The sequence below is a fragment of the Salaquimonas pukyongi genome, assembly GCF_001953055.1.
Taxonomy (GTDB): domain Bacteria; phylum Pseudomonadota; class Alphaproteobacteria; order Rhizobiales; family Rhizobiaceae; genus Salaquimonas; species Salaquimonas pukyongi.
In genome coordinates this window covers 1,819,233-1,934,575 of the sequence record NZ_CP019044.1, presented here as the reverse complement: position 1 = coordinate 1,934,575, position 115,343 = coordinate 1,819,233, and the positions used below count along the sequence as shown (strand labels likewise).

Genomic DNA, 115,343 nt, shown 5'->3' with positions numbered 1-115,343 from the left:
TCCTGGTCAACCGGATGCGAAAAATGGCGCCCTGGCCGGTCGACTGGATCGACACATCGGAAGCGATTGCCCGCCGTGCCGCTTCCTTGACCGAACCGCTGCCGACATCGCGGCAGAAGGGTGAGGTGCAACAGGAGGATGCTGCCGTTTTCACCAGCGGCAAACCCGATGCGCTGACGGCAAAACTGTTGCGCGGTTTCGGTTTGGGCGTGCGTTCAGCGCCGTCATAGATGCCCTGTTTTGGATTGGTGGCTTGCGCAACACACACAAGCCGTTAAGGTAACGCCATGACAGCGTTGCCTGAGTTTTTCAACGAAATGTCAAATACGGACGGTACCCCCCGCGATCCCTATCGGGGTTATGTCCAATGGTTCGAAGGCGAAGACATCCAGCGGCTGAAAAAGAAATCGGCCGAAGCTGAAGCATTCTTCCGCCGTACCGGCATCACATTCAATGTTTATGGACAGCAGGAGGCGACCGAACGCCTGATCCCCTTTGACATCGTGCCGCGCATCATTTCCGCCAGCGAATGGTCGAAACTGGAACGTGGCATCGAGCAGCGGGTGCAGGCAATCAATGCCTTTCTGCATGACATATACCATCGCCAGGAAATCCTGCGGGCAGGGCGGATACCTGTCGAACTGATCGCCAACAATGAAGCATTCTTGCCGGAGATGATCGGCGTTACGCCGCCAGGGGGCATCTACACCCATATCGTCGGCATTGATCTGGTTCGCACCGGGCCTGACAGCTTCTTCGTTCTTGAAGACAATGCGCGCACGCCGTCGGGCGTCTCCTACATGCTGGAAAACCGGGAGACGATGCTGCACATGTTTCCCGAACTGTTTGCCCGCAACCGGGTGCGCGATGTTTCGAAATACCCCCGCGACCTTGCAAGCTCGCTGGCGGCGGCCGCGCCTGACAAATGCACGGACAGGCCGGTTGTCTGTGTTCTTACCCCCGGGATCTACAATTCGGCCTATTTCGAACATTCCTTTCTGGCGGACCAGATGGGCGTTGAACTGGTCGAGGGGCATGACCTTCGGGTTGTCGACGGGCGCATCGCCATGCGCACGACACGCGGCTACAAGCCCGTCGACGTGATGTACCGCCGGGTGGATGACGACTTCCTCGATCCGCTGGTGTTCAATCCGAGTTCCATGCTCGGCGTGCCGGGCATCATGGATGTCTACCGCTCCGGCGGCATTACCATAGCCAATGCTCCCGGTACCGGCATTGCCGACGACAAGGCGATCTATTCCTACATGCCCGACATCGTCGAGTTCTACACCGGCGAAAAACCCTTGCTGGCAAATGTCGAGACCTGGCGCTGTTCCGAGCCCGAGGCGCTTTCCTATGTGCTGGAGCATCTGGAAGAACTGGTGGTCAAGGAAGTGCACGGTTCCGGCGGCTACGGCATGCTGGTGGGGCCTGCAGCGAGCAAGCGCGAGATTTCAGAATTCCGCAGGAAACTAGAAGCAAAGCCCGCAAACTACATTGCCCAGCCGACGCTGGCGCTGTCGACGGCGCCGATTCTGACCTCGAAGGGGCTTGCCCCGCGCCACCTGGACCTGCGGCCTTTTGTGCTGGTTTCCAGCGAGAAGATCACCATCACGCCAGGCGGGCTGACCAGGGTTGCGCTGAAAAGGGGTTCGCTGGTGGTCAACTCCTCGCAGGGAGGCGGCACCAAGGACACCTGGGTGCTGGGGGAATAGAGTGATGCTGGGCAAGACCGCAGGCGGGCTGTTCTGGATGTTCCGGTACCTGGAGCGCAGCGAATATGTTGCGCGCCTTGTCGAAGCGGGTCTTCGGCTGTCGCTGACGAGGCCCCACGCATCGAGCGATGAATGGGCTTCTGTGGTCGATACAGCCGGTGTGCGGGATGCCTATCTTGAAAAGAGCGAGGCGTTCGACCAGGCCGGCGTGGTCGATTTCCTGTTGCGTGAGACGGACAGTTCCACAAGCGTACTTTCCTGCATTACTGCTGCGCGTACCAATGCGCGTCTTGTGCGCACCGCGCTCACCCGTGAGGTTTGGGAGGCAACCAATGAATGCTGGATGGCGGTGTGCACCGTGCTGCAACGCAAGGTGGGCGAACGCGAACTGCCGGACGTTCTCAACACGATCCGCCAGCAAAGCGCGCTGGTGCGTGGCGCATTGCACGGAACCATGATGCGTGACGATGCCTATGATTTTGCCCGCCTCGGCACGTTTGTCGAACGCGCCGACAACACCGCCCGTATCCTGGATGTCAAATACTACGTGCTGCTGCCCTCGGCCATGCCGGTGGGATCTGCCTTTGACAATGTGCAATGGGAGAACATTCTGCGTTCGGTATCGGCGCACCGCTCCTTCCGCCATGTGCACAATGGCGAGACCAATGCGGCGGCGATTGCCGAATTTCTGATCCTCGACCGGCGCATGCCGAGAGCACTTGCCTTTTGTTATGGCAAGATCCGATCCAATCTGGCCTATCTGGAATCTGATTATGGCGCGCGCCATGACTGTCACGACATGGCCCAGGAGATCTATGATGAATTGCGGTCGCTGACGATCGCCTCGGTCTTCGAACGGGGTCTGCATGAATACATTGCCGAGTTCATCACCCGGAACAATGCCCTTGGCCTGCAGATTGAGGCCGACTACCGGTTCACAGAGTAGAGCGATGCTGCTGAAAATCCGCCATGAAACCAAATATCTGCACGCTTCGTCCGTGTCTTACGGCTTGATGGAGTTGCGGATGATGCCGCGCCAGCACGCCATCCAGAACGTTGTGGGCTGGACGGTCACGCTCAATGGCGCGGAAGAACAGTTGCGGTTTACCGACCAGCACCGCAATGAGGTAATCCTTGCGGCCCATCACGGGGAATCCCGAGAGATCACGGTTGCCTGCGAAGGGGAGGTGGAAACCCGCGATACGGCAGGGGTTGTCGGCGAGCATGCGGGCTTTGCGCCGCTTTGGTACTACAAGCGTCAGACACCGCTCACCCAGCCCGCCAGCAGGGGCAGGGCGCTGCTGCGTGAAGCGGGATCAGATCATGAAACGGATGTGACCCAGTTGCATGCGCTTTCGGCGCTGATTTTGAACGCTGTGTCTTATGAAACGGGTGTGACGAGCAGCGAGACGACCGCAGAAGAAGCGCTGGAAGTGGGCAAGGGGGTTTGCCAGGACCATACCCATATCCTGATCGGGCTTGCCCGTGAGCTGGGGTTTCCGGCGCGGTATGTCTCCGGCTATCTGATGATGAACGACCGGGTTGACCAGGAAGCAGGCCATGCATGGGCGGAAGTGTATTTCAACGGGCTTGGCTGGGTCGGGTTCGACGTGTCGAACGGCATTTCCTCCGATGCACGTTACGTGCGGGTTGCCGTTGGCCTCGATTACCGGGAGGCGGCGCCGGTCACCGGCCTGCACCACGGCAAGGGCGATAGGGGTAACGACAAGATGCTTGTGAACATCCAGGTCCAGCAGTAAAAGCCGGTATCGGCGGGATTCTCCGCCGGCCATTCAATCCGGACCGCACCTCATGACCTACTGCGTTGGCTTGCAGCTCGACAAGGGTATCGTCTTCATGTCCGACACACGGACCAATGCCGGTGTCGACAACATTTCCGTGTTCAAGAAGATGTTCACCTGGGAAGTTCCGGGGGAACGGCTGATCACCCTGATGACGGCCGGCAATCTGGCGACAACCCAGTCCGTGGTCAGCCTGCTGGACGAACGCAGCAAGGCACCGTCTGAACGCAATCCCTCGATCATCGAGGTGCCGAGCATGTTTCAGGTTGCTACCCTGGTCGGCAAGACGCTTCGTGAGGTTATTGCCACGTCAGCAGAAACCGGACAGGCGGCCGAGAGCCAGTTTTCGGGCACCATTGTCGTCGGCGGCCAGATCAAGGGCGGCGAGCCGCGGCTGTTTCTGGTTTATCCGGAAGGCAATTTCGTCGAGGCGTCCGGCGACACGCCGTTTTTCCAGGCCGGCGAAACGAAATACGGCCGCCCCATTCTGGTGCGCGCCTATGATGCCGGGATGAGCTTTGCCGAAGCGGTCAAGCTGCTGCTGGTTTCCTTCGACAGCACCATCAAGGCCAATCTTTCGGTGGGGTTGCCGATCGATGTCCAGATTTACGAGGCCGACAGTTTCAAACGCGGGCTGGAAAAGCGGATTACCGCGGATGAGCCCTATTTCCAGCTGGTATCGAGCGGATGGGGCGAGGCGCTGAAAACAGCCTTTGCCTCGCTGCCGGACCCGGAGCTGTAAAATGCGGCAATGAACCGCGTGTGATGGCCTGAAAACGTTGACAATCGTGCCGCATTGGCCTATCTCCGCGCCGGTCCCGGGCAATTTGCCCGGTTCTTTTTTAACGTATCCCGTGAATTTGTTCGCAAAACGTGCGCGATAAATTCTGTCAGCCGGTGAAAACGACCGGCAGAGGAGGGTGCGTTTCCTTATGTGCTGCGGTTTGCGGCGCTGTTACCGGTTGAAGGGAAATGCAATGAGCAAGCGTATATCATCGAAATACAAAATCGACCGCCGCATGGGCGAAAACATCTGGGGGCGTCCGAAATCCCCGGTCAACCGCCGTGAATACGGCCCCGGCCTGCATGGCCAGCGCCGCAAGGGCAAACTGTCCGATTTCGGCATTCAGCTTCGTGCCAAGCAGAAGCTGAAAGGCTATTACGGCAACATTACCGAAAAACAGTTCCGCCGCATCTATGCCGAGGCCGTGCGCCTGCGCGGCGATACCGGCGAAAAGCTGATCGGTCTGCTGGAAAGCCGGCTGGATGCCATTGTCTATCGCGCCAAGTTCGTGCCGACCGTGTTTTCCGCCCGCCAGTTCATCAACCACGGCCACGTCAAGGTCAACGGCAAGCGCGTCAACATCGCGTCCTACCGCTGCAAGCCGGGCGATGTGGTTGAAGTGCGCGAGAAGTCACGCCAGATTGGCATGGTGCTGGAAGCAAGCCAGCTCGCCGAACGCGATGTGCCGGAATACATCGATGCCGATCACGCCAAAATGGTTGCCAAATATGTTCGTGTGCCGGAACTTTCAGATGTTCCATATCCGGTCCACATGGAACCGAACCTGGTGGTCGAATTTTATTCGCGCTGATCACCAGCGCCGAATACAGATTTGCTCAACGCCCGGTCACCAGACCGGGCGTTTTTTGTGAGCGATGAAAAACGCCGGTGAAAAATCGCCGCCGATGGGATAAAAGCTGGATCATGAACGACCAGACACCGCAGAAAACCGATGATGTCCCGCAGGCAGCCCATCCGCTGTTTGCCGATGCGCCGTCTTCGGTGGCTTTCAAAAAGCTGCGCAAGCGGCTGGTGCGCCATGCAAGAGAGGCAATCGAGCGCTTCAACATGGTGGAGCGCGCGCCAAGCGGCCGAGGGGGCGGCAAGGGAGCGCGGCCGCGCTGGCTGGTCGGCCTTTCCGGCGGCAAGGACAGCTATGGCCTTCTGGCGGTCCTGATCGATCTTCAATGGCGCGGCCTTCTGGATGTTGATCTCATCGCCTGCAATCTTGATCAGGGCCAGCCGGATTTTCCCAAACATGTTCTGCCCGATTATCTCTCGCGGATCGGCGTTGCCCACCGGATCGAATATCAGGACACCTATTCCATCGTCACCGACAAGGTGCCGGAGGGGGCAACCTATTGCGCGCTTTGTTCGCGGCTGAGGCGGGGCAATCTTTACCGCATCGCCCGGGAGGAGGGCTGTGATGCGCTGGTGCTCGGCCATCACAGGGAGGATGTTCTCGAAACCTTCTTCATGAACCTGTTTCATGGCGGCCGGCTGGGCGCGATGCCGCCAAAACTTGTCAATGACGAGGGCGAAACGCTGGTGTTGCGACCGCTTGCCTTTGCCGCCGAATCAGATCTGGCGGCATTCGCCCGGCACATGGCCTTTCCGATCATCCCCTGCGATCTGTGCGGCAGTCAGGACGGATTGCAGCGGAGTGCCATGAAAGCAATGCTGGATGACATCGAATCGCGCATGCCGGGCCGCAAGGACACCATGATCAGGGCGCTTTCCAATGTCCGGCCGTCGCACCTTATGGATGGGCGGATTTTTGATTTTGCCAATCTGGTGCGGTTGCAGGAGGAATAGGGCAGGCACAGCAGGCAACTGCGCAATTTCTGACATCGGTCGCCAAAGTGGCGCCGCCGGGACAGTTTAATGTCTGTCAGCGACCATGAAATGCCTTATTAAGGACAGTGAGGCACAGGACGATGTAGTTTTTTGTGGCTGGCAGGCGGTGCTGGGAGGCGCTGTGCTAACCATTGCAGAAAAGCAGTTTCCTGCACGGTTGAATCTGCTGCACAACCGTATATGGTTGCGAGGAAAATTTGCATTGAGACTGCCGCGGGAGGACAAAGCGGCAGCTTGATGAAAGGGAGGGAAGGTCTTTATGAGTTCCAGCAAGGGCGCAGCTGTACGCTTTGAAAAAGTACAGAAAAGTTACGATGGCGAAAATCTCGTCGTTAAGGACCTCAATCTGGATATTGCGCCTGGTGAATTTCTGACCATGCTGGGGCCATCGGGCTCCGGGAAAACGACCTGCCTGATGATGCTTGCGGGCTTTGAGCCTGCGACTCATGGCGAGATTTTTCTGAATGACCATCCGATCAACAATGTGCCGCCTTACAAGCGGGGCATCGGCATGGTGTTTCAGAACTATGCGCTGTTTCCCCACATGAGTGTCGCCGAGAACCTGGCGTTCCCGTTGCAGATACGCAAGTTGAGCCGGGCCGATCAGGAAGCAAAGGTAAAACACGCCCTGGAAATGGTGGAACTGGGTGCATTCGGCAACCGCCGCCCGGCGCAGCTTTCCGGCGGCCAGCAGCAGCGCGTGGCCGTGGCCCGCGCCCTGGTGTTCGATCCCGAACTGGTGCTGATGGACGAGCCACTGGGCGCGCTCGACAAGCAGCTGCGCGAGCAGATGCAATACGAGATCAAGCATATTCACGAAAATCTCGGCGTCTCTGTGGTTTATGTGACCCACGACCAGACCGAGGCGCTGACCATGTCGGACCGTGTGGCTGTGTTCGAGGACGGTGTGATCCAGCAATTGTCGCCGCCGGATGCCTTGTATGAAAGCCCGCAGAATTCGTTCGTCGCCCAGTTCATCGGCGAGAACAACAAGCTGCACGGCAAGGTCACCAAGCTGAGCAAGGGCATTTGCGAAGTGGTTCTGGATGACGGGACCAAGCTGAAGGCCGAAGCGGTGAATGTGTCGGCTGTGGGAGACAAGACGACAATTTCCCTGCGCCCCGAACGCGTGGAATTCGACGACGCCCATGACCACGACAATGTCGTGAAGGGCAAGATTCTGGAAGTCCTGTATCTTGGCGACCACCTTCGGGTGGTGATGTCGGTGGCGGGCAATCCCGAATTCATTGTCAAGGTTCGCAACCGCGGTATCAAGCGGTCGCTGAAAGAGGGCAAGACCTACAACATCGGCTGGTCTGCATCCGATTGCAAAGCCCTCGATTTTGCCGGTTGAACATGACAACCGAAGCCGATTGCGCCGGACAGGCGTATTGTAATGGCTGGCCGACAAGGCCGGTCTGTAACCCAAGGGAGAGATATATATGAAACTCAAGACAATCCTGATGTCGACCGCAGCTGCCGGCGTGATGCTTGGCGGTGCTACTGTCGCGGTCAATTCGGCGAGCCACGGCATGGCACCCTGTGAGGGGTGTGCCGACGAAATGACCATCGTGTCATGGGGCGGCGCCTACTCGAAGTCGCAGCTGAAGGCTTATCACGAGCCCTATTCGGAAGCGACGGGCGTCAAGATCATCAACGATGAGTCCTCGGCCGAGGCAGTTGCAAAGCTGCGCGCCATGAAGGAAGCCAACAATGTGACCTGGGACGTGGTTGACGTGGTTGCGGCAGATGCCATCCGTCTTTGCGACGAAGGCCTTGCCGAGCCAATCAACCCCGATACCGATCTTGCCGATGCGCCGGACGGCACAAAGGCGTCGGAAGACTTCGGTGACATGCTGGTTTCCGAGTGCTTCATTCCACAGATCGTTTATTCGACCACATTCGGTTACCGCACCGATGTTGCCGAATGGAACGGCAAGGTGCCGGACGATATCTGTGACATCTTTGACCTGGAAGGCTTCCCGGGCAAGCGTTCGCTTGAAAAGCGTCCGATCAACAACCTGGAGTGGGCGCTGCTCTGTGACGGAGTTGCCAAGGATGAAGTCTACGACGTTCTGGGTACTCCGGAAGGCGTTCAGAAGGCACTCGACAAGCTTGCCACCATCAAGGACAACGTCGTGTGGTGGTCTGCCGGTGCCGAAACCCCGCAGCTTCTGGCTGACGGTGAAGTGGTGATCGGTTCGACCTATAACGGCCGTCTGTTCTCGGTGATCGAGGAGCAGAAGCAGCCGGTTGCCATGCTGTGGGACGCGCAGGTGTTCGACCTTGACGGCTGGATCATTCCGGCTGGCCTATCGGAAGAGCGCAAGAAGCGTGCCATGCACTACATCAAGTTCGCTACCGATACCCAGCGCCTTGCCGATCAGGCCAAGTACATTTCGTACGGCCCGGCTCGTGCGTCCTCCGCACCGCTGGTTGGCCAGCATGCGGATCTGGGCATCGACATGGCACCGCATATGCCGACTGACCCGGAAAACGCCAAGAACACGTTCCTGTACAACTACGAGTTCTGGGCGGACAATCGTGACGATATCAACGAGAAGTTCCAGGCCTGGCTGGCTCAGTAAGCTGAGCTGACACGATCGCTGAACCGGGGCAGCCTGCCCCGGTTCAGTCCGCATCAAGGGCCACAAGAAGCCCGGAGGGACAATTCATGATTCATGAGGGGGAGACACATGGCTGAGGCAGCGGCACAGGGAACGAATTCGGTTCTCACCACCCATGATGGCCAACCGCTCAAGGTTAGCCTGGCAAGAGCTCTGCGCCGTGAGAAAATACGGGCGCTGCTGCTGATTGCACCGCTTCTCATTTTCATCCTGATTTCCTTTATCCTGCCGATTGCCGACATGCTGTTCCGCTCGGTGGAAAACAAGATCGTCGCCGATACGCTGCCCAGGACAGTGGTGGAATTGCGCGATTGGGATCCCGATTCCGGCGCGGCGCCGGGCGAGGAAGTTTTTGCGGCGCTGTATGAAGACCTCAAGGTTGCCGTTGCTGCCCGTGAGCACACCAAGCTCGGCAGCCGTCTCAACTATAGCCAACCCGGCGTTTCGAGCCTGTTTCGGAAATCGGGCCGCCGCATCAAGCAGATGGAGGAAGGCAATTACAAGGAGCAGTTCCTTGAAATAGACGAGGACTGGGGCAAGGTGGAAATCTGGACGACGATCAAGCGATTGTCTCCGGCCATCACCGACAGCTATTTCCTGGCTTCCGTCGATGCCGAACGGGGTGTGGATGGTATCCAGCGCAAGCCGGAAAACGAGCGCATCTATGTTCTGCTGTTTGCGCGCACGATCTTTCTCAGTCTTGTGATCACCGTGTCCTGCATCCTGCTTGGCTATCCGATTGCCTATCTGCTGGCCAACCTGCCGGTCAGAACCTCCAACATGCTGATGATCCTCGTGCTGTTGCCGTTCTGGACCTCGCTGCTGGTGCGCACCTCCGCCTGGAAAGTGCTGCTGCAGCAACAGGGCGTCATCAATGATGTGCTGGTGTGGATCGGATTGATCGACAATGCGGGGCGGCTGGTGATGATCAACAACATGACCGGTACGATCATCGCCATGACCCACATTCTGCTTCCGTTCATGATTCTGCCGCTGTATTCGGTGATGAAAACGATCTCGCCGACCTATGTGCGAGCAGCAAAGTCCATGGGTGCAACCGACTGGACGACTTTCTGGAAAATCTATTTTCCGAACACCATTCCCGGCATCGGTGCCGGATCGATCCTGGTGTTCATTCTGGCCATTGGCTACTACATCACGCCGGAACTGGTTGGCGGCACATCGGGTGTCTTCATCTCCAACCGGATCGCCTATCACATCTCTTCATCGCTCAACTGGGGTCTTGCCGCAGCACTGGGGACCATTCTGCTGGTGCTCGTGCTGGCACTCTACTGGGTATATGACCGCATCGTCGGCATCGACAACGTCAAACTGGGGTAAGCGCCATGCCTGCAGCCGTTCTGAATTTCCGCCCCAGCCTGACCGGGTTTACCGTACCGATGATCGCCGCTCTTGGCGCGGTCTTCGGCTTCCTGTGGGGGCTTTCCCTGAACAACGGCACGCTCGGTCTTGTTGCCGGCGCTGTTATTGCGGCGGTAATGGCCTATGTGCTGGCGAACTCCGTTCCAAACCGTACTACAGGCATTCTTGCCGCCGCAGCTCTGATCGCCGCTGTTGGCCTGTTTCTGGGTGGTCTTGGCGGGCTTGTGGCCGGTGCGCTGATCGGCGCCGTCGTCGGCTATGCAACCTATTGGCTTTCGACAGGCCAGTACCGTGCGGGACTGCCGCTCTATGCCAGCAGCAAGCAGGTGTTGTGGCACCATTTCTTCCGCATCGGGATTTGCGGTTTCATCTTCTTTTTCCTGATTGCGCCGATCCTGACCATCATTCCGCTTTCCTTCAACGCGGAGGATTTCTTTACCTTCACCAAGCAAATGCTGGCGCTGCAGCCTGAAGGCTATTCGACGAAGCACTACGAGGACTTCTTCACCAATTCCGACTGGCAGAACGCCCTGCGCAATTCCTTCATGATCGCACCGGCTGCAACCATTCTGGCAACCGCCTTCGGCACGCTTGCAGCCATCGGCCTGTCGCAGTCCCATGTGCCGTTCAGGCGGGCGATCATGGCGGTGCTGATCTCCCCGATGATCGTGCCGCTGATCATTTCGGCTGCCGGCATGTACTTCTTTTACTCGCGCATCGGACTGCAGGGAACCTATTGGGGTGTGGTGCTGGCCCATGCGGCCCTTGGAACGCCCTTCGTCATCATTACGGTGACCGCGACACTGGTCGGCTTCGACCGTTCCCTGACGCGGGCTGCGGCCAATCTTGGCGCCAATCCGGTGACGACCTTCTTCAAGGTTCAGATGCCGCTGATCGTGCCCGGCGTTGTCTCGGGCGCGCTGTTTGCCTTCATCACATCCTTCGATGAGGTGGTGGTGGTGCTGTTCCTGGGGTCTGCGGCGCAAAAAACGCTGCCCTGGCAGATGTTTACCGGCCTGCGCGAACAGATATCACCGACCATTCTGGCAGTGGCGACCATCATGGTGGCGATTTCCATCGTGCTGCTGACGGTACTGGAAATGCTGCGGCGGCGCTCTGAACGGCTGCGCGGTCTGGCGCCAAGCTGACGATTTGTGCCGGGCAGAACTGGGTGAAAGCCTGTTCTGTTTGCGGCGCGAAATGTCACAACCGGTCGCAGCAAACGGCCAAAATACCGCTAGCTTTTGTGCCATCTCGGCCAACGTGGCCGGCAATTGTGCCGGCCGCCATCAGGCCATGGATGAGATGATCCCATGAACCATATTGTTTCAGAAGCGCCGGCAGACCGTGTCGGCGACATGCTGCACGTCGTCAAATGGCACAATGGCGAAAAGGAATGGTCACCGTTCAGCGCGGGCGAAATGGACCGCCGCCAATCGGACATCCGCCAGTGGATGGCAAAGCACGATGTCGATGCAGCGCTTTTCACCTCCTATCACGGCATCTGCTATTATTCCGGTTTCCTGTATTGCTATTTCGGCCGCAAATACGGTTTCCTGATCGATCAGGACAATGCGACGACGATTACCGCCGGCATTGATGGCGGCCAGCCCTGGCGGCGCAGCCATGGCGACAACATCACCTATTCCGACTGGCGGCGCGACAATTTCTACACCGCGATTGCCTCCCTGTTGAAGCCGGGCGTCAAACGCATCGGCATCGAGTTCGATCATGTATCGCTCGATTTCCGCAAACTGCTGGGAGAAGCCTTTCCGCAGGTGGAATTCATCGACGTGGCACAGCCCTCCATGTGGATGCGCACGCTCAAGTCCGAGGAAGAGCAGAAGCTCATCCGCGAGGGGGCGCGGGTGGCCAATGTGGGTGCACGGGCCTGCATGGAAGCGGTGCACGAGGGCGTTCGCGAATATGAAGTGGCGATTGCGGCCACCAATGCGATGATCCGTGAAATCGGCGCGAGCTTTCCCTTTGTCGAGTTGATGGACACCTGGACCTGGTTTCAGTCGGGGATCATGACCGACGGGGCGCACAATCCGGTGACCAACAAAAAGGTCGCGCGCGGGGACATTCTTTCGCTCAACTGCTTTCCGATGATTTTCGGATACTACACCGCGATTGAGCGCACGATGTTCTGCGAGGAGGTGTCCGATGCCCATCTTGGCTTGTGGGAGAAGAACTGCGAGGTGATGCGGGTTGGCAGTGATCTGATCAAGCCGGGGCCAGGTGTTCAGACATCGCCCATGAACTCAACGATCTTTACCGCTCGTGGGACCTGCTGAAATACCGCTCCTTCGGCTATGGCCACTCCTTTGGTGTGCTGTCACACTATTATGGCCGGGAGGCGGGCGTTGAACTGCGCGAGGACGTGGACACCGTGCTTGAGCCGGGCATGGTCGTCTCCATGGAGCCGATGATCATGATACCGGAAGGGGTGCCGGGGGCGGGCGGATATCGCGAACACGACATTTTCATCGTGACCGGGGACGGTGCGGAAAACATCACCAGTTTCCCGTATGGGCCCGGGCAAATGATCCTGAAGGCATGAGAAATACGGGGGAGGGAGCCATGGACATCGTTGCCAATCCATTCAGGGCGCAGGCTGCTCCTTTTGACATTGCTGACGAGGTTCCCTTTCCCAGCACCGATGCGCAGGCGCCGATGGCCCTGCTTTCAAAATGCCCGGCGCATGGCGAGACACCGCTACGCGCCAGTGCTGCCCTTGCCCGCGATTGTGGCGTCGCAGACGTTGCGATCAAGGATGAAAGCGGCCGCATGGGCCTTGGCAGTTTCAAGGCGCTGGGCGCGGCCTATGTCATTGCCTGCGAAGCGGAGAAGGCGCGCCAGGGAGACAACTGGCAGGAAGCACTTTCAGACCGGGCATTCGTTACCGCCAGCGCGGGCAATCACGGCATGTCGGTTGCCGCCGGAGCACACATCTTCGGGGCTAGGGCGGTGATCTATCTTGCTCAAACCGTGCCGGAGAGCTTTGCCGGGCGGCTGCGTGCAAAAGGGGCGGAAGTGCGCCGCGAGGGCGCAGATTACGAGGCAAGCATGGCGGCAGCCGGCGCAGCAGCATCGGCAGAAGGCCTGACGCTGCTGTCCGACAGTTCCTGGCCCGGTTACTTCGACCTGCCGCACAGGTTGATGGAAGGCTATCTGGTGATGGCTGAGGAAATCGCCCGGCAGATGGATAACCCGCCAACGCATGTCTTCCTGCAGGCCGGTGTCGGCGGACTTGCCGGAGCGGTGGCTGCCCATGCCCGCAAGGTGTGGGGCGAGGCGCCCGTCATCACGGTCGTAGAGCCGGAGGCAGCACCGGCATTGCTGGCCAGTATCAAGGCCGGCCGGTTCACCGCTGCCAGTGGCCCCGTTTCCAACATGGGCAGGCTTGACTGCAAGGAAGCTTCGCTGATCGCGCTCAAGGGTCTGGCGCGGGATGCCGATTTTTTCGTGACGGTGGGCGATGAAGCTGCCCGAAAGGCCACCGCACGGCTGATGGCGGAAGGCATTGCCACCACCCCATCGGGGGCCGCCGGCCTGGCGGCGCTGCTCGATCCGGCGATCCGCCAGGCGGTGGGAACGGGTGTGGACAGCAAAGTGCTGCTGATCGCCAGCGAGGGCGCCGATGACTGAGGCGCGGGGGTTTTCCCAGGCTGAGTTTGAGGCCCGTCTTGCCCATGCGCAGGCAGCAATGGCCCGCGAGGGGCTCGATGGCCTGCTGGTGACCACCCATCCTGATGTCTATTACTTCACCGGTTTTCTGACCGGTTTCTGGGAAAGTCCGACGCGGCCCTGGTTCGTATTGTTGCCGCAGGCAGGCGCTCCGGTTGCCGTCATTCCCGGAATCGGCGCGGCGCTGATGAAAAAGACCTGGATCACTGATATCCGCACCTGGGCATCGCCCGACCTGGCGGACGATGGCGTCAGCCTGCTTGCCGACACGCTGAAAGAGGCGATCGGCAGCGGGCGGATCGGCATTCCCGATGGACACGAGAGCCATCTTCGCATGCCGGTTGCCGATTTTGAGCGGCTCAAACGGGAGTGTGGTGCGGTTACAATCACAGGCGACAGGGGCATTGTGCGGGCGTTGCGCCTGGTGAAGTCTGAAGCCGAAATCGCCAAAATCGCCAATGCCTGTGCAATTGCCGGGCGCGCCTTCGACCGTGTTGGAGAGGTTGCCGGTGCAGGAGACCCGCTGGCTTCCGTTTTCCGGCGTTTTCAGATGCTCTGTCTTGAGGAGGGCGCGGACCAGGTGCGCTATCTTGCCGGCGGGGCAGGGCCGTATGGCTACAGCGATGTAATTTCTCCGGCAAGCGAGGAACCGCTTGCATCCGGCGATTGCCTGATGCTCGATACCGGGCTTACCTGGGACGGCTATTTCTGCGATTATGACCGCAACTTCGCCATCGGCAAACCGGACCCGCTGGTGCGCAGCGCCCATGAACGGCTCATCGAGGCAACCTATTGCGGGTTTGCAGCGGTGCGGCCGGGCGCCACGGCAGCCGATCTTTTCCACGCCATGGACAAGGTGCTGACGGGCGGTGAAGCGCGCACGGACAATGGCCGGCTGGGACACGGGCTTGGCATTCAACTGACGGAATGGCCATCGCTCATTCCTGCCGATGAAACGGCACTGGTGCCCGGCATGGTGCTGACGCTTGAGCCGGGCATTGCAACGCGGGATGGCAACATGCTGGTGCATGAGGAAAACATCGTCGTAACCGAAAATGGCGCGCGCTGGTTGTCGCCCCTGCAGGAGCCGGCAATCCGGGTATTGGCCATATGACGGCGTTCTCCCATTCACCCATTCCGCCGAGTGCCGAAAAGCCGGTTATCGGCATGATCGTGCTGCAGTCGGATGAGACCCTCGAAACCGATCTGCGCCGCAGTTTCACAGTTGATGAATGCGACATTCTGGTCGCACGCATTGCCAGCGACACTGAGGTGACGACGCAAACCCTTTCGGCGATGGAAGGCCGTCTGGCGCAAACCGCGTCGCTGTTTCCCGTTGGCTTGAAGCTCGCCGCTGTGGGCTATGGATGCACCTCGGCAACGTCGGTGATCGGGCCGCAAAAGGTGCATGAACTGATCAGCGCTGGGTGCGGCTGCAAAGTGGTGACAGAGCCGCTAACGGCGCTGCTTCATGCGTGCCAAAGCCGCAATATTGGCCGCATCGCATTTTTGTCCCCTATGTGGAAAGCGTCAGCGCGAGACTGCGCGGTGTGCTGGCCGATGGCGGCGTTGCGACGCCTGTCTTCGGCTCCTTCAACGAGGCGGAGGAGGCGAAGGTTGCCCGCATTGACGAAAAATCGCTGTTTGATGCTGCGGTGGAGCTGGCGTCTGCGAGGGAAGCGGAGGCGGTCTTCTTGTCCTGCACAAACCTCAAGACCCTGGATGTCTTGCCGCGGATCGAAAAGGCAACCGGCAAGCCAGCCTTTTCCAGCAATTCGGTGCTGATCGAGCATTTGCGGGTGCTTGCCCTGTAACCGTGAGCGGGGGACGGCAGCCGATAACCGAAACCACATTCATTCGATTGCAACGTGCTATCGTGCAAACAGGTATGCGAATGAACGGGGACAATCTGTTGAGGATCCACATCCAGTGACAGCGGTTCGGTCAAAGTCGAGAAAGCTGCTTTCAGCGTTTGTAGCCGCAATGAGCATCATCTATGGCGCCAATGTTGCAGCCGCCGATGAGGTCGATCTGGAACTGGTTCTGGCAGCCGATACTTCGATCAGCATCAATGAGCCGGAATACCGCTTGCAGATGCGGGGCATCGCCAATGCCTTTCGCCAGCCGGTTATCCTTGAAATGATCGGCGCCATGCCAAAGGGGATGGCTGTAACCATGGTGCACTGGAGCGTGGGCCATCTCAACCGGCAGGCAATTGCCTGGCGCCGCCTGCAAAGCCGGCAAAGCGTGCTGGCTTTTGCCAATGCCATCGAACGGGTACCCAGAAGCAGCACCGGCCGGTCAACGGCAATCGGCGATGCGATCGATTACTGCCGTGAGCTGATCGACGAGAACGGCTTTGAGGCCAATAACCGCAAAATCGATGTTTCAGGGGATGCGCGCAGCAATTCGGGGCCTGATCCGGTGCATGCGCGGAACCGGGCGGTCGCCCGGGGCGTTACCGTCAACGGGCTTGCCATCAGCGGCGGGGACCGCGGTTTGTTTTCCTACTATCGAGACAGGGTTATCGGCGGCCCGGATGCCTTTGTGCTGGCGGTCGACGGTTTTGAAGACTTTGAATCCGCCATTTACCAGAAGCTATTGAAAGAACTCTCCATTTCCGCTTTGCGTCAAGCGCGTCCGGTAACCGTTCACTGACACCCGATGAGATCCCTCAGCCGACGAATGCCCGTTCGATGACATATTGGCCGGGCGCTGAATTGGAGCCTTCGGCAAGGCCGGCTTCTTCGCACAAGTTGGCGCAGTCCTTCAGCATCGCCATGGAACCGCAGATCATGACCCTGCAGGTCTCCGGATTGAGCGGCTCGATGCCCAGTTCATCATACAACGCGCCGGAGCGCATCAGATCGGTCATGCGGCCGGCATGGACGCCTTTGTCCGCCTGTGCCTCCTCACGGGTGCAGCTTGCCCAGTGGACGAGCTTGTCACCGACGATCTCTGCGAGGATTTCGTGACTGGCAATCTCGTCCACAAGGTCGAAGCCGTATTGCAGTTCGGCATTATCGCGGCAGGTATGGATCAGATAAACCTTCTGGAATTTCTCATAGGTTTCAGGGTCGCGGATGATGGAGGCGAAGGGGGCAATGCCTGTTCCGGTGCACAGCAGAAACAGCCGCTTTCCGGCGACCAGCGCATCGTGCACCAGGGTGCCCGTCGGTTTCTTGCGCATCCACACCGTATCGCCGGTCTTGATGTCCATCAGCCTTGAGGTGAGCGGACCGTCCGGCACCTTGATCGAGTAAAAATCGATGTGCTCTTCCCAGGCTGGTGAGGCGATCGAATAGGCGCGCCAGATGGTCTTGCCGCCCATCACCTCCGGCGGCAGGCCGATCATCACGAATTCACCGGAGCGGAAACGGAAACCGGCAGGCCGTTCGGTACGGAAGAAGAAAAGCCGGTCCGTATAATGGCGGATGTCCGTCACCTTGAGGTCGTAAACGCCTTCCGGGACGGCGCTTTGTGCGGGTTTTTCCTGTACGGTCATCGTGTTCCTGCGGTTGGTCTAATGGGCTCCTAGCCAAAGGAATGGCTGCTGTCTACCAGCACGGGGACAGGCTTCCCTTGAGATAGGTCAATTGAACTGACACTTCCCTCAGCCAATCGTGCCGAGTACCGGAAACGTCTCCAGCAGCCAGAAGGAGGCTGTCTGCATGCCACCGGTCAAGAACAGGATACCCGTCACGATGAGCAGGCCGCCGGTAACCTGTTCCATGGTATGCAGGTGTTTTTTGAACCGGGCAAGAAAGCCCATGAACGGCCCGACGAACAATGCGGCCAGCAGAAAGGGTATGCCAAGGCCGGCAGAATAGACCGCCAGCATGCCCGCTCCCTCGGCAACGGAATTGCTGCTTGAGGCCATTGCGAGAATGACGCCGAGTACCGGCCCGATGCAGGGTGTCCAGCCGAAGGCGAAAGCCAGCCCCATCAAGAACGAGCCTGCAAGGCCTGCCTGCCGGGGATTGAACCGTGCTTCGCGGTACAGCAGGGAAATGCGGAACAGCCCCAGAAAGTGCAGCCCCATAACGATGATCGCCAGGCCGGCGATGATGGCCAGCGTGTCCTGCCAGGCCCTGATCCACTGGCCGATGGACGAGGCACCGGCACCGAGTGCTGTAAACACCAGGGAAAACCCGAGCACGAAAATGGCTGCATGCATGACCACCCGGCGCTGGGCTGTCTTGCTGATCGCTGTATCGGCAAGGGCGGTTGCGCCGCCTGCCGGTGCCGGACCGGTTTTCCCGCCCGCCAGCGTGTCGAGGGAAACGCCTGCCATATAGCCCAGATAGGGTGGCACCAGCGGCAGAACACAGGGTGACAAAAAGGAGATGGCGCCGGCCAGGAGTGCGGTCAACAGGGGGAGTTCAGGCGACATGGAATAACCTGCAGGATGGATTTGGGACTGTCCGGGCAACGGATTATCCTGATGCTGCCGGATGTAGCCGACCTGCAGCGCATGTACCAGTCACATCTTGGCGAATGTATGAGCCTATTGCCCGGTGTTGCGCGCCATCTGCATGAGGAACAAGGCGGCAGGCACCAACAGGATATACTGGAGTACGCCATAAAGTGCGGAGGGAAGGCTTATGGGCGTCAGGCCACCATCGGACAGCAGCACCAGCCCGCTGACGGTGACGCCCATGGTGCCGTTCTGTATGGCGGTTTCAATCGCGATGGTTCGCGTTTTTTTGTTTGACACATTCATTGCTGATGCAATCAGCCCGCCCAGCAGCAACATCACAACAATGAGCAGAATAATGGCCGGCCCGAGCACCTGAAAATTGTTCTGCAATATTTGCCAGTTGTCGATGACGGCAATGGAGACGAGGGTGAAGAAAATCACCGTTGACAGCGCAATGAACACACCTTCCAACCGGCTAATGAAGCGATGAAACATTTTTCGGGCAATCATGCCCAGCGCGACCGGCAACACGGTGATCACGAAGACCGAGAAGGAAAGCCGCGTCACGCTGACCGATTGTGCCTCGCTGGCCATGAAATACAACATGGCAAGCTTCACAAGAAACGGGATGGTGGCAACCGCGATCAGGCTGTTTATGGCCGTAAGGGAGATCGACAGCGCCACATCTCCTCCGGCAAACCGGGTCAGCATGTTGGAAGGAATTCCGCCAGGGCAGAAGGCAATGATCATCATGCCAACGGCAAGCATGCCTTCAAGGCGGAACATGATGACGATGATAAGGGCGACAACCGGCAGCAGCACGATCTGGGAAAGAAAACAGGCAGCAAAGGCACGCGGGGTTTTGGCAACATTGCGGAAGTCTGCGACTGTCAGCCCCAACCCCAATGAAAACATGATGACTGCCAGCCCAATCGGCAATATGACCTGTAGCAGCATGCCTTTTCCTTCCCGTAGAGTCCCAAGTAGAAAGACCGGCCCGATTGCTGCTGGCCGGCATTCTCATCCTTGAGTGTCTTTTCGCCGTGAAAATGTCCCCATGCAGGGGTAGGACAGCGCCAAGTACAATTCAAGACAAGTTTTCACAGTGGAAGGCCCGGATCGCCAGCGGCCCCTGTTTTTTTACCCCTTGGTAAACAAGTCTATTTACATTTACTCATGCAGATAAATGCATGGAAGCGCACATGCCGTGAGCAAGCCCTGATCACGCGTTGCTATTTACCAAACAACTTGAAACAGCGTTGCTGACACCCTTGAGTGTCAGATATCTTACGCTTCTTTTCTTTTCTTGTCGGTTGGGGGACGGGACGTCTTGCCAATTCGGTGAATCCTGCTTTGGTGTAACTTACGAAAGGGAAGATTCTGGGGCCATGTTTAGTATACCTGTCAGCGCTCGGCTTGATGCCGTGCGCTCAAAAGTGCTGAAGCTATGTGAGCTTCGAACCTTCAAGCGTGGTGACGCCGTTTGCAAGGAGGGTGACCCTGCTGCGCCCATTCTGATTTTGTCGTCCGGTACGCTGGGGGGAATGGTCTCGGATGGAAAAGACGGGACCGTCATGATTGCGCCGATTTTTCGCGGCCGCGTCTTCAATGTGATGGGAATGTATCCCGGGGGGCCGGTCTTCACTACAACGGCCCTTTCCACTGCGAATGTCTTCATGCTGCCGCACGAAAAGGCTTTGGAGATGAAAGGCGATTTGCTGTTCGAGGAATGGTGCACGGCCTGTGTGACCAACAATCTTTGCCACGTCATCAATTTTTCAGGTGCGCTTCGGATCGCCGATATCGATCTGCGGATCATGAGAATGTTGGAAGCCTGCTATCTGCAGATGCACGAACAGCGGCCGGAAGGGGACTATGAGATGGAGTGGCAGTTGAAGCAGCAGGAATTTTCAAGCCTGCTCAACATCACGCGGCCCTATCTCAATGAAAGGCTGAAGCTTCTGAAGCAGAAGGGCGCGCTGATCATCGAGAACGAACGGGCCGTTGTGCGCCCGTCATTGCTTGCAAAATAGCGGGCGTTCAAAATAACTGGTTTCCGGAATGGCCGGCTGGCTGTTTCCATCATGCTTTGAGGAAAAGCCGGAGCGCTCCATCCGGGTGCTTGCCTTGCGCCGGAAAACGCAATTTTTGACAGCGGTTATCCTGCTCTTTTTCTCAGGTGTGCTTCGTCAATTTTTCCCGCAAAAAGTGTTTTCCTGCCGCCGTTTTTCGGCGTCAGAACAGTCACCGGGGAATAAAAACGCTGCTTTCGCGCCCTGAAATCCAGCAGCTTCGATTCGGGCGCATTGACCCAGAAAGCTGACATTTACCGCGTTTTTTAACATTCAGGGCGTTTTGCTTGACCCAAAATCGGAAAACCAAAGTGTTGCTTAAATGCACTAACGGCGAAAACAGCCAAAAGGTGTCATATTTCCTACAATGCAAAACCGAACCCGCTTGCCCGGTTGTTTACCGCTAGGGTGCCGCTGCGTAAAAACCAATTAACCGGTTCTTAATCTTTGGTTTTGGGGGGCCGGGCCGACAATAGTCGTCCAGTCTTTTGGGGGTACAGGATGTTCTTCAATCGCAAATTGCGCGATACTCTGTTTGCTTCGGTTTCTGCGGGAACGCTCGCTGCCGCTTCTTCGGCGCTCGGCAACCCGCTTGATCCGACGGTGGTCACAGGCGATGTGACGATCTCGGGCACCGGCACCGATCATGTGATCATCCAGAACGACTCCATGCGGTCGGTGGTTGACTGGGACTCGTTCTCGATCGGGGCGGGGGAGACAACCTCGATCAACCAGATCGCCAATGAGGCCGCCATCCTGAACCGGGTGACGGGCGGCGACATCTCCGAAATTTACGGCACGCTGGAATCCAACGGCCAGGTTTACCTGATCAACGAAAACGGCATTCTGATCGGTGAAAGCGGGCTGGTGGACACGGGCGGCTTTGTCGCCTCGACGCTCAACGTCTCCAATGCGGACTTCCTCGGTGCCGGCGACATGCTGTTTACCCAGGGCATTGAAACCGGCGGCGGGATTACCGTTCACGGTACGATCCGCTCTGTTACCGGCGGCGACATCTTCCTGCTGTCGCGGGAAATCGAGGTCGGCGAGACCGGCAAGATCAGTTCCAATGGCGGCTATGTGGGCCTTGGTGCCGGCGAGGAAATCCTGCTGCGCCCGGTTGATTCGGGCGACGGGCGCATTTCCATCCGCGCCGGCAAGGGCAAGATCGTCAATCGCGGGCATGTTGAAGCGGCGGCAGCCGAACTGCGCGCTGCCGGCGGCAATGAATATGCGCTTGCGATCAACAATACCGGCGTTGTTCGTGCCACCGGTGTGTCCAAAAAAGGCGGGCGGATCATGCTCACCGGCGGCGGCAAGGTACGCAATACCGGCCGCGTGGTGGCACGCAAGAAGGTCGTGGTGCGTTCGACCAGGAAGATCGTCAATCGCGGCGTGGTCAAGGCCGGCACCCCGCAGAAGGGTGGCGAGATCATCTTCGAAGCGCCGGAAATTTCGGTTGAAGCCGGCTCTGTTCTTGATGTTTCCGGAGCCCTGGGCGGTGGACGCATGTTCATTGGGGGCGGTTTCCAGGGTTCCGGTACCGATCGCGGCGGCAATGCAGTCGACATTTCGCAAAATGCGGAAATCGTGACCGTCGAAGCCGGCGCGCTGCTCGATGCCAGCGCGACGCAGTCGGGGGATGCGGGCCAGGTGATCGTCTGGTCGGATGATACCACAAGTTTTGCCGGTGATATCGTGGCAACCTCGGTCGACGGCACTGGCGGCTTTGCCGAGGTTTCGGGGAAGGACACGCTTTCCTTCCTGGGTACCGCCGATCTGCGGTCAGAAAATGGTCAGTTCGGTACGCTCCTGCTCGATCCGGGCGGGTTGACGGTTTCGACGGCCGCTTCCGGCGGCAATAACCTCAACGACACCGATGTGGAGACGGCGCTCGGTTTTGCGAATGTGGTCATTACCACCGTAGGGGCTTCGACCGGCCTTGATACCGATAATGCCGATACTGATAACGACAACACCACCGGTCAGGATGTAACCGCTTCCGATGCAGGCACGGGAGATGTCGATTTTCTTGCCGGTGTCGATATCCAGTGGACCGCCGATACGTTGCTTGAGGTCAATGCCGAGCGTGACATTAATGCTCTGGATGACGTCATTATCCAGCATTCAACCGATGGTACTGTAACCGGCGCTGACGGCGTGCGGTTCCTGGCAGCTGGCGACATCAACATCGGGTCTGCCGCCGGGCGTACGGACGACGTCGCCATTGGTTCGGCGTTCGGCCAGACGACGATGGTCGCCGGTGATTCAGACTTTGACGGTGTTGTCGATCTTGCGACCGGCAGCGTCAATGTTTTGGGCGGGGATGCGAGTCCTTCGATTGCCCAGATCGGCTTCAACCAGGGATCGGCCCGTGGTGATTCCGGTGCGGCAGACAACAATGGCGATATCCGGGTTGAAGCCGGTGATGCTGTCAATCTGACCGGCGGTACCGGCCCCACGGCATCGACGGCACTGATCGGTCATGGCGGGCGGCAATCGGCAACCGATGTTGCCGCGATTGTCGGCTCCGACATCACGGTTGTCGCGGGTGCGGGTGGCGTGAATCTGGCCTCTAACGGCTACTCCGGTATTCGCGGGTTTGATACCGGCAGCGCCCAGATCGGCCATGGTTCTGTCGCGTCGCGCGGCAGTGCGAGCTCCATGGGGGATATTTCCGGCAATATTTCGGTTTCCACCCGTGCGGGAACCGATGGTGATGTTGCCATCAATGATGCTGATCCGATTACCGTGAACCTGGGCGTTGATCACGCGGCAGCAGCCCGGATCGGCCACGGCGCGCTTGCCACTCAGTCCTCAGGCGCGAATTCCGCCGGTTATACCCAGGGCCGGATTGCCGGTGACATTAGCGTCACCGCCGACGGTGATCTGGTGATGGGTTTTGATCTTGCGCGTGATGCGGCCGATGGCGTGGTGACTGTCATCTCGCAGATCGGTCACGGGGCGCTTGTGCATGGCAATATTTTAAGCGTCGCCACGACAACGGCGCCGCTTGAATTCACCTTTGGCGATATCCGCGATTTCAATGACTTGGCTGAAACCGATGGCGACGAAAACACGGATTCGACCAACATCACCGTCATGGCTGACTCGGTATTGGTTCAGGCAAATTCCGCCTCGACCGACAACAGCGACGCCGCGCCGGACGACGATATCGTCAACAACTTCCAGCGTACGCAAATCGGGCACGGCTCCTTCGTGCAATCGAGTGAATCCGACCAGGGTGCCAACGATGATGCGCCGATCGACATCGTCATCACCGAAAACCGCATCGCCGGCGATATCGCGGTCTATGACACCGACCGGGACGATGACAATGGTGTGACCGTTTCGGCAAGCGTGACCGAAGGCGATGCGCCGTTGACCAGCTTTGACGTGAACATCGCCCGCATCGGTCATGGCACGGGTTCGATCATCGGCACGCAGGATGGCGGGGTTGATACGTCCGGCGCTGTGGAAACCGCTTTCAGGGGCGGAAATGTAACGATATATCAGGCACATATCCTGGGCGCCGACATTCTGGTCGACACCCAGACGCAAGGTACAGTCGACACGGCTGACGATGCCCATGAGGTCCACAACCAGGACATTACGGTGGAGAGTCTCATCGCGGCCGGCAATGCCGCAGTCACCGACAATTCCGTCAATGCGCAGATCGGCCATGGCGGCGAGATCTATGCGCGCACCGGCGATGGGGCCGATGCCGTTCAGGATGTGGACGGGGATGCCGCCGATGGCGGCGACATCACCATCTACAAGGGTACCGTGTGGGATGGCGGGTTGGAGCGCGACGACGATGCCGACAGCGATGACGACATCTCCATCACCAACACAACCAACATCGCCCTGCTGTCCTCCAACGAGGTTATCCTTGAATCCACCTCGACTTCCGGTCTTGCGGTCAACGAACGCAATTCGGGCGAAAGCCAGGTTGGCCACGGTCACCGCATCCGGGTCGTCACCGGCGATGGCGGCGTGGGCGGCGATACGGGCCGCGATGGCGGCGCGGGCGGCGACATCCTGATTATCCAATCGCTCGATGCGCGCGAATACGGCCTCGACCAGGGCAACGGCACCGGGGAATTCGACGACTATGCCTATGGGTTGCGCGGCGACATTTCCGTCACGGCGCGGGAGAGCGATGAGACAGACGGTGCCAACGCGCTGACGATCGAAACGAATGACAGTTCGGCAAATACTGCCGCCAATAATTCTTCCGATTATGCGATGCTCGGTCATTCAGATGTGATCGAACTCGTCTCCGGCGATGGCGGGGCTGGCGGCGGGCTCGGAGCCGGCGGTGTTGATAATACGGACGATCCCGGTGACAACGATGCAGACGATCCCAACGGTCAGGTCACTGCCTTTGGCGGGCGCGGCGGGCACATTGACGTGCAGCTTGGCCGGCTGGTGCATGACCAAGGTCTGGTCCTGACCAGCCGGACCCTGGCCAATGGCATGAATGCCGATGTGGTCAATTCCGCCGATCTGGGCGACAACCGCAACGGCGCCGTGCTGCTGTCGGGTGATGCCCAGGCTGAAGATCAGTTGCAGGGCGTACAGCTTGTCGAAGGTGACATCACGGTCAATGCCATTGGCCGCGTTGTGCTGGATTCCTCCGCAACCAACGGGCTTTCGGCCAACAACCGCTCGATCACCGAAAGCGTGATTGGCCACGGCCAGCGCATCTTCGCTGATTCCGGCGATGGCGGTGCGGGTGGCGACGCCAACTTCTATGCCAACGACCTGCCCGTCTATCAGAGCGAAACCGAAGGCGAGCAATTCCTCAACTACCGTTCGGGCGTTGGCGCGGTGCGCGGTGGCAATGGCGGCGATATCCGCCTGACCTCCGGCGATATCACCGACCGGCAAATCGCCGACCGCATTTCCGGCGGTCAGGCGGAAATCTATCACGATACCGATGCCGATCGGCGCGAGGACGCGCGCATTGCGCTCAATATTTCCGACACGTTTGCCGTGGACATCAATGGCGATCCCAATCCGGGAACGGTCGTGGCTGCGATTTCCGACAGTCTCGTCATCACTACCCGGGTTGACACGGGTACAGCGGAAGGCACCGGCAATGACGTGTTCGCCGGTGTGGGTCACCGGGTGCGCATGCAGGGCGAGGGCGGCAGTGGCGGCGATGGCGGCTCGACGAACACCGAGTTCGACGATGATGGCAATTCGCTGTTTGTCAACGGCGGCGGCCAGTCCGATTCGCAGGGCGCGCCCACCAGCGAGGATGGTGTGGATGAAACTGCCCTTCAGGCCGGCGCGGTCGATATCCAGCCCAATTCCTCGGGCGGGCGCGGTGGCGATGTCCTGATCGCCTCCAACAACATCAATGGCGACATCGTGGTGGTTGCCGACCGGCGGGTTACCGTCGAGACGACGGCTTCCCATGGCGAGCACACCTATGTGATCTCGACCATTGGCCACGCCACCTCGCTGGTGGCGCTGACGCAGAATGGCGGAGCGGCGGGTGTACTGTATGAGCCAGCGACGGCAGGTACGACCTTCGATGGCGGCATCATCAATGTGAACGGCACGCAAACCGGCGCCAATGCCGGGGCTTCGTCTTTCGATCATGTGCTGATCGATGGCGACCAGGACGATTCCTTCGAGCAGAGCGGGCTGGGCGACTCCGATTCAATCGAAGGCGAAGACGGTATTGCCGTGACGCCCGATGACATCGCCAACCGCCAGGGATCGACCATTCAATCGATCAACAGCGATCTGGGTTCCTATTCACCGACCAATACCGGTGCGGCCGATGGCAATGGCAACAACAGCGACGGCATCCGCACCTATCTGCCGGACGGGCCTGATTCGGTGATTTTCCACGACGAGGAAGCCGATCCGGAGTTCATTCTGGACAATGACGGCACCTTTGTTCTGAACGATGAATCCAACAATGACCTTTATTCCGATAACGCGGGCAACCTGGCCCGCTTCGGCCGGGTCGTGGCGACCTATGACCAGCACGATCCAGACACCGACAACGAGTTGAACGGTACCACCGGTTCCCAAAACCTGTTTGATGCGCGGTTTGCGACAACCCATGCGGACCGCAGGGCGCTTCAGGTCTTCGTCGACATGGACCGCGACGGCGATGTGGATCTGGTCGACTTTGACCGGGACGGCCGTCTTGACATTGTCGATGTGGACAATGACGGCTTCATGGATGTCATCGACGGGCGCGCCAATTATGTCGACTCCGGCAGTTATGTTCAGGCGGGCGACGGTACGGTCAACGGCATTACCGGACTGGGTGTGCTCGACTACGTTGCGGTAACCGGGCGCGGTTTCGAGGCCGATGGTGTATCCAGCTGGTCCATTCAGCGTGAGCTCAACACGACCGATCTCATCTCCCAGTACAATGGCGGTTCCGACACGCACTTCACCGCGCTTGTCGGCGATTTCTCGACGGCCAATGGCGGGCGCGGGGGCGATGCCTATACCCAGGCCGGCTATTCCATCGGCGACATCTCCGTTTCGACCGGAAACAACGACAATGGCGAAGCCGAGAGCTTGGTCGTCCACGCCAATCTGGATGACTATACGCCGGGTGGCGGCGATGATTACCACCGCGCCAATATCGGTCATTCGGCCGTACAATGGTCGGATGCCGGTGGCCTCTTCATACCCAAGCGTGCAGGCCGCGAAGGCTTGTCAGGCGCCTTTGACGCGCATGTTGCTGCCGATGGCGGCACTGCAGAAAATTTCGCCGTCAACGCGTCGGGTGGACGCGGCGGTGTCGGGTTCGTACGCCAGGGCCAGTTGCGGGATGTGGATCCGGATGTGGATGGCGGCGACACCGTTGAGCTGGAAGCCGATCATCTGGTCGGGCACATTTACATCAATACGCCCAATGCGCTGGACAATTCCGTTTCCAATGACGCCAAGCGGGTGGACATTCTTTCGACGGTTGACCTCGATTATGGCGACAACATCGCACTGGCCTCGCTGGGGCATCAGGCCAGCGCTTCAGCCACCGGCGGCGGGGGCGGCAACGGCGCTTCCTCACCGGGCGGAGAAGACGGCTCCAGCCAGACCGAAATTGCCAATGGCGGCAATGGCGGCGATACACGGGTTCTGCAGAACCAGATCAAGGGCGGAATCTGGCTGATGACGGGCGCCGACGACGAAGAGCCCGGTACGCCGGACTTCTCCGTTGTGATGCTGGCTGAAAACGGCTCGGCAACCAATGCCGGCAGTTCCGACAATACCATCGTGTCGCAGATCGGCCATGGCCGGATTGCCGCCTCGATTTCCGGCAGCGCCGGGGATGGCGATGACGGCCAGTACAAGGGCAATGGCGGCGATGGCGGCGATGCGCTGATCCAGCAGGATGCGATCCTCGACACCTATATCAGTGTCGACTTGGTCGATTTCGACTCAACGACCGGTACGACTGACCCTGATGGCTATTTCGGCAACGGCATGCAGATCACGGCCAATCTGTTCGAAAACTCGAACTCGATCGTGCGGGCGCAGGTCGGTCATGGCGATCTTGCCTATGCCGAAAGCGGCGATGGCGGCGATGGTTCGCCGGACTGGAACGTCAACGAGCAGCGCAACCAGACCGCCAATGGCGGCGATGGCGGTGATGCTCGCATCGTTCAGACCGGCTATGCCTATGACATCTTCATTGATGCCGGCCACAACAAGGATACCGACGGCAATGCCTTCGAACTGATATCCTCCTCGGCGAATATCAATGTCGGCAGCGATAATTTTGTGCTGGCGAGCGTCGGCCATGGCGGCATGGCGGAAGCGGTGACGGGAGCAGGCGGGGATGGCGGATTATCAGGTTCGACCAACGGCCTTCAGACGCTGGATGATCCCAACCTTGTCGATGCCGATTACAATTATAACGGCCCGACCGATGATGGCGACACGCCCTATGACATCGACGAAGATGAAAACCGTCTGACGCTGGGCACAGACCGGCGCGGCGGACATGGGGGCAATGCTCATGTGGTCATCAATCATCAGGGCACGGGACGTGATATTGAAGGCCGTGACACCGACAATGATTATGGCCGCGATGATACCAATGGCGCCGATATCACGGTCCAGACGCGCGATGTCTTCGATGCTGGCCAAATGGCCAGTGCGGGTTATGACGGCATTCTGGTGCGTTCGGTGGCCGGCCCGGGCTCCAATCAGGACCATGCGCTCTATGCCAATACGGCCCTGATCGGCCATCACGGCTTTGCCCACGCTGATGCGAGCGACGCCACTGGCGGCGATGGCATCCAGTCCGGTTTGAGCGCCACGATTTCGGAAGGCGATGGCGGCGATGGCGGTTCGGCGATTACCCAGATCGGCCAGGTCTGGGGCGATGTTTCGATTACGAATGTCGGCAATCCGGCACCGGCCGGCGATCTTGACAGTGCGGCTGCCGATACTGCGACCGACATTGTTTTCGAGGCAATTGGCGGCACGCCCAGCGATAGCGGCGATCATCGTGCCGAGGCACGGGCCGGGCATTTGACCCACGCCTCTGCCTTTGCCGGCGATGGCGGCAATTCCAGCCGCGAGGCAGGCAGTCCGCCTTCCTTCCCGGCAACGATCTCCGCCCAGGGCGGCGATGGCGGCGATGCGCTGACCTGGCAGGGCCAGCTTGCCGGTGACATTTCGCTGACAGCGGAAAACTCGATCACCGTACAGGCGCTGGATGGCGTTACCGCGGGCAACATGACGGTGGCTGCCCTTGGTCATCGCATGGAAGGCCGTGCACTGGCCGGTGATGGTGCCTTTGGCGGCACCTATGCGGGTGATTCCAACGCGCAATCGGTCTATTTCACCTATGAAGCGCTGCGCGAATTCCATGCAAGGGGTTCCGACAGCGCGGCCTACACCCAGATGTCCGGCCTGGAAAAGAAGCTGATCGATCCGGTGCTTGATTATTTTGAGAACAAGCCGGGCGAGCTGGAAGTCTTCCTCGACCGGCTGGTTGGCGACGATGCCGACGAGATTGCGGCCAACCGGCGCAGCCCGGACGAAACCTTCTTTGGCACTTCGACCGACAATGACGGCCACAATACGCTTGAGCCGGGTGAGGAAATCACCGATTACTCCGTTGCACCGCTGGTGGATGGTTCCGGCCACATGGGCGGCGACAGCAATGCTGACGATGGTGAGATTGAAACGCTTTCAGCAATCCTGGCGGCTTCCGGGCATGGCGGCAATGCTGCCGTGGTGCAGGGCTCAGTTGGGCTTGATGGTGTCTTTACCGATGAACTGGCGGCCAGCGGCAATGTTTCGCTGACAGCCTATGCATATGACACGAGCGATGCTGATCGCGGCATTACCATACTGGGTCATTCCAATGCGCTCGCCGACACGGTGCAGATTGCCCATGTGGGCCATCAGGCCGAAGCCTACAAGGTTCGCGGCGGAACCGGCTGGAACGTCGATGGGCGCAATGCCGGCGCCAACGGCATTGGCGGCGACGGCGGCGATGCGATGGTCGACCAGTATGCGCTCAATGGCGGCATCGACTTCGACTCCCGGCACAAGCTTGTGATCGCCGCACGCGATACCTCGCTGGCGGCGGACGAAACGCGGGCCTGGGTCGGGCATCGCCTTACCATCGGACCGGACAATGACGGCTATCGCGAGGACCCGGTCGTCGAGGCGGGCGAAGGCGGCTCGGAGCAATCGGTACCCTATGCCGATGGCCACAACGGCAATGGCGGCGATGTCTTCATCTGGCAGCGCGGCGTCATTTCCGGCACGCAGCGGCCCGACAGCGACCCAACCGAAGACTATTTCTACGACACGGAAATTCAGCTTTCCGCTTTGCAGGATGCCGACGATCATCAGTCGATCCTGATTGAGGCGGTCGCTTCGGCGCTTTCGGCTCCGGATGTCGAGACCCATATCGGCCATGACTTCCTGATCCATTCGGTCAAGGCGGGCGATGCCGGGCGCCAGGCGAGCCTTTCCGGCCCCAATGGCGCAGCGGAAGGCCTGCTGGAAGGCAATGGCGGCGATATCTTCATCTACCAGTCCGATCTGGGCGCCGATATCGACATCGTCGGCCGCGATGATGTGGATGTACTCGCCACTTCGTCCAACAGCAATTGGGCACATCTGAACATCGGCCATGAGCGGACTGTTGGCCTTGGCGTTGATCATGACAATCCGCGCGCCGATGCCACTGCCTCCATCGTTGCAGGCCTTGGCGGGGACGCGGTTCCCGAGGACATCAACGATACCGATCTCGCCTCGATCGACGCGGCGGCAGCCGGCATCATCGAGGACGGGGATTCCGGCCGCATCGAGATCGTGCTCGGCGTTATCGGCGACTCCTGGGAAGACGCTGACGACAACAATGCCGACGATGATGAACGGTTGATCACGATCACCTCGATCCAGGAAGACCTGTCGGTCATTGCAATGACGGCGAATGGTACAACCTCGATCATCGAGATCGGCAACCAGCAGCAGGTGCATGCGGAAACCGGCTCTGCGTCTGAATATAATTCCACGCCCTATACCCAGCCTGCCGGTGATGCCGGCGGCGTCTATATCGCGCGCGACGACATCTATGGCGACATTCTGCTGCAGGCGATCGATGCCGACCGGGCCAATTCGGAGAATCCCACGGATGGCAAGGTCGTCGAAATTCATACCCAAACCGGTCTTGGCGCGCTGGCGGAAGTCAAGATCGGCCACGAAACCTGGTTCGATGTTCTGACCTCCAACCCCGACACGGTACGCAGTGCCTGGGGCAGGGACCGTGAGTTCCTGTTCGCGGTCAATCTTGCCGACTTCGGTGCGCTGATCGATCCGACGACCGTAGACAATGACGCGGCAGGACAAGCAACCTATGCCGATGCACAAAACGCGGTCGAGGACATGGAGGACGTCGTCCGCATGCTGGAGTACGTCATTACTCAGTATGGTGACCGCTTCCCCGCTGATGACGGCGTTGCCGACGGCGATGACCTGGGTGATTTGAACACCCTGCTTGCCGATGCCCAGACGGCACTCAACAACGCCCTTGCCGCGTTGAACTCCGTCGATGCAAGCGATCTTGAGGATGTGAACAACGGTTCGCCGACCAACGCAGACAGCGTTGAAGCGGTTGTGCGCGACGTTCAGCAAGCGGCAAATTCCATTGTTGGTGCCGCAACGGCCTTCGAGACCATTCTCGACAACGTGAACACGCAGGTCACGGGTGTTCCGAATGCTGACGAGCTGCTGGCCGATCCGGCCAAGGCAGGGGACATCGTCTATGGCGGCATGACCGCGCGGGTTCACAACATCGCGTCCCTGCGGACCTTCGAGCCGGTGGCCGACCGCAATGTGATGTTCCTTGACGATCATGATGCAACGGTTCTCCAGCCGCTCAACGACATGGGCGCGGCGCCGTTCGATCCGGGGCTTCTTGCCCAGGGCGGCGATGTTTCCGATACCGGCGTGGTACGCGGTGACATCTGGGCCTTGTCCGGCCGGGATACCGACCTGACGGGCATCACGCTGACCGACCGCGGCGATGTGATCGGCAATGATACGATCGTTGCGACCAATTTCGGTGGCACCGGCTTTACGGCGGCTGACGACATCGACGATGGCGTTGTCAAGATCACGACGCTTACTTCCAACGGGGAAACCCTGACCGAACTTGGTCACCGCAGGTTCATGTCGAACGTCACGTCCTTTGGCGGCGGCGACACCAATGGCGGTACCGACGATGGCGGCATCATGGGCGATGGTGGCTCGATCACCACCAGGAATACCACCGGCGGTGATATCACTGTCCGGGCCGAGGAAGTGGTTATTCATGCCAATGGCGGGCCTGGCGGCACCGGCGAAGTGCATCTGCTGCACTCGGCGCTGACCATGAACTATGCGACCGGCTGGTCCGATATCCAGACGCGCATGGGCAGTGGCGGCGATATTTCCAATAACACGCTGGTCTATGGCGGGCTGGATCTCGATGCCGAGCGCATCGCGACCGATATCGACGCTCAGGACCGTACGCTGCAAGCCAACGGTCTTGCCAATGAGTTCATCCACTTTGGGCATCAGGTGGCGGACGACAATCTGTCGAACTCCGACCCGGTCGAGCCGGTGCCCCAGGGCGACAGCCAGGACAATCTGGGCTCGAACCGCGGCGGTTCGATCAGTTCGGTCCAGCGCGTCTTTGGCCAGCGGATCGTCAACGGCACGACGACCTATGGCGATGTGGTCAATATCGGCCTGGATGTGAACGGCGATGGCATGGTCAGCGATCTGATCATCGAAACTCTTGGCGCCGGCCAGTCCGATATTCGCCTTGGTCATGGCGAGGATGAGGATACGCTCGCTGCCTCCGTCTTCCACCGCGGGGTTTCCGGCGGTCAGCCGGCTGCACCGCGCAGCGGTGGTTTTGCCGATCCCGACGCACCGCTGGTGGCGAGTGGCGGGGTTTCCATCACCGATGACGGCGACTGGGTGACGCTTACCCAGGAAGTAGACGGCGATATTCGCATCTCGCAGGTCGAGGACCTGGAGATCAAGGCGCTCGGTGCGGCAGACAACGACATCTGGATCGGTCATGACGCCGAACAGTTCGGCCAGTCAGGCCAGGTCAATAATCCGCCAAGCGTTCTGCAATATGGCGAGCGGGTCACCGTCACCCAGACGGTGATGGGCACACTCGACATTCAGGCAACCTCCAGCTTCTTCGGACAGTTGGGCGGTGCGGCAGGCAATGACTGGCATTTAGGCCACGAGGCGACGCAAACCGCCTTTTCGGCCGATGACAGCGCCGATCCTTCGGACTTCGAGGATGACGATGCCAATGGCGTTGCCGATGGCAATGGTGCCAGCGCCGGAGCGGTCAATGACGACTTTGACCAGCCGGACATCCTTGCCAGCCAGTTGATCCAGTCGGAGATTTCGATCGTTACCGGTGAAATCACCCTGCAGAACGACAAGGGCGCAGATTCCCAGCTTCAGGTAGGCCACGAGGCCTTCCACATTGCCTCGGTGGACGGGGACAAGACCCATGCAGCAACCGATGTCAACTCGCCGGACCGCAGTACGGGCCATGTGGTGGCCACGTCGCGGATCAACCCGGGTGATGCTACCAATGATGAGGACGACATCATCCTGACGGCGACCGGTGCGACCGGCCAGACCGATACGGTTGTGGTCGCAGTCAATGGTACGGAAGGCGATATCCAGATCATCAACACGGCAGTTGGCGAAACGCGGGTCGGGCACCGCTCGACCTCTACCATGACGGACGGTCTGCTCAATGCCGAAGGCCAGTACAGCACGCTGCAGGCGATCGGCAATTCGGCGGACACCGATAGCAATGAGGAGGTTGATGACACCAGTCAGGCCGTTATCGCCCTTAATGCCGTACAGGACATCGTTGTCGACAACCAGGCGGCTGGCAGGGCGCAGGTTGGCCACTTCATCACTGAAGAAGGCACGCTGCAGACCAATCCGGTTGATGCGGATGACGACATCTCTACCGGTCCGGCTGCCGACCACGGCGACAGCCAGTTGCGCCAGATCATTGGTTCCGACGTGCTGATCGGCAGCAATGCCAGTCAGGGTTCGGGCGGTACCGGTACCGGTGGCGCGGGCAACAACTTCGTCCTGTCGGCAGGCAGCGGCGATGCGCTGATCGGCCATAACAGCCCTGACAGCAATCAGTGGCAGGTTGAAGGCATGGCGCCGGATGCGCGGCGGGTGACGGTCCAGTTGCTGGATGGTGACATCACCGTGGAAGCGGGCACAGATGCCGATGCCGATGCGCCGGATGGCACGGTGCTGGCAAGTGCAGCGGCTGCCATTGCCGACGAAACCGGTACGGGCGATGATTTCCTGATCATCACCGGCACGGGCGAAGCGCGCATCGGCCACGACCAGGCAAACACGCCTGGCGGCGCCGGCAACCGCACGCAGGCTTCGGCCGGCGACATCTGGGCGCGGGCTGGCGGAGACATGCATGTGCTTGGCGGCGCCGGAACCTCGGCCATCGGCCATGAGGATTACAATTTCGACGACTCCTCGGCCAATGCAGCAGCGCCCCATTCGGCCTTGCCGGAAAGCCTCGGCACCGTTCGCGACCGCATTCGCGGGAACACAACGGTCGGTGCAGGCCAGAATTCGGCACCGGAAGACTCAACGCTGATTGCCGATATCATGGTGTTTGACGCCCAGGGCGGCGCCGTCGATATCAACTCCGGCTATGGCGGGCAGGGCGATGCTGATGTGGATGGCGAGTTGCGCTTCTTCCTGCCGGCGCAGGAAGGGCTGACCATCGTCAGTCCGGTTCGCTTCAACGATAGCGTGTCGAATACCGACATGACCTTCGATCGCACGGGCGACCCGTCCAATGTCTTCGAAGGCCAGGGCGGCAACGATCATGAGCACGATTTCACCTTCATGAGTGAAACGGCGCCTTACACCGATCAGTATATCGGGCTGGGCAACTTCACCTTCTATTTCGAGAGCACGCCGCAGGAGGGCTTCACCTACTTCCCCGAATACACGCCGTATATCAACCTGATCGATCTCGATCCGGGCTTTGCGGTAGTACTCGACCGCGAGGGCGGTTCGAAAGGGCAGGGCACGGTGAACATCGGAAACCTGGAAGGCAAGAACTATCTGGGTACCTCCAGCTTCGACATTGCTTGCGAGGAAGACAGCTTTGGCAGCACTGCCGATGTCGATGAGGAGAGACTGCAAGAAGAATGCGAACGTGTTGTCATCTCCCATCAGGGTTCGCCGACAGGCTTCGGTTCCAATTGGGGCTTTTCGGCAACGGCCGGGGGTAATCAGACCTTCGGGCACGGGCTTCCGGACGATCTGGAAGAAGTGTCTGCCAATGGCAGCTTTGGTTACACCGTTCCGGTTTCCGGGGAATTGCGCCAGCCGTCATTGATTACACCGCAGCGGCTTACGGCCAACCAGAATGGCTATGGCGTAACCACCGCGCAGCACAGGCTTCCGGCCTGGCAGAGCGGTGCGTTGTATGAAACCGCTCAGGCCGAGCCATTGATGACCAGCGCCTATGCGCCGGTGATCGGCGGTTCAATGAGTGAGGCTGAAATCTCGTATGCGCCTGGCGACAGCTATGGCGAATATATCACCGGCGAGAGTATTTATCGGGAAATGCAACAAGCAAACTATCCTGATGCGATCTCTTATGCTTCAAGTTACACAGTGTTTGTCCAAAGACCTCTTTAATGAGGCGGACCGGTAAAGCGTAGAAAACAGGGTTAGGAAATACAAATGTCAGGCAAGATGTTGGGAATGGGCGTTGCGGTTGCCGCGATGACCATGGGGGTAATCTCCACGGATGCCATATTCCACCCCGGAGTGGCTAATGCGCAGGCATTAGATCCCATTACGCAGGGGATAAAGCGCGATCCGAACAATGAGGTTCGCCTTGATGCGCGGGATACGATCGAGGTATCTGAGGATGAAACGCAGATCCTGCCGGTGCTGAAGGGCGTTGTCATCGTCAACAGCCCGGGGCAGGTGGCCGAAGGCGGTACGAGTGCTTCCGGTGTCGAGGCGCGCGGCGATGTGGCGCCGGCCGAGGTGGTCAATGCGGCCAGTGCCTATATAGGCTCGCCGGTTTCGCTTGCCTCGCTTGACCGGATGAGCCGCGACATGGTTCTGGCCTTCCGTGACGCCGGCCTGCCCGTGGTCAATGTGGTCATTCCGCCGCAGGATGTTTCCAATGGCGTGGTTCAGATCATTGCCGTTGTCGGCCGGGTCGGTAATGTGGAAGTTTCCGGCAATACGTCCAATCCCGAATACTATGGCGAGGGCTTTCCGCTCGGCCAGGGGGATGTGGTTGAGGAAGCTGCGGTACTTGATCATCTGCGCTGGAAAAGCCGGCGTTTCCACCGCCGCGTCGATGCAGTTTATTCGCCCGGCGACAGCTTCAGCGCCACCGATCTGACCTTCCAGGTAACAGAGGACAAGCCCTGGGTGGTGTTCTTCGGTGCCGATAACACCGGCTCGGGCGGTGTTGGCGAATACAGGTTGTTCGGCGGTTTTTCGATCGGCGATCTGTGGGGGCTCGATCACGAACTTTCCTATCAGTACACCACGTCGGAAGAAGGCACTGACGCCCTTTCTGCCCATGCGGTGACCTATACCCTTCCGATCTGGCACCGGGCCGACCTGCAGCTTGCAGGCGCCTGGGTCGACAGCGGGGCGGAAACCGGTCCCGGATTTACGACGGGTGAAAGCGTGCAGCTTTCCGCCACCATCATCCAGCAGATGAACCGTCTGCGCGACTGGTCGCGGGATGCGCGTTACGGCTTTGAATACAAGAAGTCGAACAACGATTTCGAGTTCGGCGGAATTAACGCCTTCGGCAACCAGACCCAGATCGGCCAGTTCTTTGCACAGATGACCGGCCAGCGGGGCGATTCGAAGAGCTCCACCCTTGCCCATGCCGGGTTGTGGTGGTCACCGGGCGGATTGTTTGACGACAATACCGATGAGGCCTTCGACGGTTCGCGTTCGGGCGCAGGCGTACACTATGTCTATCTGAGAGCCGGTATCGATCACACGATCTTCCTGCCCGGCGACATGCGCTTTAACGCCGATGTCGATCTGCAGGCAGCATCCGACCGGCTGTTGCCGAGCGAAATGATGTATCTTGGCGGGCTGAATTCGGTGCGCGGTTTCGACGAAAATTCGGTGCGCGGCGACAATGGTTTCATCGCCCGTCTCGAACTGCAGGGACCGGCCATGCGCCTTGCCTCAAACGGCGTGCAGGATGCGTTGCGGGCCTATGCCTTCTTCGACTTCGGCGCGGTTTCGATCAATGGCACCAAGTCGGTTGGCGAGAAAAATGCACATCTTGCGGGTGCGGGTGTCGGCCTGGTCTACCAATACGACAAAAACCTGTCCGCGGAGCTGGCCTATGGCTGGAAACTGCATACACCGGATCTGGTGGATGACGATCATGATGGTCAGTTCCACTTCCGTGTAATCACCAGCTTCTGATCACAGGCAATGGCAAAACCGGTATCTGCCGCCGACGGCGAGGGTGGGCGGCCCATTGCCTATAAGGTGATTACGGTCAGCGAGCTCGACCGGATGGTTTTCGACGAGCTTGTGCGCGAAAATGCTGCCAGAGCCGAGCCTGGCGAAAGCGGCAAATACGTCATAACCAACAAGGAACTCGCCCATTCGGGCGTGGTCATGCCGAAAGTGCTCAACCGGCTCGGAAAAAAGGGCTGGGTGCTGGAGGCAGTCAACAAAATGGAGTGTTATATCTTCAGCTGTGCCCAGCCGGCTGTTGGTGTGGAATACAAGGTTCTTACCCCGGCGGATCTTGACCGCTCCGCCATCGTGCGGCTGGAAAAGTCCGGCGCCCTTGCCCTGCATCATTTCGAAGGGCAAACTCCGGCGATGGAAGTGGTCGATGCTTCCGCCGCCAAAATCCAGAATGTGCTGCCAGAGCTTCTCGGCAGTCTGGCCAGCGAGGGATGGCGGCTAAGAGCCGTCAGCGGTCCCCAGCTCTATTTCTTTACACGCCCCTTGAAGGGGAACAAACAATCAGGAACGGCAACATGAAATCGATCATCACACGAAGCGGCGTATTCGCAGCAGCAGTCTTCAGCATGGCAACCCTGGGCGTTGTCTTTGCCCAGGAAAATCCCACGCCCGGGCGGTCCACGGAAGCATTCCAGGACTGGAGCGTGGAATGCACCAAGGTGCCGGCAGCCGCCAAGGCGGAAGAAGGCGAACAGGAAACCGGCGATGCGGCTGCCAAAAAGCCCGAGGAAACGCGGGTTTGTGAGGCGGTGCAGGTATACCGCAACAACAAGACCCGAAACGAGATTGCCCGTCTTGCCTTTGCCTATGCGAAGGGCAAGGATGACAAAGAAGCCAAGTTGAAGGCCGGATTGCGGGTTATCGTCGATGTTTCCTTCAAGTCTCAGCCGAAGCTGGCCGATGGCGATACTGCTTTGATGGAAGGAAAGTTCAGCCGTTGTGCAGGCAAATACTGTTATGCCGAATTCACCATTGGCAAGGACGGCACCAAGGCACTTGAAGAGGCCAAGAAGGCTGCACTGCAGTTTCCGATCAGTTCCGGTCGGGTCATCAGCATCAACGTTTCGCCGAAGGGCTTGGCGGATGCGCTGAAAGTGCTCGAAGGCAGAAACAAGTCGTAACAGCGTCAGGTCGGAGTAATCAAAGCCATGAGCAAGGCAACGAAGGCTGCTTCCGGCAGCGCAAAAGCCAAACCCGCCTCCGGCGGCAAGGCTGCATCAACAAAGCCGGCTGCCGCGAAGGCAAAACCTGCTGGCGAACGTAAGACTGCGCCTGCTGCAAATTCTGCGGGCAGTCAAAGCAAGGCGGCCAAGAACGGTGCGGGAAAAGCCGCCGGTGCGCCGGCTGAAGCACGCAAGACAATGTATGGCCCGGTAAGTGTGCTGAACGCCAAGGAGCATGGCGGGCTGCAGCTTTCTCCCGCGCCAGATCACCGGTTTGCGGAGAGCATGAATTCGGTGGTTCTTGCGGCTGCCGAGTTTCCGCAAGCTGCGCTGCATTACCCGATCGTCTTCGCAGAAGCCGATGGCAATTGGAGCGCCTACGCGGTGACAGGCCATACCAATGGCAAAAACAGCTTTATCGGCAAAGACGGCAAGTGGCTGGAAGGGACCTATATCCCGGCGCTTATCAGGCGCTATCCCTTTGTGCTGGTGGCCGATAGCAGCCAGCGCAACCTTTCGCTGGCCGCCGATCTGTCGAGCGACATGCTGAAGGGCAAGAAGGGCGCAAAACTGTATGACGACGGCAAGCCGTCGCAGACCGCAGCCAACATACTGCGGTTCTGCGTTTCCTTCGATAATCAGTTGAAAGCATCGGGCGATCTTTTCAAGCGCATCGCGGATAGCGGAATTCTGGTCTCCAGAAGGGCCGATGTGACCCTGCCGGACAACACCAAAAGCGCCATTGTCGGATTTCATGTCGTCGACGAGCAGAAACTGGCCGATCTTGATGACGACGCGTTCTTGAAGTTGCGCAAGGACGGTGTTCTGAACCTGATCTATTGCCATTTGTGGTCGATGCGCAGCTGGAAGAACATTCTCGCCTAGTTCGTTCATGCTTCGTCAGAATCACGAGAACTGCTTAATGCGTTGATTTTGTTTGCGCATTCAGGTTTTCGATTCCCTGAATGCCTGAATTGCTCCAGTTCGGGTTTGGCGTTTTTTTGCGGGGCAGCCGGATTCTACACCAGATTATGCATTCGGATGTCTCCCGCCATGTATGCAGTGCATGACGCAGAATGGTTTGTACCGGGCGTAAAAGGCTTTAAGTTCATCGGGTATTGTTGCTGATTCCTGCAACGGCTTCCTCCGGTTTTCCGCCTGCTCATTCCCTATGCGCCAGCCCAAGATACTTACAGCGCTCAAGACCTATTCCTGGCGGCTTTTCGTTTCGGATCTGGCCGCCGGAGCGACGGTTGCGACGGTGGCGCTGCCCCTCAGCCTTGCAATTGCCATTGCCTCGGGTGCCGATCCGGCGGCAGGGCTGGTTACCGCGATCGTCGCGGGTTTCCTGGTCTCGCTTCTGGGCGGCAGCCGGGTACAGATTGGCGGGCCGACGGGTGCCTTTATCGTCGTGGTGTTTGGCGTCATCGCCGAGCACGGTTATGACGGGCTGGTGCTGGCGACCTTCATGGCAGGCTTCATCCTGCTTGTTGCCGGCTATTTCCGGGCGGGAAACCTAATTGCCCATGTTCCCGAAGCAGTCGTCAACGGATTTACAATCGGTATTGCCATCATCATCGCGACCAGCCAGTTGAAGGATTTTCTCGGGCTTGGCCTTGCCGAGGTGCCTGCCGATTTTCTGGAGATCGTTCCCGCCCTCTGGGATGCCCGGCTCAGTTTCAATCTTGCGGCCTTCATCATTGCGGTTGCTTCGGTTCTGCTGATCGTTTTCCTGCGCCGTCTGGCACCAAGCCTGCCCGGGCTTGTTGTTGCCGTCGGCATTGCTTCTGCTGCAGTGGCGTTTTTCATGCTTCCTGTTGATACGCTCTACTCGCGGTTTGGCGAATTGCCACGGCAACTGCCCTGGCCACAGGTGCCCGTCATCACCACAACGCGGCTGATCGAGCTGTTTCCCTCTGCCATGGTGATCGCCTTTCTTGCCGGCGTTGAATCACTCCTTTCGGCCATGGTTGCCGACCGCATGATCGAGGGGCATCATCGCCCGAATGCCGAGCTTACCGCACAGGGGGTAGCCAACATAGCTTCGGCCCTTTTTGCCGGCCTGCCTGCCACCGGAGCAATTGCCAGAACCGCAACCAACATCAGGGCAGGGGGCAGGACGCCGGTTGCCGGCATCGTCCATGCCGTCGTCATCCTGCTGGTCATGCTGGTGGCAGCCCCACTTGCCGGTTACCTTGCCATGCCGGCACTGGCTGCGCTTTTGTGTGTCACCGCGTGGAACATGAGTGAGCCGCACAAATGGCGTGAATATGCCCGCGGGCCATTGAGCGATCGATTACTTCTGCTGCTCACCCTGGTGCTGACGGTGCTGGTTGACCTGACGGTGGCGATCGGCGTAGGCGTTTCCATCGGCTTGGCGCTGCGTCTGTCACGGCGCAAGACTGCCGAAAGCGACTGGACCCCGCCCGACCGGTGAGGTGTTCGCAAACGCCGGTGAGTAGCGGATACGCAAGTTCAAGCCATGTCTTCGGCCGATCGAATTCTTTGGTGAGGGCTTAATGCTCTTGTGATGGCGATGGCAGAACAGCCGGTCGGAAGACCCGGCACTCAGCCGCGTTCCGCGCTTTCCAGCAATCTGGAGATATGATTGTCCCAGTGAAGGTTGTGGCTTTGGTTCCCGAACTTTCCCAGTTCGCTGGAAGCGGCAAGCCCCTTGGCAGCGCCCGCAAGGCCGCAAGCCCTGGGAAATTCCCTGATAATGGCCTGTGCATTGAACCTGGTATCCAGTTCGACAATGCTGCCGCCTTTGGGGCTTGTGAAGCCAACCTTGTTGCCGTCCTGTGAAACCGCAACCGAACCGACATATCCCGACAGTGCGGCGCGGGCCGGCTTGAACAGTGCCAGATTGATCAATTCCCCGCCGGGCGAGAGTCTGAATATGGGGCTTGGCGCTTTCAGCAAGTCACCCTGAAACTGGCCACCGATCCATAGCGTTTCGTCCCGGCCCATAGTCATGTGCCGCAGGGACATTCGCTGGAACGCCGGCGGCAGGACAAATGTTGCAACCAGATGTCCGCTGCTGGTGTCGATCAGGGCAAAATTCGACTGCATTTCAGGAAGGTTCAATTTCTGCCTGCCGCTGGCGGGGTGGGTTCGGATGCCGCCATTGGCAACAGCAAGCAACCGGCCGCCGCTCATCAGGACCATCTCGTGCGGTCCAACGCCGTAGCTTTCGAATTCTCCAACGCGCTGGAATTCATCGCTTGCATCATAAATTCCGATCTTGCCATCACCTGTTTCAAAATCATTTTCGGTTGCATAGAGCAGTTTCCCATCGGCGGAGAATGCGCCATGCCCGTAGAAGTGCCTTCCTTCGGGCGCGTGAAACAAGCGCGGTTTGTGCCGGTGCAATGGATCGATCGCAACCGCGAACATGCCGGGGCGGCGCGCAAATCCGACAATGTGTGTGTTCGAAGGCGAGGCGGCAAAGCCGTGTGCACGGCCAGGCAGCGGTTCGAAATGGACAAGACCGCCGTTCTCATCAAGCAGAGCAAATCCGAAGTTCTTTGTGCTGTCCATGTAGCCGGAAATGAACACCGCTTTTGCATTTATCAGCCGCTCTGCCCTTGCCGGAGCCAAGCTTGCCAGAAATGAGGCACCAGCAGATGCCAAAAAAGCGCGCCGGCCGATTTCCCGCTGTCTCAATCGCCATCTCCAAATGAAAACCCGGCCGCAAGGCCAGTGGCGGGGGCGACCTCATTGTTAAGCCGCGTGATGATGAAACCGATGGAAAGCTGCAGATAACCCAGTTTGTTTCGCTGGGCCGGATCAGCGATGATTGTTTCAGCCGAAGGGTTCATGTTGCGGGCGGTTTTCAGGCTTTGCTCGAATTCAAACCGGACCTGGTCGGCCAGATGGGCTTGCTCTTCGGGAAGAGCCCGTACCAGGCCGCTTTGTTCGAACAGCGAGTGCAAACCGGCCAGATTTTGCGTTATGGATGCGGTGGTCAGCTTCGACCTGCGAAAGACGGCGGCTCTCGGCCGGTCTCGGCCAGGTTCCCGCAGGAAATACCCGATGCGGATATCGCGTATTGCTTCAAGCCCATGGATCAGCGTTCCCAGAACGAAGTTGAGGGCTTCGCGGCCGTTGCGAAAAAGCGGGTTCTGCCTGCCGGGGGAGACAAAGACGGCAGCAAGCTTGCCGTCTGCCTGCCATCCATGGCGAAGTTCGTTGGCAATATGTGAAAGGTTGTCTGCAATCGCCCCTGCATAATTGCAGCGAAACGGACTGCCGCTGGCTGCAAGGGTGTCGGCACCCTTCCCATGCAGAAGGTATTCCAAAGCGCCCAATCCTTGCATGGCAACGCTCAAACGCGAAAGTGTAGCCGGGTTCGCAGCCTTGCTGTCCTGCCGGGACAGCGCTCTTTGGACCTGTTTTAGACCGGTGCTCTTGCGGTCGGGATAAAACAGGAAGCGCTCCAGCCTGTTTTGCTGCATGACTGGACCCACACGCAGCCATTCGATCCTGGCCCAGGACAGTGCCAGATTGGCGAATTGCGCGCGTGCCTGCTCCAGCCGCGCCGGCGATGGCTCGAAACAGAGCATATCAACCCTGTTGGAGAGCGAGGCGGCTTCTTTGGACAGATTTTCGTAGGAGGGGATAATGTAACTGGAAAGCATGTCGCGCAGAATTTCGTCCGCACTTTGCTGCTGTGCAGTTGCCCCGCTGCAAAGGGGGAGGGAAAATGCAAAAACAAGAATCCACCGCAATGCTCTCATCACAGGCTTTCCAGAAATGCGATGAGAGCATCCCGGTCCTTCTTGTCGAGTTGTGAAAATCCGTCACGAGCAGGTTGAGCCTCACCTCCGTGCCAGAGAATGGCTTCAGTGAGATTTCTTGCGCGCCCGTCATGCAAAAGGAACGTGTGTCCCGAAACCGTCCCGGTAAGGCCGATGCCCCACAAAGGCGGGGTTCTCCATTCCCTGCCATCGGCAACGCCAACCGGCTGCCCATCGGCCAGGCCATCGCCCATGTCATGCAGAAGGAAATCGGAATAGGGCCATATCAACTGGAACCGATGCGCAGGGTTTTCGGCCTTTCGCGAAGTTACATATTTCGGGGCGTGGCAGGAAGCACAGCCAATACCGTAGAAGAGTTCTTTGCCCCTCAGCACCTCTTTGCCGGCAGCATCCCGGCGGGCCGGTACTGCAAGGTTTTCCGAATAGAAGGTAACAAGCTCCAGCACCGGATCAGGTGCTTCGCTATCGCCAAGGTTCTTCTGTACGCCTACCGGCATTGCAAGGCAGTCAGCCTGGGCTGCCGTGCAGTCACCGTGTGAATTCGGGACATCGGGTGTCGATATGCCGATATCGCCGGCGAACGCACCGGCAGATTGCTGGCGAACCGTTGGGTTTTGGGCCTTCCACCCGAAACGTCCCAGAACCAGGTCGCCGTTTGCATCGCGCACAATGGCAGGCTTGCCCGATATGCCATCGCCGTCTTTGTCTGCGGGGTCTGCATTTTTGAGAATGTCTGCGGGGTGGATTGCCTGGACCAGGCCCAGCCCGATCATCGGCGGCGCAATTCTTGGCGAGAGGGTCGTATGCTCATCAAGCGGACCATATGCAAGGTCCTCTGCGGAATAGACGGGCCGGCGAAGATTGACAACGGTCCCATCGCCAAGGGTGACGGGTTCATTCTCGTATGTGATGGCCATGTGGCCTTCGGCCTTCAGGCCGGGTACTGCCAGGTCCTGCAACTGGCCACCATAGACCGGGTCGGGGAAGTTCGGGCGAACGAACGTTTCCAGTTCCCGGCGCTCCTCTTCCGTCACGGGTCCGCGTGCCAGTCGAAGAAACATCGAAGTTGCATCGCTGTCGCCTTCCGGCGGATGACCTCTTCCATCCTTCAGGTGGCAACTCTGACATGCGCGCGCATTGAACAGTGGTCCAAGCCCGTCCGAGGCCTTGGTTGATGCCGGCGTTGAGACCCACAGCTTGCGGAACAGCGCATTGCCGAGCTTGAACTGCTCTTCTTCAGCAAAGGTCAGGTTTGCGCCTGATTGCGAAAAAGCATCCCGGTTGACGATCTTGGTTGAGGTCCCCGCACCGCCCTGCATCACTTCAAAGGCTTCCGGTTTTTCAAAGCCGGAAGCGGGAGCAGTTACCGCTTCAACACGCCTGCGATCCTTGCCATTGAGGTCATCGCGGCCGGGCCATTTCGATTTTAGCGACAACATCGCATCTGATACCGCCGCCTGCGATGGATTGAAGGCAGGTGCATCGCCGGATGTCTGTGAAGCTGCTACAGCAAGCCCGCTTACCAGCGCTGCAAGCACTGCGCCTGTGATTCCCGCAGCTTTGCCGGTGGCAGTTTTCCATGCTGGCCCGTTCTTCGGGCGCGTAAGGCAGTGCAAAGTCCACCCGGCCAGGGTTTTGATTGCTTGCCAGGAAACCGTCATGGTTTGCTTTCCCTATTCCGTTTCATCGGCCGCAAGCGCGTTTCGTTGGCCGCATTTGGCTTCACCCGGCTTTTCAGGCAGTCCAGGCGGGGTTTCCGGCAGATATCCAGGGATTTTTGTGCAACTCTCCAAGGCTTTCTGATCGAGGAAGCCATTGACGACTTCCCCGATTTCGGATTCCCGGATCAAATTGCAACTCCAGAAAATCACGCCAGGCACCTGCAGATCACTGGAAAACAGCGTTCGGGTTGTCGAGACTGTCGGAACCTTCCAGTTCGATGGCTCCCAACTCAAGTGCGGTAATCGCCCTTTCGATCGACTTGGTTTGCTTGATCAGTCCGTCGATTGCGGCCTGAACGACTGCGTTACCTTCGGTATTGCCGGAGGCGATCATCTGGTCATAGGCCTCGGTGGATTGTGCACGCTGTGCCATCGCTTTCATGGCCTGGAGCGTTGCCTCCAGATCAGCCTTTAACTCCTGGTCAACTGCAGCGTCCTTGGCAGCTACAAGTTCTGCAATCGAGGGCCCGGAAACCGTGCTTCCGTCCGGCCGCACATAGGTACCCATATAGACGTTCATGATGCCCACGGTATCGTAGAGATGAGAATTGTGGGTATTGTCCGAAAAGCAATCATGTTCTTCTTCGGGGTCCCCCAGCAAAAGGCCAAGCTTCATGCGCTCCCCGGCCAGTTCACCATAGGAAAGCGATCCCATTCCGGTCAGGATGGTAGCCAGACCGCCGGATATTCCCTTTGCAGAGAGTTCGGCGCGGGCAGCGCCACCTTCAGCCCAGTTGGCGGCCATTTCTTCAAGATCTGCAACCAGAAGATCGGATGCTGCAGCAAGATATTCGCGGCGGCGGTCGCAATTGCCATTGGTGCAGTCCTCAGTGCTGAAATCCGTCCAGGGGCGGTTTCCGGCGCCTGCATCCGTGCCATTGAGATCCTGCCCCCACAGCAGAAATTCGATGGCATGATAGCCGGAGGCAACATTGGCCTCGATGCCGCCCGCCTCGTGCAAGGTCCCCGAAATAAGGTCCGGGGTGATCTTGGAGGCATCAACCGATTCTCCATTGATCATAAGCTCGGCATTGGCGATCACATTGGCGGTAAAGAGCGCATTCTCATCGCTTTCACTGCCGTAATATCCGCCATCGACATAGTCGATCAGGCCTTCGTCCAGCGGCCAGGCGTTCACCCGGCCTTCCCAATCATCCACGATCGCGTTTCCGAACCGGTAAACTTCGGTCTGCTGATAGGGTATGCGGGATGCCAGCCAGGCTTGCTTCGCACCTTTCAGGGTTTCTTGTGAAGGCTTGGCAAGGAATGCTTCAATTGCCCGGTCAAGCTGCTTCGCGGCTGCCAGGGAATCTGAATACTTTGCCTGTGCGATGGCGGCATAGTGATCGATCACCGCTTGCGGTGTCACTTCCGCATATACCGGCATTGCCAGACCGGCGGCCAAAGCCGTTCCTGCCAGGAGTTTCAATGCTGTCTTTTTCATGAATGGTTCCTTTTTGAACGAGTGTTTAGTGAAGGGTTGTCTTTGCGGGCTGGGAGCGATCGGTGGCAAGCCACCGAACGGTGTCTGCATGTATCGGCAAGAGCTGGTGTCCGCTGATTTTCAGCGCCATGGCGAACTCCCCGCCTGCCGTTACGATGGTGGGAGCGCGATCGGCTGATGTAAGGCCCAAAGCACTTAGAAAAGCAGCTTCGTCCTCGCCGTTCTGCAGGCCGGATATGAGGCTCAGCATCAAGCATTCATCACGGCACAGGTGTTTTACCCCCTGGCAATGAAAGCGCAGCGGACATGCGGCGCAGCTTCCCAATTGCCGTATCAGCCGTTCGAGCCCGGCCATGGCAAGTCCGGCGGCATTGGGGTCAAGCCGGGTGTTGAATTCGTTCCAGACCGCCTCGAGCCTGGACACATCACGCATGGCAGCAAAATGCAGCCAGCCGCGGTATCCGCCCACAACCAGCCCTTCCGGCACGCGCGCCAGATAGCGTGCGGCGGAACATCCATCGTCATGTGTCGGGTCTTCAAAACGCACTGTACGCATCCTAAAAGTTCACTTCATGAGTAAACAAATTGAAAAGTTCAGTCAAACACTATAGTTTAGAACGAATCCAAACTGGAAACTGCCGATGAAACTGACCAGCCAGACCAATTATGCCGTAAGAATGCTGATGTTCTGCGATTCAAAGGCGGACCGCTCAACGGTGAAGGAAATCTCTGCGTTTTACGGTTTGTCTGAACGCTTCCTGTTCAACATTCTGCAAAAGCTGACTGCCAGGGGATATGTGGAAACGGTCCGGGGACGCGGAGGCGGGTTGCGCCTTGCCAGGCCATCAAACGAGATTAGGCTGGGCGATGTCGTGCGGGACATGGAAGAGAATTTCGAAATGGCGGAGTGTTTCGAAACAGGTGGAACCGATTGTCCGCTGATCAACACTTGTGGTCTCAACAGGGCGCTGCATCAGGCGCTGCAGGCATTCTTCGATGCGCTGAACCGCTACACCATCGCCGATCTGACCGGCAGTGAATACAATATCGATGTGCTCATGCGTTTGAACAAGGCGATGAATGAGCCCTTAAAGCAGATTTAGATGGTCAGAAGAAAGAACAGCGCATGACCGGCGGCTTCAGCAGTGAGTATCCGCTCTCCTGCAATCAAGGCTTCGTTTTTCGGCGCGATACCCGTTTGCCTTGTCTGGGGTTTGTCGGAAACCTAAATGTCGATACAGCCTAGCGCGGGGTCCGAAGACTGTTTGGAGCCTGTTCTTCTCGCGGAAGAGGCCAAACCCAATCCCGTTGAAGTTGCCGTCGTTAAAAGAGTGTGCATGAAGTGCGCCGTTTCCTGCGCCGTGTAAGAGAACATAGGCGGGGCTTCATTCCACTGCAAACCTTCCAGCTTTCGCAAGCCAAGCGCCCGGAACTGTGCCCGGTGGGGCTTTCAGTGCCTCATGCAGAAGCTGTTTCCCAAACAGATCACCCCGGAGCATACCGCATCGGATGCCAGTATCGCCTCCTTGCAGCATCAAAATAGCGAAAGCTTGGGAATTAACAGGATCGTCAATGCCATAGACCTCGCAAGCCCTGGCAATGGTTGTCTTGCCGGCTAAGGGCTGCATCACCAAAAACAAGGCCAAGTGCTTGAAATTGTTGGTGAGCGCTCAGGGATTCGAACTCTGGACCTACTGATTAAAAGTTAGCAATAGCAAATACTAAAGCATTGAAAAATAAGTAGGATTTTTGATAAGGTAAAAAGTGTGTGCACTTATGTGTGTGTGAGAAAGAAGATTTCAACTAATATCGAATGGATAGCAACACACAGATTGAACGCTTTGATCCGCTATCATAGGAGCTTCAACTGGGCGTTTTCAGGGTCTCCGATTTCGAACACCTCCCGCGCCGTTGCTATGGTAGCGCCACCCTGGAAGAGTGGCCGTTCAATGCAGTGGTTTACCACATGCCTGCCACCCCATATTTTGAGGCCCGAACCTTGATAGATGACACTCATTCGTTCGGGTCCGCAACTCCCTCCAAATATCCCGAGATGTGATGCAATAAGTTCCGCCAGTTCGGGGTCGGTCATTCCTCGGGTAATGCAGCCTGCATTGCGCTTTTGAAACCCGGCAAGCGCAATCAGAAAAACCTCCTTGCGTTCCGTTTCACTTAGGGCAGGGTAGCCTGCAAATGTTTTCTCCATTGTTCTCTCCATAGATTGTAAGCAAGGTGCTTTGCACCCTTGCCCTTCGGCGAGAACGGGGATGGGAGGGGAAAAGAAAAACCGGCCGGATGGTGCGGGCGCAGGTTCTAACCGAGCCTCGGTCCGGCTCTGTTTTTCTTTTGGGGAGAGAAGGGGCAGCGCCCCTCGGCCTTCCCCAAAGACAAGCATGGGTATGATCTAAAGTTCAGGCAGTGCTGTCAGTCGGCATTTTTGCGATCTGTATGATTAAAGCAATATCAATGACGTTCGCTTCATCAAATCGATCTACCCTTACCTCAAGAAGGTAATGGCCAAGCTGGGCCTTACCAGATGTAACTGTTTGCAGGTGGGTTAGTATGTCCTCTGGTATCTGGTTTATGTCCATTGCCTTTTCGATGAGGACGCTACCAACTTCAATCATCGCATTGATGCCAGCGTCGGGATAGGGATTGATCTCGAAAGAACCTTTCAGTTTGAGCTTGGTAACAGCATCTTGATTGCCTTCGATTATGTACTGAAGTGTTTGGCTCAATCCGTCGCGTTGCACATACTTTGCGTTGGAATTTGCGTACCATTCCGAGCCGTGCATGGCTCTGTGATAGTCACTTGCCTCAAGGCCTTCTCCCGATAGATATTTTTCTGCTTCAGTTGGGCTCCACCCATCTGCTGGATCAACCGGTTTAGGATTGTTGCGTCTGCGTGCATTTTCAAGAACTTCATTCACAATGTTCCAGACATCCTGCTCTGTGCTGGCATCTGAAGCATTGAACTGCCGGACGGCCTGAAAGCACAAATCCGGGCGGAAGAACAACAAACGCCGGAACAGTCTCTGCGCGTGACCTTTTACTTCATCAGAATGATAGGATTTGAGGTTGATGCGTATGCGTGCCTGCTCCCAACGCGCAAAACAATAGGTTACATAGAATGCAGGAACAGAGACGATGCTCAGCCAAACAGGTAGTAGTACTTCGCGCAAAGTGCTCAGATTGAAGATTGCACCGTGAGTATCGAGGGTGATTTTGGCAAACGCTACGATGAGAAGCACGACCGAAATTACCAGCAACCATGAAACCAAACTCTCCACATTTTTGTGTTCCGGCTTGTTTTGGGAGGCTGCCTGTAGCATTCCGAGCAAAGCAAACCAGGGGATGAGTAGCAGCTCTTTCCAAAGCGCAAACGTGTAAGCGACGACCATGAACTCGACAATCAAGATCATTCGGAAGTTGTCCCGAACGATTCCAGTGAAGAACTTGGTTTTATAGGGTTGGCCGATGGCACGGCCTAGCAGGATGGTTCCGGTAAAGAGTACCCAAACAATTGTCGCCTTTAGATCGGAGGGAGACCAGAAGCCAAAGCGGTACCCAATCCAGCAGGCTGCGCCCACATAGAGTGCATAGGTGAGGAATATTGCTGAGAGCTTTGGAGTTAAGGCTGCACGGAGTACGCCGACTGCGCCGCTTCGCACTGCAGGATATATCGAGAGAACCGATATGGCGATGGTAAGCCAAATCAGGACTGCGTAGTCGCGTGTAGTTAGTGCTTCAACAAGGATATTCATCACAGGTTGATGTGGTGATTTTTCTTCCTGGGTACAACATGTTGTGGCTGGTTGGATTTACATGAGATTTACATGGCATTGGTCATGAAAGCTGGATGTTCTGTAACTCGTTGAAAAACTTGGTGGCGCTGCAGGGACTCGAACCCCGGACACGCGGATTATGATTGCAGGATTGTATGCAATGATAAAATCAGGAAACTGCTATAATTTTTTGTTTTTATTACGAAAATCATTTTTTTGATGCTAAGCTTACATCATATTTTGAAGGTTTTTTTGGACAAATAATTTATATGAGATTTACACGGAGTGGCAAAAACCTACCTGACCGATGCCTTTGTTAGAGACTTTAAATGTCCTGCTGGCAAACCAGTCGAATTCGTCTGGGATCATCCCGTCACATTGGACGGACGTGTCCGGAATGGTGCTCAGCCCGGGCTTGGCCTGAGTGTTACGGCCAAAGGCTCAAAAGCCTTCGTTCATTCCTATCTGTTGAATGGCAAGCGAACCCGAAAGGTACTCGGGCCAACAGCCAAGATGACGGTCGGATCGGCCCGACTGATGGTCCAGATGCGCGAGGCCCAGATTGACGAGGGTAACGACCCTGATGCGGAGCGGATCAATTTTCGTCAAAAGCACACCATCACTGTCCGCGAGGTCATCGATCGGTATTTTGAAGAGCGCATGCATAGCCGCGGGCAGAAGCACCGTGATGAATTTTTCAGATTGATCGCACCGTGGGCCAGGCCGCTACCCCTGAACCCGCATCGCGGGAGACGCAGGGCAGGGCTGAAGGCATTCGGGGATTTGTATGGTGATACGCCTGCGGCGAACGTCACCCCCCAGCATGTGAGCCGCTATCTTGGGCAGATCGAAAACGATCACCGCTACAACGGTGCACTACGCCAGATCAAAACACTTTTTAACTGGGCGATACGCATGCAGCTGGTGGACATGCGTAATCCTGCATCCCCGTTTGAGGTCCGCAGGACCTTGAAACAGCGCCGCGATTATTCTCAGGAAGAGGTGAGGGCGATTGCACGGCACATTTTTCATCCTTGCTATGAAGCTGTTCCGGTGCTGCCTGATGGAAGTGGCCGGGTGCGTCAGTGTGCTGGCCTGGAAATCGCACGCAAGAAGCAATACAACGATATGCACGCTGAACTCTGCCGATACATGGGCATACTGTTTCTGACGATGGCAAGACCGCTGGAGGTCAGGAGCGCGGAATTCGCCCACTTTGATCTGAACAGACTGATTTGGCATAAGCACCATACAAAGGGCATTCTGCTTTCCAGGGCACGGCACGAATATGCTTACCGGTCTGTCCCCATCCATCCAAAGGTGGCTGAACTTGTCGAGCGCCAACGGCTGCGCTGGCCTGACTCGCGGTTCGTCTTTCCCAACCGCACAGACCTTTCACGCCCTCGCGATAATTTCCAAAAGGGGATTTGCCGGTTCAGGGAATTGCCGGACGTACCTGACCATTTCCAGCTCTATGACTTAAAGCGCATTGCCATTTCCCTGATGCTGACGGGGCAGGGGGTCCCGAGAGAAGCCGTATCCCACTATGTCGATCACAAGGGTAATCTTGAAACCACTATGATCTATGATCTGGGATTTGTTGACCCTATGCGGCCGGTTACGGAGCGGCTGGGGGAGTTGCTCGGCGTGTAATTTTTCATGGAATGTTTGACAGTTTGAGCGGGGATCGCTGGACTTTGTATTGAACGCCCCGTGCGGAAACATTCAAAATGAAAGCCAAGTCATGCAACCTTCTCCCGCTCTGATCGTCACTGAAGCTGATCTTGACCAGCTTCTTCAACGCGCTGGCCAACTGGCCGCAATGAATGCCATCAATCAGCTCCGGGCTGATCTGGTACAAGACCCTGATGAGGTCTGCCTCCGCAGACTGAGAACGTATCTGCAAGACAGAACTTCAATTTCTGCTCCGAGAGAATGCTGGGCCTCAAGCAAAGTCATTCGAGCAGTTAATAGGGGCCGAAATGGCCGCCCGAAATCGGTTTCCTGGTTTCAGAACTTTAAGCGCAAAAGCGGGCTTGATGGATACCCCAGCCGCCGCTCATCTTCGCATCGTAGCCTGCAGGAATGGACGTTTGAGGATGTGGCTAATGCTTGGGATTGCTTTCTGCAATCAAGTTAACGAATTTTTCTGGCCACGCATTAACCCGACCGGCAAGACAGCGGAACTCAATTGACTTGTTGTTGTTTTAGCCGGACAGATCAATTCCCACGACCTCAATCGCTTCTACATTTTCGATTTTTTCGCATATCTTGAGAGCTGCTTGATGCAGGTTATGGATTAATTCTTTAAAGGTCAGGCGAGGCTCACCCTTCCTTGCCTGCCAGTATGTCTTTTTTCCATGATAGGTGACTACAAGGAACCCGTGAGTTGCCGCTGCCGGTTTCAAATACTTCTCTATGATCTGATCACGAATGGTGGCCTCCAATTCGTTGTAGGTCCAGCTATCTGCGATCTTGATCTCAATTGGAATATGATGAGGCAAACCCGGTCGGTGGATGCTTATATCCGGCTCGTTTCTATCTTCCTGTTCCTCTTCCCGAACATTGGAATAGACGCTACCTCGTCGGCTATTTAGTTCTCTGGCTAACGCAAGCTGAATGACTCGTTCATCATGCTTCCGAGTGGGCCAGTCGACATGATCCTGGCGTAGTGCTTGTTTGTTAGAGAATTGGCCGTTTTCGATATCATCTCGAATGTCGTCTAGACGGTCCTCAACAACCAAAAACAGCTCTGCGACATTTCCGGGATTAAGTTCGTGCGACCGCATGAAACTTAAAATATCTTCCGGAGACCACGGTTCCAGGTCAGCGTCTCGGGTCGCCCGCTCATCAGCAAGCACTTCGAACCGCTCATTTGACCATTCGAATTCGCGCTCATTGCGTAATTCAAGCAATGTCCGAACGGTAGCTTCGCCAGGAATATTCAACAGCATACCCACAAGATAGCTTCTGGCACCCTCTGCATGGTCCCGATGATTTGGTGTGTAACTACCCTCGTGGTGGTTGTCTTCATTTCGCCGAACGTGCTGGTAGGCAAGAACAATCAGCTTCTTAAGGCTAGGGACCCGGCGAAACTCCTGTAGGTGCGGACCAAGTTGGTAGCTGTGGGAATCGAACATGAAAGTAAGAAGTGAGATGATCAACTCGTCTCTATCAGCCTGCTTCCTTTGAGAGCGCAGCCACGATTCGAGCGCAGAGAGCGCGGAGTCCGAATCAATACCAATCCAAACAGCCAGCCATCTGATGCGATGATACCGTTTGCGGCTTTTGTGGAACCATTTTTGGGCAGTTGAAAGCAAGGAGTTGCGATCAAGTTCATCTGCGAAAGCAATAACTCGAACGGCGTTCTCCAAACATCGCGCAGACAAAGGCTGCTCTTGATGTAACAGAGCAATGAGCCATTTGCTGGTTATGCTCCTTAGCGGCTCTGGTGCTTGGGCGAATCCGTCAAGGAAACGGATGCGGTTATCGTCAGGTTTCCGTCGAAATTCACGTCGAAACACTTGGACGATTTGCTCAGCCACTTCATCTGCCCGGGTGGTCCACAATCGGTTAGCTGTTTCTGAGATGCCACCAATATCCAGCATCAAGTATGCCGTTGCTAGGCGAATGTCCTCCAAGTTGAGGGATTGGGCCCAATTCGGTGTTTCTCGTGCTTCGATTTCAATGCCCAAGCGTCCTAAATCGCACCTGTTTGTCAGCTTTGAACGATATAGCAATGTCGTTGGATCATATGAGCGCCAGAAATTAATGAAGGCATCTCTGGCAGCGGATGGCACATCGCTACCAAACGCGTCTTCCAGTTTTTGATAGTCAGCGTACTCTTCGACATCGTGGCCGCATTTTCGTTTTAACCATCTTGTGAGATCATACAGATCTCCAAATTGGGCCTGCTCTCGCAGTTGATCAGGATTGTCCTTGAGACGATTTCTAAACGCGATCCAGCTATCCTTGGCTTCCCTTGTTCGGATGTCGCGTTTACGCTTAATATTCTCCATTTCGCGAGCATGTTTTTTCTCCCATTCCGGCGGCTCAACCGGCGGTGGATCAATTAAGTCGTTAAGAGCACTAACAAGAACGTCGCTATCTGCGATAGCGGTTCGAATTTCTGTGAGGGCATCATCCTTCTCGCCAGAGCGAAACCACACGCCGAAAGTACCATTGAGAATGCACTCTCGTTCTTTGGTTATTTGATCCTTGCGGAGATCGGCCAACAGCCACTGAAAGTCTTTTTCGCCTAACTTCCAAGCGGCGCTAAACGCTTCTCCTCTAAGAAAGACCCAAGGGCCGAACTTATCCTTGAGTGCATCATCAACTGAGAGAAAAAACTGCTGACGATTACTCCCTGGATTCGCACTGAGCGCTTCGCACAGTCTCTTAAATGGATCACTGATTTCATAATCACCGGCATGCCGTGTCATGATTGAAAGATCACGACAAATCACGGCGGTTTCGGAGTTCAATGGCGCATGCTTCAACTGGCCTATGTGCCAAGCTATCAATTCCAGAAGCGGAGCTTTGAGATGCCTGTACTTGAGCGAATAACTGCGCTTTTCATGTGCAGTTGTTGGTTTCTTTTTCAGAAGCTTCCACATTCCGGCGATGACGACATCAGGTTCATCGCAACCAAACTCACGAAACAGTTCACCGAGCGCATAGACAATTCCAGAATGCACCACACGTTCAGATGAGCGTGGAAAGTCGGAGATTAGCTTCAGTAGCTGGGCACTGGACAAGACTGGGCGCACACAGCGCAGGGCTGGCTCGATCGCACGGCTTGGGTAACTTCTCCGGTGTTTAATAAGATGAGCCAGAAGCTTTTCCTGCTCATGTGTACTGCCTATTTCAGCTAGAGCACGCGCGCCGAGTGATATCTGGTAGGAGCGGTTTCGTTGTGTCGCCGCCGACAATGCAATATCCGAACAGGCCTCAATTTTACCAATCCAGATCAGTCGCAATAGCAGTTCGCGTGTTTCTCCCGACTGGTGACTGTTCTCCCAAAGCTTTTGAATTTTTGATGCTAATTCTGGTTGGGCAAGCCAACCCAATTGTTGAATATTGATACTAATTCCGGCATCGTTTCGTCCCTCATAGGAAGCTGCAAACTTCTCCAGAAAATGCTCCTTAGCTGCCAAAGGAAGGTTCCCTGGGTCTCCATATTCGACCAAGACCTCAGGTGCGGCGGCGAGCACTTTCTCGCGAATGCGTGCGTTCTTTTGTGCAATCCAAGCAGTAACCGGTCGTAGTGACGGTCGGATTCTGACCTTTCCATATTTTTGTTGAGAGAGAAGGTGCCATAGGCGAGGTATTGAGCAGCCATGCGAAAGCTGCTCAAGCAGCCACTCCGAGGTCAGGTATTCCTGCGTTTCTCGGTTGTGGAAGCGGACACGACCGTTGCTCGCGGGGTCGAAAACCGCCCGCCCCATCAAAAGACGCTGCTCTACCGGTGTCCAGTCCTTAAGAACCTTTGATGGTTCGAGTGAAATGTCATCTGCTGCTGCTTTGTAACCTTCAAACGGCCACGCGATATATCTCTTTTGGCCAAAAGTCATTGCTGCGGCGACGAGTTTGGCACCTTCACGAGCCCGGTCAAAACTCAGTTGATCTTTTCTCTTCTTTTCAGTTGTTGGCTCATGCAGGCGCTGTTCAAGTGACCATTCGAGTGCCGCTGTTTTTGACGATATTGCTCCGAATTTTTCCCAATAGTGGATGAGTTCCAGCAAATCCAAGGGTCTTGTGGCGAGGCTGGTTGCTCCTGAACTGTCTACCTCCGAGAAAAACCGATCCACTTCCTGGGTGCCGCAGCCTTCTGCAATCTGCTTTGCTTGATTTCTTGTAAGTGGTGCAAGACCGACGATATTGATGGTGTCGTGTGCCGGCTTGCCTTCATCTTCAGAGGACGAGTAGGGCTCTTGTTGCTCTTCGCTCGAATTGTCCTTGAACAAAGGGGCGAGGAGTGCCTCGTCTGCATCTATCGGTTCAGTTTCTTTTGGGAGTGCTGACTTTGTACGAGGACTAGGTAGAAACGTTTCAAACTCAGAAAGATCTTGGAAATCCTCCCAGTCGGAGACCCTGCAGGAAAGAAGTATTGTTGCCCGGTGTGCATGTTCGCCAAGGCCAGCTTTCAAGTTCGAAAGTGCTTCGTTGAAACTATGCCCATTCAATCGAGCCTCATCGAGTGAGTCCGCGAAAATCACAGCTTCGCGATTGCTCTTTTGCCACGCTGAATACCGTTCCGCATCGTCCGTGGTTTGAAGCGTTTTTGTCAGGCTCCGAGTAGCAAGTGTGTTGAGTGGAAAATAAAATGCGTCCTTTATGCCTTCATCGTTGATGAGGCGCGCTCTCTCTCGCATTTCTGCGGTTTTGCCTGCGCCCGCTCCAGCTAGAATTACAGATCGTTTGTACTCAAGCAGCTGTTCCCAAGACTGAGAGCCAAGGTACCTTCCATCTCCGAACGCATGATATGTAAGTTCCCAATCATCTTCATCTTTGTACGGCATGAACTGCCGTTCAACGTTTATCCATTGAGTAGTGATCGGCATGCCACGTAGTTTCTATATTCGTTTAATTGACGTTTGGTTGTTTCAAATTGAAAGCTTGAGAAGCTTATCACATTATTCGGGCAATGTTTGTGGTGGTGCAATCGTCTTCACCACATATTTTGCGCCATCTCCCTCTCTTTTTTCCTACAATATCAAGGATGTGCCAATCAGCGGAGAAGTCTGCTTTTTGTAAAACTAGCGTCCTGTGAAATTTGGCCGCAATATTCATCAAGTTTGAGTTACAATTTCTCAAAACCCAAGATAACTCCATGAATGAAGATAGAAAAAAAAGACTACTGCCGATTGCAAGAATTCACCCAATTGCTCGCGGGGATCACCGAAACAAGTTGGATGAACGCGGCAAAGTGCCGTTTATCGACAACATGAGACGCGCGGAACGTCGCAAGCTGAAACGAGAGGCCAAGAGGATAAGTGTTGGGTATGTAAAGCTGATCCGATCACTCCAGAAGTCAGGTTGTGGATTTCCAATTGATCAGGCAATCCGTGAATTTGCCGTCGAGTACAATCACCGCTTCGCAAGTTCGGGAACTGAAACTCAACCAGTCAACTTCGACTACATGGAACCGTTTTGCGAAGTCGGTCTAATCAAGGATTGTGCCCCGTGTGTTCGCATTGCTCCAGAGCATAATCACGTTTTCAACGTGTCGGATTTTTTCAACCACATCACATCTAGCGAACAGCCGGAGTTCGATCCGATAGCTTTATTGAAACTACCAAATGACAAGATTTGGCATTTCACTACAAACGGCCATGTCATGGACCTTCGGTTTGCAATGGACACTGGAAACGAATTTGTGGTTTCCGGATTCTCCATGATCCGAAGGGGCTCTTCAATGCATTGGATACTCTTGGGAGGCGAAACGCTCAGCCCGGAAGAATGGAAGGAGCGAACCGACGCTCCTCGTAAGCTAGACCTTGGCGACGTTCCTCCGGAAAAACGGGCATTTCTAAATGAGGCGCTGGAACGTGGAGATCGAACTATTGGGAAGCCTAGAGTCCTGGAAGGCACGGACCGAACCATCAGAGCAATTGTCTGCGGAGAATTTGATCTCACCTCCCGAAAGCACATCGGACGCTGTCTGCTGATGGAGTCGGACAACAGTTTCGAAGTACTATGCGATAATCCGGAAATATTCCGTACCTCTGATCTGAAGGCCGGAGAGATAGAAGAAATGAGGTCGATAATGATTGAACGTATGGAAGAGTACGCTGTGTTGTGGAACCTCTCAGACGGGCTGCTTCAGTTGCCGGACTACTTCTCGCGCGCCTATGCAATCAGCATGGAAGACCTTATGGAATCCGGGCTCAATATCACGCGGGTGAGCAAGGGGGGAAGGGGTTGAGCGGCAACTATGAAGTTATTCCGGCACTTGATGTTGCAGAAAAAACCGTAAGTTCTGCAGTGCATAAACTGAAACTGAGGCACTTCGAGGTCGAGACCGAAGGGCATTGGCGAAAACTCAAGCCCGATCAGCGAGGCAAGGATCAACACGGTAACACCGTAACCGGGAAAACATGGGTTCTATCTTCCAACAAGTGGCGTGCCAGACCGCGTGAGGATCGCGCAATCTATATGAAAGATCCGCTGGCACTCGCGAAAGCAAAAGTTGAGGAAGTCGCCGCCGCCGCGCAAAGACGTTCAACGAAGGGTTCGGCTAGCAAAGAAGACGTAGATACTAATGTGGTCTACCTACTGCGCTGTCACTTTATGGAGCATGAAGTTTATAAGGTTGGCTGGACAACAAAGACTGCGGAAGAAAGGGCGCAGGAATTGTCCAGAGAAACTGGCGTGCCATCTGCATTCGTGGTTGTAAAATATTGGCAGCACCAGAACGCGCGAGAACTCGAAAAGGAGGTTCATATGATGCTTTCCCCGTACAGGATCAATGAACGCAGGGAGTTCTTTAAGGTTGATGCAGATATCATTATCCGAATAATCGAAGAGACCCTTGTTCGGGTCGCCAAATAAGAATGGCGTGAGGGACGAAACTGCGAGCTACCACATCTTCCGCGCCATCTCACGTTCTTCCTCCCCGATAACATCAAGATAGATCGCCGTGGTGCTGAGCCGGGCATGTCCAAGCCATCGCTGCACAAGATGAACGGGAACGCCTGACCGAATGGCATGAACACCGAAGGTGTGGCGCAGCACTTTGGGCATGGCCTGCTGCTCTGCGATCCCTGCTTCACACATCACCTGTTTCACAGTCTGCCAGGCCCGTGTTCGCCCCCAGGGGAACAGTCGATGGCCGAAAGTTAGCCCGACTAGTTCTTCAAGGAGGTGTGCCGGCACCGGAACACGCCGCATGGCACCGCTTCGTCGCTTTTTCAGGGAGTGGATGACGATCACACCTTCTTCCAGAGAAATGTGCTCTCCGCGTAGCGCCAGCGCCTCGGAGATCCGGCATCCGGTGAACAAGAGTACCTGACAGAAAAGCCGGACCTGCCGTTCCTGACGATTAACGACCGCTATAAATCGCTGCCGTTCTCCGGCTGTCAGGTATTTCCGCCGCCCCTCGTGCGTATAAAGCGACATCACGCCCGTCATGGCCGGTTCCTTCCGGTCGGACGGGCATGCTGATGGCGTATTGCGCTGTCTTTCCTTGTTTTGCGGATTTCGGCCCATCTTCGGTGAACAGAATTATCCATTCTGTTCGGTGAGATGGAAAACCCGTTCAGGCTAACGGGTTGAGAACCTGCTTAGCAGGCCCGACATGAATCCTACCTGAACGGAATCCGGCAGTTCAACCCCTAATTTCCGCGATCCGGCAGGCTTCTGAACACTTTGGATAATTCTGTTCAATTCATGACCCTGAACGGAGTTATCCGATGAACAAATCTACAGGTATCCTTGCGGTCTGCGGCGCGGCAGTTGGCGGCTTTATCGGCTGGTCCACCAAACCGGGGCCTTCCTTCTCCACCTTCGCGAGCGCCAATCCCGAGCAAGCCTATATGGGGGAAGTCACCCTGCATGTTCTGATGTGGGCTGCAGGTGCGGCAGCCATCTGCGCGCTACTTGGCTTCCTGATGAGCAAGGGCAGCAAAGATGCGTAGCGTATCAGCTCTTGCGGCCAGTCTCGTTCCGCCCCTCGCTTTTCTCACCGCCTGCACCGGACTTGAACCCGGCAGCGAACCGTTTGAGCGTTATCGCGCAGAAATTGCAAAGTCCGGGTTCAACTCGGATGAGCATATGGACCTTCAGAGTGGGTTCGGTTTCAAGACCCTTGCCGAAGCGAAAGAGGCTGCCGACACCCATAAGGGCCAGAAAGGCTCAGTCTCCGGCTATGTCGAAGACATTCAGGTGAATGGCAACCGCGCCACACTGCACCTGCTGCCGGTTCGCTCCACTGAACTTGGCTTCCGTTGCATCGGCGAACCGGAGTATGCCCGTCCCGCTTGCCTGAGAGAGAAGCGCTCCATCTACAACTCGAGCGTCACCTGTCATATCGACAACTGGGCCGCCCTCGACAACGCCACCGGCAATGTTCTTCTTAAAAATCTGGAGTACCACTGGGACCACGTCAAAGCCTGGGACCACATGTTGGTGGCTGGCATCATCGACGACTCCGAACAGAAACTGAAGACCTGGACGACTATCGGTACGGGCGGGGGTGTCGGGGCAGGTTTCGGCATGTCCGGCGGGCTCGGCAAAGACGGTTTCTACTACCAGACCATCCACTTGAAGAACTGCCGCGTCTACACCTGGCGCAGCGTCCACCTGCCATACTGAGAGGTTCCCTTATGTCTACCATGTGGAAATGCCGCTTCTGTGAAGCTGATGTTGCCCCCAATGCCTCCGGCTGCCCCAAATGCGGCGGCCAGTTCGGCGTGTCGGAACGGGCTTTTATGCGTACCCAGGCCAGAATGCGCGAGAACTATGAGAGGGAGAAAGCCGGGCTGCCGCCCAAGAGCGCTTGGGGCTGTTCTGTCGTCCTTGCGGCATTCGTGGCTGGTACCGTTGCTTTATGGTCCGGCACAGCTGATGCGGCTGAAAGCTGGACGACCACCCAGAACCGGACCTTTGTCAGCAATGCTGGGAATGCAAGCCTGACCACTGTCTGCGATGACGGGCAGGGCATCCACGAGCCTTCTGTTTCTTTTTATCTCAAAGGAGACAGCCGCATTCGCCCTGCCAATCCGCTGTGGGGGATTGAGGTCTGGGCTGGCGAGAAACAGATCTACAATACGACCTCCCGCTTCGGGGAAACCAAATTCGGGTGGGGCACTCTTGTCGAAACCAAATATATTCTTGCTGCTTTGCGTCATGGCAGCAAACTGGTCTTCGACTGGGGACGACATGCGGAAGACCGCACTGTCTTCACGCTGAAGGGGTCCGCAGATGCTCTGGACAGATGTTTCAATGTCAGAAAAAGCGAACCGGCCTATGCAACAAGCTTCAATGACATCGTGGGCCTGAAAACCGGCGCTTCGTTCAGCGCCGTCTCAAAACGCCTGTCCGCGCATATGCCGAAGAACCGTACCATTGTCAGTGACGGCAGCGCCACGTTCTATGGCGAAACCATAGAATCCAACGTGTCGGTCCACTTTGACCGGGGAGTCGAGTTCATCAATACAAATTATGAGGAAGGCGAGCGCATCAAAGTTGCATTGTCTCCTGACCCGATGGGCAAGCGGGTTCTCACCATTACCCGAACCCTTGACTATGAGACTGACGGACCGCGCATGAACGCGCCCGACGCGGGTAGAGTTCTGGAAGCCCTGAAAGCCAAGTACGGCATGCCATCGAGCTGGCAGAAGAAACAGGATGGTTCAGGTGGTATGATTGTCTGGGTGTTCAATCCTGACAACGGTGAATCCTACGGCAACCATTATCCGCTGGAATGCCTTGAATCCCTCAAAGTAAACGGCCCTGACTGGCGCTGGGTGCAGGACCAGCGGGCGATGAACTTTTCCTACCAGGCGTTGGGCAAGCCGGACCAGAAGGCGTGCCGCTATCTCAAGGTCACCTACAGCACCAGAGGTCCGCTGCTCAACTATCTGGCCACGCAGCTCGTGGACATTCCGCTGATCAAGGAAACGATCATCCGCCTGCACGGCAAGATGAAGCAGGAATCAGCGCAAAAGGCACAGAAAGTTCGGGAGAAGTCGAAAGGAGTGGAGACGAAGTTGTAAGGTGCACAGCCTAGACGACCTTGCTTGGCGCTTGTTCATTAGACCGGTTGACCTTCCGTTTCACGTTTTTATGGAACTAATTTTGATTGTTGATTGAAGATATCTTGTTGTCGTTAGCAAATATACGTCTTATATGATGCGACCCAGCTCATGAATATCGTCGGTTGCATTTGTCAGCAAGAATTCAAGAATTCGGCGTATATCTTCATTGAAGTGGTTGTACCTCAACCAAGGAGCTTGATGCTCTTTTCCAAAGCCGACAAAATTTCCTTTTTCTGTAGTTGGTCAAGTTTAGACGATTCGAGAAGTTTTTCCATTCGGGTTTGGTCGAAATTTCGAATTTTTTGAAGGATGTATTCGGCCTTGTCCTTCTCATTGGCGGCAATGTTTGGAAGTTCGACAAGACCTTCCAGCCATTTATCACATTCGTCAACACCGTGAGCGCCAAGAACCGTTCGCTTCATTTCTGGTGAAAGGTCTTTGCGTCTTACTTTCGAGATTTTGTATTTCTCTCTTACAAGGAAAGCCCGGGAAACGATAGCGTTAGGATTGTTTAGGGCTCGCGTCATTATCAAGCCAGGACAGGTGCCGTGATCGCTGACTGGTCCTAAAAGTATGACTTTTGCACCAAACATACCTTGACCAAGCTTCATTGGCCCAAAAAGCTGTGTCCCTTGTTGAATAGGAAAAGAAATGCCAGATGCATCCCTTTCATCTCCGGTTGTGGCGCTGGCATGGCTCCAAAACTGGGTGTAGGGTAATTGATCATTTGGGCCGGCCAGCAAAAGCCGAGTTCTTACAAGAGAATGGTCGCTGTTGGTCGCAAGTCGGAAGCAAGCGAAGCTTACAATCGGAGCTGTTTCGATTGATTGATCGGCGGGAAGGAAACGTTCGTAGTCTTTGCGAAAATCCGCCTCAGTAGCCGAGAAGAAATTGTGTGCCAACCTTGCTGCTGCGGCGGGTACGCTACCGCTACGGTACTGTTCCAGTTTGCCCTTCGAAAACTTTCTGTTCTTTATGTCTTGGTAGACCTTCTCTAGATTGCACCATTGCTCTGATAGCTGTTTCTGCTTTTGCCAAACCGCAAGTTTTTCCGGGTCGGTAGTAGGTGCATTGTCCAAAATGTGCGTTGCCACTTTGTGGCAAGCCTCCGGATCTAATGTGTCATGGTGGTGACGTCGAATGAAATTGCCCAGACGGTTGCCAGGCTTAGATTGTGAAGTAGTTGGAGTCTCGCCAAGCGCTTTTTCAGCCAGTTCTTTGAGCGTAGGGCGGTCATTTTTTGAGGCAGCCCAAGTCCAGTGATCGACCAGAAATGCCAACGTGTCCCACTGATCTAATTCAACCCATCCCTTTGTCCAGAAGTTCAAGTAAGTTTGTTCTTCCTTCCCCACGATTCCCCTCCGCTTTTGCAGCCTTGCTCCTCTAACATACAACCGCCGTTGTGTAACCTTCTCCCATGGAAATGCAATGGTTCATGGGAGAGCTGCAATTTGCCATGGGAAAGATAGTTATGGTCAGTAGTTCGCACATTGGGTGCCTGAAAATGATTTGCTTGAGCGCAGAGACAAGAATGGATGATTGGTAAATTTCAGTCTAGAATTGTGAAACAAATATCCTTGGTTCGACCTACAATCGGGAGTGTAAACAATGATCTTGGGTAATCACAACGAGCAGCCTGTTCTCAAAGTTGATCTGATCCTTATTGAAGTTCGTTTCAGACCTCCAAGGGAGCGGCTTGATGAACTCTAGAGCGCTCTCGAACATTCCGTTCGGGTTCAGTCGCCCGCTTTTAGCTGCCAGGCGCAGCCAATGCCCGACACGTCACTACACGACGTGCCGGGCATTGTTGTTTCTACGGAGGTGGGAATGACAGAATTCAAGTAGTTGGCCGGGATCGCACCACTCGTTGGGTGCCAGAAACGGAAGCGCCGGCCCGTGAAGGGGCCGGCACTAACGGGACAAAGCACTGAGAGTTTGATCCTGGCTCGAATCTAAACCCAGCAACCATGACCGGTGGACGGTCGCGCGCGAACGCACCGTCCTGCTCGGATCACCGGTTGCAGTTCAGACAACCGATAGGTGTAACTATGATTGTACCCAAACTGCTCGGGATTCCCGAGAACGAACCCGCTTGCCCTGACGAAAGGGTGCGGGAAACAGGTGGCGACTGCGGCGACAAGCCGAAACCGCCGGAAACGAAACAGAAAGATGCGCATGATCCTCAAACCTGCCTGGATCACATTCGCGAGAACCTCGCGGACGGCATCGGCGGGATTGAAGGATTGCCGGACATCGTCTTGGGCAACATGGACGCTTTCAACAACTCCACACTTGCGCTCATCTTTATGATCTACGTCACATACCAACTCTACAAGACTGATGAAGGTCGGGCGATGATGCGTGCCATGTTGGCTGCGATCATTCGCCAGAAATACCAGAAGGTTGTGACGGGAAAAACGGAACGTATTGGCAAGGTTGGCGACAGCGTTCGCCGTTGTAACCTGTAGGATGTTCCGGCGCTGAGGGGCGCGTTGCCGCCCCTCATGCGTTTTTATGAATATTATCCTATCACACCAGCGGGCGGTGGCAAGGAAAATCGGTCGGGAAGTTCTGGCTGGGGTGGGGGTAGAGTCCGAGTCTGGCCCGAAAGCGCATTGCGTCACAGCATTGCGCTCTGGCAGCCGCGCGATAGCCGCATCACCGGTCCGCTGCGCTGCGTCCATGTCCCTCGCCAAACGACAGATACTCAACCGTTTGCGACGAGATATCGTCGCACAACCCTCGAAACAGTGCATATCTGGTCGGTCTTGACAAGGGGAAACGGCGGCTGGCGAATCAGCCGATGGGAACTGCGGGGATAATGTTCTACCCGCCGGGAGTGCCATGGAGCCTCCGTTTGCCGCATCGATTCGTCTCATCATTGTACGTCACGCGTTAACAAAACCCTAACCTGCAATGCCTTGTGCCTTGTTGTTCCACAGGTGATGGTCCTCTCGCTGTGCTCATAATCACGCTTCATAACAATACAATGCTGGCCCCTTATGCCCATTGTGAGCATAAAACATATGGGAACTGAATGTGGCCTGAACAAGAAAAAGCCGCCCGAAGGCGGCTTCTTGCTGGGAGCCTCAACTCCTGATCCACCCATCCCTCCTCGCCTTATCGGCATATTCGGACAGGGTGAATGCCGGGGTGAAGTAGACATCCCGTTCAACAGGCAGCCCGAGAAATCCCCGAAGTTCGTCAATCTCGGACAGTCTCACCGATCCGATCTCGGGACAACCGTGTCCGAGATCGCAAAGACCATAGGCGATATCGGGATCATCCGGCTCGGTTGACACGAGAAGCCAGGTGCAATTGGCATCGGGCGTGAAGAGCTTCACCACGGGTTTCAGATCATCGATTCCCGTTTCGGCAATGCGCCGGCCGTTAAGGGCCAGCGCTGCCTTGTGTTCGTCAAGGAGGAGCTTCACTTGCTTTCTCCTTCATCGGTTGCCTTGATGCGGCGGATGACCGTCCGGCCTTCGACCAGCGGCGAGTAATTGATCGCCAGGTTCAATCCGTCCTTGTCCTTGTGTTCCCAGGCCACGCCGATCTTGGTCCAGCGGGCAGTGTCGCCATCGCCCACAACGTGGAAGATTTCGTGGGTGGGGTTGTTGGTCTTCGTCTTTTTCATGACGTGTTCTCCTTTTCGTTTTCTGTTCAGACCTCAGCGCCTGTCGCTTTGGTCAGGAGCGAAAAAGGGTTGATCGCCAGGATGACCGGCAATGTTTCTTCTCGGGAGCCCGCCGCTTGCGGGTTCAAGGGCGAATGGAGCGGAAGACAACTTGACGGGAGGCCGCGGAAACCAGCTTCCTGAAAACCAAACGACCCGGGCCTGAGGCAGGAAAACAAAGGGAACCGGAATACCGGAAACAGACGCGGCAACCCTCCACGATCTTTCACGGCGGTTGCGCCATGACTGCGTTGGAGCAGGCAGGGAAGACAGGACAGACGGCAGGAACGCTTCGAGGAATGCCGCCGGGCGAACCGGCTCCGCAGCACCAAGGGAAGATGCTGAATGCAGGAATTGTCCGACATCGGACATCGGGCAGCGCTGGCCCGGGCGTGCCGTCACTACCCGCAAATCGGGTAGTGACGGCACTGCGCTTTCCAAGGCTCACTGGCGCTTGATCGCCCATCCGCTGAAATGCCCGGCAAATGATGACGGCAAATCTGCATAATTTTTCCGCAAAGAACTTGTCTTGTTCATGTTTTGTTTTTCTACTCGGAACAGGTCCAGATAACTGACCGGAACACCGAAGCTTTTTCCCTGAAAGGAGAACAGAAATGTTCGCAATGACCACCGGACCGCCAGAAGAGGGCGGTCGGACCGGTACTCGTGGCTACTGCCATGACCTGCCGGTGCCCATGAGGGCACTTCGCCCATGCAAATGCATGGGGCTAGGCTCATACCGCTCCACAAGGAGTTCATCTTACCCCGGCCATTCCGTGGGTGACTCCGCGGGTTGACCTGATCTACGGACAGGCAACGGCCATCAACACTAACCGCAAATAAGGAAGTGAAGATGGACGACTTGTCTATGGATTTGCGACGGCTATGCCGCCGCAGCAAGAATGGTTCTTTCGGAACCCGCAAGAACCGTGAACGCGGCCTGGCCGCGATTTCTCTGGAGTTGAAGGCGTTGGGCTACAAGCTGCCTTCGGCACGATCTCTGAAACCCAAACATGTGACCGCACTGGTTGAGAAGTGGCAGTGTGCTGATCTCGGCAATGATACAATCAAGAACCGGCTGGCCTGGGTTCGATGGTGGGCCGAAAACGTCAACAAGGCTTCTGTTGTGCCGAGAACCAATGAGGAGCTTGGCATTATCACAAGGGCCGTGCCCGCTAATCGGGCGATGGTACTTGAACCGTCGCAGCTTTCCCGGATTCGGGATGTGTATGTGAAAGGTGCGCTGCTGCTGCAGGCAGCTTTCGGATTGCGGCGGGAAGAGGCGATCAAGTTCCGGCCGGTCTATGCTGATCAGGATAGTTTCATCCGGTTGAAGGCTTCCTGGACCAAAGGGGGACGGGCTCGCAACGTCCCGATTACCTCAAAGCACCAGCGTGAGGTGCTTGATCTGGTCAAGCGCATTGCCCGGGACGGGGCGCTCATCCCTCCGGGAAAAACCTATGTGTCCCAATTGAAGCGGTATGAACGGGAAACCCTGAGCGTAGCCCTTCGAAAAACCCACGGCCTGCGCCACCGCTATGCCCAGAAACGCTTTCGGGTGCTGGCAGGTTTTGCCTGTCCTTTGGAGGGCGGCAAAACCCGCCGCGAAATGACTCCGCAGGAGCGGGAGGCGGACCGCGCGGCCCGGATGCGGGTTTCCCGTGAGTTGGGTCATAATCGGCTTTCAGTGACAGATACCTATCTCGGAAGTGCCGAGCATGATGGTTGATGACATGGCTGCAACGACCGAAGTTGCACGTTCAGCTTATGCCGCCGAGTTATTTGACGTGGAAGCCATCCGCCGCGGCATCATCGAGCATGCCCGTGAGGGATACAGTTCCTACCGGATTTATCAGACGATGCCGTTTGATCTGGCGCAGGAGCTGCCCACACAGCGGTTGCTGGTCTGGCTCAAGGCCGAAGGATTTCAGGTGGCGTGGCAGCCCACCTGTGAGCCAGGCGATCCGTATCGCCCGCTTACGGCCTTTGAGTATCCCGAGCTGGAAATCTTCTGGTAGATGGGGCCGTCTTTGCTTGTGATCCTGTGGGTGATTTCCTACATCGGCTTTCTGGCGCTGGACCGGCTTGTTGTGCTGGTGTTTTTGACCAGCACCTGGCTGTGGCGCTATGCCAGAAGAAAAGGGCGGCAACGCCGCCCTTGATGGCATGATGCCATCAGATGGCATCAAGACGCTGTCTGGCTCTGGCACAGTGCTTTTGTTCCAGTTCAACGCCGATGTACCGCCTGCCGCTGAGTGCAGCGGCAAGTGCGGTCGTGCCTGATCCCAGAAACGGGTCCAGGATAACATCGCCGCGTTGGCTGAATGCCTCGATGAGGGGCTTGATGATGTCGATGGATTTTTCCGTGGGATGGTGGCGATTACCGGTGTAATGCCAGGGCTGAACATCCGGGATCGGATTGTTCGGCCGGTCCGGTCTGCCCTTGGCCAGAACGAATGCGGCTTCATGCTGATACTGCATGAAACCTGTCGATGAGGTGTATTGCTTTGGCCAGACAATCTGCCCAACGACCCGGAAGCCTGCGTCTTTCCATGCGGCTGTGAACTCTGCGATGGCAGTCCAGCCGTAAAAGGAGATGCAGTAGCTGTCAGGTTTCAGGACACGGTAGACCTCGCCAAAGACCGGCATGACCCGGTCTGCGTTGCGATCATTGGCAACGGTGCGACCGTGACGATCCTTGTATCCGCAGATATAGGGCGGGTCGGTGATCACAAGGTCGGCAATGCCGGAGTTGAACCCGGCCAGAACCTCTGCGGCATCACCGCAGTGAACCTGGTTCACCGGTGTGGAGGAGAGGGCGAAGTCAGATGACTTCGCCCGGTAGGCTGTGTGGAAGCTCATGATTGAGCCTCCTCTTTGGAACTCTCCTTCTGATCGTCCTTGGGTTTGTATTTCTGGCCGACCAGTCGTCCTTTCTCCAGAGGCAGGTACTTCAGGTCTATGAAGAGGTAATCCTCGTTCTTGTTTATCCAGGCGGCTCCGACTTTTACCCATCGTGCCTTTTCATCGCCTTCACCCGTTACATGAAAGATTTCATAGGTGGGGCGTTTGCCTTTTTTGGTTTCTTTGGTCATGGTTTTTCCTTTCCATTCGTTTTTGCGACCACCCTGTGTGGCCGGTTGGAAAGGTCTCGGGGACGGTTGGACGAAAAAATCAAACTTCTTCTCGGGAGACCGCCCCGCTTGCGGGTTCCCGGCGGCGGAAGAGTTTTATTTTTTTGGCAAAGCGGCCCACTTTCCATCAATCCGGCAACAGGGTGGAAGCCGAATGGAAACGGGAAGCATCAAACAGAAACCAGGCAAAGGTGAACCGGCTTTGGAAAACCTGTCATTGCGGTGAAGCAGGAAATGGCACATGCGGTAATGGGCGCTGGAAAATGAGGCGAGATGCATTCAGTCCTGAGTCTGCATTGGGGTAAGGCACTTGGTGCCAGGAAACACCAATGCTCGGTCGAGCAGATAGAGGTGCAATAGCCAGGAGATCTGAATAGCGGCAGCACAGATAGCGGAGATTTCGTTGGCCACTTTTGCAAGCGATGTGGTAAACTGAGGGTATGAGCAAAGTTACACAAAAAGCAGCATCGTCAGGGCGTTTTGTCACCAAGCCTATCGGGCGTTCAAAAGCGGCCAAGTTTACTGCGGTCGAGGGAATGTCCCTGAGCAAACGGTCAAGTGACATCATGACCAACCTTGAGAAAAGTGGTCTTAAGGGGGAGGCTCTTCGCGGTGCCATCACCGGAAAATTCAAGAAGAAGTAGCCGCTTGCAGTGAGCCGCTACAATGCCCTTGAAGACCCGCTCTGCTATCCGGGTACCCAGGTCCTTCGCAACAAGGCTGATTTGACGGAACAGGAAGAGCTCGATGAATTCGAGCAGCTCATGTTCCAGACCCGTGCGGATGAGGATTTGCCTGACGGTGATTTTGATGTGGCCCACTATCGGGCTTTGCATCACCATTTCTTCCAGGATGTCTATGACTGGGCCGGGGAGTTCCGGACCATTCGGACAGGCAAGGCCAACAACTGGTTCTGTTATCCCGAGTACATCGAACCAGAAATGAACCGCATCTTTTCAGTGCTGGCGGCCGAGAATTACCTCATGGACATGGGGGATAAAGACGAGCTTGCCGCCAGGGCTGCTTGGTATCTTAGCGAAATCAATGCTGTTCATCCTTTTCGGGAAGGCAACGGCAGAACTCAGCTGTCATTCCTGACGATGCTGGTACGCCATGCGGGATTCTCGCTCAATGAGGACAATCTTGAGGAAGAGGCATTCATGAATGCCATGATCTTCAGTTTTGACGGAGATACCGGCCCCCTTCAGGCTCAAATCCGCAAGATGCTTTAACGCTCCTGTTCAATCTTCTGCTCTCCGGGATCGGGCTGTTCGTATTCTGCGATCATCTTGTCGATCGCGTCTTCCAGTTCGTCAGGCGGTAACAGTTCACCATCCGGTCCCGGCACAGGATACGCGCCAGGATCACGGGCCATTTCCTCATTGTCCTGAACCTGTTTCAGCGCTTTTCTCCGGGTTTCATCAATCAACCGCTCAAGCGCCTTTTCCCTTTCGCGGGTGTCTTCTTCCCGGAGCCGTTCCAGCCGCCGGAACATGATTCGGTCGTTAATGGCTTCACGCACTTCGGGTGTTGCTCCCCGGGCGAGGTCCAGCAGTTCCCGTTCCTCATCCGTGCGGCTCATATTGGTTGCCCGCAAGTACAGATCGCTTTCATAGGATGCGATGCGGTCCCGCATGGCGGCATCCATTTCAAGATCCATCTCATACAGAGCGGCGCGAGAGGACACGCGGGGCTCGTCCCGCGTCTCTTCAGCCCCGGTCCGGTCCTGTTCGCTCCGCACAGTCTCTCTTGCAGGTGCCAGACGTTCCTCTGGTTCCTGCAGGTATTCCGCTTCCAGGCGATCCAGTTTCTTCTCCTCGCGGTAGCGATGCAGTTCTGCCCGCTCCGCGAGCGTCATGTCCGGGGTGGGTTCCTCATCCGGCGGCCACTGTTCGCGTTCGGTCAGAAGCGGATAGTCGGCACGCTCCCGGCTGGTCGGTTCACGCATAATCTCCTCCTCGATCTCGTTTTCCTGTTTCCGCTGGGGTGCTGTTTCTTCCCGGACCGGCTGAACGGCCCTGGCCGCTTCAGCGCGTTCCCGCTTTGTCTGCCGTTCAGGCCGGTCAGGCCCCCGGTGGCGAGATGGTTCCATCTCGATACCCCGGGCGCTGTAACTTCGGTGATCCACCCGGACGGATGATCCGGCTGCCTCAAGATATTTGTTGGAAAGGTCCGCCCAGGCGGACCGCACGTCTTTCACGAACTTGCGCTTTTCAAGGTCTTCGATCTTCTTGCCGAAGCCCTCATCCTCGATCAGACGCGTGGTCAGAAGGATATGGATGTGGGGGTTGTGATCGGTGCCATCCTCATGGATGGCGACATCGGCCACACATCCCATCGCCACAAAAGGAGCCACGAACTCCCGTGCAAGGGCTTCCCGCGCGGACGCGGGAATGTCCCGGGTAATGGCCACCTCGATACTCTTGGCAACGCGCGCATCCTTTCTCTGGGCGGCAGCTTCCACCCCGTTCCACAGGGCGGTACGGTTGGCGGCCCAGACCGGGGCACCTTTCGGCAGAATGATCTCGGAGAACACCACATCCGCCCTGTGGTCAAAATCCACCCAGCGGCTTTCCCGCTCAGACCGCAGCCGCTGTCCGCTCACATAGGCTGCCGACCCGAGGGCTGACCCTTTTCTCAAACTGATATTGCCCACATGACAGTGGACGTTGCCGTCCTGCATTTCCCCACACCCGAGGTGCCTGAAGGGCACCGTTGTCCAGTATCATGCCCCGAGTGCGGCAAGCCGCGCCGGGGCATTCCTTCTTTTTCCGCCCGCCCGTTCCGCTTTCCGTGCCAGATTTGCACGGGCCACACCGCGGCTCGGGGGTACAGGGGGACTCCCCTGTCGCACGGCGCTTTGGACCGTGCAGACTTGCCGGTCCAAAGTGCTACAGGTTGCCGACATGGCGGCTATTTCAGAACATGTAATACATGTCGGCAACCTGTAAGTGCGCTCTACGCTTTGTCTCCCTCTATTGTTGACTCATTTTGACGTTGCTGGCTAGTCTCGTTTTCTAGTGTGGGGTGTGGGGACAAGGTCTTGAGTAACGACCCGTTTGATTTCAGGAATGCTACCGGCATCGGCGGCGGCGATCTGGTGAAGTATTTCAAGGCCGGACAGGGCTTCGTGCGGATGAGTGCCGGATGGGGCCTCAAGCGCCGCCTCCAGAAAGAAGGCTATGACGCAATCACCGTCGATGCGGCGGTTGAGGCCGTCAAAAATGGCCGCGATCCCGAACCCATTCTGCTGCAAGCCCGCAATGCCTACGCCATACGCGAACGGCAGGGGGAGATGCGCCGCAACCCGCCACCGGTCCATGGTGCTGCCTCATGGGCTTCTGAGCGCGATCTGGAGCGTGTCGGACTGCTTTCGGGCAACAGCGGCAGCGGTATCAGCCTCGGCCGTTTCAACGGCAGACCGGTCACCTGGGACGGGGAAGGCCACCTGATGACCGTGGCTCCCACCAGAACCGGCAAGTCCACCATGCAGATCATTCCCAATCTGCTGACCTACAAGGGTGCCGCCGTGGTGCTGGACCCCAAGGGCGAGCTTTATGCCGCCACCGGCAAATGGCGGGAAGAGAATGTCGGGCCGGTCTATGCACTCAATCCTTTCGGCCTGCCGCCACTCGGCAGCTTCAGCGACAGCTTCAATCCGCTGCTGTCGGTCACAGACGGCGATAGTGCTACAAGCCTTGCCGAGGTAATCTTTCCCAGAAGCGGAGACCAGCGTCAGGCCTTCTTCGATAACGAGGCCATCACGCTGCTGGCCGCCGTCATCCAGTATGTGGCCTGTCACAAACCGAAGGCAGAGCGTCATCTGTCCACGGTCCGCAATCACCTGGCCTCGGTCAACCGGCAGCTTTTTGAACTGATGCGGGAGATGACCCAGCCCCATCTGCCCGATGCCATCACCAATCCGGCCAACAATTTCCTCACCAAGTCGAAGGAACATGGCAAACCGCGCGTGGTCGACTCCATCAACCAGCATCTGCGTATCTGGGACAGCGAGGGCTTGAGAAACGCCACCTGCCGCGCGGACTTTGATTTCCGGGACTTGAAGGAGCGCCCGATCACCGTCTACCTGATGATCCCGTTTGCGGGCATCAGCGCCTATTCCACATTCGTTCGGATGGTCTTTGCCACCGCACTCAACGCCATGCTGGAAAACCGCGCCAAACCGGATATCCCGGTGCTCTTTGTGCTGGACGAGTTTCTGGCGCTCGATGCCGACGAGCGGTTCGTTTCCGCGCTCAGAACCCATGCCAGCGAGCGGGTGCGGCTGTGGTTCTTCCTGCAGGACCTGCCGACACTTGAACAGAAGTACCCCACCACCTGGAAAAGCTTCCTGCAGGTGGAAACCAAGACCTTTTTCGGCACGGATGATCCGTTCACCGCCCAGCTTATCTCCAATTATCTGGGAGACCGGACCGTCGCCTATGACATCCCCAATATGTCGGCGAGCACCTCGGGCGGTTCATCGGGTTCTGCTTCCTATTCCATCAGCGAGAACCTGCATCTTGCCGGGCGCAACCTCATGACCCCGGACGAGGTCATGACCTTCATGGCGGGAGACAACGATAGCCGAAATGCCATCCACTTCATGCGGAACATCCGCCAGACCACCACGCAACTCACCCCGTTCTTTGCCGATGCTGTCCTTAAGGGGCGGGCGACATGAGCATTACTGTTCAAAAGAACCCGCTGTTGCCCACGCTTGCACTTCTGACAGCCGGGGCCGCTGTCGGTGCTGTTCTGGCTGCCGTGGTGGCGCTGCCGGCAGCCATGACTGCTGTGGCGTTTACCGGCCCGCTGGGCTGGCTGATCCTCGGACCGATCATCCTGGCCGGTACGGCAAACGCCGTTACCTGGGTGGCAGTGATCGTCCCCATCTGGGCGCTGGTCGGCGGGGCGCTGTTTGCCAGCAACATGTGCGGCAAGGGTAGTCTGGCCCGCCAGACCGGCGTGACCTTCTTTTCCGATACGCACCCGGTAGCGGTGCGCACAAACGAACTTGCGGCGGACCTGGGCCTCGGCTCCATTCCGCATATCGGCTGGTATCCAGCCGATGACATCAACGCCTTTGCGGCAAGCACCGAACCCAATGCCATGCTGCTCGCCTTCAGTCAGGGCGCCATTGAGAAGCTGACCCAGGACCAGATGGATGCGGTCATCGGCCATGAACTGGCCCATGTGGCCAATAACGACATGGCCCGCATGACCTATGCGAGGGGTGTTCAGGAGGCGTTGACGTTCTTTCTTGTGTTCCGTGGTCTCAAGAACCTTGCCCGCTGGCTGTTCACGCCGCTTTCCGAGATGGAAATCCTGCGGTTCTCCCGGGCACGTGAGTTCACTGCCGATGCCATCGGCGCGCAACTGACCACGCCTCAAGCCATGGCTAGTGCGCTTAAAGCGATCCGGGAAGACGATGCAAAACCCGATCTAAGGGACAGGCACGAGGTGATACGGTTTTCCGGTTGGCGGACTTCAGGTCTCTTCCGCACCCATCCGCCGCTGGAAGCGCGGATCGAGCGGCTCAACGAATTGGCGGCATCACAGGAAGAGGACAGGGAGACGGATATCGTCATTGCGAATGACAGTCCGCCAGCGTATCAGAATAGCCTACCGGCTGAACCTGCTCCGCAGACAGCCGCAGCGCCCCTGTCGTACCCATACCCACCCGCGACAGGGGCCGCCCAGTCGGGGCAGCCTGCAGCTGATATCCGGGGAGAAATGTCGTTTGGAACATAAATTCTATTTCATTCAGACGTTGGTCTTTCGAATTTATTCACTAAATCCGGCCAATGTCATAGTTGGTAAAGTTGTATTTGTTCTTGATATGTTCCCTTATATATCTCATACTGGGGTGTTAAGTAAGAACCATCTTTAAAGGAGATTCGAAATGAGAGAAGCGTTGCCTATTCCGGATGACCTCTACGAAAAACCGAACCCAGGCAAACCAAAAAAGACTTGAATTCAAAGAAATGATGAATTCATAATCCTCCCACTTTCGTGTGGGGGGATTTTTTTATGTCTGAGATTGGGGGCTTTTTGAGTAATTTTTTTGCTGCTTTCGGCGATGCAGATGTCAAAGAAGGTAGGGCAATAATTGTCACGTTCTTGAGTGCAATTGTTACGGCATCTATTGCATATATCGCCTCAGGTCGAAGAGATAATCGAAATTTACGAAACTCAAAAAGCGCAGATTTTTATGACAGGGAAAACGAAGAATTAGAAAAATCCCTAAAGAAAATAGAAAAATACATATTTGATCAAAAGGATTGCTGCAAAAGACTCACTCACCCTCAAATAGTTAAGAATAAAAAATACATCAGCTACATAATAAATCACTTTGAAAGGGCGGCGGTAGGAATTTCCTCAGGCTATCTATCTGAAAGTTATATAATAAAGGTTGAAAAATTTAGGATTGTTTGCGCATTTATGTCCCTATCTCCAGTGATAAGCGATATCCGAGATCACTACGGAAACAAAAATGCATCGATTCATTATGAGCGCCTATTCCTGAGAAATTATTTTCCAGGTTATAGAGCAGTATCTTTTCTACCCGAGGTAATCTTAGGTCGTCCGATTTACTCGATTCCATACGGGCTTTTTCATTTTGAGTATTACCTGTATAGGATACTAGGAAAAAAATTTCTCGCTGAAAGCGAGTACAACAAGGCATTTAGTGAATCTTATTTGAAATCGGATTGGGTAATTTTGCGGAATAATATATGGAAGCTCAGGCGTGGTTTTTTGGTGGTGCTGATCTTATTTATAATAGCAATTTCTGCCATGTGGTTTTTTCTTATATGATTATTGTTATTTCCGCCGCACATTAATAGCTCGTACATCCAGCGTATTTTTTAAATGTACCGCGTAGTGCTTCTCGATCATTTCTACGCTCGTACGGCAGTTCTTTGCGATCTGGTAGATATCCGCGCCTTCAAGCAGTCTCAGGCAGATATAGGTGTGGCGCAAGCTGTAGGACGATCTTCTGTTGCCTTCACGGTCGAACTTCAGATCGAGCTCATTCAAGACGCTGTTGAATTGCTTCTTGTGGTCGGCAGGAAAAACCTTGTCTGTTGGGGCGGGTTGGTTGCGCGCTACCAACCGCTCAAAGGGGTACACAGCACCAGAGGTGCTCTTACAGTAACCCACGCCACGCTTCCCGCGAACCTCAATCACCAGAATGCGCTCGCCATCTTCTTCTTCAATCGCAACATCGCGATATTCTAGCCGGTTGGCTTCATCTGGCCGCAGACCGGTATTTGCCATGAAAAGCACGAAGTCATGCAACTGCTCTGCTGCCCATTGCCAGCGCATGCCCTGCGACTTCTTAACGCGTTCCCGCGTCGCCGAGTAAAGCTGCTTGTACTCTTCGGGGGAGAACCATGCCCTGTGGGTTATCTTTCCGGAAGTACGGTACGGCGCAGAGAAATCCGGCAGATGATCAATCCAACCGTGCCGCAAAGCTGTCTTCATGATCTGACGTAGTGTGACGATCTCATGATGCAAGGTGCTGCGGCTCGGCGTTTTCTTACCGTCTTCCGGCGTGAGGCGCATGACCCGATATTCTTGAACCGCGCCAGCAGTTACCTCCGAAACTCCTTTGCGCCCAAAGAAGGGGATTAGGTGGTTCTTGATCCTGGCAGCGTGGTCTTTGGTGTAGCGCTCGCTTCGCTCACCCATTGTGATGACAGCGTACTCCTTGAGAAACTGCTCAGCAGCCCTCGCAAAGGTGTTCTCGTGTTTGAGTTGGCCGGTCCGGTCTTTCTCTTTGAGTGTGAAGTACCAGTCCTCCGCAATCTCCTTGGCTTTGGCGAGGCTGCTCTCTTTTGTTGAGGTCCGCCATTCGCGCCCCTTTAGATAGGTTGCACTCTGCCATCGGCTGCTGTTGGGCCGCCGATAGACGCGAACTTTGCCGCCAAGGATCGTGTGGGACTCCATGAATTGCCCCCTAAAATGTGTGTGTTCTGTGTGAGGCTCATTTAAGGGGAGAAATTGGCTGAAAACAAGGCTAAGTGCTTGTTTTTTATGGTGAGCGCTCAGGGATTCGAACCCTGGACCTACTGATTAAAAGTCAGTTGCTCTACCAACTGAGCTAAGCGCTCCCAAGGCGGTACCGTTCAGACAGGTGGTGCCTGCGAGGGCGGTACCATGTGCGGGAAAACCGGCAGTGGGCCGCCGGAATTGCGCGGAAAATAGGCGGGGGACTTTGCGGGGTCAATAGCAAATCCGCCCGGTTCCAAAAAATATGCATGCATCAAATCGGCTGCCTTCGGGCGTGGCGCAAAAGGCCCTGCACACAATGCAACAGGCAAAGTGTCGAGCGGGATGACAGGCAGGGCCACAAGCAGAACCGCAAGCAGAACCGCAAGCAGAACCGCAAGCAGAACCGCAAGCAGAACCATTGGCGGAATTGCTGCCGGTTACTGGCGGGCGATCAGTTCGCCTTCAAAGGGCTGCGGCGTGCAGTCGATCCCTTCGCCCAGAATGAGCACCTTGCAGGCATCGGCTGCCTCCGCCTCGCTGTCGAAGGGGCCGACCAGCAGCCGAGCTTCCAGCCCGGTTACGGTCTCGCGCAGAACAGCACGCGGCTCCAGCCGCAGGAAGTTGCTTTCGCCGTTCTCGGACACAATCGCCGAAAAGCGCTGGGTCAGTTCAATGAAAGAGTCGGCAGCGCCCAGATCCATGGCAAAGCCGGTAGCAATGCCTGCACCCTGGGCAATCGGTGCAGTGGGGGCGACCTCCCCGGTTTTCTCGGCTTCAGCCTGTTTTTCCAGAACGGTTATCCCGGCAGGTTCATCGGGAAGAATGGAAACCGGCGCACCATCGTCCGGCGTTTCTGCCGGGTTTTCCCCGGTGGGCCCGGACAGGGTTTTCGGCACGGCGCCGGCGGGGGGGCGGGCATGAAAGAACTGCAGGGCGAACAGAACGCCAAACAGGGTGATGCCGGTAATCAGCAGAAGCGTCAAAATGGTGAAAGGAAGCGGAATGCGGCCCGGTTTTCCGGCCGCAGCCGCGCCGCCGGCGCCTGCTTTTGGCAGGGTGCCCTGCGGGGTGGAATTTTCGGTGTTGCGCCCGTTGTTTTCCTTGTCTGGCGAATCTGACATGGATGTACTTGAACTTCCTGTCTGCAACCGGGTTGCCGGTTGGTGGCCGCTGCTGCTAAGGCGGGGAAACTCCGCATTGGCAGGCAGTACGGCCCATTGTGCAGCCCCATGCAATTGCAATAGGCGTTAACGCTGGAGAAGCAAAATGGCAAGAACCTGCCTAACCATTATTTTGGCGGCCGGCGAGGGAACGCGAATGCGTTCTGCCAGGTCCAAAGTTCTGCATGAAGTGGCGGGGCTTTCCCTGCTGGGCCATGTGATGGGGGCGGCAGGCGAAGCGGGCGGCACGGCGCAGGCTGTAGTGGTCGGCAGGGCGGCCGAACAGGTGGGCGCTGAAGCGCGCCGTTGCGGGCATAACGTCACCATTGCAGAACAGACAGAGCGCCTTGGCACCGGCCATGCCGTGCTGGCGGCAAGGCAAGCGATCGCCGAAGGCTACGACGATGTGCTGGTGCTGTTCGGCGATACACCGCTGATCACCCCGCAATCGCTCAAACCGCTCCGGGCAGCGCTGGCAGAGGGCGCTGCGGTCGCAGTCATGGGGTTTCGTACCAGCCAGCCGGACGGCTATGGGCGGCTGGTTGAAGTAGATGGTGAACTGGTTGCCATTCGCGAAGACAAGGATGCGAGTGAAGAGGAGCGCAAGATTACCTTCTGCAATGGCGGCATTATGGGCCTGTCCGGCAGCAAGGCGCTGGAACTGCTTGAGGCAATCGGCAACGACAATGCCAAGGGCGAATATTACTTGACCGACTGCGTGGCAATTGCCCGCGAACGCGGCCTCAAGGTGGTGGCGACGCAGGCAGATGAGGAGGAACTCATCGGCGTTAACGACCGCAATGAACTTGCCCGGGTAGAGGCTTTGTGGCAGGCGCGCAAACGCCGCGAACTGATGGAGGCCGGCGTTTCGCTTCAGGCGCCCGGCAGTGTGCATTTTTCCTTCGATACCGTGATCGGGGCAGACAGCCGGATCGAGCCTGATGTTTGGTTTGGCCCAGGTGTCAGGGTTGGCGCCAACGTTCACATTCGCGCTTTCAGCCATATTGAGGGAGCGGAAATCGGCGATCATGCGGTCATTGGCCCGTTTGCGCGGTTAAGACCGGGAACACGCATGGCGGAAAAGACCAAGATCGGCAATTTCTGCGAAACCAAGAATACTAGCGTTGAGGCTGGCGCCAAGATCAATCACCTGAGCTATATCGGAGATGCGCGGGTGGGCGCGGCTGCAAACATCGGCGCAGGCACGATCACCTGCAATTATGACGGGCTCAACAAGCATTTCACCGATATCGGCGCCAATGCCTTTGTGGGCACCGGCAGCGCGCTGGTTGCGCCGGTTTCCATTGGCGATGGCGCCTATATTGCCTCGGGCAGCGTGATTACCCAGGACGTGCCGGCCAATGCCATGGCGGTTGCCCGGGGGCGCCAGGTCAACAAGGATGGCCATGCGCGCACGATCCGCGCCCGCAATGAGCAGTTCAAGCGCGACAGGCAAAAGGGCTGAACCACAGGAGACAGCCCGCCGGATATACCAATCGTTTACCAAACGAAAAAAGACGGCCTTCACCTGTTTTTGTTACAAACGGCAATCTGTTGAAATGCAAAGTGAACGCGCTTTTGCAGTCCTGTTTGCTAATAGGAGACAGGGCTGCAGGGCAAACAACCCATCGTTTGGCTGCCGGTTGGCAGATCAACCCGCTCAAGGGCAGGGTTGGCATTACGGCAGCGTGACCATCCGGGTAGTAACGGGGAAAACACATGTGCGGGATTGTTGGAATTGTCGGAACGGAGCCGGTAGCGCCGCTTCTGGTCGATGCGCTCAAGCGGCTTGAATACCGCGGTTACGATTCTGCCGGTGTTGCAACCATTGAAGACAGCCAGCTCGACCGCCGCCGCGCCGAAGGAAAGCTGGTCAATCTGGAAGCCCGGCTCAAGGCTTCGCCCCTTTCGGGCACCGTGGGCATCGGCCACACCCGCTGGGCAACCCATGGCGTGCCCAACGAGATCAATGCTCATCCGCATTTTTCCGACAGTGTCGCGGTGGTTCACAATGGCATCATCGAGAATTTCCGTGTGCTGCGCGACGAACTTGAAAAGGACGGCTATTCCTTTTCCTCCCAGACCGATACCGAGGTGGTTGCCCATCTTGTGTCACGCGGCCTCAAACAGGGCTTGAAACCGGTGCAGGCTGCCCATGAAGCCATCAAGCGGCTGGAAGGCGCCTTTGCGCTGGCGATCCTGTTTCGCGATGAAGAGGATCTGATCGTCGGTGCCCGCAACGGACCGCCCCTGGCGATCGGCCACGGCGAAGGCAAGATGTATCTGGGTTCAGATGCCATCGCGCTGGCGCCCTTTACCGACCGCATCACCTATCTGGAAGATGGCGACTGGTGTGTGGTGCACCGTGAAAAGGCCGAGATTTTTGATCTGGAGGGCAATCCCGTCGAACGTGTCCTGCAGCGCTCGGTCGGCTCCAGCCTGATGGTCGACAAGGGCAATCATCGCCATTTCATGATCAAGGAGATTTACGAACAGCCCGAGGTGATCTCCCACACCCTGTCGCATTACCTTGATTTCGGCGATTGCAGGACGACGATCGGCGAAGACCTGCCGTTCAATCTGGCAGAAGTGGAGCGCATCTCCATTTCAGCCTGCGGGACCGCCTATCTTGCCGGACTGATCTCGAAATACTGGTTCGAGCGGCTGGCCGGTATTCCCGTGGACATCGATATTGCTTCCGAATTCCGCTACCGCGAGATGCCGCTGAAGAAGGGCGGGCTGGCGCTGTTCATCTCGCAATCGGGCGAAACCGCCGACACGCTGGCTTCCCTGCGTTATTGCAAGGAGAACGGCCAGCACATCGGCGCCATCGTCAACGTGCCTGAATCCACCATTGCACGGGAATCGGATGCCATCCTGCAGACCCTGGCTGGCCCCGAGATCGGTGTTGCCTCGACAAAGGCGTTCACCTGTCAGCTTTCGGTGCTGGTTTCCCTGGCGATCGCCGTTGGCAAGGCACGCGGTGCGATCGATGTACAAAAAGAAAAAGAACTCATTCGCGCGCTGACCGAGGCACCACGCTATGCAAACAAGGCATTGAAGCTGGAAAAGCAGATCGAGAAGATTGCCGCAGACCTCGCCAAGGTGCGCCACATTCTCTATCTCGGCCGGGACACCAATTATCCCCTGGCGCTGGAAGGCGCGCTGAAACTGAAGGAGATCTCCTATATCCACGCCGAAGGCTATGCAGCGGGGGAACTAAAGCACGGCCCCATCGCACTGATCGATGAAACCATGCCCGTGGTGGTGATCGCGCCCCATGACCGGATCTTCGAGAAAACCGTTTCAAACATGCAGGAGGTCGCTGCGCGGGGTGGGCGGATTATTCTGATTACCGACGAAAAAGGCGCCAGCGAAGTCTCCATCGATGCCGAGCATGTGGTGGTGATGCCCGATATGCCGGAAATCCTTACACCTATCGTCTATGCCATTCCGGTCCAGCTTCTGGCCTATCATACGGCGCTCGCCATGGGCACGGATGTGGACCAGCCGCGAAATCTGGCGAAGTCGGTGACGGTGGAGTAACCGGTTGCCGGTTTCGTGACCAGCGGTGCACCCTGTTGCCGACGAAATGAACCCGCAATGGCGTTTTTCCGATTTCGTCCAATCCCGATTTACTCTAGGCTAGTTCAAGGCAGCGCCTTCAGTCATGGGCAGGCAGGACGGTAGCGCGCACAACATCACCTTCCTGAACGGGATTTCGGCTTCGCATGTCGCGTATTCGCACCTATTTTCTGACCGGCTTCATCATCACCGCGCCGCTGGCGATCACCATCTATCTGATATGGACCTTCATCGAATGGGTCGACAGCTGGGTGATCCCGTATATTCCGGCGATCTACAATCCCGATACCTATCTTCCGTTTCATGTGCCGGGGTTCGGCCTGGTTGCGGCCATCTTCACCATCAGCGTGGTCGGGTTCCTGACGGCCAGCTTTATCGGCCGCTCGATTGTGGGCTGGGGCGAGAACCTCCTCAACCGCATGCCGGTGGTGCGGAATCTCTACAATGGCTTGAAGCAAATCTTCGAGACGGTACTTTCGGACCAGACCGCTTCGTTTCAGGATGTGGGATTGATCGAATATCCCCGAAAAGGTTTGTGGGCGGTTGTTTTCATCGCTACCGAAACACGGGGTGAGGTGGACCGCACGCTGAAGCGGCGCAAAAGGACCACCGTCAGCGTCTTTCTGCCAACGACGCCCAACCCGACGTCCGGTTTTCTTCTGTTCGTACCGGAAGAAGATGTCATCCGGCTCAGGATGTCGGTGGAGGAGGGGGCAAAGCTGGTGATTTCGGCAGGGCTTGTGGCGCCAGACGAGAGCCAGAACAAGCTGAAGGAACTGGCCGCACGGGCAAAGGCCGACGGCAAGCCTGCGGAGACGGAAAATCCGCTCAAGGCGCTCTTTCTGCCCCATGAGGAAAACATGCGCGGCAAGAACAAACCGCCATCTGAATAGTCCTTCTGACAGTGCTGCTTAACCTGCACGGATAAGCCGCACCGCTTCATCCTGTCCGAACAGATACAGCAATACGCGCAATGCGGCGCCCTGTTCGCCTTCAAGCTCTCCATTGGCCGTCATGACGTGTTTGGCGCCATTGCGCGCCAATTCCAGCATGTCGCCGTGAAGTTCGGCACTTGCAAGGGCGAAGCCGGGTGAACCCGATTGGCGGGCACCCAGTACTTCGCCTTCACCGCGCAGCCGCAAATCTTCCTCGGCAATGCGAAAGCCGTCATTGGTTTGACGCATGATGGCGAGCCGCGCATTGGCAACTTCGCCCAGTGGCGCCTTGTAAAGCAGGATGCAGTGGGAATCGCGGTCGCTGCGTCCGACCCGCCCGCGCAACTGGTGCAGCTGTGCAAGGCCGAAGCGCTCTGCATGTTCAATAACCATGATGGTTGCATCGGGCACGTCGACGCCAACCTCGATGACGGTGGTGGCAACGAGAATGCGTGTATCACCGTTGACGAATGCTGCCATGGCAGCGTCCTTTTCCGCAGCGTTCATGCGGCCGTGTATCAGCCCGGCCCTGTTGCCGAAATGTTTTGTCAGCGCAGCATGGCGCTGTTGGGCGGAGGTTGCCTCCACTTCCTCGCTTTCTTCCACCAGCGGGCAAATCCAGTATATCTTTTGACCGTCTGAAACCGCGCGCTCCATGCGGGCAACAAGTTCATCCAGCCGTTCCAGGGGAAGGGCGCTGGTGGCAATCGGTTTGCGGCCGGCGGGTTTTTCGGTCAGCTGGGAGACCGCCATGTCGCCATACCAGGTCATGACCAGTGTGCGCGGAATGGGTGTTGCCGTCATCACCAAAACGTCGCTTGAGGGAGCCTTGCTGCCGAGCGCCAGGCGCTGATGGACGCCGAAACGGTGTTGTTCGTCGATGACAGCCAGACCAAGATCGCGAAAGGCAACCGGCCCGTGAAACAGCGCATGGGTGCCGATCAGCAGGTCGATTTCGCCCGTCTTCAGCGCAGCGAGAATTTCCTCCCGCCGTTTTCCCTTTTCGCGTCCGGTCAGCACTGCTGTGCGGATGCCGGCAGCTTCGCCAAGCTTCAAGATGCCGGCATGGTGCTGACGGGCGAGAATCTCGGTCGGCGCCATGATGGCGGCCTGTGCGCCTGCCTCGATCACATCGGCAGCTGCCAGAAGTGCGATAATCGTCTTGCCCGAGCCCACATCGCCCTGCAACAGGCGCAGCATGCGTTCAGGCTGGGCAAGATCGGCGCGAATTTCCTTGATCGTCCGGTTCTGGCTGGTGGTGAGTGGCCAGGGGAAGGCGGCCAGAATGGCTGCCGCCAGTTTTCCCTTGGCCTTGCGCACCACCCCGCCGGTGCGGCGCATTTTTTCGCGGGTAAGGGCCAGGGCCAGTTGTCCGGCGAGAAACTCGTCATGGGCAAGGCGGAGGCGGTGGGGCGCCATGGGATCGATGTCCACCGCGTCCCTTGGCGCATGGATGCGTTTGAGTGCGTCTGCAAAGGCTGGCCAGCCCTGACGCTTTAGCAGTGCTGCATCAATCCATTCCGGCATGTCCGGCAGGCGCGAAACTGCAGCACGAACGGATTTCTGCAAGGTCTTCTGGGCAAGGCCTGCGGTTGCCGGATAGACAGGCTCGACCAGCGGCAGATCGGCGAAGCCGGCTTCATCGACGATGTGGTCGGGATGCACTATGTTGGGCTGGCCGTTGAACCACTCCACCCGGCCGGAAACATACCGCGTTTCGCCCACCGGCAGTGCCTTTGAAAGATAATCGGTATGGGCATGGAAAAACACCAGCGCCAATTCACCGGTCTCATCATGAACGTAGATACGATAAGGCACGCGCCTGTTGCCTTGGGGGGCGGCTGGTGACGGTCAACCCGCACCTTGAGCGTGACAATGACGCCTTCCGGTGAACGGGCAATCCCGGGCTGGCGGCGCCGGTCGATGATCGAATGGGGCAGATGAAAGAGCAGATCGCGCAAAATTGCCGGCCCCGCCTGCTCGCTGCCGCGCAGCAGGCGGGTCATCGCCTTTTCAATCTTCGGGCCGACGCCCTCCAGGCTCGATACCGGCGCAAACAACGAATTGAGAAGGTTGGGGCGCATGATCACCTGTGTGGCCGACGGCTGGACGGTTTGCAATTATAAACCACAAGAAAGGACTGGCGTATCCAGCGCTTTCGGTTATTTAAAAGCCGATCCGAAAACCAGCGTCTGGGCGCAAATCATGTGTCCGGGCCGATCGCCTGTGATCATGCGGGAACAAACCGGGATAAACCGATGGATGACACCAACCGGCGCAAGCAGTTGATTTACAGGGCCAACCATCGTGGCATCAAGGAGATGGACATCATTCTGGGCGGCTTTGCCGAGCGCCATCTCATGACGCTCGATGCGGAAAAGCTCGACCGGTTCGAGGTGATCATGGGCGAATCCGATCGCGATCTGTTGTCATGGTTCACCAGTGAAAAACCGGTGCCGGAGCATATCGACGGACCGTTGTTCAAGGCCATTTTATCCGACACGCTGGCAGCGCGGCGCGCGCGGGGCTGATTCATGCTGTTTGATCAAAACCTCTCTGCGCAGATCGCGGCAGAAGACCGGCCGCTGACTTTTTCAGGCGTGCCGGACGGTGCGGTTGGCGCACTGCTTGCCCAGCTTGCAAGAGAAGGGCAGCCGGGGAAGGGGCAGCCACCTGCCGGCATTGCCTATATTGCTGCCGATGGCCAGAAACTGCCGGAAATTGCCGCGGGCCTTGCCTTTTTCGCACCCTGGCTTGAAACCGTCGAACTGCCGGCATGGGACTGCCTTCCCTATGACCGGGTTTCACCCTCGGCATCGGTGACGGCCAAGCGTGTGGCAGCGCTTGGGCGGCTGGCTGCGCGTGAAGACGACGGAAAGCCGTTTGTCCTGCTTACCACCATCAATGCGCTGGTGCAGCGCTGTGTGCCGCGTTCGGCGCTGGCTGGCCAGGTGCGCCGCTTTCTGCCCGGACAGAATGCCGATATGGACGGGCTGGTCCGCTGGCTGGAAATCAACGGGTTCGAGCGAACCGCGACGGTGCGCGAACGGGGCGAATATGCGGTGCGGGGCGGCATCGTCGATTTGTACACGCCAGGAACCGGGGCGCCGGTGCGGCTTGATTTTTTCGGCGATACCCTCGAGTCGCTGCGCAGTTTTGACCTTTCAACCCAGCGCACCACAGGGCAATTGAAAGAACTGACGCTTGCCCCGATGAGCGAGGTTGTCCTCGACAAAGCCTCCGTTTCCCGGTTTCGCAGCGGCTATATTGCCGCTTTCGGCGCTGCAACCCGAGATGATGCGCTGTATCAGGCAGTCAGCGAGGGGCGGCGCTTTGCCGGAACCGAGCATTGGCTGCCGCTGTTTTACGAGCAGCTTGAGACCCTTGAAGATTATCTTTCCGGATATTTGATCCTTGCCGATCAGGCAGCGCAGGAAGCTGCCAATCACCGCATTGCGCAGATCGAGGATTATTATCATGCGCGCAGGAACGTGCTGGAAGACAGTCTGGAAACCTCCCTCGGCGGGGGGGCGCCGTACAAGCCCCTGGCGCCGGAAACGCTCTACCTTTCAGGCGGTGAGGCGGAAGCCTGTCTTTCCCGCCTGACCCAGGTCAGCCCGTTTGCGGCGGCGCAAACCTCTGCGCGTGCAGTGCTCGACCTTGAGGGCAGGCCGGGCCGCAACTTTGCCACCGAGCGGACCGCCGGGGCCAATGTGTTTGATGCGCTCGCCGCGCATGTGGGCGAGGAGAAAGCCCGGGGCCGGCGGGTACTGCTTGCAGCCTGGAGCGAGGGCTCAGCCGACAGGATGATGAAGCTGCTTGCCGATCACGGGCTGGAAGCCCTGCGGAACGTGGAAAGTCTTGCCGCGCTTGAGGCGCTGAAACCGCAGCTGTCCGGCATTGCGCCGCTTGCCATGGAGCACGGTTTTGAGGTGCCGGGCCTGACGGTGGTCGCCGAGCAGGATGTGCTGGGTGACCGGCTGGTGCGGCGTTCCAAAAAGCGCCGCGGGAGCGATTTCATCTCCGAGGTCTCAAGCCTTTCTGAGGGTGATATCGTCGTTCATGTGGAGCACGGGATCGCCCGGTTTGCCGGGCTGGCAACCATCGAGGCGGCGGGCGCGCCGCATGACTGCCTGGAACTGCGCTATGCGGGCGATGACCGGCTGTTTCTGCCGGTTGAAAACATCGAGCTGCTGTCGCGCTACGGGTCGGCGGATACGGAGGTGCAGCTTGACCGTCTTGGCGGGGTTGCATGGCAATCGCGCAAGGCGAAGCTGAAGAAGAAGCTGCTGGAGATTGCGGGGCAGCTGATCGCCATTGCCGCCGAGCGGGCGCTGCGAAAAAGCGACCCGCTGACACCGCCCGAAGGGCTTTATGGCGAGTTTGTCGCCCGGTTTCCCTATGACGAGACGGAAGACCAGCAGGCGGCGATCGATGCCGTGCTTGATGATCTGGCCGCAGGTACGCCGATGGACCGGCTGGTCTGCGGCGATGTTGGGTTCGGCAAGACGGAAGTTGCGCTCAGGGCAGCGTTCATTGCGGCGCTTGCGGGCAAGCAGGTTGCGGTGGTGGTGCCGACCACGCTGCTGGCGCGCCAGCACTACCAGACGTTTTGCGACCGGTTTTCCGGCCTGCCGGTCAAGATTGCCCAGGCTTCGCGCCTTGTGTCTTCCGGCGAACTGGCGGCTACCCGCAAGGGCATTGCCGACGGCTCTATCGACATCGTTATCGGCACCCATGCGCTTTTGGCCGACAGCATCCGCTTTGAACGGCTAGGCCTGCTGGTAATCGACGAAGAGCAGCGTTTTGGCGTCAAGCACAAGGAAAAGCTGAAGGAATTGCGGGGCGATGTTCACGTTCTGACGCTTTCGGCAACGCCGATTCCGCGCACGCTGCAATTGGCGCTCACCGGCGTTCGCGAACTGTCGCTGATTACCACTGCGCCGCTCGACAGGCTGGCGGTCAGGACGTTCATAACCCCGTTCGACGGACTGGTGATCCGCGAGGCGCTGTTGCGCGAGCACTACCGCGGCGGGCAGAGCTTTTATGTATGCCCGCGGGTCAGCGATCTGGAGGAGCAGGCCCAGTTTCTGCGCGAACACGTGCCGGAGCTGAAGTTTGCCATTGCTCATGGCCAGATGGCGCCGGGGCAGCTCGATGATGTGATGAATGCATTTTATGACGGCAAATACGATGTGTTGCTGTCGACCACCATCGTCGAGTCCGGGCTGGATATTCCAACGGCAAATACCCTGATCGTTCATCGTGCAGACATGTTCGGCCTGGCGCAGCTTTACCAGTTGCGCGGCAGGGTGGGGCGCTCGAAAACGCGGGCCTATGCGCTGTTTACGCTGCCGGTGCGAAAACCGCTGACGCCGCAGGCAGAGCGGCGATTGAAGGTGCTGCAATCGCTTGATTCCATCGGGGCGGGGTTTGAGCTGGCAAGCCATGACCTGGACATTCGCGGCTCCGGCAACATTCTGGGGGAAGAGCAATCAGGGCATATTCGCGAGGTCGGCTATGAACTCTACCAGCAAATGCTGGAGGAAGCGGTCGCCGAACTGAAGCAGGGCGATTTTGCCGGCAGCCAGGAACGCTGGTCACCGCAGATCAGCATTGGCGCAGCGGTTCTGATCCCGGAGGCCTATGTGCCCGATCTTCAGTTGCGCCTGTCGCTCTACCGCCGGCTGGCCGATCTGGATGAGGCAGCCGAGATCGATGCCTTTGGCGCTGAACTGATCGACCGCTTCGGCCCGCTGCCGGAGGCCGTCGATCATCTGTTGAAAGTGGTCTTCATCAAGGCGCTTTGCCGCAAGGCCAACATAGAAAAACTCGACGCAGGACCCAAAGGGCTGGTGGTGCATTTCAGAAATGGCGAGTTTTCCGATCCTGCGGCGCTGCTGAAATGGATCGGTGAGCAATCCAGCCTTGCCAAGGTGCGCCCCGACCAAAGCCTGTTTTTGTCCAGGGAGTGGGATACAGCGGAAAAACGGATCAAGGGCGCTGCCGTGATCGCATCAAAACTTGCTGCAATGGCAACGGCTTGACCGGAATTTGCCACAAAGTGATTCAGCTCCGGGCCGGGGTTACTTCTTGCTGCCGGCCAGTTCGTCGAGCAGCTTCTGCATGTCCTCTTCGGTGTCGGTAGTGGTGTCTTCGTCATCGGAGGCAGGCTCCGGTGTGTCTACGGCTGCCGTATCGAGTTCTTCGGCGATTTCCCCGGTGATCTCTTCAGCGCTGTCCGGGTTTGCATCGCTGTCGGCAGGTGCTTTGCTCTCTTGCATCTCGCTCTCAGGCGTCTCGCTTTGGGGCGTCTCAAGGGTAGGCTCCCCGACCGGCGGTCTTACCTCCTCGACAGCTTCCGCCGCCTTGCTGGCGGCAACGGTAACGGCTGCTGCCGCAGCACCGGTTGCAGCTTGGCCGGCAGGGGTGGTCTCACTGCGCGCCTGTTGCGGGGCAGGAGCCTGCCGGGTGCCATCGTTCAGTGGTTCGATAAGGCGGGGTTCGCGTGGTGTTGTTTCCGGCGCGGCCTGGCCAACCGCAGGTGCTTGAGCGGCGGGCGCTGCCGGTGCTTCCTTGCGGGCAGGATCGTTTTGTCCGATGCCGGTTTCAATCACCACGTCGCCGGGCCCGCCGATCATCAGCAGATGCTCGGTGTTGTCGCGGCGCACCAGAACAAGCCTGCGCGTGTCGTCCACAATGGCGGCTTCAATCACGCCAAGGCGGGGCTGGCGGTTGCGGGCAATACGCGATTGCGCGCTGCCGAAAATCCGGCGAAACAGCCATAGGAGGATGAACAGGGCAAGCAGCAGCGCCCCGAACATGATGCCAAGCTGCACGTTTGAGGACAATTCCGTTCCGAATGTGTCATTGATCCAGTTCAAGGCGCCGTTCTCCCTCGCAAAGGCCGCCTTGCTGCGGCCCATGGCGGCCGTGAAAGCCGCTTTTCCCCAGTTTCGGGCATTTCTGCCGCTTGATCCGACCGGTTTTACACTGAAAGATGGCCATTTGCAGCACTCTGGACAAAAATGCAATTACGTATGGTTAACTCGGGGCAGAACGCAAATCCACCGGGATTTGCCGCAAACCGCAAAAACGCCCGATCCATACGGCGCGGTGTGCGGGGCGGGATGGCCGAATGTGTTGCTGACTGCCTTCCCAGGCCCTGAATTATGTGATTCAAAAGGGAATATGAGATTCGCCGCCATTTAGGGGAGTGGCGGGAGAATCATTGCGGGCAGTTGCCATACTCGAGCGCACGGGGATTTCATGAGTGATCAGGGGACGAAGGATCACCTGGAGGGAGCGGCGGAGGAAAGCGTCGCGGAAATCAGCGAAGACGAGACGCCAACCGGTACGAATGCGGTGAGCGATGGCGGTTCGGCCTCCGGGAACGGCCGTCCGGCAAGCAAGGACACCGAGCCGATCATCGAGCGTTATGGCAAGCAGCGCAACATCGCCCTGCTGTTTCTGTTAGGGGTCGCCTTCGTTGTCGCGGCCGCTTTGGCAGCCTGGTATCTGCGCGGTCTTGTGAGTGAGCCGGTAATGCTGGCCGTTACCGGTGCGCTGGCGGGTATCGGAATATTCTTCCTTTTCCTGCTGGTGATGGGGTTCATTCATCTTTCCGCCAACCGGCGGCGCGATCAGTTCACCCGCAATCTCGTGAACGGCATGGAATCGGGAATTCTTGTCAGCGACCATGAGGGCCGCATTGTCTTTGCCAACCGTGCCTACGGGGAACTGACCGGCGCCACGGACAGTCTGGAAGTCGCAGGGATCGAGACGGTTTTTGCAAAAAATGTCGTGGCGACGGAATCAATCTACCGCATGGCGCGCCAGGCGAGGGAAGGGGTGACGGCTTCCGAGGAGATACGCCTGCCCAACGGGCTGTTGTCGGAATCGGAAGGTGCGCGATGGTTCCGCCTCAGGGCGCGCAACATGGAGCATGAAGAGCATCCCGAAGGCCTGATGGTCTGGCAGTTGTCCGACATCACCGAGGACCGCCGCGCGCAGGAGCAGGCGTTTCAGGAACTGCAGCATGCGATCAACTATCTCGATCACGCGCCTGCCGGTTTCTTCTCGAGCAATGGGGATGGCGAGGTGGTGTATCTCAACGCCACCCTTGCCGACTGGCTGGGTGTCGATCTTGCGCTGTTTCGCCAGGGCAGCCTGAAGCTGGAGGACTTTGTATCCGAGCACGGGCTTGAACTGCTGGCTGCCGCACAACGGGAAAACGGCAAGGAAGAACGCGCCATTTCCGTTATCGATGCCGATATCGCAATTGACGATTCACGGCGCATGCCGGTTCGCTTCTACCACAATGTTTCTGCCGGAGATGACGGCGCGCCGGGTAATGCCCGCACGCTTGTGATCAACCGGCTGGCACCGGAGGAAAGCGATGGCGGCCTGGCCGAGGCGGAGGTTCGGTTTACCCGGTTCTTCAACAATACCCCGATTGCAATTGCCGCCATCTCGAACGCCGGAAAGACCGTAAGAACGAACTCGCCCTTCATGCGGATGTTCAAGGCGCAGCTGGGCGGGGCAAGCCACGGCGAGGGCGTGGAACTGACCTCCCTGGTACAGGAAGCCGACCGTGCCGCGCTTGAAGATGCAATCAACGAGACGCTGAAGGGCGGCACCCGCACCAAAATGGTCGATGCGGTCATGCACGGGGCGTCGGACCGGTTCCTGCGCCTCTTTCTGAGCCCGGTGCAGGACGGGCCGCCCGAAGATGACAGCGGCGAACAGGTAATCGTCTATGCGCTGGAGACAACCGAACACCGCAAACTGGAGGAACAGTTTGCCCAAAGCCAGAAAATGCAGGCCGTCGGGCAGCTTGCCGGCGGCATTGCCCACGACTTCAACAACGTGCTGACGGCAATCATCGGCTTTTCAGACCTGCTGCTTGCCAATCACCGGCCATCCGACCCGTCCTTCCAGGACATCATGAACATCAAGCAAAACGCCAACCGTGCGGCGAGCCTGGTGCGGCAGTTGCTGGCATTTTCACGCCGCCAGACGCTGCGCCCGCAGGTGCTGCAGATGGGGGAAGTGCTGTCGGATCTGCGCATGCTGCTCGAGCGGCTCGTGGGCGACAAGGTTACCCTCAATCTGGTGCACGGACGTGATCTGTGGCCCGTCAGGGCCGATCTTTCCCAGCTGGAACAGGTGGTGGTCAATCTGTGTGTCAACGGACGCGATGCGATGGCGCCGGATGGCGGGACCATGGAAATCAGCACCGAAAATCTCGAAGGTGCCGAGATTGCAAAGCGCTTCGGCCATCACCGCGAAATGCCCCATGAGGACTTTGTCGTTCTTTCCGTCAAGGACGAAGGTACCGGGATGAGCGAAGAGGTTTTGGAGAAGATTTTCGAACCTTTCTTCTCCACCAAGGAGGTCGGCAAGGGAACCGGCCTTGGCCTTTCCACCGTCTATGGCATCGTCAAGCAGACTGGCGGTTTCATCTATCCTGAATCGGCTCCGGGGGAGGGCACCACCTTCCGGGTATTCCTGCCGCGCCACATGGCGAAGGAAGAGGACATAGCACCCGCAGAAAAAGCGGTGAAGGAAAGCGCCAAGGACCTGACCGGCAGTGCGACGATCCTGCTGGTGGAGGACGAGGATGCCGTGCGTGCCTTTGGGTCGCGGGCGCTGGCCTCACGCGGCTATACCGTACATGAGGCGTCCAGCGGTGTTGAAGCAATGGAAGTGCTGGAAGAACATGGCGGCGATATCGACCTGATCGTTTCCGATGTGGTAATGCCGGAAATGGACGGGCCGACCTTGTTTGCCGAGGTTCAAAAAAGCCATGCGGGCCTGAAATTCATCTTCGTTTCAGGCTATGCGGAAGATGCCTTTGCGAAAAACCTGCCCGAGGAAGATCGCGAGAAATTCGGTTTCCTGGCCAAGCCCTTCTCGCTCAAGCAGCTGGTTTCAGCGGTCAAGGAAATGCTGGAGGAATAAGCGCTCAGGCGGTCAGTTTTTTCTTCAATCCCTCCAGCATGTTGAGGCAGCGGCCAAGCTCGGCGATCTCGACATACTCATCCGGCTTGTGAGCCTGTTCAATGGAGCCCGGGCCGCAGACCACGGTGGATGTGCCCATTTCCTGATAGAGGCCAGCTTCCGTGCCGAATGAGACCACATCCGTCTTTGTATCGCCCGTCAGGGCCGCGCATATGTCACGGGCTTGCGACTCGCTGGCCGGCAAGAGCCCGATGACCTCGCCGATGACTTCGGTCTCAATGGCAGCATCGGGAGCGCGCTCACGCATGGCAGGCAGCAGTTCTTCCTGCACATAGCGTTCGATTTCGCTCTTCACATGGCGCGCATCATCGCTTTGTACCGGCCGCATTTCCCAATCGACGGCACAATCGCCGGCAATGGTGTTGCGTGAGACGCCGCCCTTGATACGGCCGATCTGCAAGGTGGTGTAGGGCGGCTCAAAGCGCTGGCTGGCGGGCGTCGAATTCTTCAGCTGTTCGCGAATGTCCATCAGCCGGGTGATGTAGCGGGCGGCATATTCGATTGCATTGACGCCCTGATGGGTGAGCGAACCGTGCGCGGCAAGACCGGTAAAGCGCGTTGTGTATTCATAACAGCCCTTGTGCCCCTCGATGATGCGCATGGAAGTGGGTTCGCCGACGATGCAGACGGACGGCAAAATCCCTTCTGCCGCCATGTCGCGCACCAGTTGCTGGCCGCCCAGGCATCCGGTTTCTTCATCATAGGTAAGGGCGATATGGACCGGCCGGGTGAGCGGCAGGGCGGAAAAATCGGATGCCATGGCGATTGCAGCGGCAATGAAGCCTTTCATGTCACAGGTGCCACGCCCGTAAAGGCGGCCATCGCGGCGGTCCATCTTGAAGGGTTCGGATGTCCAGTTTTGCCCGGTCACGGGAACCACATCGCTGTGCCCGGAAAGCATGATGCCGCCGTTTGCGTTTTCAGGCCCTATCGTTGCCAGGCAATTGGCGCGGCTGCCATCGTTGCTGTTCCATACCCGGATGCGCGCACCGGCGGCCTCCAGCCAGCCTGCCGCCTCGCCAATCAGTTCCAGATTGCTTTGAAGGGATATGGTGGGAAAGGCGATCAGCCGGTCGAGCAGCGTGATCGCGTCTTCAAGCCGCGGATGATCGGCTGACAGGGGCACTTGTCTATTCCTTCACATAGAGCTTGCGGGGGCGGTCGCAGAGGCATTCTGCGGAGCCGGATTGGGTGATGCGGATAGGCTCGGTGATTTCCAGGCCCCAATCTTCCATCCAGATCGCCGGCATGAAGTGAAAGGTCATGTTCGCTTCAAGGACGGTTTCATCGCTCTTGCGGATGGAGGCGGTACGCTCGCCCCAGTCCGGGGGTAGGAAAGCCCGGTGGGATAACCGCACCGCCCGTCGCGCTCGATGCCCGCCTTTTCCAGCGCTGCATAGAAGGCGCGTGCGATATCGCCGGTGGTGTTGCCGGCTCGTGCTGCTTCAAGCCCGGCGGCAATGCCTTCCTGGGCGACCTTCTCCGCTTCCAGGATTTCGGGAAACGGCTTGCCCAAAAACACGGTGCGGCAGAACGGTGCGTGATAGCGGCGATAGCAGCCCGAAAGCTCGAAAAACGTCGCCTCGCCCTTTTTGAAAGGCCGCCCGTCCCAGGTCAGATGGGCAGCAGAGGCATCTGCGCCCGATGGCAGCAGCGGGACGATGGAGGCATAGTCGCCCCAATGGCCGTCTGCGCCCATGATTGCGTCGCGATAGATTTCGGCAACAAGCTCGTTCTTGTTGAGGCCCGGCTCGACGCGCTCCATGACGCCGTCGATCATCTTTTCCGATATCCTTGCCGCGCGGCGGATATAAACCAGTTCTTCCTCGGACTTGACCAGCCGCTGCCAGTTGACCAGTGCGGTCGCATCCTGGAAGGTCGCTTGCGGCAGACCGGCTTTCAGCACTTCCCATGCCTTGGCGGAGAAGTAGTAGTTTTCCATCTCAACGCCGACGGTGGCGTTTCCGTGCCCCATGTCGGCAATCAGCCGGGACAGATGCTCCATGGGGTGCATCCTGGTATTCTGCACATAATCGTCGGGGTAGGGGCGGATGAAATCATGGTCCATCCAGACCGTGCGCTTGGCGCCCTGACCGTCCATGAAACGCCCCCACCAGACCGGGTCCGTGTCCTGGGTAATGATTACGCCCTGATGAACGTAAAACGACCAGCCGTCATAGCCGGTGAGCCAGGCCATGTTGGCAGGATCTTCGCAGAACAGGCAGGAAATACCGCGCTTTTCCATCTCCTTGCGCACAAGGGCAAGGCGGCGGTCGTATTCGGGTTTTGAAAAGGGCAGGTCGATGGCAGGCATTTACGGTTCCAGGGGTTCGGGGTGGGAGTATGAAAACAAGCCGCGAGCATAGCGCATGGCCTGCTGGTGTCATCGGGCAATTGCGACATGATCCGGCGTTAGCTCATGACCTAGCCTTCCCGCCATTCATGCCAGCGATAGGCGGCGGCCAGATAGGTGCGCCTGAGCGCGGGAAACGGGAATTTGCGCGGCAATTGGCGCATGGCGGCGGGCAGGTCATCAGGCTCGCGCTTGCCGGCAATCATCTGTCCCAACAGGCGGCCGCAATGGCTGCCCATGGCGATGCCGCTGCCATGATAGGCAAGGGAGGCCCAGGCGCCCGGCATGCGCGGCAGCGGTCCGCTATAGCTTGTCAGTTCCCGGGTCAGGCAGACCAGACCGGCCCAGAAGAAGGGGTTTCAACCCCGCGCCAGGCAGGAAAGAAGCGGTCGAAATCGGCCCGGATGCGGCGGTGCATCATCGCCATGCTGGCCGGAGTCGCGGAGGTGCCGCTGCGCATGCCGAACAGCATGCGCGGCCCTGCTTCGCCTTCAGCAGGTGGCATGAGGCGGAAATAGTGCAGCAGTTTGCGGGTGTCGGAGCACATCTGATGAGAGGTCCAGCCCTGTGAATTGAGTTCCAGTTCTGTCAGGGGGCGGGTGAGCAGAATGTTCGACAAGACCGGCAACAGGCGGCCGGAAAGCCAGTCGGGCACGTCTTCCGACGAATAGCCGTTGGTGGCGATGACCAGATTGTCCGCGGTGATGTGGCCGCCGGGCGTATCGGTCTGCCAGTTGTTACCGGCGCGGCGGATTGAAAGGGCTGGCGTGCCGCCATAGGCGGCAATGCCGATGCCGGTTGCAGCCTGTGCAAGGCCGCTAAGGTATTTCATCGGATTGAGCGCAAAGCCCAGGGGCGTCGTCAGGGCGCCATGAAATTCCGGGCTGGCGAGCCCTTGTGAAGACAGGCCGGGTTTTTCCGTGATTCGGCAATCAAGGGAGAACAGATCCTTCATCTGCTGCTTTTCGGCATGAAGCCCGGCCATTTCGCTTTCGCGATGGGCAAGCTGCGTTTCTCCATTGGAATGGGTATCGGCGGAAATGTGATAGCGCGACAGGTTCTCGCGAACCGATTCAATTGAGGCGGTTTGCTGCTTGAAAAAACGGCGGGTTTCGTCTTCGCCAAACCGTGCGATGAGCTTGTCTACCGGCAGCTTGGTGCCGCCGGTGCAGCAAAATCCTCCGTTGCGGCCTGAAGCGCCCCAACCGGGCTGGCAGGCTTCAAGGACCACGATGGAATGTGGATCGATGCCCTGTTCGGCCAGTTCGAGCGCACAGTTAAGCCCGGTATACCCGCCGCCAATGATGAGGATTTTGGCGGCGCGGCTTTGCTTTAATGCCGGCCAGCGTGGCGGTGTGGCGGTGGTCTGCCAGTAGGAACCAACGTCACGGTCATAGGCTTGCGGTTCGTAGAGGCGGCGCATCTGCCGTATGTAACATGAGCGCGCGGCGAGACAAGGCGGCAGGTCATGAAGCCTTGGCGGCGGCTACCAACGGTTCTGCCTTCTTCGTTTCCCGGGAGTTTCTTCTGCCGCCCTGGCGGCTTGCCAGTTCTCCATAATGGGGTGAATAGGCGACAACGCGGTTTCTGCCGGCTTTCTTGGCTTGGTAGAGGGCGGTGTCGGCTTGGGCCAGTGCCCGCGATATGTCGCCCCCGGCAACGTCCGACACGCCCAGGCTTGCCGTTACCCTGCGGTCATCCGGCAGATCATTTCCGGCATGGTTCTCGATGGTGGCGCGCAATCGCTCGGCGAAGCTGATGGCGTCCTGGAGGGAAGTGCCGGGAAGCACCACGGCGAATTCTTCTCCGCCCAACCGTCCGCAAATGCCGGAATGCCCCTGCGTTTCATCAAGGATGCGGGCAAATGCACATATTGTCCGGTCTCCGGTCTCATGCCCCAGCTCGTCATTGATGGACTTGAACCGGTCGATATCGATCATGATGAGAATGGCGGGTTTCCTGCCCAGTTTGGCGGCCATTTCCATAAATCCGCGCCGGTTGAGCAGCCCGGTGAGGTGGTCGATGATCGACGCGCGGCGGTAGCCGTTGGCGAAATCGCTCATGACATGAAAGAAAACGGAGGCGCCCAAACCAAACAACGAAGTAAGGTAACACAGATTGACGATACTCGCATACAGCTCCACTTTTTGCGGATGGGTCAGTTCAGGCAGGGTCGAAACGAAATGGGCACTGGCCGGGCGCGAGAGTGACGCAATGGCCGTTCCGATCAGCATGACCGAAATCATGCGGTGCACCTTGAGGGCATTTGGCTTGTAGAACAATACCACTGCCAGATGCAGCGATGCGCCAGCATGCAACAATGAAAGCGGCAGCAGGCGCATTACGCCGATTTCATCGCCGCCAAAATGCAGTGCGGCGACGGCTATGCACCCCAACGCGATGGAAAACAGGAATCGAAAATCGGGCCTTAGGGAAAATGCGCTTGCAAAACCGTAGGCAATTGCGATGAAACCTGCGATCTGGAAGAGTTCAAGCCCGGCAAGGAACAATGCCTTGTAGGGGGTAAACAGGGAGAGCATGTAGGACAGGCCATTGAGCATGAACGCGCAGGTGGCGATGAGATACCAGGGGATATGCTTTGCGGTCCGGTCAAAAAGATAGGCCGCAATGAACAGCCCGACAAAATTGATGCCGAACAGAAAGCCCACGGCTGTTATGACGCCAGCGATTGAGAGTTCCAAATGTCAGTTCCCATTTTTTGCGGCAGCTGATTTTGATTGAGGTATAACCTGTGCAAGGGGCCTGTTTTTCGTGCGGGCGGCACTCCAACGCGGTTTCGGCGTGAATCATTTTCCGGTTGAGATATGCGCCTGCATTTATCCTATTGCGTGCACCTTAAAGGTAGATGAATGAAAGAACTCAAATCTTTCGATATCCGTTGCGAGCAGCCATGCCAGCTTCCCATACCCTGCTAGTTGAAAGCCTTCCTTCCACGGTGCCCTTTGTCGGGCCGGAAACCGCAGAGCGCAGCCGCGGCATGGCTTTCAAGGCACGCATTGGTGCCAATGAGAATGTTTTCGGTCCATCGCCGAAAGCCCTTAAAGCGATGCGGGCGGCAGCCGGGGAAGCATGGAAATACGGTGATCCGGAAAACCATGACCTGCGCCATGCGATTGCGGACGGGCTTGGCGTTGGGCCTGAAAACATCATGGTGGGCGAGGGGATTGACGGACTGTTGGGCGTGGCGGCCCGGCTGTTCATTGAGCCGGGGGTAAGGGTCGTCACCTCAGACGGTGCCTATCCCACCTTCAATTTTCACGTTGCGGGCTTTGGCGGGCATCTGGTCAGGGTGCCTTTCAGGGACGACCGGGAAGATGCGATGGGCCTTGCCCGCCAGGCAGGCGAACAGGGCGCCAGGATCGTTTATCTGTGCAATCCCGACAACCCGATGGGAACCTGGTGGAATGGCAGCAAAATTGAGGCGATGATTGCCGCCATGCCCCAGGATGCGACCCTGTTTCTTGATGAAGCCTATGTCGAATTTGCCCCCGAAGGCACGGCGCCCGCGCTTGATGTGACCAATCGGGGCGTCATACGCTTTCGCACCTTTTCCAAGGCCTATGGCATGGCGGGCGCCAGGATCGGATATGCGATCGGGGAAGAAAGCGTGATTTCCGCATTCAACAAGGTGCGCAACCATTTTGGGGTCAACCGCATCGCCCAGGCCGGTGCCTTGGCAGCCCTTGGCGACCGGCAATGGCTTGAAGCGGTCAAGAGCCAGGTAGCAGAAGGCCGTGAGCGGATTTATCAAATCGCCCGGGAAAACGGACTGCAGGCACTTCCGTCGGCAACCAATTTCGTGGCGGTTGACTGCGGAAAGGATGCAGCGTTCGCCAAATCGGTGCTCGACGGACTGGTCGAGCGCGGCCTGTTCGTGCGCATGCCGTTTGCCGCACCGGGCAATCGCTGTGTGCGCATCGGGGTAGGCAGGCCGCAGGATATGGATCTGCTGGCAGAAGTGCTGCCGCAGGTGCTGGAAACAGCCGGCGCGTAAACAAAACCCGGATTGCACCAGGCAATCCGGGCTCTGTACCGGGTTTGAAGACCGGTGCATGTAACGCGGCAGCGCTTTGGGCCGCCGCTTCAGAAATTACACCGAATAGTACATGTCGAATTCGACCGGGTGCGGCGTCATTTCATAACGCTCGACCTCTTCCATTTTCAGTTCGATATAGGCATCGATCTGATCCTTGTCGAAGACGCCGCCCTCAAGCAGGAACTTGTGATCCTTGGCAAGGCTTTCCAGCGCTTCGCGCAGGCTGCCACACACCGTCGGGATCTTTTTGAGCTCCTTCGGCGGCAGATCGTAAAGATCCTTGTCCATGGCGTCGCCGGGATGGATCTTGTTCTTGATGCCGTCAAGGCCCGCCATCAGCATGGCGGCAAAGCCGAGATAGGGGTTCTGGGTCGGGTCCGGGAAACGAACCTCCACGCGCTTCGACTTTGGCGAGGAGCCGAAGGGAATGCGACAGGAAGCCGAGCGGTTGCGCGCTGAATAGGCGAGCAGGACCGGGGCCTCATAGCCTGGAACCAGACGCTTGTAGGAGTTGGTGGACGGGTTGGTGAAGGCGTTGATGGCCTTGGCATGCTTGATGACACCGCCGATATAGTACAGGCAGGTTTCCGACAGGCCGGCATATTCATTGCCGGCGAAGGTCGGTTTGCCGTCTTTCCAGATCGACATGTGAACGTGCATGCCCGTGCCGTTGTCGCCATAGACGGGTTTGGGCATGAAGGTTGCCGTCTTGCCATAGGCATGGGCTACCTGATGCACGGCGTATTTGTAGATCTGCATCTTGTCGGCGTTGCGCGTCATCACATCGAACATGATGCCGAGCTCATGCTGGGCTGCGGCCACCTCGTGGTGGTGTTTTTCGACCTTGACGCCCATTTCGGTAAGAACCGACAGCATTTCGGAACGGTAGTCCTGACCGGAGTCGACCGGGGAACGGGAAAGTAACCGCCCTTGGTGCGCGGGCGGTGGCCCATATTGCCGCCTTCATATTCGGTGGCCATGTTGGAAGGCAGTTCGGTGCAGTCGAGCTGGAAGCCGGTATTGTAGGGATCGGCGGAAAACCGCACGTCGTCGAAAACGAAGAATTCGGCTTCCGGGCCGACAAAGACCGTGTCACCGATGCCGGAGGCCTTCAGATAGGCTTCCGCCTTCCTGGCGGTGCCGCGCGGGTCGCGGCCATAAGGTTCGCCGGAAACAGGATCGAGCACGTCGCAGAAAATCGCCAGGGTCGACTGGGCAAAGAACGGATCGACATGGACCGTGTCGAGATCGGGCATCAAGGTCATGTCGGATTCGTTGATTGCCTTCCAGCCGGCAATGGAAGAGCCGTCGAACATGATGCCATCGGCAAACATGTCCTCGTCGACAATGCCGGCATCCATGGTGACGTGCTGCATCTTGCCGCGCGGGTCGGTGAAGCGCACGTCAAGGAATTTCACGTCATCGTCCTTGATGCGTTTTAGAATATCAGCTGCTGTGGTCATGATAGCCTCTCTGTAATAGCGCTGGTTGATTGCTGGGCGGACCGGACGGGATGCCCGGTGCCGGGAATTTGAATTCAGATCGCGTCTTCGCCGGTTTCGCCGGTGCGGATGCGGATGACCTGTTCGACCGGGGAGACGAAAATCTTTCCATCGCCGATGCGGCCGGTCTGGGCGGCGTTGCGGATTGCCTCAACGGCCGGCTCCACCTGGCCATCGCCGACCACCACCTCGATTTTCACCTTGGGCAGGAAATCGACGACATATTCGGCGCCGCGGTAAAGTTCGGTATGGCCTTTCTGGCGGCCGAAGCCTTTTGCTTCGGTGACGGTAATGCCCTGCAGGCCCGCCTCCTGCAGCGCCTCCTTCACCTCGTCGAGCTTGAAAGGCTTGATGATCGCCTCGATTTTTTTCATGTACCTCTCCGTCTGTCGCTTCCTTACCGGCGGCCCGCTGCGGCAGGCATGGCCGGAAATTGCAGAAGTGTGTGGCGTTTTTTCAAGATGCCCCTGCAGGCAGATCCTTCGGCGTTGTCCCTGTGGCTTGCTGCCTGCAACGCGAAACCGGCAGTTTCTGTGTGGCAGATGCGGCAGTCAACATCCCTTAAGCATGTTTTGTGCCAGTTTCCGCCGGCGGCAGAAATTTCAGGCGCCGCAGCCGGGAAATCGTCCATCCGAAGCAAGGCATCAAAAATAATCCTTTTGTTTTCAAGCTATTAGGGAAGGCGCATCCTGGCTGGCGTTGTTTTGCGCTGTGGATATTCAGCTTTGCGGCCTGATCATTTTGCGGCCGTCCCATCCAGCCGCCGCCATGGGTGGCCTGCTCGGGTTGGTCTGCCCAAAATTTAGGCAATTGACTGCCTCCATTCGGGCAGGTCAGCCCAAAAATCAGGCACCCCGTTGTTGAGCGCGCCCCGGGATCGCAAGCGGGAAGATGTGGCGGGCGCGAAAGCAGGGGGCGGGCGGTCCCATCCCGGCAATTGTCTTTGCGGGGGTCCGTGCTTGAAATTTGAAGTGGCGACCCCCTTTGCCGCTATCCCCTGTGGCCGGTTAACCCTGCCCATCAACGTTAATGCCATGCATTTGATGCGAATGCGCCTTCAATTTGCTAAAAAGCCTGCGGACAAGGGAAGGTGGCCTTTAACGAAGCCGGCAAAGCCGGAAGGCAAGGCCCCATGCGTTTGATTGCCGTATTTGCGGTATTGCTGTGTATTGGCGTTCTGGCGGGCGTGTTTCCGCCCGGGCTTGCCGTGTTCGGCGTGCCCTACACGGTCATCGCTGGGCTGGTAGCAGCCTCCGGATTTGTTTACGTCCTCTCGCGCAGTTGACCCCCAGGAAACCGATATTCCCGCCCTCATCAGGCGTTGTGCCCCTGGAAAAAACCTGCAGGCCCGTCAGTATTTGCGCACAAGCCCGGCAAGCTTGCCCTGAATGCGGACACGGTCTGCCGGCAGCACTCGGGTTTCATAGGCCGGATTGCACGCTTCCAGCGCAATCTTTCCGTCCTGCCGCCTGAAGCGCTTGAGCGTTGCTTCCTCTTCATCGACCAGCGCGACCACAATGTCGCCGGCATCGGCTGCCGGCGTTTCCTGGATGATGACGGTATCGCCATCAAGAATGCCCGCTTCCACCATCGAATCGCCCTGAACCTCCAGGGCGAAATGGCTGCCCATGCCGATCATGGAGGGCGGCACGGCAAGGTTGCCGGTCACCTGCTGGATGGCGGAGATGGGAACGCCGGCGGCGATGCGGCCCATGAGGGGAACGTCGTAACCGGATGCGGCTTCCTCCATGCCCCGCTGCGGGGCATTGCTTGAGGGGGCATTGCCCGCCTCATCCTTGCCGGAAGAACGGAACCTTGCGGCAATGCCGCCGCGCTGGCTGCCGAACTGGACTTCCGTGACATTGTCAGTGTTGCTGTGGGCGCCAGTGTTGCTGTGGGCGCCCTGGGCAGCGGCGCCGGACAAGCCGCCATCGATGACGCCGAAGCCTTTTGCGGCGCTCGCTGGGGCGGCGCCTCCTGCCGCGCCTCCAACTGAACCCGGGAAAGCCGTCGGGGCGGTTCTCGCCGGGTCATAGCCGTCCGGCAGCTTGATGACCTCCAGCGCACGGGCCCGGTTGGGCAGGCGGCGGATGAAGCCGCGCTCCTCAAGCGCGGTGATCAGGCGGTGAATGCCCGATTTCGACTTCAGCGACAGCGCATCCTTCATCTCGTCAAAGGAAGGGGGAATGCCTTCTTCCTGCAGGCGGGCGTGGATCAGCATCAGCAATTCGTGCTGTTTGCGGGTGAGCATGGCATGACTCCCGTTGGATATCCGCCCGATAATCGAATCTGGCGGTGGAAAATTGCATATCCATAACATGTTCGGCACCTGTTCTGCAAGTGTTCATGCGTTCCTTGCCGCTTTCCGCGGGATTCGACAGGCCGCGTTAAGCGGGCGGGAAGGGGTATGGCGGTATTGTGACAGCGCCGTTTTGCCGCCAATACAGCCTTAAGCATCGGCAGGGAATCGGATATGCAAGAAAAGGTTGTGGACGGGAAGCCGGATTGCAGCTCGTGGGGAGTTTTCTGGCGGTACCGTCCAAGGGGCGTTGTTGGGGTGTGGGCGCAATGAGGAGAGCTTTCTTGCCGGGAGTGGAAGCAGATGTGGCACAGGTGGGTCAAGCAGGCGCTCGGGTGATGCATGGGCGTGCTCCAATGTGGCCTGTTTCGTTGCCTCTTCGGACGGCGGTTCTCCTTCTTGCCGCACTTTTGCTTTCTGTCTGCGGCGAGAGCTGGAACTGGCACCAGAAGCTGACGGTGACAGTGGAAACGCCGCAGGGCGAGAAGTCCGGTTCGGCCGTTCAGCAGGTGACATGGAAAAACGATACGCTCGTTCCCGGTTCGCCGGGCGGGCGGGCCGTCAACGGTTTGCGTGGTGAGGCGGCTGTCGTTGAGCTTGGGAGCGGCCGCTATTTGTTTGCGTTGATCAATGGTGCTGCGACGCTGGCCCAGCATGTTGTTCTCGATCCGGCCATGGCGAAGGCCCCCTTCGAGGAACGTGGTGCAGCGCTGGAACAGGTCGGGCGCAAGGGCACGGTACCGCGCAAATACATCCCGCAACTGGTGACGTTTTCCAACATCGACAATCCGGCGAGCGTCAAGGCGGTTGATCCCGATGATCTCGCCGCGACTTTCGGCCCCGGCTACCGGCTGAAATCGGTCACGCTGGAAATCACCGACGAACCCGTCACCGATGGCGAGGTGGAGAAGGTGCTGGGGTGGCTGAAGGATGTTTGGCCAAACCAGTTGGATGGTCAACGTTACGAGCGAATTGATGCGGCCAATCGGTCTGCGAATTCATTGTCTACGGGCAATTTCACTTCGGAGAGCTTCAAATGAGTATTTCACCTGATCTTATGTACGCCATCCTTTCCATGGACGTATACAATCGCGGTTATGGCGAGGGGATCGAAGGTCTAGGCGGATTGGGAGCTTCAATCGGCACAGCAACCATTACTCAGCAGTCGGACACTGGGGTGAATGACCCTGAAGTCGCCGCCGGATTCTACGCGGTCGCCTATGAGTGGAACGGCGAGACGGTCATTTCCTATCGGGGAACGGACAACGACACTTTCTCTTCCGATCCGGAGAGTGGGGGCAGTGATGTTCTGAATGGCTGGATTTCGGGCGGCGGGTATCCGACCGGCCAGTCGGAATTGGCGTTCGAGTTCTACGAAGCGGCAACCGGCGCCGATGCCTTTGACGGCATTGCCCAGGATGTCACCCTGACCGGCCATTCCCTCGGCGGCGGGCTGGCTGGCTAAAAGCCAATGCATGCGGATCGGAGCGCATATATCCCCTAAACGTATGCTTGACTCTTTCGAGGGTTGGTATCATGTGTAGGGGATGGAACACATCAAAGCCTTTATCAAGGCGGTGGGCGGCAAGTGGTTTATGCTGCCTAGCGCACTCGCTGGGATCATCACAGTCTACAACTTCGTTTCTCCTTCGATTGGGTGGCCGGAGATGAGTTGGTGGGTTGTGATACCAATTGCGCTCGGCCTGATTATCACCTGGGCGGTTGTCGGACTGATAATCACAGTGGTGAAACAGGAAAGGACAATCAGAGAAAGCTGGGAGTTCTTTGATCGATCGGGTCGGCATCTAATCTCTGTAAAAGATGCAATCGAACTAATCATAGAAAGGCTGTCGGGCCAGTGGTCACCCGACTTGGATATTGATGCAAAGCGGAGCAAAGCTGCTGCAAAATTGCGGGAAATCGGTTTTGAGGGGCAAATCCCAATTTGGGGGTATGAAATTATTGAATTGCCGGATCGTTTTCAGGACTTCCGAAAGCAGATACCGTCAAGGTTTTGGGGGGATAACTACATAAAGCTTGACTATGTTTACATAGCGGACTCATCCGAGGACGCGCCGGTCATTCATACTCATGAAGCAGAAGAAGCCAACCTCAATCGGCAAGAGCAGAGAATCTACGGCGATCTAAGAATAAACCGGAAAGCATTGGAGTTGCTATGTCCACCGGAAGATATCTAAGCCTTGAAGAAGCCCGCAAGAAAGGGCTTCTCAAACAGTTCGCCAAGGAACACGACGCGGAAGGCGATGAGGCGGCATTCAACCGCCTCCTAAACGCTATGGCTTGGGGAAAGAAACCAGAAGCAGGGGGAACATCTGATCGGGACGATCCCGAAGATTGAAACGGAACTCGAACTCGCCAAGGTATTTCGGCAGATGCTTTTCAGATACCCAGACATGCGTTCCGTTGACGCCCCGTTTCAACCAGCCCCAGAAAGCTTCAATGGTGTTGGTATGAACCTCGTTATTCGGTCCAGCCGTCCATTCCTTCTTGGAGTGATTGACCGTGCCGTGACGGTATCCGTATTCGGGAAGGTTCTTGAAGGCGCGAGCTTCGTCTGTGGCAATTCTAGCGCCGCGCTGGACAAGGGAAGTGACCGCATTGGCAACGGTATACTCGCGGCGGTTCGGAATGACACGAGTGACCAGATCGCCACCACGCTCCACAACGCCGAGAACAACCGATTTGTCGTCCTGACCCTGTTTGTCCTTGCCGCCGATAAACGCCTTGTCAGCCTCTACAATGCCCTTCGGGCCGATAGGACCGTCGCCGTCCACTTGGTTCATGTACTTGCGGATTTCATGCGCGATGCGCCACGCCGTCTTGTAGGTCACGCCAAGCTGGCGCTGAATTTCCTTTGCAGCAACACCGTTGCGCGTCGTGGTGAAGATGAACATGGCATAGAACCACTTCTGCAAAGGGGTTCTGGACCGTTCAAACGGGGTGCCAACCATCGGGTGAATGTGATGGCCGCAATTACAGGTGTAGGCAGGCATCTTGGACAGTTTGCGAAACTTGCCGACCTGTCCGCACTTCGTGCAACGCGGTTCGGTGCCGTAGCGTATCTTGAACAGATGCTCCAAGCAGGCATCATCATTCGGGAACAACTCGAAAAACTTCTGAATATTCATCGGTTTAAACATCGCCAATCTCCTGTACTCCATATATAGGGATTAGCGCTACATACGTCAAGGGGATATATGCGGATCGGAGTCGCCAAGAACACCACGAGAACAAATTTTAATTCCGACGTTTTTTCAATTGCTTACACCGATTGACAAAATGAGAACAAAACTGGTACATTGTGGCGAGGCCTGAATTCCTCATGATTCCGGCGCCCCGGTGGCGGTCCTCGCTGATTGAAGGCGGGCGCACTGAAGGCGGGATGAAAGCCTGCAGGGCGTTGCCATTCCGGTTTTGCCTGCCCGGGCGGGTTGCCGCGTGCCTGCGCGCAAGGTGCCTTATGAGCGCCTTATGGGCGTGTTGAAGCAGCGCACCGGGCAAAGCAGCGCACTGGGCAAAGCAGCGCACTGGGCGGCAGGGACACGCGGGAAGAAAGAGGACAGGCGGTGAAAAGTCTATGCGGCAACCGGGAAGGATGATAACCCCATGGCACAGAATTCATTGCGTCTGGTAGAGGACAACACGGTGGACAAGTCGAAAGCGCTGGATGCAGCGCTCAGCCAGATCGAGCGGGCCTTCGGCAAGGGCTCGATCATGAAGCTCGGCAAGAACGAGCAGGTCGTGGAGATCGAAACCGTGCCGACCGGTTCGCTGGGGCTCGATATCGCGCTCGGCGTCGGCGGGCTGCCCAAGGGGCGGGTCATCGAGATTTACGGGCCTGAATCCTCCGGCAAGACGACGATGACGCTGCATGTCATCGCCGAAGCCCAGAAAAAGGGCGGCATTTGCGCCTTTGTCGATGCCGAACATGCGCTCGATCCGGTCTATGCCCGCAAGCTGGGCGTCAATCTGGAAGACCTGCTGATTTCCCAGCCCGATACCGGCGAACAGGCGCTGGAAATTGCCGATACGCTGGTGCGTTCGGGCGCCGTCGACGTGCTGGTGGTCGATTCGGTGGCGGCCCTGACGCCGCGCGCCGAGATCGAGGGCGAAATGGGCGATTCGCTGCCCGGTCTGCAGGCCCGGCTGATGAGCCAGGCGCTGAGAAAGCTGACTGCCTCGATTTCGCGTTCCAACACCATGGTGGTCTTCATCAATCAGATCCGCATGAAAATCGGCGTCATGTTCGGTTCGCCGGAAACGACGACGGGCGGCAATGCGCTGAAGTTCTATTCCTCTGTGCGCCTGGATATCCGCCGCATCGGCGCGGTCAAGGACCGCGATGAGGTGATCGGCAACCAGACCCGTATCAAGGTGGTTAAGAACAAGCTGGCGCCGCCCTTCAAACAGGTCGAATTCGACATCATGTATGGCGAAGGGGTTTCGAAAACCGGCGAACTCATCGATCTCGGCGTCAAGGCGGGGATCGTGGAAAAATCAGGGGCCTGGTTCTCCTACAATTCCGAGCGCCTTGGCCAGGGCCGGGAAAACGCCAAGCAGTTTTTGCGCGACAACCCGGCGGTTGGTGACGAGATCGAACTGGCGCTGCGCCAGAATGCCGGGCTGATCGCCGGCTCGCTGCTGGAGGGCGAACCTTCAAAAGAGGATGACGAGGGACCGGACGAAGCGGTGCCGGCACCCGGCGGTGAAGCTGCCGAGGGCTGAAGCGGCCAAGAGCTGAGGCGGGCATGCGCTGAAGCGGGCAGGGGGTTGAAGTTGTCAGGGAGCTGAAGCCTCATGCCTCCGGCCGAATCAAGGGGCTAACCGTCCGTTTGTTTCGGCCATTTCCTTGTGCGGCATTGCCTTATGCAGGTTTTACCGCGCGGCGGGGTTTCCGCCGCGTTTGTCATTTAACTGGCCGTTCATTCGACTGGCCGTTATGGCGGGGCTTGCCGTTATTGGAGGACTTGCTTGCGGCAGCGGCGAAATTGACCCTGCCTGTGGACAGTTTTTGCGCCCTCGTCTAAAAGCGCCCCACCTGTGCGGAACCACCTGCATGGTTTACAGACATGGCTTGCGGGCATGGCTTGCGGGCATGGCTTGCGGGCACGGCTTACCGGAAGGGCGGCGTTGCGACCGGTTGCGGCGGGAATTTTCTCCTTTGCCGGTCATCATGCGGCCCGGTTGCCGCGGCAAGCCGGGCCTGCAACAGGCCAAGCCATGGTTTCAAACAGGTGCGGTTGGGGCTTTGAGTTAAGCGCAGGGCCTGAAAGCGCAAACAAGATCAGTTGGACCCGGTGAACATTCCATGCGCGGCGTAAACGAAATCCGTTCAAGTTTCCTCGATTTCTTCAAGGACAAGGGGCATGAGGTTGTCGCCTCCAGCCCGCTGGTGCCGCGCAACGACCCAACGCTGATGTTCACCAATTCGGGCATGGTGCAGTTCAAGAACGTCTTTACCGGACTTGAAACACGGCCCTATTCGCGTGCTGCCACGTCCCAGCGCTGCGTGCGCGCCGGCGGCAAGCACAACGATCTCGACAATGTGGGCTATACAGCGCGCCACCACACTTTTTTCGAAATGCTCGGCAATTTCTCCTTTGGCGACTACTTCAAGGAAGAGGCGATCGGCTATGCCTGGGAATTGCTGACAAAAGAGTTCGGGCTCGATCGGGACCGGCTGCTGGTGACGGTTTATCATACAGACGATCAGGCGTTCGACCTTTGGAAGAAGATCGCCGGTCTTGCCGACGACAGGATCATCCGCATCGCCACCCATGACAATTTCTGGGCGATGGGCGATACCGGCCCCTGCGGGCCGTGTTCCGAGATCTTTTATGATCACGGCGATCATATTCCCGGCGGCCCGCCGGGAAGCCCGGATGAAGATGGCGACCGGTTCATCGAGATATGGAACCTGGTTTTCATGCAGTTCGAGCAGGTGACGCCAGATGAGCGCATCGATCTTCCCAAGCCGTCGATCGATACAGGCATGGGGCTGGAGCGCATTGCCGCCGTCATGCAGGGCGTGCACGACAATTACGACATCGACCTGTTCAGAACGCTGATTGCCGCCAGCGAAGAGGCGACCGGCGTTGCAGCAAAGGGCGACAAGATACCGAGCCACCGGGTGATCGCCGATCACCTTCGCGCCGCCGCATTCCTGATTTCCGATGGCGTTCTGCCTTCCAATGAGGGCAGGGGCTATGTGCTGCGCCGCATCATGCGCCGCGCCATGCGCCATGCCAGCCTGCTGGGCGCCAAGGACCCGCTGATGCACCGTCTGGTGCCGGTTCTGGTCAGCGAGATGGGCGGTGCCTATCCCGAATTGACGCGGGCCGAAAAGCTCATCGGCGAGACGCTGGAGCTTGAGGAAACGCGCTTCCGCCGCACGCTCGACCGCGGTCTGCTGCTGCTCGGTGAAGCAACGGAGGGCATGAAGGAGGGGAATGAACTTGACGGGGAAACCGCCTTCAAGCTCTACGACACCTATGGCTTCCCGCTCGATCTGACGCAGGATGCCCTGCGCCGGCGCGGCATTGGCGTTGATACCGATGCCTTCAATGCGGCGATGGAGCGCCAGAAGGCAGAGGCGCGCGCTTCCTGGGCTGGGTCGGGCGAAGCTGCCGATGAGCGCATCTGGTTCGAACTGAAGGAGCAGCACGGCGCCACGGAATTTCTCGGCTATGAAACCGAGCAGGCCGAAGGTGTGGTGCAGGCCATTGTCGCAGACGGCAAGCTGGTCAATCAGGCAAAGGCAGGCGATGAGGTTGCCGTGGTCGTCAACCAGACGCCGTTTTATGGCGAATCGGGCGGCCAGCAGGGCGACAAGGGCGAGATCCGCTTTGAGGGCGGGCGCATTGAAATTCGCGATACCCGCAAACGCGGCGAGGGACTGCATGTCCATTACGGCACGGTCAGCGAAGGCGAGATAACGCCGGGCGCTGCGGTGGAACTGGAAGTCGACCATGCAGCCCGGGCAGGCCTCAGGCGGCATCATTCGGCGACCCATCTGGTGCATGAAGCGCTGCGCAACGTGCTGGGCGAGCATGTGGCGCAGAAAGGATCGCTGGTAGCGCCCAACCGGCTGCGGTTCGACTTTTCCCATCAAAAGGCGATCGAAGCTTGCGAACTGGCGCAGGTGGAGGAAATCGCCAATGAGATCGTGCAGCAGTCGGCCCCGGTTTCGACCCGGCTGATGGCGGTCGATGATGCAATTGAAGCCGGCGCCATGGCGCTGTTCGGCGAAAAATACGGCGATGAGGTGCGGGTCGTTTCCATGGGCACGGCGACCCGCGGGCCAAAGGCCGGCAAAACCTATTCGCTTGAATTGTGCGGCGGTACCCATGTGGCCAATACCGGCCAGATCGGCGTCATCAAGATATTGGGCGAAAGCGCGGTCGGTTCCGGCGTGCGCCGCATCGAGGCACTGACCGGTGCCGAAGCGCTGTCTTATCTGGAAGAACAGGAAGCGCGGGTACAGGAAATTGCCGATCACCTCAAAGTGCCGCCGCAGGATGCGGTGGCGCGGGTTCGGGCGCTGGTGGAAGAACGCAAGCGGCTGGAGCGCGAGCTTGCCGAGGCAAAGAAGAAACTGGCGCTGGGCGGCGGTGGCGGTGCAGCGCCGGCCGAAACCGAGGAGGTTGGGGGCGTCTCCTTCCTCGGCCAGGTGCTGGAGGGGATCGCGCCCAGGGACCTGAAAGGGCTTGTCGACGAAGCCAAGGCGCGGGTCGGCTCCGGCGTCGTTGCCATGGTCAGCCGGGCAGAAGACGGCAAGGCGGCTGTGGTTGTCGGCGTTACCGGCGATCTTGCCGGCAAGATCAGCGCCGTCGATCTGGTGCGCGCCGCATCCACGGCCGTTGGCGGCAAGGGCGGCGGCGGGCGTCCGGACATGGCCCAGGCCGGCGGGCCGGATGGTTCAAAGGCAGGCGAAGCACTTCAGGCCGTCAGGGATGCGCTTGCCGGTTGAGCTGACGGATTGACCGGTATTTGCAAAGACCGGATTTTTGATGGCCGGAATTGCGAAAGCCGAGCCTATCCGCCGACATGGCGCGCAAGTTTGTCCAGTGTCTGAGTTCCATATTCCACAGCGCCAAATCCGATGACGATGGAACGGCGCTCTGCGCTCGGATGCATCTGGCGCAAGGTAATGACCGTCTTGCCGTTGTCCTGTTCGTCGAACGTCACGAGCAGCCGAAAACGGTCCGGATCGTCATCGACGTCTGCTCCGTGGATTGCTTCAATGGCGTTCGGCGCTTCCACCTGAAGAAATTCCATACGGTTGGAAAACCGCGTGCCGTCAGGGGAAATCATGTCAAAGCGCCATACACCGCCGGTGCGGATGTCGATTTTGTGGCTCTCGATCTGAAACCCGTCAGGCCCGAACCACTGTACGATCTGCGAGGGGTCCGACCATGCGCGAAATGCTGTTTTACGGTCCGCGTCGACGACGCGAGCGATGACGATTTCCCTTTCCGTGGGCCATGCCGCCCATTCGGAAGTGCTGTTTTTGCCGTGCTCATTCATTTGAATTGTCTTTCGTTACATTTTCCAGATGTGCCTGCATGCGGTCAAAGCGTTCTTCCCATTGACGCCGATGGGCAGCCAGCCAGGCCTCGGCATTCTGCAAGGCCTGCGGGTTCAATGCGCAAATCCGCGTCCTTCCCTTTTTTTTCGACACGATAAGGCCGGCACTTTCCAGAACCCCCAAATGCTGGGTGAAGGAGGGCAGGGCCATGGCGAAGGGGCCGGCCAGCTCGGAAACCGATGCAGGCCCGCCGCTGAGCGCTTGTATCACCGCTCGCCGCGTCGGGTCGGAAAGCGCAACAAAGGCGCTTTCAATGGTTCCGTCAGAGGATCGATTATAGTTAGGCACAAGCCTAAGTATAGCGATGAAGCAAACTAAGGTCAATGCCTAAGTAATGGATGGGAGAAAGGGGCTCGTTGGCCGAAAAAGCCCGATTGCTTGGTGGTTGCAGGTGTTTTCCGGTACTGAGCGTCCGCTGGCCGAAGCTGGGCTGGCCCAACAAAAAGCCGGACACATGGTCCGGCTTGTCTGGTTCCGCATGCGGTTTGTAAGCGTTATGCGCTCATCGCCTTCTGCAGATATTCATCGACCTTGTCGAGGAAGCCGATGGTGTCGAGCCAGGGCTGGTCAGGGCCGATCAGCAGCGCCAGATCCTTGGTCATGAAGCCGTCTTCCACGGTGTGAATGCAGACCTCTTCAAGCGTGTCGGCAAACTGGGCAAGCTCGGGATTGTCATCCAGCTTGGCGCGGTGGGCGAGCCCCCGTGTCCAGGCAAAGATCGAGGCGATCGAATTGGTCGATGTCGCTTCGCCCTTCTGGTGCTGGCGGTAGTGACGGGTGACCGTGCCGTGGGCAGCTTCGGCCTCGACGGTCTTGCCGTCGGGCGACATCAGCACCGAGGTCATGAGCCCGAGCGAACCGAAGCCCTGGGCAACGGTATCGGACTGCACGTCGCCATCGTAGTTTTTGCAGGCCCAGACATAGCCGCCGGCCCATTTCAGGGCTGAAGCCACCATGTCGTCGATGAGCCGGTGCTCATACCAGATTTTGGCTTCCTTGAATTTCTCCTCGAACTCGGCCTCGTAGATCTCCTGGAAGATGTCCTTGAAGCGCCCGTCATAGGCTTTCATGATCGTGTTCTTGGTCGACAGGTAGCAGGGCACCTTGCGGCCGAGGGCATAGTTCATCGAGGCACGTGCGAAATCGCGGATCGATTCATCCAGATTGTACATCGCCATGGCAACGCCGGCAGCCGGTGCGTCAAACACCTCGTGCTCGATGGTTTCGCCATCATCGCCGACAAACTTGATGGTCAGCTTGCCCTTGCCGGGAAAGCGAAAATCGGTGGCGCGATACTGATCGCCGAAAGCGTGGCGGCCGACAATGATCGGCTGGGTCCAGCCGGGCACCAGGCGCGGCACGTTGCGGATGATGATCGGCTCGCGGAAGATTACGCCGCCCAGGATGTTGCGGATCGTGCCGTTTGGCGAGCGCCACATCTTCTTCAGGCCGAATTCCTCGACCCGGGCTTCGTCCGGGGTAATGGTGGCGCATTTGACGCCCACGCCATGCTTCTTGATCGCATTGGCGGCATCGATGGTCACCTGATCGTCCGTCTTGTCTCGGTATTCGATGCCCAGATCATAATATTCAAGATCGATGTCGAGATAGGGGTGGATGAGCTTGTCCTTGATGAACTGCCAGATAATGCGTGTCATCTCGTCGCCATCGAGTTCGACGACCGGGTTTTCGACCTTGATTTTTGCCATGTGAGAAAGTTCTCCGATGTGAGAATGCGGTGGCGGGAGACCGCCGGAAAGAAATGGTTGCGCGTTCCTTAGCAAAGTCTTTTCGGCCCTGCAAAGAAAGAACCATCAGGCTTTCGTATTGCACCGTTTGCCGCAGGTGTGCGGCCTTCCGCTTTGCCGCACGGTGTGGCAGGAAAATATCGCTATAGCGAAGGAATGGGATGTCCGGTACCGACTTCAAGAACAAGCCGCTGATCGCCGAAGGTCCGGCGATCATTCTGTGCGAACCGCAGCTTGGCCAGAACATCGGCATGGTGGCGCGGGCCATGGCAAATTTCGGCCTGGCCGAACTGCGCCTGGTGGCACCGCGTGACGGCTGGCCCAGCGAACATGCCACCAAGGCGGCAAGCGGTGCGTTGCATGTTGTGGAAATGGCAAGCGTTCATGAAACGCTGGAAGCGGCCATTGCCGATCTTTCCTTCGTCATGGCAACCACTGCGCGCCCGCGCGACATCATCAAGCCGGTGCGCGGGCCGGAAGAGGCCGCCAGCGATCTGAGGCGGCGGTTTTCGGCCGGTGAACGGACGGGCATTCTTTTCGGCCGCGAGCGCTGGGGGCTCAACAACGATGAGATCATTCTGGCCGATGAAATCGTGACTTTTCCGGTCAATCCGGCCTTCGCCTCGCTCAACATCGCCCAGGCCGTGCTGCTGATGAGCTATGAATGGATGAAAACGGCGGGCAGCGATCCGGCACGCGATGCCTTCGGACCGGCTGAACGGGTGGTTGCCGACCGAAAGCACCTTGTCGGGCTGATGGATCATGTGGAGCAGGCACTGGACGATGCCGGTTACTTCTTTCCCCGCAAAGGCGCGATCGCATGGCACAGACGGTTCGCAATATTTTCGTCCACATGCAGTTGCAGGAACAGGAAATCCAGACCCTGCGCGGGGTCGTTGCTGCCCTTGAAGGGCGCCGGCGCAAGCAGCAAAACTGATTTGGGGCGGACAGGTGCCGGGACACCGGGGCGATGAAAAGGGACACAACATGCGCAATCTCAAAATCCTCGCAGGCATCGCCCTGATTGCAATCGCCGGATATTTTGCCTGGATGGCGATGATGCCCCAACATCAGGGCCATCTGCAGAATTCAGGCCAGCAGAATACCGGTCAGACAGAATCGGGCATGGACCTGCGGACGGAAAAGCCGAGCAAAACCGGGCTTTATACCGTCTCCTTCATTCCCGTGCAGGGAGAGCCGTCAACCGGTCCCATCAGTGTGTGGCATCTGAAGGTTTCGGACAGTACGGGTGCACCGGTGCGCGGTGCAAAAATCTCCGTGGACGGTGGCATGCCGGCTCATGGCCACGGCCTGCCGACTTCGCCGGCTGCAACGGGAGAGATAGAGCCGGGCGTCTATGCCATCGACGGCATCAAGTTCTCGATGGTGGGGCATTGGGTTTTCGATGTGACCATCGAAGCGGCGGGGGGCACGGACACGGTGCGATTCAACCGGGTGCTGGAGTAGCGGGGTGAAACTCCTTTCAACCCTTCGTGTTGCTGTATCTGCTCTTATAGGGCTGGTGCCGGCTGCCTGCAGCGGCCCGGAGCTGACGCCGTACGACATGAAGCGGGCGAAGGAGTTCATGCTTTCTTCGCTTCCTGCCCTGGGCGCTGATCCCACCAACCGGTATGGCGATGATCCCGGCGCGGCAATGCTGGGTGAAAAACTGTTTTTTGACACCGCGCTCAGCGCCAACTCAAACGTTTCCTGCGCTTCCTGCCATCAGCCGGATAAGGCGTTTCAGGACGGATTGCCAAGAGGGCTGGGAATTGGTGAAACGCCCCGGCGCACCATGGCGCTTCGCGGCGCGCAATGGGGTGACTGGTTTTTCTGGGATGGGCGCAAGGACAGCCAGTGGAGCCAGGCGCTGGAACCGCTGGAAACGCCGGCCGAACACGGCATGACGCGGGACATGGTGGCGCGGGAGGTGGTGACCCGGTACCGGACAGACTATGAGGCGGTGTTCGGGCCTGTACCCGATGCCAGCGACTGGCCGTATCTGGCTTCGCCCTTGCTGCCCGGGGCGCCGCAGGAAAACTGGGAGAAGGCTTCGCCCGCGGTGCAGGATGCGATCAACCTTGTGTTTGCCAATACCGGCAAGGCGATTGCTGCCTTTCAACGCACCCTGCTGCCGGAAGAAAACCGCATAGACCGCTTTTTTGCGGCGCGTTTGGCCGGTAAAGAACCTGCGGAAGGCGACCGGCTGACGGAGG

At 57.6% G+C, this 115,343-nt stretch carries 88 protein-coding genes, 1 tRNA gene and 5 pseudogenes (2 of these 94 cut by a window edge); 57 read left to right on the top strand and 37 right to left on the bottom strand.

Annotation, left to right across the window (positions count from 1 at the left end):
• The 16 genes and pseudogenes from murI to BVL55_RS09270 all read left to right on the top strand — a co-directional run.
• Positions 1-230, top strand: the end of a protein-coding gene (gene murI, locus BVL55_RS09345; protein ID WP_075996666.1) for a glutamate racemase. Its footprint begins 571 nt before the window's first position; 230 of the gene's 801 nt are visible here — the last part of the coding sequence; its start codon lies off the left edge, out of view; the stop codon is at positions 228-230.
• A 57-nt stretch (positions 231-287) separates the two neighbouring features.
• Entirely contained in the window at positions 288-1,715 is a 1,428-nt protein-coding gene (locus BVL55_RS09340) for a circularly permuted type 2 ATP-grasp protein (RefSeq protein ID WP_075996665.1), read from the top strand.
• A 4-nt stretch (positions 1,716-1,719) separates the two neighbouring features.
• Positions 1,720-2,661, top strand: a complete 942-nt coding sequence (locus tag BVL55_RS09335) for an alpha-E domain-containing protein (protein ID WP_075996664.1) — start codon at positions 1,720-1,722, stop codon at positions 2,659-2,661.
• Positions 2,662-2,665: 4 nt separating this feature from the next.
• Positions 2,666-3,475, top strand: a complete 810-nt coding sequence (locus tag BVL55_RS09330) for a transglutaminase family protein (RefSeq protein WP_075996663.1) — start codon at positions 2,666-2,668, stop codon at positions 3,473-3,475.
• A gap of 52 nt (positions 3,476-3,527) precedes the next feature.
• Positions 3,528-4,259, top strand: coding sequence for a proteasome-type protease (locus BVL55_RS09325; protein ID WP_075996662.1), 732 nt, complete (start codon positions 3,528-3,530; stop codon positions 4,257-4,259).
• Between the two features lie 235 nt (positions 4,260-4,494).
• The gene (rpsD, locus tag BVL55_RS09320) at positions 4,495-5,112 is read left to right on the top strand and encodes a 30S ribosomal protein S4 (RefSeq protein WP_075996661.1); all 618 of its coding nucleotides are present in this window, start codon (positions 4,495-4,497) and stop codon (positions 5,110-5,112) included.
• A 113-nt stretch (positions 5,113-5,225) separates the two neighbouring features.
• Complete coding sequence (gene ttcA, locus BVL55_RS09315) at positions 5,226-6,116, top strand: tRNA 2-thiocytidine(32) synthetase TtcA (RefSeq protein WP_075996660.1); 891 nt, start codon at positions 5,226-5,228, stop codon at positions 6,114-6,116.
• A gap of 301 nt (positions 6,117-6,417) precedes the next feature.
• Entirely contained in the window at positions 6,418-7,512 is a 1,095-nt protein-coding gene (locus tag BVL55_RS09310) for an ABC transporter ATP-binding protein (RefSeq protein WP_075996659.1), read from the top strand.
• Positions 7,513-7,600: 88 nt separating this feature from the next.
• The gene (locus tag BVL55_RS09305) at positions 7,601-8,746 is read left to right on the top strand and encodes an extracellular solute-binding protein (RefSeq protein WP_075996658.1); all 1,146 of its coding nucleotides are present in this window, start codon (positions 7,601-7,603) and stop codon (positions 8,744-8,746) included.
• Between the two features lie 108 nt (positions 8,747-8,854).
• Positions 8,855-10,126 carry an ABC transporter permease gene (locus tag BVL55_RS09300; RefSeq protein ID WP_075996657.1) on the top strand — a complete coding sequence of 424 codons (1,272 nt, stop codon included), beginning with the start codon at positions 8,855-8,857 and terminating at the stop codon, positions 10,124-10,126.
• A 368-nt stretch (positions 10,127-10,494) separates the two neighbouring features.
• Positions 10,495-11,316, top strand: a complete 822-nt coding sequence (locus BVL55_RS09295; RefSeq protein WP_244530641.1) for an ABC transporter permease — start codon at positions 10,495-10,497, stop codon at positions 11,314-11,316.
• Between the two features lie 210 nt (positions 11,317-11,526).
• Positions 11,527-12,731 (top strand): annotated as a pseudogene (locus tag BVL55_RS09290) (M24 family metallopeptidase).
• A gap of 20 nt (positions 12,732-12,751) precedes the next feature.
• Positions 12,752-13,819, top strand: a complete 1,068-nt coding sequence (locus BVL55_RS09285) for a pyridoxal-phosphate dependent enzyme (RefSeq protein WP_075998041.1) — start codon at positions 12,752-12,754, stop codon at positions 13,817-13,819.
• Entirely contained in the window at positions 13,812-14,972 is a 1,161-nt protein-coding gene (locus tag BVL55_RS09280; RefSeq protein WP_075996655.1) for a M24 family metallopeptidase, read from the top strand. The genes BVL55_RS09285 and BVL55_RS09280 overlap by 8 nt, the downstream gene beginning before the upstream one ends.
• A 361-nt stretch (positions 14,973-15,333) precedes the next feature.
• Complete coding sequence (locus BVL55_RS17050; RefSeq protein ID WP_205410779.1) at positions 15,334-15,672, top strand: aspartate racemase/maleate isomerase family protein; 339 nt, start codon at positions 15,334-15,336, stop codon at positions 15,670-15,672.
• Between the two features lie 169 nt (positions 15,673-15,841).
• Positions 15,842-16,516, top strand: a complete 675-nt coding sequence (locus tag BVL55_RS09270) for a DUF1194 domain-containing protein (protein WP_075996654.1) — start codon at positions 15,842-15,844, stop codon at positions 16,514-16,516.
• A gap of 16 nt (positions 16,517-16,532) precedes the next feature.
• Here BVL55_RS09270 and BVL55_RS09265 read toward each other — a convergent pair whose 3' ends face one another.
• From BVL55_RS09265 to BVL55_RS09255, 3 genes are all read right to left on the bottom strand, one after another.
• Entirely contained in the window at positions 16,533-17,363 is an 831-nt protein-coding gene (locus BVL55_RS09265; protein WP_075996653.1) for a ferredoxin--NADP reductase, read from the bottom strand.
• A 108-nt stretch (positions 17,364-17,471) separates the two neighbouring features.
• Positions 17,472-18,251 carry a cytochrome c biogenesis CcdA family protein gene (locus BVL55_RS09260; RefSeq protein ID WP_075996652.1) on the bottom strand — a complete coding sequence of 260 codons (780 nt, stop codon included), beginning with the start codon at positions 18,249-18,251 and terminating at the stop codon, positions 17,472-17,474.
• 114 nt (positions 18,252-18,365) lie between these two features.
• The gene (locus tag BVL55_RS09255; protein ID WP_075996651.1) at positions 18,366-19,235 is read right to left on the bottom strand and encodes a bile acid:sodium symporter family protein; all 870 of its coding nucleotides are present in this window, start codon (positions 19,233-19,235) and stop codon (positions 18,366-18,368) included.
• A 431-nt stretch (positions 19,236-19,666) separates the two neighbouring features.
• Between BVL55_RS09255 and BVL55_RS09250 the strand changes: the two genes are divergently transcribed.
• The 8 genes from BVL55_RS09250 to BVL55_RS09220 all read left to right on the top strand — a co-directional run bounded on the left by BVL55_RS09250 (position 19,667) and on the right by BVL55_RS09220 (position 41,017).
• A complete protein-coding gene (locus tag BVL55_RS09250; protein ID WP_083649469.1) occupies positions 19,667-20,311 on the top strand; it encodes a Crp/Fnr family transcriptional regulator in 645 nt (214 codons plus the stop codon).
• 28 nt (positions 20,312-20,339) lie between these two features.
• Complete coding sequence (locus tag BVL55_RS16525) at positions 20,340-20,558, top strand: hypothetical protein (RefSeq protein ID WP_156892498.1); 219 nt, start codon at positions 20,340-20,342, stop codon at positions 20,556-20,558.
• A 293-nt stretch (positions 20,559-20,851) separates the two neighbouring features.
• The gene (locus BVL55_RS09245; RefSeq protein WP_075996649.1) at positions 20,852-35,581 is read left to right on the top strand and encodes a filamentous hemagglutinin N-terminal domain-containing protein; all 14,730 of its coding nucleotides are present in this window, start codon (positions 20,852-20,854) and stop codon (positions 35,579-35,581) included.
• 45 nt (positions 35,582-35,626) lie between these two features.
• Positions 35,627-37,363 (top strand): ShlB/FhaC/HecB family hemolysin secretion/activation protein, encoded by a 1,737-nt coding sequence (locus BVL55_RS09240; RefSeq protein ID WP_075996648.1) that lies wholly within the window; start codon positions 35,627-35,629, stop codon positions 37,361-37,363.
• A gap of 9 nt (positions 37,364-37,372) precedes the next feature.
• Positions 37,373-37,936, top strand: coding sequence for a hypothetical protein (locus BVL55_RS09235; protein ID WP_075996647.1), 564 nt, complete (start codon positions 37,373-37,375; stop codon positions 37,934-37,936).
• Positions 37,933-38,538: an invasion associated locus B family protein gene (locus tag BVL55_RS09230; RefSeq protein WP_075996646.1), complete on the top strand. Its 606-nt coding sequence runs from the start codon at positions 37,933-37,935 to the stop codon at positions 38,536-38,538. Before BVL55_RS09235 ends, BVL55_RS09230 begins: the two co-directional genes overlap by 4 nt.
• A gap of 27 nt (positions 38,539-38,565) precedes the next feature.
• Complete coding sequence (locus tag BVL55_RS09225) at positions 38,566-39,465, top strand: SapC family protein (RefSeq protein WP_075996645.1); 900 nt, start codon at positions 38,566-38,568, stop codon at positions 39,463-39,465.
• Positions 39,466-39,751: 286 nt separating this feature from the next.
• Complete coding sequence (locus BVL55_RS09220; RefSeq protein ID WP_075996644.1) at positions 39,752-41,017, top strand: SulP family inorganic anion transporter; 1,266 nt, start codon at positions 39,752-39,754, stop codon at positions 41,015-41,017.
• Positions 41,018-41,148: 131 nt separating this feature from the next.
• Here BVL55_RS09220 and BVL55_RS09215 read toward each other — a convergent pair whose 3' ends face one another.
• The 5 genes from BVL55_RS09215 to BVL55_RS09195 all read right to left on the bottom strand — a co-directional run bounded on the left by BVL55_RS09215 (position 41,149) and on the right by BVL55_RS09195 (position 47,061).
• Positions 41,149-42,246 (bottom strand): DUF1513 domain-containing protein, encoded by a 1,098-nt coding sequence (locus BVL55_RS09215; RefSeq protein WP_075996643.1) that lies wholly within the window; start codon positions 42,244-42,246, stop codon positions 41,149-41,151.
• Entirely contained in the window at positions 42,243-43,220 is a 978-nt protein-coding gene (locus BVL55_RS09210) for an imelysin family protein (protein WP_162841482.1), read from the bottom strand. Before BVL55_RS09210 ends, BVL55_RS09215 begins: the two co-directional genes overlap by 4 nt.
• 98 nt (positions 43,221-43,318) lie before the next feature.
• Positions 43,319-44,779: a di-heme oxidoreductase family protein gene (locus BVL55_RS09205; RefSeq protein ID WP_244530640.1), complete on the bottom strand. Its 1,461-nt coding sequence runs from the start codon at positions 44,777-44,779 to the stop codon at positions 43,319-43,321.
• A 448-nt stretch (positions 44,780-45,227) separates the two neighbouring features.
• On the bottom strand, positions 45,228-46,505 hold the full coding sequence (locus BVL55_RS09200; protein ID WP_075996641.1) for an imelysin family protein: 1,278 nt from the start codon (positions 46,503-46,505) through the stop codon (positions 45,228-45,230).
• A 25-nt stretch (positions 46,506-46,530) separates the two neighbouring features.
• Positions 46,531-47,061: a hypothetical protein gene (locus BVL55_RS09195; RefSeq protein ID WP_075996640.1), complete on the bottom strand. Its 531-nt coding sequence runs from the start codon at positions 47,059-47,061 to the stop codon at positions 46,531-46,533.
• 85 nt (positions 47,062-47,146) lie between these two features.
• Here BVL55_RS09195 and BVL55_RS09190 point away from each other — a divergent pair, with 85 nt between their 5' ends.
• Positions 47,147-47,608 carry an Rrf2 family transcriptional regulator gene (locus BVL55_RS09190; protein WP_075996639.1) on the top strand — a complete coding sequence of 154 codons (462 nt, stop codon included), beginning with the start codon at positions 47,147-47,149 and terminating at the stop codon, positions 47,606-47,608.
• A 749-nt stretch (positions 47,609-48,357) separates the two neighbouring features.
• On the opposite strand, the gene BVL55_RS09180 is transcribed toward BVL55_RS09190, so the two are convergent.
• Both BVL55_RS09180 and BVL55_RS09175 read right to left on the bottom strand, forming a co-directional pair.
• Positions 48,358-48,711 (bottom strand): hypothetical protein, encoded by a 354-nt coding sequence (locus BVL55_RS09180; RefSeq protein ID WP_156892496.1) that lies wholly within the window; start codon positions 48,709-48,711, stop codon positions 48,358-48,360.
• 205 nt (positions 48,712-48,916) lie between these two features.
• The gene (locus BVL55_RS09175; protein ID WP_075996636.1) at positions 48,917-50,269 is read right to left on the bottom strand and encodes a DUF3995 domain-containing protein; all 1,353 of its coding nucleotides are present in this window, start codon (positions 50,267-50,269) and stop codon (positions 48,917-48,919) included.
• A gap of 306 nt (positions 50,270-50,575) precedes the next feature.
• Between BVL55_RS09175 and BVL55_RS09170 the strand changes: the two genes are divergently transcribed.
• Positions 50,576-51,943, top strand: coding sequence for a tyrosine-type recombinase/integrase (locus tag BVL55_RS09170; protein WP_083649466.1), 1,368 nt, complete (start codon positions 50,576-50,578; stop codon positions 51,941-51,943).
• A gap of 554 nt (positions 51,944-52,497) precedes the next feature.
• Here BVL55_RS09170 and BVL55_RS09160 read toward each other — a convergent pair.
• A complete protein-coding gene (locus tag BVL55_RS09160; protein ID WP_075996634.1) occupies positions 52,498-56,853 on the bottom strand; it encodes an NACHT domain-containing protein in 4,356 nt (1,451 codons plus the stop codon).
• A gap of 269 nt (positions 56,854-57,122) precedes the next feature.
• Here BVL55_RS09160 and BVL55_RS09155 point away from each other — a divergent pair, with 269 nt between their 5' ends.
• Positions 57,123-58,217 (top strand): hypothetical protein, encoded by a 1,095-nt coding sequence (locus tag BVL55_RS09155; protein WP_156892495.1) that lies wholly within the window; start codon positions 57,123-57,125, stop codon positions 58,215-58,217.
• On the top strand, positions 58,214-58,843 hold the full coding sequence (locus tag BVL55_RS09150) for a GIY-YIG nuclease family protein (protein ID WP_156892494.1): 630 nt from the start codon (positions 58,214-58,216) through the stop codon (positions 58,841-58,843). The genes BVL55_RS09155 and BVL55_RS09150 overlap by 4 nt, the downstream gene beginning before the upstream one ends.
• Before the next feature lie 27 nt (positions 58,844-58,870).
• Here the strand turns inward: BVL55_RS09150 and BVL55_RS09145 are convergent, their stop codons facing one another.
• Positions 58,871-59,422 carry a tyrosine-type recombinase/integrase gene (locus BVL55_RS09145; RefSeq protein ID WP_075996631.1) on the bottom strand — a complete coding sequence of 184 codons (552 nt, stop codon included), beginning with the start codon at positions 59,420-59,422 and terminating at the stop codon, positions 58,871-58,873.
• 281 nt (positions 59,423-59,703) lie between these two features.
• Between BVL55_RS09145 and BVL55_RS09140 the strand changes: the two genes are divergently transcribed.
• From BVL55_RS09140 to BVL55_RS09130, 3 genes are all read left to right on the top strand, one after another.
• Entirely contained in the window at positions 59,704-59,928 is a 225-nt protein-coding gene (locus tag BVL55_RS09140) for a hypothetical protein (protein WP_075996630.1), read from the top strand.
• A complete protein-coding gene (locus tag BVL55_RS09135) occupies positions 59,921-60,604 on the top strand; it encodes a hypothetical protein (RefSeq protein ID WP_075996629.1) in 684 nt (227 codons plus the stop codon). Before BVL55_RS09140 ends, BVL55_RS09135 begins: the two co-directional genes overlap by 8 nt.
• A gap of 116 nt (positions 60,605-60,720) precedes the next feature.
• Positions 60,721-62,007: a hypothetical protein gene (locus BVL55_RS09130; RefSeq protein WP_162841481.1), complete on the top strand. Its 1,287-nt coding sequence runs from the start codon at positions 60,721-60,723 to the stop codon at positions 62,005-62,007.
• Positions 62,008-62,231: 224 nt separating this feature from the next.
• Here BVL55_RS09130 and BVL55_RS09125 read toward each other — a convergent pair whose 3' ends face one another.
• Positions 62,232-63,401, bottom strand: coding sequence for a hypothetical protein (locus BVL55_RS09125; RefSeq protein ID WP_156892492.1), 1,170 nt, complete (start codon positions 63,399-63,401; stop codon positions 62,232-62,234).
• Between the two features lie 696 nt (positions 63,402-64,097).
• Between BVL55_RS09125 and BVL55_RS09120 the strand changes: the two genes are divergently transcribed.
• Positions 64,098-64,517 (top strand): hypothetical protein, encoded by a 420-nt coding sequence (locus BVL55_RS09120; protein WP_075996626.1) that lies wholly within the window; start codon positions 64,098-64,100, stop codon positions 64,515-64,517.
• A 621-nt stretch (positions 64,518-65,138) separates the two neighbouring features.
• Here BVL55_RS09120 and BVL55_RS09115 read toward each other — a convergent pair.
• The 3 genes from BVL55_RS09115 to BVL55_RS09105 all read right to left on the bottom strand — a co-directional run bounded on the left by BVL55_RS09115 (position 65,139) and on the right by BVL55_RS09105 (position 66,439).
• On the bottom strand, positions 65,139-65,483 hold the full coding sequence (locus BVL55_RS09115) for a DUF2958 domain-containing protein (protein WP_075996625.1): 345 nt from the start codon (positions 65,481-65,483) through the stop codon (positions 65,139-65,141).
• Entirely contained in the window at positions 65,480-65,686 is a 207-nt protein-coding gene (locus BVL55_RS09110) for a hypothetical protein (RefSeq protein ID WP_075996624.1), read from the bottom strand. The genes BVL55_RS09115 and BVL55_RS09110 overlap by 4 nt, the downstream gene beginning before the upstream one ends.
• A 483-nt stretch (positions 65,687-66,169) precedes the next feature.
• Entirely contained in the window at positions 66,170-66,439 is a 270-nt protein-coding gene (locus BVL55_RS09105; RefSeq protein ID WP_156892491.1) for a hypothetical protein, read from the bottom strand.
• 139 nt (positions 66,440-66,578) lie between these two features.
• Between BVL55_RS09105 and BVL55_RS09100 the strand changes: the two genes are divergently transcribed.
• The 3 genes from BVL55_RS09100 to BVL55_RS16520 are packed head-to-tail and all read left to right on the top strand — an operon-like array spanning position 66,579 to position 67,887.
• Positions 66,579-67,454, top strand: a complete 876-nt coding sequence (locus BVL55_RS09100; protein ID WP_075996622.1) for a phage integrase N-terminal domain-containing protein — start codon at positions 66,579-66,581, stop codon at positions 67,452-67,454.
• Positions 67,444-67,743, top strand: coding sequence for a hypothetical protein (locus BVL55_RS09095; protein WP_075996621.1), 300 nt, complete (start codon positions 67,444-67,446; stop codon positions 67,741-67,743). The genes BVL55_RS09100 and BVL55_RS09095 overlap by 11 nt, the downstream gene beginning before the upstream one ends.
• Positions 67,744-67,887, top strand: a complete 144-nt coding sequence (locus BVL55_RS16520) for a hypothetical protein (RefSeq protein WP_156892490.1) — start codon at positions 67,744-67,746, stop codon at positions 67,885-67,887.
• Between the two features lie 13 nt (positions 67,888-67,900).
• Here BVL55_RS16520 and BVL55_RS09090 read toward each other — a convergent pair whose 3' ends face one another.
• Both BVL55_RS09090 and BVL55_RS09085 read right to left on the bottom strand, forming a co-directional pair.
• Positions 67,901-68,587, bottom strand: a complete 687-nt coding sequence (locus BVL55_RS09090) for a DNA methyltransferase (RefSeq protein ID WP_205410777.1) — start codon at positions 68,585-68,587, stop codon at positions 67,901-67,903.
• Complete coding sequence (locus tag BVL55_RS09085; RefSeq protein WP_075996619.1) at positions 68,584-68,820, bottom strand: hypothetical protein; 237 nt, start codon at positions 68,818-68,820, stop codon at positions 68,584-68,586. Before BVL55_RS09085 ends, BVL55_RS09090 begins: the two co-directional genes overlap by 4 nt.
• A gap of 479 nt (positions 68,821-69,299) precedes the next feature.
• On the opposite strand from BVL55_RS09085, the gene BVL55_RS09075 reads away from it, so the two are divergent.
• The gene (locus BVL55_RS09075; protein ID WP_075996617.1) at positions 69,300-69,503 is read left to right on the top strand and encodes a hypothetical protein; all 204 of its coding nucleotides are present in this window, start codon (positions 69,300-69,302) and stop codon (positions 69,501-69,503) included.
• Positions 69,504-69,512: 9 nt separating this feature from the next.
• Entirely contained in the window at positions 69,513-70,091 is a 579-nt protein-coding gene (locus BVL55_RS09070; RefSeq protein WP_075996616.1) for a Fic/DOC family protein, read from the top strand.
• On the opposite strand, the gene BVL55_RS09065 is transcribed toward BVL55_RS09070, so the two are convergent.
• The gene (locus tag BVL55_RS09065; RefSeq protein WP_083649464.1) at positions 70,088-71,542 is read right to left on the bottom strand and encodes a MobA/MobL family protein; all 1,455 of its coding nucleotides are present in this window, start codon (positions 71,540-71,542) and stop codon (positions 70,088-70,090) included. The genes BVL55_RS09070 and BVL55_RS09065 overlap by 4 nt on opposite strands.
• Before the next feature lie 360 nt (positions 71,543-71,902).
• Between BVL55_RS09065 and BVL55_RS09060 the strand changes: the two genes are divergently transcribed.
• The 3 genes from BVL55_RS09060 to BVL55_RS09050 all read left to right on the top strand — a co-directional run bounded on the left by BVL55_RS09060 (position 71,903) and on the right by BVL55_RS09050 (position 75,678).
• Positions 71,903-73,543 (top strand): type IV secretory system conjugative DNA transfer family protein, encoded by a 1,641-nt coding sequence (locus BVL55_RS09060; RefSeq protein ID WP_075996614.1) that lies wholly within the window; start codon positions 71,903-71,905, stop codon positions 73,541-73,543.
• A complete protein-coding gene (locus BVL55_RS09055; protein ID WP_075996613.1) occupies positions 73,540-74,613 on the top strand; it encodes a M48 family metalloprotease in 1,074 nt (357 codons plus the stop codon). Before BVL55_RS09060 ends, BVL55_RS09055 begins: the two co-directional genes overlap by 4 nt.
• Positions 74,614-74,892: 279 nt before the next feature.
• Positions 74,893-75,678: a DUF4760 domain-containing protein gene (locus BVL55_RS09050; RefSeq protein WP_156892489.1), complete on the top strand. Its 786-nt coding sequence runs from the start codon at positions 74,893-74,895 to the stop codon at positions 75,676-75,678.
• Positions 75,679-75,684: 6 nt separating this feature from the next.
• On the opposite strand, the gene BVL55_RS09045 is transcribed toward BVL55_RS09050, so the two are convergent.
• The 3 genes from BVL55_RS09045 to BVL55_RS09030 form a co-directional block, all read right to left on the bottom strand.
• Positions 75,685-76,812: a tyrosine-type recombinase/integrase gene (locus BVL55_RS09045; protein ID WP_075996611.1), complete on the bottom strand. Its 1,128-nt coding sequence runs from the start codon at positions 76,810-76,812 to the stop codon at positions 75,685-75,687.
• 88 nt (positions 76,813-76,900) lie between these two features.
• A tRNA-Lys gene (locus BVL55_RS09040) sits at positions 76,901-76,976 on the bottom strand.
• Positions 76,977-77,294: 318 nt separating this feature from the next.
• A complete protein-coding gene (locus BVL55_RS09030) occupies positions 77,295-77,978 on the bottom strand; it encodes a hypothetical protein (RefSeq protein ID WP_075996609.1) in 684 nt (227 codons plus the stop codon).
• A gap of 196 nt (positions 77,979-78,174) precedes the next feature.
• Between BVL55_RS09030 and glmU the strand changes: the two genes are divergently transcribed.
• The 3 genes from glmU (at position 78,175) to BVL55_RS09015 (ending at position 82,495) form a co-directional block, all read left to right on the top strand.
• Entirely contained in the window at positions 78,175-79,482 is a 1,308-nt protein-coding gene (glmU, locus tag BVL55_RS09025; RefSeq protein WP_342097694.1) for a bifunctional UDP-N-acetylglucosamine diphosphorylase/glucosamine-1-phosphate N-acetyltransferase GlmU, read from the top strand.
• A gap of 254 nt (positions 79,483-79,736) precedes the next feature.
• Entirely contained in the window at positions 79,737-81,563 is a 1,827-nt protein-coding gene (glmS, locus tag BVL55_RS09020; RefSeq protein WP_075996607.1) for a glutamine--fructose-6-phosphate transaminase (isomerizing), read from the top strand.
• 185 nt (positions 81,564-81,748) lie between these two features.
• Entirely contained in the window at positions 81,749-82,495 is a 747-nt protein-coding gene (locus tag BVL55_RS09015) for a DUF502 domain-containing protein (RefSeq protein WP_075996606.1), read from the top strand.
• Between the two features lie 18 nt (positions 82,496-82,513).
• Here BVL55_RS09015 and recG read toward each other — a convergent pair.
• Positions 82,514-84,621 (bottom strand): annotated as a pseudogene (recG, locus tag BVL55_RS09010) (ATP-dependent DNA helicase RecG).
• Positions 84,622-84,795: 174 nt separating this feature from the next.
• Between recG and BVL55_RS09005 the strand changes: the two are divergent.
• Both BVL55_RS09005 and mfd read left to right on the top strand, forming a co-directional pair.
• Positions 84,796-85,068, top strand: coding sequence for an FAD assembly factor SdhE (locus BVL55_RS09005; protein ID WP_075996605.1), 273 nt, complete (start codon positions 84,796-84,798; stop codon positions 85,066-85,068).
• 3 nt (positions 85,069-85,071) lie between these two features.
• Positions 85,072-88,584: a transcription-repair coupling factor gene (gene mfd / locus BVL55_RS09000; RefSeq protein ID WP_075996604.1), complete on the top strand. Its 3,513-nt coding sequence runs from the start codon at positions 85,072-85,074 to the stop codon at positions 88,582-88,584.
• Positions 88,585-88,623: 39 nt separating this feature from the next.
• Here the strand turns inward: mfd and BVL55_RS08995 are convergent, their stop codons facing one another.
• Positions 88,624-89,421: a flagellar biosynthetic protein FliO gene (locus BVL55_RS08995; protein ID WP_244530474.1), complete on the bottom strand. Its 798-nt coding sequence runs from the start codon at positions 89,419-89,421 to the stop codon at positions 88,624-88,626.
• Here BVL55_RS08995 and BVL55_RS16515 point away from each other — a divergent pair.
• Together BVL55_RS16515 and cckA are read left to right on the top strand one after the other, a co-directional pair.
• Positions 89,408-89,749 carry a hypothetical protein gene (locus tag BVL55_RS16515; protein ID WP_156892488.1) on the top strand — a complete coding sequence of 114 codons (342 nt, stop codon included), beginning with the start codon at positions 89,408-89,410 and terminating at the stop codon, positions 89,747-89,749. The two genes, BVL55_RS08995 and BVL55_RS16515, sit on opposite strands and share 14 nt — an antisense overlap.
• A 57-nt stretch (positions 89,750-89,806) precedes the next feature.
• The gene (gene cckA, locus BVL55_RS08990) at positions 89,807-92,500 is read left to right on the top strand and encodes a cell cycle histidine kinase CckA (RefSeq protein ID WP_083649463.1); all 2,694 of its coding nucleotides are present in this window, start codon (positions 89,807-89,809) and stop codon (positions 92,498-92,500) included.
• 4 nt (positions 92,501-92,504) lie between these two features.
• Here cckA and argE read toward each other — a convergent pair whose 3' ends face one another.
• From argE to BVL55_RS08970, 5 genes and pseudogenes are all read right to left on the bottom strand, one after another.
• A complete protein-coding gene (gene argE / locus BVL55_RS08985; RefSeq protein ID WP_244530473.1) occupies positions 92,505-93,686 on the bottom strand; it encodes an acetylornithine deacetylase in 1,182 nt (393 codons plus the stop codon).
• A gap of 4 nt (positions 93,687-93,690) precedes the next feature.
• A pseudogene (locus BVL55_RS08980) lies at positions 93,691-94,874 on the bottom strand (M24 family metallopeptidase).
• Positions 94,875-94,984: 110 nt separating this feature from the next.
• Entirely contained in the window at positions 94,985-95,200 is a 216-nt protein-coding gene (locus tag BVL55_RS16260; RefSeq protein WP_083649462.1) for a hypothetical protein, read from the bottom strand.
• A gap of 38 nt (positions 95,201-95,238) precedes the next feature.
• Positions 95,239-96,336 (bottom strand): NAD(P)/FAD-dependent oxidoreductase, encoded by a 1,098-nt coding sequence (locus BVL55_RS08975; protein WP_083649461.1) that lies wholly within the window; start codon positions 96,334-96,336, stop codon positions 95,239-95,241.
• Between the two features lie 43 nt (positions 96,337-96,379).
• A complete protein-coding gene (locus BVL55_RS08970) occupies positions 96,380-97,615 on the bottom strand; it encodes a GGDEF domain-containing protein (protein ID WP_075996602.1) in 1,236 nt (411 codons plus the stop codon).
• A gap of 209 nt (positions 97,616-97,824) precedes the next feature.
• Between BVL55_RS08970 and BVL55_RS08965 the strand changes: the two genes are divergently transcribed.
• The gene (locus BVL55_RS08965; protein WP_075996601.1) at positions 97,825-98,928 is read left to right on the top strand and encodes a pyridoxal phosphate-dependent aminotransferase; all 1,104 of its coding nucleotides are present in this window, start codon (positions 97,825-97,827) and stop codon (positions 98,926-98,928) included.
• A 96-nt stretch (positions 98,929-99,024) separates the two neighbouring features.
• On the opposite strand, the pseudogene glnA reads toward BVL55_RS08965, so the two are convergent.
• The 3 genes and pseudogenes from glnA to BVL55_RS16510 form a co-directional block, all read right to left on the bottom strand.
• A pseudogene (gene glnA, locus BVL55_RS08960) lies at positions 99,025-100,331 on the bottom strand (type I glutamate--ammonia ligase).
• A gap of 176 nt (positions 100,332-100,507) precedes the next feature.
• Positions 100,508-100,846: a P-II family nitrogen regulator gene (locus BVL55_RS08955; protein ID WP_075996600.1), complete on the bottom strand. Its 339-nt coding sequence runs from the start codon at positions 100,844-100,846 to the stop codon at positions 100,508-100,510.
• A 187-nt stretch (positions 100,847-101,033) separates the two neighbouring features.
• Positions 101,034-101,282 (bottom strand): hypothetical protein, encoded by a 249-nt coding sequence (locus tag BVL55_RS16510; protein ID WP_156892487.1) that lies wholly within the window; start codon positions 101,280-101,282, stop codon positions 101,034-101,036.
• Positions 101,283-101,604: 322 nt separating this feature from the next.
• Here BVL55_RS16510 and BVL55_RS16505 point away from each other — a divergent pair, with 322 nt between their 5' ends.
• Complete coding sequence (locus BVL55_RS16505; RefSeq protein ID WP_156892486.1) at positions 101,605-101,757, top strand: hypothetical protein; 153 nt, start codon at positions 101,605-101,607, stop codon at positions 101,755-101,757.
• A 66-nt stretch (positions 101,758-101,823) separates the two neighbouring features.
• Here BVL55_RS16505 and lexA read toward each other — a convergent pair whose 3' ends face one another.
• On the bottom strand, positions 101,824-102,723 hold the full coding sequence (gene lexA, locus BVL55_RS17045; protein ID WP_075996598.1) for a transcriptional repressor LexA: 900 nt from the start codon (positions 102,721-102,723) through the stop codon (positions 101,824-101,826).
• Positions 102,724-103,142: 419 nt separating this feature from the next.
• Between lexA and BVL55_RS08940 the strand changes: the two genes are divergently transcribed.
• The 3 genes from BVL55_RS08940 (at position 103,143) to BVL55_RS08930 (ending at position 104,969) form a co-directional block, all read left to right on the top strand.
• Positions 103,143-103,811 (top strand): hypothetical protein, encoded by a 669-nt coding sequence (locus tag BVL55_RS08940; RefSeq protein WP_162841480.1) that lies wholly within the window; start codon positions 103,143-103,145, stop codon positions 103,809-103,811.
• Positions 103,808-104,236, top strand: coding sequence for an alpha/beta hydrolase family protein (locus BVL55_RS08935; protein WP_156892485.1), 429 nt, complete (start codon positions 103,808-103,810; stop codon positions 104,234-104,236). Before BVL55_RS08940 ends, BVL55_RS08935 begins: the two co-directional genes overlap by 4 nt.
• 82 nt (positions 104,237-104,318) lie before the next feature.
• Positions 104,319-104,969, top strand: a complete 651-nt coding sequence (locus BVL55_RS08930) for a hypothetical protein (protein WP_075996595.1) — start codon at positions 104,319-104,321, stop codon at positions 104,967-104,969.
• 96 nt (positions 104,970-105,065) lie between these two features.
• On the opposite strand, the gene BVL55_RS08925 is transcribed toward BVL55_RS08930, so the two are convergent.
• Positions 105,066-105,932 (bottom strand): IS1595 family transposase, encoded by an 867-nt coding sequence (locus BVL55_RS08925; protein WP_075996594.1) that lies wholly within the window; start codon positions 105,930-105,932, stop codon positions 105,066-105,068.
• Between the two features lie 466 nt (positions 105,933-106,398).
• Between BVL55_RS08925 and recA the strand changes: the two genes are divergently transcribed.
• Together recA and alaS are read left to right on the top strand one after the other, a co-directional pair.
• Positions 106,399-107,517, top strand: coding sequence for a recombinase RecA (gene recA, locus BVL55_RS08920; RefSeq protein ID WP_075996593.1), 1,119 nt, complete (start codon positions 106,399-106,401; stop codon positions 107,515-107,517).
• Positions 107,518-108,100: 583 nt separating this feature from the next.
• Complete coding sequence (alaS, locus tag BVL55_RS08915) at positions 108,101-110,761, top strand: alanine--tRNA ligase (RefSeq protein ID WP_075996592.1); 2,661 nt, start codon at positions 108,101-108,103, stop codon at positions 110,759-110,761.
• 65 nt (positions 110,762-110,826) lie between these two features.
• On the opposite strand, the gene BVL55_RS08910 is transcribed toward alaS, so the two are convergent.
• The 3 genes from BVL55_RS08910 to BVL55_RS08900 form a co-directional block, all read right to left on the bottom strand.
• A complete protein-coding gene (locus tag BVL55_RS08910; RefSeq protein ID WP_075996591.1) occupies positions 110,827-111,318 on the bottom strand; it encodes an SRPBCC family protein in 492 nt (163 codons plus the stop codon).
• A complete protein-coding gene (locus BVL55_RS08905) occupies positions 111,311-111,667 on the bottom strand; it encodes an ArsR/SmtB family transcription factor (protein ID WP_075996590.1) in 357 nt (118 codons plus the stop codon). Before BVL55_RS08905 ends, BVL55_RS08910 begins: the two co-directional genes overlap by 8 nt.
• Before the next feature lie 206 nt (positions 111,668-111,873).
• A complete protein-coding gene (locus BVL55_RS08900) occupies positions 111,874-113,088 on the bottom strand; it encodes an NADP-dependent isocitrate dehydrogenase (protein WP_075996589.1) in 1,215 nt (404 codons plus the stop codon).
• A 200-nt stretch (positions 113,089-113,288) separates the two neighbouring features.
• Between BVL55_RS08900 and BVL55_RS08895 the strand changes: the two are divergent.
• The 3 genes and pseudogenes from BVL55_RS08895 to BVL55_RS08885 form a co-directional block, all read left to right on the top strand.
• A pseudogene (locus BVL55_RS08895) lies at positions 113,289-114,064 on the top strand (RNA methyltransferase).
• Positions 114,065-114,114: 50 nt separating this feature from the next.
• Positions 114,115-114,594: a FixH family protein gene (locus BVL55_RS08890; RefSeq protein WP_075996588.1), complete on the top strand. Its 480-nt coding sequence runs from the start codon at positions 114,115-114,117 to the stop codon at positions 114,592-114,594.
• 4 nt (positions 114,595-114,598) lie between these two features.
• Positions 114,599-115,343 carry the 5' portion of a cytochrome-c peroxidase gene (locus BVL55_RS08885; protein WP_075996587.1) on the top strand. The gene runs 497 nt beyond the window's last position, so 745 of the gene's 1,242 nt are visible here — the first part of the coding sequence; it begins with the start codon at positions 114,599-114,601; its stop codon lies off the right edge, out of view.

Excerpts from the sequence above, each read along its gene's own strand:
- BVL55_RS09340 (WP_075996665.1), top strand. The coding sequence starts at position 288 with ATGACAGCGTTGCCTGAGTTTTTCAACGAAATGTCAAATACGGACGGT.
- BVL55_RS09335 (WP_075996664.1), top strand. The coding sequence starts at position 1,720 with ATGCTGGGCAAGACCGCAGGCGGGCTGTTCTGGATGTTCCGGTACCTG.
- BVL55_RS09330 (WP_075996663.1), top strand. The coding sequence starts at position 2,666 with ATGCTGCTGAAAATCCGCCATGAAACCAAATATCTGCACGCTTCGTCC.
- BVL55_RS09325 (WP_075996662.1), top strand. The coding sequence starts at position 3,528 with ATGACCTACTGCGTTGGCTTGCAGCTCGACAAGGGTATCGTCTTCATG.
- rpsD (WP_075996661.1), top strand. The coding sequence starts at position 4,495 with ATGAGCAAGCGTATATCATCGAAATACAAAATCGACCGCCGCATGGGC.
- ttcA (WP_075996660.1), top strand. The coding sequence starts at position 5,226 with ATGAACGACCAGACACCGCAGAAAACCGATGATGTCCCGCAGGCAGCC.
- BVL55_RS09310 (WP_075996659.1), top strand. The coding sequence starts at position 6,418 with ATGAGTTCCAGCAAGGGCGCAGCTGTACGCTTTGAAAAAGTACAGAAA.
- BVL55_RS09305 (WP_075996658.1), top strand. The coding sequence starts at position 7,601 with ATGAAACTCAAGACAATCCTGATGTCGACCGCAGCTGCCGGCGTGATG.
- BVL55_RS09300 (WP_075996657.1), top strand. The coding sequence starts at position 8,855 with ATGGCTGAGGCAGCGGCACAGGGAACGAATTCGGTTCTCACCACCCAT.
- BVL55_RS09285 (WP_075998041.1), top strand. The coding sequence starts at position 12,752 with ATGGACATCGTTGCCAATCCATTCAGGGCGCAGGCTGCTCCTTTTGAC.
- BVL55_RS09280 (WP_075996655.1), top strand. The coding sequence starts at position 13,812 with ATGACTGAGGCGCGGGGGTTTTCCCAGGCTGAGTTTGAGGCCCGTCTT.
- BVL55_RS09270 (WP_075996654.1), top strand. The coding sequence starts at position 15,842 with ATGAGCATCATCTATGGCGCCAATGTTGCAGCCGCCGATGAGGTCGAT.
- BVL55_RS09265 (WP_075996653.1), bottom strand. The coding sequence starts at position 17,363 with ATGACCGTACAGGAAAAACCCGCACAAAGCGCCGTCCCGGAAGGCGTT.
- BVL55_RS09260 (WP_075996652.1), bottom strand. The coding sequence starts at position 18,251 with ATGTCGCCTGAACTCCCCCTGTTGACCGCACTCCTGGCCGGCGCCATC.
- BVL55_RS09255 (WP_075996651.1), bottom strand. The coding sequence starts at position 19,235 with ATGCTGCTACAGGTCATATTGCCGATTGGGCTGGCAGTCATCATGTTT.
- BVL55_RS09250 (WP_083649469.1), top strand. The coding sequence starts at position 19,667 with ATGTTTAGTATACCTGTCAGCGCTCGGCTTGATGCCGTGCGCTCAAAA.
- BVL55_RS16525 (WP_156892498.1), top strand. The coding sequence starts at position 20,340 with ATGGCCGGCTGGCTGTTTCCATCATGCTTTGAGGAAAAGCCGGAGCGC.
- BVL55_RS09245 (WP_075996649.1), top strand. The coding sequence starts at position 20,852 with ATGTTCTTCAATCGCAAATTGCGCGATACTCTGTTTGCTTCGGTTTCT.
- BVL55_RS09240 (WP_075996648.1), top strand. The coding sequence starts at position 35,627 with ATGTCAGGCAAGATGTTGGGAATGGGCGTTGCGGTTGCCGCGATGACC.
- BVL55_RS09235 (WP_075996647.1), top strand. The coding sequence starts at position 37,373 with ATGGCAAAACCGGTATCTGCCGCCGACGGCGAGGGTGGGCGGCCCATT.
- BVL55_RS09230 (WP_075996646.1), top strand. The coding sequence starts at position 37,933 with ATGAAATCGATCATCACACGAAGCGGCGTATTCGCAGCAGCAGTCTTC.
- BVL55_RS09225 (WP_075996645.1), top strand. The coding sequence starts at position 38,566 with ATGAGCAAGGCAACGAAGGCTGCTTCCGGCAGCGCAAAAGCCAAACCC.
- BVL55_RS09220 (WP_075996644.1), top strand. The coding sequence starts at position 39,752 with ATGCGCCAGCCCAAGATACTTACAGCGCTCAAGACCTATTCCTGGCGG.
- BVL55_RS09210 (WP_162841482.1), bottom strand. The coding sequence starts at position 43,220 with ATGCTTTCCAGTTACATTATCCCCTCCTACGAAAATCTGTCCAAAGAA.
- BVL55_RS09205 (WP_244530640.1), bottom strand. The coding sequence starts at position 44,779 with ATGTTGTCGCTAAAATCGAAATGGCCCGGCCGCGATGACCTCAATGGC.
- BVL55_RS09200 (WP_075996641.1), bottom strand. The coding sequence starts at position 46,505 with ATGAAAAAGACAGCATTGAAACTCCTGGCAGGAACGGCTTTGGCCGCC.
- BVL55_RS09195 (WP_075996640.1), bottom strand. The coding sequence starts at position 47,061 with ATGCGTACAGTGCGTTTTGAAGACCCGACACATGACGATGGATGTTCC.
- BVL55_RS09190 (WP_075996639.1), top strand. The coding sequence starts at position 47,147 with ATGAAACTGACCAGCCAGACCAATTATGCCGTAAGAATGCTGATGTTC.
- BVL55_RS09180 (WP_156892496.1), bottom strand. The coding sequence starts at position 48,711 with ATGGAGAAAACATTTGCAGGCTACCCTGCCCTAAGTGAAACGGAACGC.
- BVL55_RS09175 (WP_075996636.1), bottom strand. The coding sequence starts at position 50,269 with ATGAATATCCTTGTTGAAGCACTAACTACACGCGACTACGCAGTCCTG.
- BVL55_RS09160 (WP_075996634.1), bottom strand. The coding sequence starts at position 56,853 with ATGCCGATCACTACTCAATGGATAAACGTTGAACGGCAGTTCATGCCG.
- BVL55_RS09155 (WP_156892495.1), top strand. The coding sequence starts at position 57,123 with ATGAATGAAGATAGAAAAAAAAGACTACTGCCGATTGCAAGAATTCAC.
- BVL55_RS09145 (WP_075996631.1), bottom strand. The coding sequence starts at position 59,422 with ATGACGGGCGTGATGTCGCTTTATACGCACGAGGGGCGGCGGAAATAC.
- BVL55_RS09140 (WP_075996630.1), top strand. The coding sequence starts at position 59,704 with ATGAACAAATCTACAGGTATCCTTGCGGTCTGCGGCGCGGCAGTTGGC.
- BVL55_RS09135 (WP_075996629.1), top strand. The coding sequence starts at position 59,921 with ATGCGTAGCGTATCAGCTCTTGCGGCCAGTCTCGTTCCGCCCCTCGCT.
- BVL55_RS09130 (WP_162841481.1), top strand. The coding sequence starts at position 60,721 with ATGCGTACCCAGGCCAGAATGCGCGAGAACTATGAGAGGGAGAAAGCC.
- BVL55_RS09120 (WP_075996626.1), top strand. The coding sequence starts at position 64,098 with ATGATTGTACCCAAACTGCTCGGGATTCCCGAGAACGAACCCGCTTGC.
- BVL55_RS09110 (WP_075996624.1), bottom strand. The coding sequence starts at position 65,686 with ATGAAAAAGACGAAGACCAACAACCCCACCCACGAAATCTTCCACGTT.
- BVL55_RS09105 (WP_156892491.1), bottom strand. The coding sequence starts at position 66,439 with ATGGGCGAAGTGCCCTCATGGGCACCGGCAGGTCATGGCAGTAGCCAC.
- BVL55_RS09100 (WP_075996622.1), top strand. The coding sequence starts at position 66,579 with ATGGACGACTTGTCTATGGATTTGCGACGGCTATGCCGCCGCAGCAAG.
- BVL55_RS09095 (WP_075996621.1), top strand. The coding sequence starts at position 67,444 with ATGATGGTTGATGACATGGCTGCAACGACCGAAGTTGCACGTTCAGCT.
- BVL55_RS16520 (WP_156892490.1), top strand. The coding sequence starts at position 67,744 with ATGGGGCCGTCTTTGCTTGTGATCCTGTGGGTGATTTCCTACATCGGC.
- BVL55_RS09090 (WP_205410777.1), bottom strand. The coding sequence starts at position 68,587 with ATGAGCTTCCACACAGCCTACCGGGCGAAGTCATCTGACTTCGCCCTC.
- BVL55_RS09085 (WP_075996619.1), bottom strand. The coding sequence starts at position 68,820 with ATGACCAAAGAAACCAAAAAAGGCAAACGCCCCACCTATGAAATCTTT.
- BVL55_RS09075 (WP_075996617.1), top strand. The coding sequence starts at position 69,300 with ATGAGCAAAGTTACACAAAAAGCAGCATCGTCAGGGCGTTTTGTCACC.
- BVL55_RS09065 (WP_083649464.1), bottom strand. The coding sequence starts at position 71,542 with ATGCAGGACGGCAACGTCCACTGTCATGTGGGCAATATCAGTTTGAGA.
- BVL55_RS09055 (WP_075996613.1), top strand. The coding sequence starts at position 73,540 with ATGAGCATTACTGTTCAAAAGAACCCGCTGTTGCCCACGCTTGCACTT.
- BVL55_RS09050 (WP_156892489.1), top strand. The coding sequence starts at position 74,893 with ATGTCTGAGATTGGGGGCTTTTTGAGTAATTTTTTTGCTGCTTTCGGC.
- BVL55_RS09045 (WP_075996611.1), bottom strand. The coding sequence starts at position 76,812 with ATGGAGTCCCACACGATCCTTGGCGGCAAAGTTCGCGTCTATCGGCGG.
- BVL55_RS09030 (WP_075996609.1), bottom strand. The coding sequence starts at position 77,978 with ATGTCAGATTCGCCAGACAAGGAAAACAACGGGCGCAACACCGAAAAT.
- glmU (WP_342097694.1), top strand. The coding sequence starts at position 78,175 with ATGCGTTCTGCCAGGTCCAAAGTTCTGCATGAAGTGGCGGGGCTTTCC.
- glmS (WP_075996607.1), top strand. The coding sequence starts at position 79,737 with ATGTGCGGGATTGTTGGAATTGTCGGAACGGAGCCGGTAGCGCCGCTT.
- BVL55_RS09015 (WP_075996606.1), top strand. The coding sequence starts at position 81,749 with ATGTCGCGTATTCGCACCTATTTTCTGACCGGCTTCATCATCACCGCG.
- BVL55_RS09005 (WP_075996605.1), top strand. The coding sequence starts at position 84,796 with ATGGATGACACCAACCGGCGCAAGCAGTTGATTTACAGGGCCAACCAT.
- mfd (WP_075996604.1), top strand. The coding sequence starts at position 85,072 with ATGCTGTTTGATCAAAACCTCTCTGCGCAGATCGCGGCAGAAGACCGG.
- cckA (WP_083649463.1), top strand. The coding sequence starts at position 89,807 with ATGAGTGATCAGGGGACGAAGGATCACCTGGAGGGAGCGGCGGAGGAA.
- BVL55_RS16260 (WP_083649462.1), bottom strand. The coding sequence starts at position 95,200 with ATGCCGGGCGCCTGGGCCTCCCTTGCCTATCATGGCAGCGGCATCGCC.
- BVL55_RS08975 (WP_083649461.1), bottom strand. The coding sequence starts at position 96,336 with ATGCGCCGCCTCTACGAACCGCAAGCCTATGACCGTGACGTTGGTTCC.
- BVL55_RS08965 (WP_075996601.1), top strand. The coding sequence starts at position 97,825 with ATGCCAGCTTCCCATACCCTGCTAGTTGAAAGCCTTCCTTCCACGGTG.
- BVL55_RS08955 (WP_075996600.1), bottom strand. The coding sequence starts at position 100,846 with ATGAAAAAAATCGAGGCGATCATCAAGCCTTTCAAGCTCGACGAGGTG.
- BVL55_RS16505 (WP_156892486.1), top strand. The coding sequence starts at position 101,605 with ATGCGTTTGATTGCCGTATTTGCGGTATTGCTGTGTATTGGCGTTCTG.
- lexA (WP_075996598.1), bottom strand. The coding sequence starts at position 102,723 with ATGCTCACCCGCAAACAGCACGAATTGCTGATGCTGATCCACGCCCGC.
- BVL55_RS08935 (WP_156892485.1), top strand. The coding sequence starts at position 103,808 with ATGAGTATTTCACCTGATCTTATGTACGCCATCCTTTCCATGGACGTA.
- BVL55_RS08930 (WP_075996595.1), top strand. The coding sequence starts at position 104,319 with ATGGAACACATCAAAGCCTTTATCAAGGCGGTGGGCGGCAAGTGGTTT.
- BVL55_RS08925 (WP_075996594.1), bottom strand. The coding sequence starts at position 105,932 with ATGTTTAAACCGATGAATATTCAGAAGTTTTTCGAGTTGTTCCCGAAT.
- recA (WP_075996593.1), top strand. The coding sequence starts at position 106,399 with ATGGCACAGAATTCATTGCGTCTGGTAGAGGACAACACGGTGGACAAG.
- alaS (WP_075996592.1), top strand. The coding sequence starts at position 108,101 with ATGCGCGGCGTAAACGAAATCCGTTCAAGTTTCCTCGATTTCTTCAAG.
- BVL55_RS08910 (WP_075996591.1), bottom strand. The coding sequence starts at position 111,318 with ATGAATGAGCACGGCAAAAACAGCACTTCCGAATGGGCGGCATGGCCC.
- BVL55_RS08900 (WP_075996589.1), bottom strand. The coding sequence starts at position 113,088 with ATGGCAAAAATCAAGGTCGAAAACCCGGTCGTCGAACTCGATGGCGAC.
- BVL55_RS08890 (WP_075996588.1), top strand. The coding sequence starts at position 114,115 with ATGCGCAATCTCAAAATCCTCGCAGGCATCGCCCTGATTGCAATCGCC.